81 protein-coding genes, 1 tRNA gene and 3 pseudogenes are annotated in these 92,995 nt (G+C 59.0%); 64 read left to right on the top strand and 21 right to left on the bottom strand.

The genetic code is table 11. From position 1 onward, the window contains the following. Positions 1–181: 181 nt before the first annotated feature. Both pdxT and pdxS read right to left on the bottom strand, forming a co-directional pair. Positions 182–748 (bottom strand): pyridoxal 5'-phosphate synthase glutaminase subunit PdxT, encoded by a 567-nt coding sequence (gene pdxT, locus BQ9843_RS07230; protein WP_075844473.1) that lies wholly within the window; start codon positions 746–748, stop codon positions 182–184. Between the two features lie 3 nt (positions 749–751). Beyond that, positions 752–1,642, bottom strand: a complete 891-nt coding sequence (pdxS, locus tag BQ9843_RS07225; protein WP_075844472.1) for a pyridoxal 5'-phosphate synthase lyase subunit PdxS — start codon at positions 1,640–1,642, stop codon at positions 752–754. Positions 1,643–1,811: 169 nt separating this feature from the next. On the opposite strand from pdxS, the pseudogene BQ9843_RS08990 reads away from it, so the two are divergent. The 5 genes and pseudogenes from BQ9843_RS08990 to BQ9843_RS07195 form a co-directional block, all read left to right on the top strand. After that, positions 1,812–1,994, top strand: a pseudogene (locus BQ9843_RS08990) (GntR family transcriptional regulator); the annotation flags it as partial. 14 nt (positions 1,995–2,008) lie between these two features. Next, positions 2,009–2,491 (top strand): annotated as a pseudogene (locus tag BQ9843_RS08945) (aminotransferase class I/II-fold pyridoxal phosphate-dependent enzyme); the annotation flags it as partial. Positions 2,492–2,585: 94 nt separating this feature from the next. After that, on the top strand, positions 2,586–2,855 hold the full coding sequence (locus BQ9843_RS07210; protein ID WP_075844470.1) for an ATP-binding protein: 270 nt from the start codon (positions 2,586–2,588) through the stop codon (positions 2,853–2,855). 77 nt (positions 2,856–2,932) lie between these two features. Further along, complete coding sequence (locus tag BQ9843_RS07205) at positions 2,933–3,562, top strand: aminotransferase class I/II-fold pyridoxal phosphate-dependent enzyme (protein ID WP_075844469.1); 630 nt, start codon at positions 2,933–2,935, stop codon at positions 3,560–3,562. A 100-nt stretch (positions 3,563–3,662) separates the two neighbouring features. Further along, positions 3,663–4,727: a hypothetical protein gene (locus BQ9843_RS07195; protein WP_143327646.1), complete on the top strand. Its 1,065-nt coding sequence runs from the start codon at positions 3,663–3,665 to the stop codon at positions 4,725–4,727. Positions 4,728–4,972: 245 nt separating this feature from the next. On the opposite strand, the gene BQ9843_RS07190 is transcribed toward BQ9843_RS07195, so the two are convergent. Continuing rightward, complete coding sequence (locus BQ9843_RS07190) at positions 4,973–5,530, bottom strand: ferritin family protein (RefSeq protein ID WP_075844466.1); 558 nt, start codon at positions 5,528–5,530, stop codon at positions 4,973–4,975. Positions 5,531–5,856: 326 nt separating this feature from the next. Between BQ9843_RS07190 and BQ9843_RS07185 the strand changes: the two genes are divergently transcribed. Both BQ9843_RS07185 and BQ9843_RS07180 read left to right on the top strand, forming a co-directional pair. Further along, positions 5,857–7,176: an iron-containing alcohol dehydrogenase gene (locus tag BQ9843_RS07185; protein ID WP_083647989.1), complete on the top strand. Its 1,320-nt coding sequence runs from the start codon at positions 5,857–5,859 to the stop codon at positions 7,174–7,176. After that, positions 7,158–8,540 (top strand): aldehyde dehydrogenase, encoded by a 1,383-nt coding sequence (locus BQ9843_RS07180; RefSeq protein ID WP_075844465.1) that lies wholly within the window; start codon positions 7,158–7,160, stop codon positions 8,538–8,540. Before BQ9843_RS07185 ends, BQ9843_RS07180 begins: the two co-directional genes overlap by 19 nt. A 125-nt stretch (positions 8,541–8,665) precedes the next feature. On the opposite strand, the gene BQ9843_RS07175 is transcribed toward BQ9843_RS07180, so the two are convergent. Next, a complete protein-coding gene (locus BQ9843_RS07175) occupies positions 8,666–9,076 on the bottom strand; it encodes a peptide deformylase (protein WP_075844464.1) in 411 nt (136 codons plus the stop codon). A 187-nt stretch (positions 9,077–9,263) separates the two neighbouring features. Here BQ9843_RS07175 and BQ9843_RS08595 point away from each other — a divergent pair, with 187 nt between their 5' ends. After that, on the top strand, positions 9,264–11,942 hold the full coding sequence (locus BQ9843_RS08595; RefSeq protein WP_083647986.1) for a Sau3AI family type II restriction endonuclease: 2,679 nt from the start codon (positions 9,264–9,266) through the stop codon (positions 11,940–11,942). On the opposite strand, the gene BQ9843_RS07155 is transcribed toward BQ9843_RS08595, so the two are convergent. After that, positions 11,939–13,663: a GmrSD restriction endonuclease domain-containing protein gene (locus BQ9843_RS07155; RefSeq protein ID WP_075844463.1), complete on the bottom strand. Its 1,725-nt coding sequence runs from the start codon at positions 13,661–13,663 to the stop codon at positions 11,939–11,941. The genes BQ9843_RS08595 and BQ9843_RS07155 overlap by 4 nt on opposite strands. A 157-nt stretch (positions 13,664–13,820) precedes the next feature. On the opposite strand from BQ9843_RS07155, the gene BQ9843_RS07150 reads away from it, so the two are divergent. From BQ9843_RS07150 to BQ9843_RS07030, 25 genes are all read left to right on the top strand, one after another. After that, on the top strand, positions 13,821–14,147 hold the full coding sequence (locus BQ9843_RS07150; protein WP_075844462.1) for an HIRAN domain-containing protein: 327 nt from the start codon (positions 13,821–13,823) through the stop codon (positions 14,145–14,147). A gap of 134 nt (positions 14,148–14,281) precedes the next feature. Further along, positions 14,282–14,848: a metallophosphoesterase gene (locus BQ9843_RS07145; protein WP_075844461.1), complete on the top strand. Its 567-nt coding sequence runs from the start codon at positions 14,282–14,284 to the stop codon at positions 14,846–14,848. A gap of 447 nt (positions 14,849–15,295) precedes the next feature. Continuing rightward, positions 15,296–16,912, top strand: a complete 1,617-nt coding sequence (locus tag BQ9843_RS07140; RefSeq protein WP_075844460.1) for a DUF2130 domain-containing protein — start codon at positions 15,296–15,298, stop codon at positions 16,910–16,912. A 570-nt stretch (positions 16,913–17,482) separates the two neighbouring features. Then, entirely contained in the window at positions 17,483–18,574 is a 1,092-nt protein-coding gene (locus tag BQ9843_RS07135; RefSeq protein WP_075844459.1) for a hypothetical protein, read from the top strand. A 1-nt stretch (position 18,575) separates the two neighbouring features. Further along, positions 18,576–18,839 (top strand): hypothetical protein, encoded by a 264-nt coding sequence (locus tag BQ9843_RS07130; RefSeq protein WP_022387078.1) that lies wholly within the window; start codon positions 18,576–18,578, stop codon positions 18,837–18,839. A 15-nt stretch (positions 18,840–18,854) separates the two neighbouring features. Further along, a complete protein-coding gene (locus BQ9843_RS07125) occupies positions 18,855–19,151 on the top strand; it encodes a BMC domain-containing protein (RefSeq protein ID WP_022387079.1) in 297 nt (98 codons plus the stop codon). A gap of 9 nt (positions 19,152–19,160) precedes the next feature. After that, positions 19,161–19,472, top strand: a complete 312-nt coding sequence (locus tag BQ9843_RS07120) for a BMC domain-containing protein (protein WP_022387080.1) — start codon at positions 19,161–19,163, stop codon at positions 19,470–19,472. 11 nt (positions 19,473–19,483) lie between these two features. Beyond that, entirely contained in the window at positions 19,484–20,983 is a 1,500-nt protein-coding gene (locus tag BQ9843_RS07115; protein ID WP_075844458.1) for an aldehyde dehydrogenase family protein, read from the top strand. 16 nt (positions 20,984–20,999) lie between these two features. Further along, positions 21,000–23,534, top strand: coding sequence for a choline trimethylamine-lyase (cutC, locus tag BQ9843_RS07110; protein ID WP_075844457.1), 2,535 nt, complete (start codon positions 21,000–21,002; stop codon positions 23,532–23,534). A 55-nt stretch (positions 23,535–23,589) separates the two neighbouring features. Next, positions 23,590–24,537 (top strand): choline TMA-lyase-activating enzyme, encoded by a 948-nt coding sequence (cutD, locus tag BQ9843_RS07105; RefSeq protein ID WP_075844456.1) that lies wholly within the window; start codon positions 23,590–23,592, stop codon positions 24,535–24,537. A 9-nt stretch (positions 24,538–24,546) separates the two neighbouring features. Then, positions 24,547–24,885 (top strand): BMC domain-containing protein, encoded by a 339-nt coding sequence (locus BQ9843_RS07100; protein WP_022387084.1) that lies wholly within the window; start codon positions 24,547–24,549, stop codon positions 24,883–24,885. A 14-nt stretch (positions 24,886–24,899) separates the two neighbouring features. After that, positions 24,900–25,334: a EutP/PduV family microcompartment system protein gene (locus BQ9843_RS07095; protein ID WP_230205634.1), complete on the top strand. Its 435-nt coding sequence runs from the start codon at positions 24,900–24,902 to the stop codon at positions 25,332–25,334. A gap of 27 nt (positions 25,335–25,361) precedes the next feature. Continuing rightward, positions 25,362–25,988, top strand: coding sequence for a hypothetical protein (locus BQ9843_RS07090; protein ID WP_075844454.1), 627 nt, complete (start codon positions 25,362–25,364; stop codon positions 25,986–25,988). Then, entirely contained in the window at positions 25,981–26,829 is an 849-nt protein-coding gene (eutJ, locus tag BQ9843_RS07085) for an ethanolamine utilization protein EutJ (RefSeq protein WP_075844453.1), read from the top strand. The genes BQ9843_RS07090 and eutJ overlap by 8 nt, the downstream gene beginning before the upstream one ends. Next, positions 26,822–27,127 carry a BMC domain-containing protein gene (locus BQ9843_RS07080; protein WP_075844452.1) on the top strand — a complete coding sequence of 102 codons (306 nt, stop codon included), beginning with the start codon at positions 26,822–26,824 and terminating at the stop codon, positions 27,125–27,127. The genes eutJ and BQ9843_RS07080 overlap by 8 nt, the downstream gene beginning before the upstream one ends. Continuing rightward, entirely contained in the window at positions 27,114–27,383 is a 270-nt protein-coding gene (locus BQ9843_RS07075; RefSeq protein ID WP_075844451.1) for a EutN/CcmL family microcompartment protein, read from the top strand. Before BQ9843_RS07080 ends, BQ9843_RS07075 begins: the two co-directional genes overlap by 14 nt. Before the next feature lie 14 nt (positions 27,384–27,397). After that, the gene (locus BQ9843_RS07070) at positions 27,398–28,315 is read left to right on the top strand and encodes a phosphate propanoyltransferase (protein WP_075844450.1); all 918 of its coding nucleotides are present in this window, start codon (positions 27,398–27,400) and stop codon (positions 28,313–28,315) included. A 27-nt stretch (positions 28,316–28,342) separates the two neighbouring features. After that, the gene (locus BQ9843_RS07065) at positions 28,343–28,630 is read left to right on the top strand and encodes a BMC domain-containing protein (protein WP_075844449.1); all 288 of its coding nucleotides are present in this window, start codon (positions 28,343–28,345) and stop codon (positions 28,628–28,630) included. A gap of 418 nt (positions 28,631–29,048) precedes the next feature. Beyond that, positions 29,049–29,336, top strand: coding sequence for a BMC domain-containing protein (locus BQ9843_RS07060; RefSeq protein WP_075844703.1), 288 nt, complete (start codon positions 29,049–29,051; stop codon positions 29,334–29,336). 418 nt (positions 29,337–29,754) lie between these two features. Continuing rightward, the gene (locus tag BQ9843_RS07055; RefSeq protein WP_075844702.1) at positions 29,755–30,042 is read left to right on the top strand and encodes a BMC domain-containing protein; all 288 of its coding nucleotides are present in this window, start codon (positions 29,755–29,757) and stop codon (positions 30,040–30,042) included. Between the two features lie 49 nt (positions 30,043–30,091). Further along, positions 30,092–31,729: an acetaldehyde dehydrogenase (acetylating) gene (locus tag BQ9843_RS07050; RefSeq protein WP_075844448.1), complete on the top strand. Its 1,638-nt coding sequence runs from the start codon at positions 30,092–30,094 to the stop codon at positions 31,727–31,729. Positions 31,730–31,768: 39 nt separating this feature from the next. Further along, on the top strand, positions 31,769–32,701 hold the full coding sequence (locus BQ9843_RS07045; RefSeq protein ID WP_075844447.1) for a DUF4037 domain-containing protein: 933 nt from the start codon (positions 31,769–31,771) through the stop codon (positions 32,699–32,701). Positions 32,702–32,753: 52 nt separating this feature from the next. Then, positions 32,754–33,395, top strand: a complete 642-nt coding sequence (locus BQ9843_RS07040) for a DUF4125 family protein (RefSeq protein WP_075844446.1) — start codon at positions 32,754–32,756, stop codon at positions 33,393–33,395. Between the two features lie 2 nt (positions 33,396–33,397). Continuing rightward, positions 33,398–34,258 (top strand): MerR family transcriptional regulator, encoded by an 861-nt coding sequence (locus tag BQ9843_RS07035; RefSeq protein ID WP_075844445.1) that lies wholly within the window; start codon positions 33,398–33,400, stop codon positions 34,256–34,258. 40 nt (positions 34,259–34,298) lie between these two features. Further along, complete coding sequence (locus tag BQ9843_RS07030) at positions 34,299–35,396, top strand: 1-propanol dehydrogenase PduQ (protein WP_075844444.1); 1,098 nt, start codon at positions 34,299–34,301, stop codon at positions 35,394–35,396. 161 nt (positions 35,397–35,557) lie between these two features. Here the strand turns inward: BQ9843_RS07030 and BQ9843_RS07025 are convergent, their stop codons facing one another. The 3 genes from BQ9843_RS07025 to BQ9843_RS07015 form a co-directional block, all read right to left on the bottom strand. Next, positions 35,558–38,242 carry a DEAD/DEAH box helicase gene (locus BQ9843_RS07025; RefSeq protein WP_075844443.1) on the bottom strand — a complete coding sequence of 895 codons (2,685 nt, stop codon included), beginning with the start codon at positions 38,240–38,242 and terminating at the stop codon, positions 35,558–35,560. A 237-nt stretch (positions 38,243–38,479) separates the two neighbouring features. After that, the gene (trmB, locus tag BQ9843_RS07020) at positions 38,480–39,316 is read right to left on the bottom strand and encodes a tRNA (guanine(46)-N(7))-methyltransferase TrmB (RefSeq protein WP_075844442.1); all 837 of its coding nucleotides are present in this window, start codon (positions 39,314–39,316) and stop codon (positions 38,480–38,482) included. Positions 39,317–39,839: 523 nt separating this feature from the next. Beyond that, the gene (locus tag BQ9843_RS07015; RefSeq protein ID WP_075844441.1) at positions 39,840–40,685 is read right to left on the bottom strand and encodes a class I SAM-dependent methyltransferase; all 846 of its coding nucleotides are present in this window, start codon (positions 40,683–40,685) and stop codon (positions 39,840–39,842) included. Positions 40,686–40,951: 266 nt separating this feature from the next. Between BQ9843_RS07015 and BQ9843_RS07010 the strand changes: the two genes are divergently transcribed. The 5 genes from BQ9843_RS07010 to BQ9843_RS06990 all read left to right on the top strand — a co-directional run bounded on the left by BQ9843_RS07010 (position 40,952) and on the right by BQ9843_RS06990 (position 46,943). Further along, positions 40,952–41,668, top strand: a complete 717-nt coding sequence (locus BQ9843_RS07010; RefSeq protein WP_075844440.1) for a helix-turn-helix domain-containing protein — start codon at positions 40,952–40,954, stop codon at positions 41,666–41,668. Then, positions 41,665–42,564 (top strand): DUF4097 family beta strand repeat-containing protein, encoded by a 900-nt coding sequence (locus tag BQ9843_RS07005; protein ID WP_075844439.1) that lies wholly within the window; start codon positions 41,665–41,667, stop codon positions 42,562–42,564. Before BQ9843_RS07010 ends, BQ9843_RS07005 begins: the two co-directional genes overlap by 4 nt. An 87-nt stretch (positions 42,565–42,651) precedes the next feature. After that, a complete protein-coding gene (locus BQ9843_RS07000) occupies positions 42,652–44,571 on the top strand; it encodes an elongator complex protein 3 (protein WP_075844438.1) in 1,920 nt (639 codons plus the stop codon). A gap of 2 nt (positions 44,572–44,573) precedes the next feature. Then, positions 44,574–45,458 carry a spermidine synthase gene (locus tag BQ9843_RS06995; protein ID WP_075844437.1) on the top strand — a complete coding sequence of 295 codons (885 nt, stop codon included), beginning with the start codon at positions 44,574–44,576 and terminating at the stop codon, positions 45,456–45,458. A 201-nt stretch (positions 45,459–45,659) separates the two neighbouring features. Further along, entirely contained in the window at positions 45,660–46,943 is a 1,284-nt protein-coding gene (locus BQ9843_RS06990) for a CapA family protein (protein ID WP_075844436.1), read from the top strand. A gap of 104 nt (positions 46,944–47,047) precedes the next feature. On the opposite strand, the gene BQ9843_RS06985 is transcribed toward BQ9843_RS06990, so the two are convergent. The 8 genes from BQ9843_RS06985 to BQ9843_RS06950 form a co-directional block, all read right to left on the bottom strand. Further along, complete coding sequence (locus BQ9843_RS06985) at positions 47,048–49,498, bottom strand: DEAD/DEAH box helicase (protein ID WP_075844435.1); 2,451 nt, start codon at positions 49,496–49,498, stop codon at positions 47,048–47,050. Positions 49,499–49,534: 36 nt separating this feature from the next. After that, entirely contained in the window at positions 49,535–50,881 is a 1,347-nt protein-coding gene (locus tag BQ9843_RS06980) for an ATP-binding protein (RefSeq protein WP_075844434.1), read from the bottom strand. Continuing rightward, positions 50,878–52,731, bottom strand: a complete 1,854-nt coding sequence (locus BQ9843_RS06975; protein ID WP_230205633.1) for a TerB N-terminal domain-containing protein — start codon at positions 52,729–52,731, stop codon at positions 50,878–50,880. The genes BQ9843_RS06980 and BQ9843_RS06975 overlap by 4 nt, the downstream gene beginning before the upstream one ends. Positions 52,732–53,221: 490 nt before the next feature. Continuing rightward, complete coding sequence (locus tag BQ9843_RS06970) at positions 53,222–54,178, bottom strand: helix-turn-helix domain-containing protein (RefSeq protein WP_075844433.1); 957 nt, start codon at positions 54,176–54,178, stop codon at positions 53,222–53,224. A gap of 370 nt (positions 54,179–54,548) precedes the next feature. Further along, positions 54,549–56,411 carry an ABC transporter ATP-binding protein gene (locus BQ9843_RS06965; RefSeq protein ID WP_075844432.1) on the bottom strand — a complete coding sequence of 621 codons (1,863 nt, stop codon included), beginning with the start codon at positions 56,409–56,411 and terminating at the stop codon, positions 54,549–54,551. After that, positions 56,411–58,792 carry an ABC transporter ATP-binding protein gene (locus tag BQ9843_RS06960; protein ID WP_075844431.1) on the bottom strand — a complete coding sequence of 794 codons (2,382 nt, stop codon included), beginning with the start codon at positions 58,790–58,792 and terminating at the stop codon, positions 56,411–56,413. The genes BQ9843_RS06965 and BQ9843_RS06960 overlap by 1 nt, the downstream gene beginning before the upstream one ends. Before the next feature lie 15 nt (positions 58,793–58,807). Beyond that, the gene (locus tag BQ9843_RS06955; protein ID WP_022386581.1) at positions 58,808–59,317 is read right to left on the bottom strand and encodes a MarR family winged helix-turn-helix transcriptional regulator; all 510 of its coding nucleotides are present in this window, start codon (positions 59,315–59,317) and stop codon (positions 58,808–58,810) included. Positions 59,318–59,482: 165 nt separating this feature from the next. Continuing rightward, complete coding sequence (locus BQ9843_RS06950; protein ID WP_075844430.1) at positions 59,483–60,154, bottom strand: hypothetical protein; 672 nt, start codon at positions 60,152–60,154, stop codon at positions 59,483–59,485. 141 nt (positions 60,155–60,295) lie between these two features. On the opposite strand from BQ9843_RS06950, the gene BQ9843_RS06945 reads away from it, so the two are divergent. From BQ9843_RS06945 to rplX, 23 genes and pseudogenes are all read left to right on the top strand, one after another. Next, positions 60,296–61,432: a pyridoxal phosphate-dependent aminotransferase gene (locus BQ9843_RS06945; protein WP_075844429.1), complete on the top strand. Its 1,137-nt coding sequence runs from the start codon at positions 60,296–60,298 to the stop codon at positions 61,430–61,432. Positions 61,433–61,891: 459 nt separating this feature from the next. Next, positions 61,892–62,413 carry a 50S ribosomal protein L10 gene (gene rplJ, locus BQ9843_RS06940; protein WP_022386578.1) on the top strand — a complete coding sequence of 174 codons (522 nt, stop codon included), beginning with the start codon at positions 61,892–61,894 and terminating at the stop codon, positions 62,411–62,413. Positions 62,414–62,521: 108 nt separating this feature from the next. Continuing rightward, positions 62,522–62,899 carry a 50S ribosomal protein L7/L12 gene (gene rplL / locus BQ9843_RS06935; protein WP_022386577.1) on the top strand — a complete coding sequence of 126 codons (378 nt, stop codon included), beginning with the start codon at positions 62,522–62,524 and terminating at the stop codon, positions 62,897–62,899. Between the two features lie 317 nt (positions 62,900–63,216). After that, positions 63,217–64,122 (top strand): UTP--glucose-1-phosphate uridylyltransferase, encoded by a 906-nt coding sequence (locus tag BQ9843_RS06930; protein ID WP_040221088.1) that lies wholly within the window; start codon positions 63,217–63,219, stop codon positions 64,120–64,122. Between the two features lie 269 nt (positions 64,123–64,391). Continuing rightward, on the top strand, positions 64,392–67,913 hold the full coding sequence (rpoB, locus tag BQ9843_RS06925; RefSeq protein WP_456318595.1) for a DNA-directed RNA polymerase subunit beta: 3,522 nt from the start codon (positions 64,392–64,394) through the stop codon (positions 67,911–67,913). Positions 67,914–67,919: 6 nt separating this feature from the next. Continuing rightward, positions 67,920–72,392 (top strand): DNA-directed RNA polymerase subunit beta', encoded by a 4,473-nt coding sequence (locus BQ9843_RS06920; RefSeq protein ID WP_195906636.1) that lies wholly within the window; start codon positions 67,920–67,922, stop codon positions 72,390–72,392. 281 nt (positions 72,393–72,673) lie between these two features. Then, complete coding sequence (gene rpsL / locus BQ9843_RS06915) at positions 72,674–73,048, top strand: 30S ribosomal protein S12 (RefSeq protein ID WP_022386573.1); 375 nt, start codon at positions 72,674–72,676, stop codon at positions 73,046–73,048. A 74-nt stretch (positions 73,049–73,122) separates the two neighbouring features. After that, positions 73,123–73,596, top strand: a complete 474-nt coding sequence (rpsG, locus tag BQ9843_RS06910) for a 30S ribosomal protein S7 (RefSeq protein ID WP_022386572.1) — start codon at positions 73,123–73,125, stop codon at positions 73,594–73,596. A 19-nt stretch (positions 73,597–73,615) separates the two neighbouring features. Continuing rightward, positions 73,616–75,724, top strand: coding sequence for an elongation factor G (gene fusA / locus BQ9843_RS06905; protein ID WP_075844426.1), 2,109 nt, complete (start codon positions 73,616–73,618; stop codon positions 75,722–75,724). 59 nt (positions 75,725–75,783) lie between these two features. Next, on the top strand, positions 75,784–76,092 hold the full coding sequence (gene rpsJ / locus BQ9843_RS06900; RefSeq protein WP_066829356.1) for a 30S ribosomal protein S10: 309 nt from the start codon (positions 75,784–75,786) through the stop codon (positions 76,090–76,092). Between the two features lie 112 nt (positions 76,093–76,204). Continuing rightward, on the top strand, positions 76,205–76,801 hold the full coding sequence (locus tag BQ9843_RS06895; RefSeq protein WP_075844425.1) for a histidine phosphatase family protein: 597 nt from the start codon (positions 76,205–76,207) through the stop codon (positions 76,799–76,801). Between the two features lie 332 nt (positions 76,802–77,133). Further along, entirely contained in the window at positions 77,134–77,754 is a 621-nt protein-coding gene (gene rplC / locus BQ9843_RS06890) for a 50S ribosomal protein L3 (protein ID WP_075844424.1), read from the top strand. Between the two features lie 47 nt (positions 77,755–77,801). Next, positions 77,802–78,428 (top strand): 50S ribosomal protein L4, encoded by a 627-nt coding sequence (gene rplD / locus BQ9843_RS06885; RefSeq protein ID WP_022386566.1) that lies wholly within the window; start codon positions 77,802–77,804, stop codon positions 78,426–78,428. After that, on the top strand, positions 78,429–78,716 hold the full coding sequence (gene rplW, locus BQ9843_RS06880; RefSeq protein WP_022386565.1) for a 50S ribosomal protein L23: 288 nt from the start codon (positions 78,429–78,431) through the stop codon (positions 78,714–78,716). It begins immediately after the preceding gene. Positions 78,717–78,868: 152 nt separating this feature from the next. Continuing rightward, positions 78,869–79,699 (top strand): 50S ribosomal protein L2, encoded by an 831-nt coding sequence (gene rplB / locus BQ9843_RS06875; protein WP_075844423.1) that lies wholly within the window; start codon positions 78,869–78,871, stop codon positions 79,697–79,699. 30 nt (positions 79,700–79,729) lie between these two features. Further along, positions 79,730–79,990, top strand: coding sequence for a 30S ribosomal protein S19 (rpsS, locus tag BQ9843_RS06870; protein WP_006235035.1), 261 nt, complete (start codon positions 79,730–79,732; stop codon positions 79,988–79,990). A 15-nt stretch (positions 79,991–80,005) separates the two neighbouring features. After that, entirely contained in the window at positions 80,006–80,359 is a 354-nt protein-coding gene (gene rplV, locus BQ9843_RS06865; RefSeq protein WP_075844422.1) for a 50S ribosomal protein L22, read from the top strand. A gap of 6 nt (positions 80,360–80,365) precedes the next feature. Beyond that, positions 80,366–81,076, top strand: a complete 711-nt coding sequence (gene rpsC, locus BQ9843_RS06860) for a 30S ribosomal protein S3 (protein ID WP_022386562.1) — start codon at positions 80,366–80,368, stop codon at positions 81,074–81,076. Then, positions 81,076–81,489 (top strand): annotated as a pseudogene (gene rplP, locus BQ9843_RS06855) (50S ribosomal protein L16); the annotation flags it as partial. The gene rpsC and the pseudogene rplP, both read left to right, overlap by 1 nt. Positions 81,490–81,578: 89 nt before the next feature. Further along, positions 81,579–81,794, top strand: a complete 216-nt coding sequence (gene rpmC, locus BQ9843_RS06850) for a 50S ribosomal protein L29 (RefSeq protein WP_022386560.1) — start codon at positions 81,579–81,581, stop codon at positions 81,792–81,794. 14 nt (positions 81,795–81,808) lie between these two features. Beyond that, positions 81,809–82,075, top strand: a complete 267-nt coding sequence (rpsQ, locus tag BQ9843_RS06845) for a 30S ribosomal protein S17 (protein WP_022386559.1) — start codon at positions 81,809–81,811, stop codon at positions 82,073–82,075. 113 nt (positions 82,076–82,188) lie between these two features. After that, complete coding sequence (gene rplN, locus BQ9843_RS06840) at positions 82,189–82,557, top strand: 50S ribosomal protein L14 (protein ID WP_022386558.1); 369 nt, start codon at positions 82,189–82,191, stop codon at positions 82,555–82,557. A gap of 15 nt (positions 82,558–82,572) precedes the next feature. After that, positions 82,573–82,884: a 50S ribosomal protein L24 gene (gene rplX / locus BQ9843_RS06835; protein WP_075844421.1), complete on the top strand. Its 312-nt coding sequence runs from the start codon at positions 82,573–82,575 to the stop codon at positions 82,882–82,884. 122 nt (positions 82,885–83,006) lie between these two features. On the opposite strand, the gene BQ9843_RS06830 is transcribed toward rplX, so the two are convergent. Beyond that, positions 83,007–83,735: an RluA family pseudouridine synthase gene (locus BQ9843_RS06830; RefSeq protein ID WP_075844420.1), complete on the bottom strand. Its 729-nt coding sequence runs from the start codon at positions 83,733–83,735 to the stop codon at positions 83,007–83,009. A 2-nt stretch (positions 83,736–83,737) separates the two neighbouring features. Further along, positions 83,738–86,254 carry a U32 family peptidase gene (locus BQ9843_RS06825; RefSeq protein WP_230205632.1) on the bottom strand — a complete coding sequence of 839 codons (2,517 nt, stop codon included), beginning with the start codon at positions 86,252–86,254 and terminating at the stop codon, positions 83,738–83,740. Between the two features lie 101 nt (positions 86,255–86,355). Between BQ9843_RS06825 and BQ9843_RS06820 the strand changes: the two genes are divergently transcribed. Then, complete coding sequence (locus BQ9843_RS06820) at positions 86,356–86,733, top strand: RidA family protein (protein WP_022386554.1); 378 nt, start codon at positions 86,356–86,358, stop codon at positions 86,731–86,733. Positions 86,734–86,821: 88 nt separating this feature from the next. Here the strand turns inward: BQ9843_RS06820 and BQ9843_RS06815 are convergent, their stop codons facing one another. The 3 genes from BQ9843_RS06815 to udk all read right to left on the bottom strand — a co-directional run bounded on the left by BQ9843_RS06815 (position 86,822) and on the right by udk (position 90,230). Next, positions 86,822–89,014: an LTA synthase family protein gene (locus tag BQ9843_RS06815; RefSeq protein WP_075844419.1), complete on the bottom strand. Its 2,193-nt coding sequence runs from the start codon at positions 89,012–89,014 to the stop codon at positions 86,822–86,824. Between the two features lie 452 nt (positions 89,015–89,466). Then, positions 89,467–89,542, bottom strand: a tRNA-Ala gene (locus tag BQ9843_RS06810). 64 nt (positions 89,543–89,606) lie between these two features. Continuing rightward, entirely contained in the window at positions 89,607–90,230 is a 624-nt protein-coding gene (gene udk / locus BQ9843_RS06805) for a uridine kinase (RefSeq protein WP_075844418.1), read from the bottom strand. Between the two features lie 197 nt (positions 90,231–90,427). On the opposite strand from udk, the gene BQ9843_RS06800 reads away from it, so the two are divergent. Next, positions 90,428–91,243, top strand: a complete 816-nt coding sequence (locus tag BQ9843_RS06800; protein WP_075844417.1) for an HAD family hydrolase — start codon at positions 90,428–90,430, stop codon at positions 91,241–91,243. Positions 91,244–91,467: 224 nt separating this feature from the next. Continuing rightward, positions 91,468–92,799 carry a uracil-xanthine permease family protein gene (locus BQ9843_RS06795; protein ID WP_075844416.1) on the top strand — a complete coding sequence of 444 codons (1,332 nt, stop codon included), beginning with the start codon at positions 91,468–91,470 and terminating at the stop codon, positions 92,797–92,799. The last annotated feature ends 196 nt before the right edge of the window (positions 92,800–92,995 follow it).

Genomic DNA, 92,995 nt, shown 5'->3' with positions numbered 1-92,995 from the left:
GGCCGTGACGACCGTCGTGGCGGTAACGGCGGCGGCTTCCGCGGCAACCGCGGCGGTCGTTTCGATCGTTAATTCGCCTCGCGACATAAGCGCTCGAGCGTAAACGCATGGCGCCCTCGGTACGTAACAACCAAGGGCGCCATTTTTTAGTGCCTGTGCGGCGTGGTTCACGCCCTGGGTTTTACATCTGCAGGAAAAGCTGATGCATGCGCAGGTCATCGTCGAGCTCGGGGTGGAAGGCGACGGCGAGCTGTGAGCCCTCGCGTGCGGCGACGATGCGTCCATCCACACGAGCAAGGACTTCAACGCTGGGCTCCACCTTGGCGATATAGGGGGCTCGAATAAATGTCATGGGAACGTCTGGCATGCCTGCGCATTCGGCCTGAGCATGGAAGCTTCCCAGCTGGCGGCCATAGGCGTTGCGCTCGACCGTGATGTTCATTGTGCCCAGGCGCGGTGTGCCTCGATCGTCGTGAGCGGCAAGGTCGCGCGCAAGTAAGATGAGTCCGGCACAAGTGGCGAGTGTGGGCATGCCGTCTTCTATGCGGGCACGCAGGCCCTCGAGCATACCGATCTCCTCCAGAAGCTTGCCCTGCACGGTGGATTCGCCCCCGGGCAGCACCAGGCGGTCAAAGGGACGGGCAAGGTCTGCTGCCTGGCGCAGCTCGATGCAGTCTTCGCCCAGCTCGAGCAGACGTTGCTCATGCTCGATAAAGGCGCCTTGAACGGCAAGAACGGCACATGCCATGGCTTACTTGCCCCTCTCTTCCATGATGAGCTCGATTTCATCGGCATTGATACCTACCATGGCTTCGCCCAGATTCTCGGAAAGCTTGGCGATCATCGTTGCGTCCGTGAAGTTTGCCACAGCTTTGACAATCGCGGCAGCGCGCTTGGCGGGGTTGCCGCTCTTAAAGATGCCCGATCCCACAAAGACACCCTCGGCACCCAGCTGCATCATGAGTGCGGCATCCGCCGGGGTGGCCACGCCGCCTGCAGCAAAGTTCACGACAGGGAGCTTGCCTGTAGCATGGACCTCGCGCAGCAGCTCAACGGGGACGGCAAGCTGCTTGGCGGCCTCGAACAGCTCGTCCTCGCGCAGGGCCACAACGTCGCGAATCTGCTTTTGAATCTTGCGCATATGCCGCACGGCCTGCACAACGTCGCCGGTGCCCGGCTCGCCCTTGGTGCGGATCATCGTGGCGCCCTCTGCCACGCGGCGCAGCGCTTCGCCCAGGTCGCGGGCGCCGCACACAAAGGGCACGTCGAACTGGGTTTTATCGATGTGGTACACGTTGTCGGCGGGGGAGAGGACCTCGGACTCGTCGATGTAATCGATGTCGATGGCCTGCAGCACCTGGGCCTCCACAATGTGGCCGATACGGCACTTTGCCATCACGGGGATGGACACTGCCTCTTGGATGCCGCGGATCATGGCGGGGTCGCTCATGCGGCTCACGCCGCCGGCGGCGCGGATGTCTGCCGGGATGCGCTCGAGGGCCATGACGGCGCAGGCGCCCGCTTCCTCGGCGATATGTGCTTGCTCGGGCGTGGTGACGTCCATGATGACGCCGCCTTTGAGCATCTGGGCGAGCTGACGGTTGAGCTTGACGCGCTCGGCCGCGGTTTGTGTTTGAGGCATAGCGGTTCCTTTCTTTGAGTCCGCGCGGAATGCTGCGGGGGCTTGGTGCTTGCTTGGGCGAATATCCTATAAGGTTTCTAGGGAAATAAACATGACCAGGTGCGTAATTGTTTTTTAAGGTCAGAATAAGGTCAGATTGCAAAAACTGATAAGGTCAGATGGAGGATACATGCTCGATTACGACTTGAATGAACGTGGGCCTGTCAGTCTTTACGAGTATCTATACCAGCGAATTCGAGATGATATTCTCTCGGGGTCTATTGTGGCGGGCGAGCATCTGCCATCGAAGCGCGGGCTCGCGCAGCATTTGGGCATAAGCGTTATTACGGTGAGGGCGCATATGACCAGCTTGTTGCTGAGGGGTTTGTGCGATCGGAGCCGCGCCGTGGATATTTTGCCAATGAGCTACCGCGGGCGGCAACTGTGCCCCGGCTCAAGGATGCGGCGGATCGCGATGCCGGGAGCGTTGCGCCCGGCCGTGCTTTTGTGCCGGTATCCGACCTGCCAAAAACGTCGCTCGATGGTTCCCGCCTTTGGCAGCGTGCACTCAAGACTGTGCTTGCGAGCGAAAGCGAGCGCGAACTGTTTGCGCCGGCGCCGGCGCAGGGAACGGCCCGTCTGCGCCGCGCGATTGCGGCGCATTTGCGCGGATCGCGCGGAATGGATGTTGACCCCGAGGCTATCGTGATTGGCGCCGGTGCACAGCTGCTCGATACCATGTTGGTGCAGCTTTTGGGCCGCGAGAAGACCTACGCCGTGGAGGATCCGGGCTATCTTCGCCTTACGCGCATTTACCAGGCGTGCGGCTGCGACGTGTGCCATATTCCGCTCGATGCGGAAGGACCGGATTTGCACAAACTCGAAAAGAGCGGTGTCGATGTCTTGCACCTTATGCCATCGCACCAGTTCCCTACGGGCCGCGTGACTTCCATCGCGCGGCGCTATGCCCTGCTTGGATGGNGAGTACGGCTACATCCCGATAGACATCGAGGGCGCTCGGCTGCTCTACCAGGTGATGTCGGCAACGTACGAGACGAGGAGCATGATCGTCACAACCAACATAGAGTTCGGCAAATGGGGCACTGTGCTGGGAGACGCGCACCTGGCCACGGCGACGATTGACAGGATCATGCATCATGGTCGGCTGGTTGAGTTCGGCGGGCAGAGCAGAAGGTTCGAGGAAGCCTTGATGATGGGAAGATCGGACAGTTAGCGAAGAAAGGGTGCGGCACCTTTGCAAAACGGTGAAACCCGAAAGAAATTAGTCGTGAAATCCTAAATTTAGTTGTTGTGAAAAACAGATGGGCCTCGCAGCGCTCGGGCCGTTACCTTATCGAGGACGATTTTGACTGCGAGTTTCGTCTGGCTGGCAAGCCAATCCCACCGCTTACAGCTATTGATGCGCCAGGTTGCGTGATCTATACCAACACGTTTTCCAAAAGCCTTTCTTCGGCATTGCGCTTGGCCTATATGGTCCTGCCGGACCGGTTGATGGAGCGGTATCGGCAAGAGCTGGGATTCTATGCTTCGACGGTGAGTTCTATCGACCAAATCGTGCTTGCGCATCTCTTGGAGACAGGGGAGTACGAGCGGCATGTGCGGCGCGTGCGCAAGCGCGCTCGGGATGCGCGCGACGCTCTGGTGGTCGCGATCGCTCAGGCGGGCTTGGAGGGCCGAGTGCGCCTTGAGGGTGCCGACGCCGGCCTCCATGCGGTCTTGGCCATCGAGACGGATCTTGATGAGCGCGAGTTGCTGCGGGTACTTGGGATGCCCACAGGATGTGTCTCTGCGCTCGCCGACCACCTTTGGTGTGCGGAACATGGGGTCGATGACGGCATACGTCACCTTGTGGTTCAGTATTTGATGCTCGAGAAAGAAATGGGGGGAGAACTTGCAGAAAAATTAAGGACAATTCTGTAAGGTTTTCGCCGCTCAGAGGCACTATCTTGCCGTTGCTCGAATTGCTGTCGAAAACCCAAATACGTCAAAATATTGCGGGCCAGGCGAGTATCTTGGTGCCATGTCCTACGTTTTTTCCAACATATCCGCGTTTCGTTATCATCGGATTCCGCCGCAGATCCTTGTACTGTGTCCGCCCATTCCCGATGAAGATTGCGACCGTCAGCGGCTGCGATTGCGCCAGGATCTTTTGGTGAATCATGTGCTGGGCTTCCCGTTGCATACGCTGGTCTATTGCAGGAATTCGGTGACGCACGGGACTTTGCTTGAACGCCATCTCTGGTCTGGGCAACTTCCATCCGAGGCAATATGGGAAACAGATCACGGGGTTCAAGTCACATCGCCGCTATTTACTCTGCTTACAGTTGCTCCGTGTGCAAGTGAGATGCAACTTGTCATGATGGCATATGAGATGTGCAGCACCTTTGCGGTCTTTAAGCCTTCTGACCCGATGGAAAAAGCGCTCAAAGATGCCTATGCATCACATCAGCTGCCAGGGGATTTTGGCTGGAAGCGTTCAACTAATCAGAAGGGCGAAGTGACTAATTTGTGGCAGCGTCCGCCTCTTATTCAGATAGATGATCTCCTGGATTATGCAGAAAGCAATCGGAGCCTTCGCGGAGGAAAGAAGCTGCTCAATGCAGCAAGGCAAGTAAGCGGCGTTACGGCTTCTCCGTTCGAGGTGCAGGCTTCTATGTTGTTTGGTCTTTCGCGGCGCCTGGGCGGCGAGGGTCTATCTTGTTTTGAAAACAACTATGAGATTGCTTTAGATCAGAAGGCAAAAAAGATCGTGGATAAAGAGAAGGTGTACGCCGACCTGCACTTTGTGTCTGCGGATGGCAGCCGTTCGGTGATAGTTGAATGTCAGGGCGCCATCGAGCACGGCAAACTTGATGCTGGCATCCGAGATGCAGACAGGGTGACCGCGCTGCAAAGCATGGGATACGACGTAGTTTTGCTCACGTTCAAGAAGATGTCCGATAAAGAAAGCTTCCATACCGTGACAGAGATGCTTGCGAATAAGCTCGGCTATCCTTATAGGCCCAAAACGGATGCGATGAAGACCCGCGAGGACGAGCTGAGGCGCGAATTACTTATTGATTGGGCGACATTGGGGGAGTTTTAGGCATTGCAGACCATAAAATAAATGCTACTACAACAAAACAATTCGAAATAGGTACCCTAAATTGAACTTGGAAAGTAGACCGTGATTTTTAATAACAAAACCCCAGGAAAGTAGGGGGTTTAATATTTCGTCTACTTTACTTTTTTGTTTTAGGGTACCTATTTCGAAAAGTTTTGAAAAATGGGAGGGGTTTCAATGCTTGAAACCCCTCCCATCAACGCTTATAGCGTTATTTTTTGTTTGGTTTAGCCGAAGTAGCGCTTCAGCAGGCCCTCGAAGGCCTTGCCGTGACGGGCCTCGTCGCGAGCCATCTCGTGCACGGTGTCGTGGATGGCGTCGAGATTGGCAGCCTTGGCACGCTTGGCAAGATCGGTCTTGCCAGCGGTGGCGCCGTTCTCGGCCTCAACGCGCATCTCGAGGTTCTTCTTGGTGGAGTCGGTCACGACCTCGCCCAGAAGCTCGGCGAACTTGGCGGCATGCTCTGCCTCCTCATGGGCGGCCTTCTCATAGTAGAGGCCAACCTCAGGATAGCCCTCGCGGTGGGCAACACGTGCCATAGCAAGGTACATACCAACCTCGGAGCACTCGCCCTCGAAGTTTGCACGCAGGTCGGCGACGATGTCCTCGGGCACGCCCTCCTTGGCAACGCCCACAACGTGCTCGGCAGCCCAGGTAAAGCCACCCTCATCCTGCTTCAGAAAACGAGAACCGGGAACGCCGCACTGGGGGCACTTAAAATCCTCCGGCAGCTGATCACCATCGAACTCTTCAACATAACCGCAAACGGGGCATACGAATTTCATAATAATCTCCTTTGGTCACAGAGTGCGTTCGCCGGCCCTGTTAGGTTCCTCTCCGGCTCCCGCTTGACGATTCCATTATGCACAACTTCAGCGAGATTTAAACAGTAATAGGAATAATTCTCAAAAAGATTTTTAAGAATGTCATAAAATGTTAATGAGTTAACAATATCGACGCAGCTAAAGAACTACAATCGGCTGGCTTGAATGTTGATTCGTTAACGAATGTTTGAGAAGCACAGCGAGCCGGCATCAACGAGGGAGGGATGGCTGCCCCCTGTTCGCCAGATTTCGCCAGCTTGACCCAAAGAACAACCAGGGAGAAGACCGTGAACAAAGCCTATAAAGCATGGTGCCGTATCTATCAGACCGTGTTTCGTCTTGCCATGCCGATCCTTCCGTACTATGAACCCAAGATTATGTATTCGACCGATCAGGTTTCGCAGGTACTGGCCGACAAGCGCATCGGCTCGGTCTTGCTGGTGACGGACCCCGGCATCGCCAGGCTCGGTTTGACTCGCGGGCTCGAGGCCACGTTCGCGCAGGTGGGAATCAACTGCACGATCTACGCGGATACCCAGGCAAACCCCACGGTCTCTAACGTAGAGGAAGCCGCTGCGCTGTACCGCGAGCACGGCTGCCGCGCCATCATCGGCTTTGGCGGCGGCTCGGCCATGGACTGCGCCAAGGGCGTGGGCGCACGTATCGCTCAGCCGCGCAAGCCCATCAACAAGATGCGCGGCCTTTTGCGCGTGCATCGTCACCTGCCGTTGCTCATTGCCGTTCCCACGACGGCGGGAACGGGGAGCGAAGTAACGCTTGCGGCCGTGATTACCGACGATAAAACGCACTACAAGTACCCCGTCAACGACTTTGTGCTCATCCCTCGCTATGCCGTGCACGACCCGCGCCTCACCTGCGGATTGCCTGCCTCCATTACGGGCCAGACGGGCATGGACGCTCTCACCCATGCGGTGGAGGCCTACATCGGGCGCAGTACCAACGCCTATACGCGCGCGGCGGCAAAGCGCGCCGTGCGCCTGATTCATGACAACCTGCTCGAGGCATACGAAAACGGGCAGAATATCGAGGCTCGCGCAAATATGCTCGAGGCCGCCTATCAAGCTGGAATAGCCTTTACGCGTAGTTACGTGGGATACGTGCACGGAATCGCTCACAGCTTGGGCGGCCGCTATGGCATGCCGCACGGCCTTGCAAACGCCGTAATCCTTCCGCATATGTTGCGCGCATACGGCCCGGTCGCAGAGCCCAAGCTTGCCGAGTTGGCGCGCAATGCAAGCATTGCCCCTGCAAAAGCAGATGACCACACGGCGGCGCAGGCATTTATCACGTGGATTGACAACATGAATGCGCGCTTGGGAATCCCGCGATATCTTGAAGGCATAAACGCTGCCGACGTACCGTCGATGGCAGCGCATGCTGCGGCAGAATCCAATCCGCTGTATCCTGTGCCTAGGCTGATGGACGCCGAGCAGCTTGCGAGCATGTATCGCGTGGTTGCGGGCGGCCATTTTGCCGATGAGCCCGCAGTGCGCGCAGGCGAGGGACAACGCCGAAGCACAGAGCGACCCTCGCGAGTTGCCCGCACCGCCGAACGAAAGGTTGCCGCATGCTCGAGCAAGAAATAGCCGCGATCGTCGAGGAGCAGCGTCGCTACTTCAAGACGCACGCTACGTTTGATGTCTCCGCACGCAAGGCCGCCTTGCGTGCGTTGCTGGAGAGCGTGCGGGCGCATGAGGACGACATCGCCGCTGCACTCTATGCCGACTTGGGCAAAAGCCATAGCGAAGCCTATATGTGCGAGATTGGCACGTCGCTTGCCGAGATTCGCCATCAGATCGCCCATGTTGCGTCGTGGAGCCGCTCGCGCCTGCGCCCCTGCGACCTCGCGAACGCCATGAGCGTATGCAAGGTCCAGCCCGTGCCCTATGGCGTGACGCTTGTTATGGCGCCGTGGAACTACCCGTTTTTGCTTACGCTCGAGCCGCTGGCAGGTGCCCTTGCCGCGGGCAACACCGTGGTTCTCAAGCCGAGCGCTTATGCGCCCGCCTCGAGCGCGGTGCTGCGTCGGATCTGCGAAGAGGCGTTCGACCCGCGTTTGGTGCGCGTAGTCGAGGGCGGTCGTGCCGAGAATACGGCCCTGCTGGAGCAGCGTTGGGACAAGATCTTCTTTACCGGAAGCGTGAGCGTAGGCAAGCTTGTGATGGAGCAGGCGAGTCGAAACCTCACGCCTGTTACGTTGGAGCTGGGCGGCAAAAGCCCCTGCATCGTGGACGCCTCGGCAAACATCAAGGTGGCAGCGCGTCGTATCGCTTTTGGCAAGTGGCTCAATGTGGGTCAGACCTGTGTGGCGCCCGATTATCTGCTGGTGGACGAGCGCGTGCACGACGAACTGCTCGAGGCTCTCAAAGGTTGCGTTCGCGCCATGTATAGTGAGGATGCGCTGAGCAACCCTGCCTACGGCAAGATGGTCAACGCCAAGCATTTCGATCGCGTGCGCGGGCTTATCGACCCCGCCAAGGTTGTGCTGGGCGGCCGCGCGGACGAGGCGTCGCTTAAGATCGAGCCAACGATTCTCGATGGTGTGGATCCAAGCGTTGACGCCGTGATGCAGGAAGAGATCTTTGGTCCTGTATTGCCAGTCATCACCTATAAAAGTTTGGACGAGGTCGAGCGTTTTATTATGGACCGTCCCACGCCGCTTGCGCTGTATATCTTTAGCGAGGACCGTGCGGTGCAGCAGCGCTTTACCCGCTATGTGCCCTTTGGCGGCGGCTGCGTGAACGATTGCATCATGCATCTCGCCACAAGCCATATGGGCTTTGGCGGCATGGGGGAGAGCGGCATGGGCCAGTACCATGGCCGCGAGAGCTTTGACATCTTTAGCCACAAGAAGAGCATCGTGTCTAAAGCGACGTTTTTTGATGCCCCCTTCCGTTACGCGCCCTATGCGGGTTGGAAGGATGCGTTCGTTCGATTTTTCGTGCACTAATGACAAAAGCCCGCAGGTTTATTTTGTCATATTTTTGGGGTTAACACGTAAAAGCTGACGTGCTGCTCATGGGCGCGTCGGCTTTTTTAATGAGGGGTGTATGGACCTGGGAATCGAGGGCCTGGCTAGATGACGATGCCTTCGCAGTGGTCGCACTCGTGCTGGATGATCTGTGCCACAAAACCGGAGAAGCTGCGCGTATGCTCGTGCCAGGAATCGTCTAGGTAGGTTACGCGGATGCTGCGATAGCGCGTGCAAAGGCGCGTGCCTTCGAGCGAGAGGCAGGCCTCCTCGGTCTGATATTCGTCGTGCCGCTCGATAATGCGGGGGTTGAACATTACGAGTGTGCGGGGGCCATCGGTTACGGCGATCACGCATTTGCGCTTGCCGATCATGTTTGCGGCAAGCCCCACGCATTCATGGGAGTGGGCGGAAAGCGTGTCTGCCAGGTCGCGCCCGATGGCGATATCTTCTGGTGTGGCCGGCACGCTGGGCATGCGCAGCATGATGGGCGAGGTGACGATGTTGCAAACCATGGTTTCCCCTTGTGGATTGATCGCGGGCGGCTGGGTGTGAGTGTAGCCCATTGAGTCGCGGCGCGGGAGGTTCGTGTGCGGACGGGCGGATGCGGCAATACCGAAAGAGCCCAGATTATGCCCTACTAGAACATCCGTTCGATCGGTACAATGATGCGATCGAACGGATGTTCTAGTAGGGGCTGAGATGCACGAAGAGAACGGTATCGGATACGATAGATCATCACTTGACTCGATTTGTAGATACGCTAAGCGCCTTGAGGGCCATACCCTTCGTGAAGAATGCCCCGAGCTTACAACGCTAGAGGATTCTCACCGCCGCAAGGGTTCTTTTGGCAACGCTGTTGAACAGTATTATTTTCGCTATGCGATTAATAGCGATCCGAATCCTGATTTTGAAGAGGTGGGCACGGAGCTCAAAACAACGCCTCTCAAACTAAAGCGTGACGGCAGCTTTTCTGCAAAAGAACGTCTCGTTATAAGCATGATTAACTATATGAGCGTAGTTGATGAGACGTGGGAAACGAGCAGCCTGCAAAAGAAGTTGCAAAAGATACTGTTGGTTGCCTATCAGTACGAGAAGGATATCAATCCCGTAGATTTTCTAGTCAAGGTTGTTGAACTTTGGGGTGTTCCTCAAGAAGACATTCCGACGTTTAAGAGTGACTGGGATACGGTTGTCGCAAAAATACGTGCGGGTAAGGCACACGAGCTTTCTGGATCGGATACGCTTTATCTTGAAGCCGCAACAAAGGCTTCAAGTAGCAAAGATCGCCGTCAACAGCCCTTTTCTGATATCCCCGCCAAGCCAAGAGCGTGGGCAATTAAAAATTCCTACATGACCGTAGCCCTTAATGGCCTTCTTGAAGTACAGAAAATCAAAAGAGAAAGAGACGAAGAGCAACTCGATTTATATGAGCTCATCCATAGGAGATTCGAGTCTTATTTCGGTTTGACAGAGGTGGAGCTTGCCGCAGTCTGTGGCTACGTCGGAAAAGGGCCGGGTAAACCGAAGAACCTATGTGCTCTCATCACACGCCATATTCTCGGTGTCGACGAAGATGCCAGGATTGCGGAATTCGAGAAGGCTGGAATCAAGCCAAAGACGATGCGCGTTAAAGCGAATGGGGTGCCGAAAGAGTCTATCTCCTTTCCCGTTTTCGACTACTTTGATCTTGTTCGGCAATCATTTGAAGAAAGCGAATTTTGGGACTATCTGCATCAGAAATACCTGTTTGTTATCTACCGGGAAAATGCGGATGAAAAGGGCGTCTACTGTCTTTCCGAGGTTCTATTCTGGCAGATGCCTGATGCTGATTTAATTGAGGCACGGCGCTGTTATGACGAAATGCAGCGCCGCGTAAAGAACGGCCATGCCGAGCAATCGGTTCGATCGACAGAAAACCGCTGTTGCCACGTCAGGCCTCATGGACGCAATAAATTGGATACGTTGCCGACGCCGTACGGAACGCAGGAAACAAAAAAGTGTTTTTGGATCAATGCTCGTTATATTGGCGAAGAGATCGATAGAGTAGAGCGAGAAAATAGTCGATGGCGTCGTGACGCCGATGTGCAGAATAACGGAGACGGTGTGTCTGATCAGGTAATTCGAGTTGCAGAGCTTTTTGCTGGAGTTGGTGGTTTCCGTTTAGGCCTCGAAGGTTATGTGGATAAAACAGACTCAGAAATGAATATGCCGGCCGCGGGTCCCTTTCAAACGGTCTGGGCGAATCAGTGGGAGCCGCCGGGAACTCCGGCGAGACAATTTGCAGCCAATTGTTATCGTAAGCGATTCGATGACGGCACTTTGCTCAACGAGGATATCCATGCTGCTCTGGATGAGTATGAACGTGGAACGATCGATATCCCCGATGTTGATATGGTGGTTGGCGGCTTTCCATGCCAGGACTATTCGGTTGCAAAGCCGCTTTCAAAGGCAAGTGGAATTGAGGGCAAAAAAGGTGTTCTTTGGTGGGACATCTACCGTTTCTTGAAGTTGAAGAATAGCCCGCGCTATGTTCTGTTGGAGAATGTCGATCGCTTGCTTAAGAGTCCGGCGTCTCAACGAGGGCGCGATTTTGCCATCATTTTGTCATGCCTTGCCTCGCTTGGCTATGGGGTGGAATGGCGAGTAATCAATGGGGCCGACTATGGCTTTCCCCAGAAGCGTCGTCGTACGTACATTTATGCAGAGAAAACAAACGAGGTTTGGGATTTGAAAAAGCGCCTTGAAAGTGGCGTGATGGCCGAGGCTTTTCCTGCGGAAACGCTTGGGGAGCTGGCGGAATCGGCTGTTTTTGATGACCCCTACGACAATACTCAGAAATTTGGCATTGGACTCAAGGCATCTCCCTTCCAAAACGCGGGTGTAATGCAAGGCTGTGCTTTTGTGACCGCCAAAGTTCAGGCAAAATATGCGGGCGTTTGTAAGACCCTTGGTGATGTTCTTGTCAATGACGAGGACGTACCGGAGGAGTTTTTTGTCGAGAGCGACAAGCTCGATAAATGGCGCTATCTCAAGGGCGGCAAAAGTGAGCCTCGTGTGGATAAACGCACGGGATTTACCTATAACTATTCCGAGGGCTCGATGGCATTTCCGGATTCGGCAGCGTCGCCTGCACGCACTATCCTGACAAGTGAGGGGGGGGGTGGCGCCTCTCGGACAAAGCATATCGTTCAGGCTGCAGACGGGCGTTTTCGGCGCCTGCTACCCGACGAGCTCGATCAGTTACAAGGCTTTCCGAAGGGTTGGACGAATACGGGCATGACGGATATTCAGCGTGCGTTCTGCGCCGGAAACGCGTTGATTGTCGGCATCCCGCATCGAATCGGCCAGGTTATTGCGGGCAGGGCGCTCCGGGCTTAGCCGAGAATGCTGTCTGCTATCGCTATGGCGATTTTGCGTGAGCGAGTTTTAACTACTTGGTTTGCCGTTTCGAAATCCTTGTGGCTGAGGGCATTGATTGCTTCCTGCAAATTGCTTTCCGAGGGATAGAGGGACTCTTGAATCAGCTGCGTATAATTTGACGCGCCTGCATCATAAAGTGTCTTCTCCTTCTTTTTATTGTTATCAAGACGGGGGAGATACATGCAATTGCCAATTATGCTGCCAAAAAAGGACCGACTTGTGGGGTCATCATACTTATTGATTATCTTTTTAGGAACAATATGCTCAAGCTCATACCCATCCCCATAGGGAACACTTGTCGAAAGATAGGTTAAGTTCGCATGAATGGTAGTGATTGCTTTCGTTTCCTTGTTGAACTGGATGCCAGGAGTCGCGTCTGCCAACCAGTGGTCGAATGCCTCTATGAGCCTGTTCCGATCGACGGGCTCAAGGTAGCTCCTCTTTTTGTTTTCGGGGTAATAGTCCAACAGCCTTTGATCTCCGTGAGAGGACCAGGACTTATTTAATGCGTCGAGGAGATAGTAGGCTTTGATATTTCTAAGGGAGCTGCAGTAGTCTTCTGACCCAGGAGCGAGCTCCCACAGGGCGGCGAAATACGAAAGAGTTTTGAATGTAGTGGAAAGTCCCAGCATGTACTCATCGTTTTTATTGCCCTTGATGCGTTTGAGTAGCTTGCCGAATATGTCTTGTAGATTGACGCAGATGCGTTCCACTTTTTCAAGAATAATTTGAAGTTTGTTGCCGATGTCCTTGGTGTGCGTATTTAATTTCGAAAGGGACCTGTTATCGACGTTCGTCGCGATTCCGAGCAGGCCAAAGCCGATTTCGGCGACTGTGTTTTCCCCTTGAGGGATGAGAGCTTTCAAGTTGTCTTGAACAAACATGCCAAGAGCGATTCCGAGTTCAGAGAGCGTGATGATGCGATTTTGCGTCAGCTCGTCTTCGGAAAATCCCTCCAACTCAAATTCGGCGTTTTTAATCATGTCATTGTAATGGCGTTTGACATTATCAAGAATCTCGTCTTGGAGGGGTGATTCTCCTGCTGGGCGTAGATTAATTGTCGTATTCACCCATGCTGCATTGAAGATTTCGTACTTTGAAAGCGGTGTTCCGCCTTGATTGAGGTTCGAGAAGACGGTGGCGATGAGTTCCTTGTTACCAGTGAATTTAATTGCCGGTATTTTGAGGTTTTCAAGATCGACGAAATTGTCGATAGCGTTCCTTAAGGTCTTTACTTCTTGCCTCACTTCTTTTCGCGTTTGTTTTTGATCGATATCGTCAACCCAATCGTCGTAGTTATCTGAATCGACCCAGGGATACAGCTCGTCAAACTTTTTCTCGTTTAATTTCAAGTCATCGGGGAGCATATCGTTGATTCGGTCGAGAGAGCTCTGATACTCCTCTCGATTTAGCGGTTTCCAGAAACGGAGCGGACATTTTTTGTATTCAAGGATGGTCGATAAACGCTGCTGACCATCGAGAATCTGAAGCATTGATTCGTTCGTTTGGTCTTCGGGATATATGAGCACCGCACCGAAGGGAAGGCCTTGACGTAGTGTATCAATAAAGTCCTCTTTCTTCTTTTGAGTCCAGACGAGCTTTCTCTGGAAAAGCGGGAGCTTAATACGTTCCAGGTCGCCGATCGTCAGGTCGAGAGAAGAATAAAGGGCAGCGCTCATGTTACCTCCAAAGATAGTGAGATCATGATCTCACTACGCCGAGGCATGTCAATCCATGTCCGCACGAGGCGGTACCTTCTAATCAACAAAAAGCCCGAAGGCGCGGGCGGGCGCGAGGCCCGCGGGTGGCGCTCTTGGGAGGTTGGAAGGGGTAACCATGTACGAGCCGTCACGTCAGATTTCTTCGTTCTACATCGCCGGGTTCCAGTACTGGGATGGAGCCTTGGTGCTTTCTGAGCTCAAGGTGGGCGAGCGCCTGCGCCTGGTGCCGGAGTTCGACAATCCGCATGATTCGTCTGCTATGGCAATTTATCGCGGCGAAACCAAGATGGGCTTTGTTCCCGGATCGGAAAACGAGCTTCTCGCCCTCATGTTCTTCTATGGCCACTCCGATGGCTTTGAGCTGCGCGTCTTGCAGGTTTCTCCCGATAAGAATCCGTGGGAGCAGGTGCGCGTTGGCCTGTATGTAACCGATGCTCGCTAGATGAGCGCCGCAGAGCAAACCTCAGCTTGCTCTATCATGCATAGGCAAGGGATTCACCGGGTCTCGGCTCTGCCCATGGGGTGGGGTCGGGGCCGCGGCTTTTGTATACGACGGCAGGGCGGAGGAGACGCGCCATGATGTGGTTCATGGCAGATACGCACTTTGGGCACTCGAATATTATCGAGCTCACGCACCGTCCGTTCTCGTCGGTCCAAGAGATGGATCGCCGCCTTATTGCGAATATCAACGACCGTGTGAGCGCGCGCGATTCCCTCTACATCCTGGGCGACTTCTCGTTTCGTATGACGGTCGAAGAGGCATACGCCATTCGCAAAAAGATTGTTTGTCAGCATGTGCATCTCATCCGCGGTAATCACGACAAGCACTGGATTGATAGCCCCTTCCCAGACGCCTTTGAATCCGAGCAAGACTATCTGGAAATCAAGCCCGGGTTTGCCAAGGGCGTCCGCTTGGACCTGTTCCATTACCCCATGTTGAGCTGGAACGGCAAATGGCGCGGGGCCATTCATCTTCATGGGCACATTCATACCGAGGGACCCGATTATAACGAGCGCAATCGCGAACGCGGCATTTTGCGCTACGACGTGGGTGTTGATGCCAACGAGTATTGCCCCGTGAGTCGCGATGACATCCTGACCTTCTTTGATGGTGTTGAGCCAAAGCCGGCGCAGCTGGCATAGTGAAGTGACGGGGTCAGTGTGGCCGGGTTAACGCAGCGCCGCTGGCGTGTTGGCGCCGGCACGGTGCGGTGCCCGGCGAGCCCAAGTGGAGTTGCTGGCGGTTTCTTCGGCAGCATCATCCTGTGGCGGTAAAACGTGCATTTTGAAATGAGTGGCGGTTGTTGAAACGTTTTGAGGGCGTTTTGGGACCCGGGACGTGCAATTTTCCGCCACTCGTTGAATTTGGGCTCGGAAATGCGCGATTTTCCGCCGCTGGTTGCATCCATCGCGACCGCGCCTGACGTCGCCGCAGCGGGCACGATCACGATTGGCGCCACGAGGACTTCGAGGCCACATGGGTTCGATATCACGGTAATGTTGCCGCCTCCGTTTGCGTCATCGTGCGCGGCTGTGTCCCCTTGGGGCGGTATGCTGTCTTATCAAAGCAAGCCAGCGAAGGGGAGCTCCATGAACGAGATCAAGTGCCCGCACTGTGGCCAGATGTTTAAGATCGACGAATCGAGCTATGCCGATATCGTCAGTCAGGTACGTACTGCGGAGTTTGCGCACGATGTTGCCGAGCGCGAAGCCGCGGCCAGGCGCGAGACCGAAAGCGCCGTGGCGCTTGCGCGCGCCGAGGCGGACAAGCGTCTGCAAGAAGCCCTGGCCGCCCACAATACCGAGATGGCCGATCTGCGAGTTGAGACGAGCTCTCTCGTGCAGAAAGCCCAAAGCGAGTCCGAAGCGCGCATTGCCGAGCTTGAGGCCAAGCTCGCCGCCGCTGCAGAATCCCAAAAGGCCGCTCGGAACGAAGCTGCGGCTGAGGCTCGCGCCGATGCGCAAAAGACAGCTGCCGAGTTGCAGCGCGAGGTGGATCGCTTGCGCGCGGAGGCTGCTCGACAGGCAGATGCGGTCAAGCTGGCGCAGGCCAGTGCCGCAGCCGCTGCCAAAGACGAGCTTGCCACGCGCGATGCTCGGATTGCCCAGCTCCAGGCTCGTCTAGATGCTGCCGATTCGGCACGCGAGCTCGCCATCCAAAAGGCCCAATCCGACGCCGAGCGTGAGGCCGATGCGTTGCGTTCGCAGATTCGCGAGCAAAAGAGCGAGGCAGCTGCCCAGCTCGCGCGGGCAGTTTCCCAGGCCGAGCGCGAGCGCGATGAGGCTCGTGCCAAACTCACCAGCGAACTTGCGGTGCGCGATTCGCGCGAGCAGCAACTCGCGGCGGCGCACGAGCTCGAGCTCGCTCAGGCCAAGAAGACCACTGAAGAGCTCATTCGCTACAAGGACCAAGAAATCGAGCGCTTGCGCGACATGAAGGCGCGTCTTTCTACCAAGATGGTGGGCGAGAGCTTGGAGCAACATTGCGAGACGGAGTTCAACCGTCTACGCATGACGGCGTTTCCCAACGCGTACTTTGAGAAGGATAACGATGCTTCCGAGGGCACCAAGGGCGACTTTATCTTCCGCGAGTGCGACGAGATGGGCAACGAGATCGTCTCCATCATGTTTGAGATGAAAAACGAGAACGATACTACGGCGAGCAAGCATAAGAACGAGGACTTCTTTAAGAAGCTCGATCATGACCGCAAGCAGAAGAACTGCGAGTATGCCGTGCTCTGCACGCTGCTCGAGCCGGATAGCGACCTGTACAACACGGGCATCGTCGATGTGAGCTATCGCTACGAAAAGATGTACGTTATCCGTCCGCAGTTCTTCATTCCGCTCATCACGCTGCTGCGCAATGCCGCTTTGAACTCGCTTTCCTACAAGCAGGAGTTGGCCGTGGTGCGCCAGCAGAATATCGACGTCACCAACTTCGAGGCCAAGATGGAGGAGTTCAAGACCGGCTTTGCGCGCAATTACGACATCGCAAGCCGAAAGTTCCAAACGGCGATCGAAGAGATCGATAAGACCATCACGCACCTGCAAAAGACCAAGGATGCGCTGCTCTCGTCTGAGAATAACCTGCGACTGGCGAATAACAAGGCGGAAGCCCTGACCATCAAGCGTCTGACGCGTGGCAACCCCACGATGAAGGCCGCCTTTGAGGAAGCCGATGCTAAGCGCGAGGCGGAGGAAGAGTAGGCCCATTCGCCAAGACCGTCACAACCGTTAGAAAAAGCGCCGGCATATGCCGGCGCTTTTTCTTGGGGCACGTTCAAGGTGAACGTCTGTTTTATCCAGGTGAACGGCAGAATGTGACAAAATAAGCCTGTCGACTTTTTGTCACATGGGGTCGGAAATCGGGACCTTAACGTTAGGTAATTGTTTCCAAATCGTTTCGTACTGCGGACGAAAAAGCTCCCAAAACAACAATAAAAAATCCCTTTGAGCTGGGAAGAGCTTGAAAAAACGCCTAGGGCGACTACGGGCGGCGGTAGGGGATTGAATAAATGCCAAATGTGCTGAAACCAAACCATTTATACCTATAAATGTTATATGCAACGTAGCATTAAATGCCGTTTGCGAGCGTATTTCGACCGCTCGTGCGCGCCGAGTGGTCTAAAAGTACCGCCGAAGGCCGTTCGCAGAATGTTAACGGCATGCTTCTTTCTTTCACGCCTGCGTCAATTTCTAGCATTTCAGTCATTGAACGCCATGGGAGTCGACACCTGTGTCCAACAAACGATCAATGATGGAAAGGAGACTGCTTGCATGGAAACAACCGCAACAGCTCCAACTGATCGCGCGCTTGCGATCAAAAAGAAGAAGGCGCTTGACGCAAGCTTCTTCAAGAAGGGCATCGCTATCGCGGCGCTCTCCAGCATTATGTACGCGCTGTACACTGCCTTCGTTACCGGCGGTCAGCTCTTTGGCGTCTGGGGCAATTGGTTTGGTGCGCTCGCATCTACCAGCCTGGTCGTCGTCTTCATCCTGCCTACGATCGCCTCGGGCATCAACGATACCCTGAGCGCCATCTGGGCCACGCTCGTTACCCTCAAGCAGGGCAAGATCGCCGACCTGGGCCGCTGCATTGCCTCCAAGCCCGGTCGCATCGTGATCCTCGCTGCTTTCATTGGCGGCCCCATTGCCTCTGCTGCCTACGTTATCGCGCTTTCTCAGGCCGGCACCCTTGCCGTGCCCATCGCGGCTCTAAACCCCGCAATCGGCGCAATCCTCTCTCGCATCCTCTATAAGCAGCCGCTCGGCCCGCGCGTTATCGCCGGTATCGTGATCTGCGTCATCGCAGGCGTCATGATCGGTAGCACCGGTCTTACCGGGGAGGCTGCACCGGGTATGGCACTTGGTCTGGGCCTGGCTCTTCTCGCCGCTCTGTGCTGGGGCATCGAGGGCTGCGTGGGCGGCTATGCCACCTCCATGATCGACTCGCAGATCGCTATCAATATCCGTCAGCTCGTCTCCGGTATCGGCAACCTGATCATCGTTCTGCCGATCCTCACCCTTGTGTGCGGCGGCACCCTTGCCCAGAGCTACACCTACGTTGCTCAGGCTTTCACCGACGGCTCCTCCGTCATCTTCTTCGCCGTTTCCGGCGCCGCCGCCTACCTCTCCTTCATGAGCTGGTACCGCGCCAACGCTATGTGCGGCACCGCCCTGGGTATGGCTATCAACGGCACCTACACCTTCACCGCTCCGTTTGCCACCTGGATCATCCTCGGCCTGGTCATGGGCTTTGACGGCTACGCACTGGCCCCCATCGCCTGGGTCGCCGCCATCGTCAACCTTATCGGCATCTTCTTGATCGCCGTGAACCCGATGGACCTCCTGAAGAAGGACGGTGAGTAACGTGCTGCCTTTGAACTATGCCATGCTCAAGTACTTTACCTGCCATGACGAGGCTTGCGCCGACGACGTCATGGAGGCCCTCAAGGGCGAGTACTCCTCGTTTACCGCTTTTACCAAGCCCAAGATGCAGGAGGCCCTGATGACCGCCGAGAAGAACGGTCTGATCAGCGAGTCCCGCTTTGACCTGGACGGCGCGGGCGAGGTCCGTGTCTACTACAGCGCTGATCAAGAGCAGCGCGACACCATCAATTCCTACATCAAATAGGAAAGGAGCTACCCCATGCGCTATACCGGCGAAGAGGCCATCGGCCTCATTGAGACCCTCGGCATGGTTCCGGCTCTGGAAGCCGCCGACAAGATGCTCAAGGCGGGCGACTGCGAGCTCGTGAGCTACGAGAACGTTGGCTCCACGCTCGTCACCGTCATCGTCAAGGGCGATGTCGCTGCATGCGAGGCTGCCGTCAAGGCAGGCGTCGAGGCCGCATCGGCCATCGGCAAGGTCACGGCGCAAAACGTCATGAAGCGCCCCGTTCCGCCTATCGGCGATGTCGTTTCCGTCCACGACGTGGATTTTTAGGAGGTCCTGATGTCTGAAAGCAAAGGCAACGCATTCGGTGCCATCGAGACCTTTGGCCTCGTGTGGGTGCTCGAAGCTGGCGACGCCATGTGCAAGGCCGGCGATGTGAACCTGATTGGTTACGAGAACACCGCCTCCGGCTACATCTCGATTCTTGTCGAGGGCGATGTCTCGGCCGTCGAGGCAGCCGTTCACGCGGGTGTCGAGGCTGTCGAGGCCCTGGGCGCCGAAGTCTACAGCTCGGTTGTCATCCCGCGCCCGCATCCCGATCTGAAGAAGATCACCGATCGCTACCGTCTTGAGAACCTGCTTCCCTACTAAGGAGGTGTGCCATGTCCCTTGTTGACACCGATCTTCGCTCCGTTCAGGAGGCGCGCATCCTTTTGGAGCACGCCGAGGAGTCGAGGGAAGTCCTCGAGGGTCTGCCCGGCACGCTTGTCGACGGATTTTTGGAGGCTCTGCGCAAGCGCTTGCTTCCGCATGCTGCCTCGTATGCTCAGCTTGCCGTAGACGAGAGCGACTACGGCAACGCTGAGGACGAGCAGGCCCTCATTGAGTGGGTGCTCACCGAGCTTCTGGACGACGTGTACGCCCAGATGCCTACGCAGGAGCTCTACTCGCGCAGTACCACGCATTCCGTCGAGGTGGGCATCTCTAAGGGTACGGTCGTCTCGCTTTTGCCCGACTGGCTGTGTGTTCCCACGATGCTTTCGCAGCTTGTGTGTGCCGTTGCATCCAAGAGTCCGATTATCTTCTCGGCTCGCCAGCGTACACATGCCACCTGCAAGGTCGTTATCGAGGACGTGCGCCATGTTGCCGCCGAGTGCCACTATCCGCTCGACGCCCTCACGTATCTGGAGCTCTATGCCCCCGAGGGTGAAGAGTGGCTAGCGGCTCAGCCGGCCGTTCGCGTGCTTATTGATTCGCGCGAGTGCGAGCACATCCACGTGGCCGATACCACGGGCAAGGATGTGTACTGCGCGTCGATTGGCAACAACCCGGTCTTTGTGGAGCAAACCGCCGATTTGGCCCTGTGCGCCGAGGAAGTTGTGTACGGCAAGTCGTTTTGCTGCGGCATGCTGCCGGGCGCCGAGCAGTCGGTTGTGGTCGAGCAAGCTGTGGACGAGGCCTTTAAGACCGAGCTCAAGCGCCGCGGCTGCTACTTCCTTTCCGACGAGGAGTGCCAGCGTCTTTACCACGTGTGTTTTCGCGAGGACGGGCGCACCTACCGTGAGCTCATTGGTAAATCGGCGTGCGACCTGGCTCGTCGTGCCAACATCGCGGTTCCTGCCTCTACGCGCGTGCTCGTGGCCGAAAAGCCCTATGTCTCCGAGCGCAGCTTTTTCTCGCGCACTAAGTACGGCCCCGTGCTGTCTTACTACGTGGAGGAGAACTGGCGTGACGCCTGCGAGAAGTGCATCGAGCTGATCTTGAACAGCGGCTCGGGAAACGCGCTTTCGATCTTTTCGCGCGATGGCGAAGTTGTTCGCCAGTTTGTGCTCAAGAAGCCGGTGGGACGCATCCTCGTGAACGTGGGCACCGGCATGGGAGCTACCGGCTGCCATTCCACGCTGCCCAAGACCCTCACCGTTACCGGCTGGGAAAGCGCGACGACCTCGAATCTGGGTGTGACCTATCGCGACTTTCTCCGCCGGCGCCAGGTTGGGTGCAGCCTCGAGTCTTCTGACCTCTCTCTTCTCGAGGAAGCGGGTCTCAACCGGGTGCCGGATCGGAAGATCGTCGCACATATGACCGAACAGCAGCCTGCAACAGAAGTTGCCTCGCAGGACAACACATGGTTTGCAAGCCTGCTTAAAAACATGACCGATTAGAAGAAAAGGAGTACCGATGGATATTCAAGAGTTTGCCAAGCAACTGTCCGATGCCACCAAGGACATGAGCGAAGAGCAGCGCGCAAACGTTCGCGCGATGTTCACCAAGGTCGCCGACCAGCTCGACCGTCCGCTGGACAGCACCGTTGCCCACACCGAGTGCACCGAGGTGCCCAACGGCCCCACCGAGCGCCACGTTCGCCTGAAGCAGAACTTCCTCAAGCAGGTTCCCTCCATCACCACCTTCCGCGCTCGCGCCGTCACCGAGTTCACCCGTAAGAACCCGGGCATGCCCAAGATCGAGCTGCGCGCCAAGTGCTTCCGCTATTGCTGCGAGACCGCTCCGCTGATCATCCAGGACGACGAGCTTATCGTCGGCAACCCCACGGGTGCTCCGCGCGCCGGCGCCTTCTCGCCCGATATCGCCTGGCGTTGGCTGCGCGACGAGCTCGACACCATTGGCACGCGCGCTCAGGACCCCTTCTACATCTCCGAAGAGGACAAGAAGTACATGCGCGAGGAGCTCTTCCCGTTCTGGGAGGGCAAGTCGCTCGACGAGGTCTGCGAGGACCAGTACCGCGAGTGCGGCGGCTGGGAGCTCTCCGGTGAGTCCTTTGTTTCCGACTGCTCCTATCACCAGGTGAACGGTGGCGGCGACTCCAACCCCGGCTACGACGTCATCCTGATGAAGAAGGGCATGCAGGACATTCAGGACGAGGCTCGCGAGCACCTCAGGCACCTCGACTATGCAAACCCCGATGATCTGGACAAGATCTACTTCTACAAGTCCGTCATCGACACCACCGAGGGCGTTATGATTTACGCCCGCCGTCTCTCCGACTTCGCTTGCCAGAAGGCCCAGGAGTGCAGCGATCCCAAGCGCCGCGCCGAGCTCCTGCAGATCTGCGAAAACCTCAAGAACGTGCCTGCCCACAAGCCGCGCACCTTCTGGGAGGCCGTGCAGTCCGTATGGGTTGTCGAGAGCCTGCTGCCGCTCGAGGAGAACCAGACCGGTATGTCCATCGGCCGCGTTGACCAGTATATGTATCCCTTCTACAAGGCCGACAAAGAGGCTGGCCGCCTGACCGACTACCAGGCCTTTGATATCGCCGGCTGCATGCTCATCAAGATGAGCGAGATGATGTGGGCTACCTCCGAGGACGCTTCCAAGTTCTTCGCCGGCTATCAGCCGTTCGTCAACATGACGCTCGGCGGCGTGACCCGCTCCGGCGCCGATGCCACCAACGACCTCACCTATCTGCTGATGGACGCCGTGCGTCACGTCAAGATCTACCAGCCTTCCCTGGCCTGCCGTATTCACAACAAGAGCCCCGAGAAGTACCTGCGCAAGATCGTCGACGTTGTTCGCTCCGGCATGGGCTTCCCTGCTTGCCACTTTGACGACACGCATATCAAGATGATGCTTGCCAAGGGCGTTTCTGTTGAGGACGCACGCGACTACTGCATGATGGGTTGCGTCGAGCCGCAGAAGTCCGGCCGCCTGTATCAGTGGACCTCCACCTCCTACACCCAGTGGCCCATCGCCATCGAGCTCACGCTCAACCACGGCGTGCCCCTGTGGTATGGCAAGCAGGTTACCCCTGATCTGGGCGACCTCGACCAGTATCACACCTTTGAGGAGTTCGAGGCTGCGGTCAAGAGCACCATCTACTACATCACCAAGTGGACGAGCGTCATGACGGTGATCTCGCAGCGCGTGCATCGCGACATGGCTCCTAAGCCCCTCATGTCCATCATGTTCGAGGGCTGCATGGAGTCTGGCAAGGACGTCTCTGCCGGCGGCGCCATGTACAACTTTGGACCCGGTGTTGTGTGGAGCGGTCTTGCTACCTATGCCGACTCCATGGCCGCTATCAAGAAGCTCGTCTTCGACGACCACAAGTACACGCTATGCGAGCTCAACGAGGGCCTCAAGGCCGATTTCGAGGGCTATGAGAAGATGCGTCAGGACTGCCTGGACGCCCCCAAGTACGGTAATGACGACGACTACGCCGATCAGTTCGTGGCGGACATCGTCTACTTCACCGAGCATATCCACAGCCAGTTCAAGACCCTGTACTCGCGCCTGTCCCACGGCACGCTGTCCATCTCCAACAACACCCCGTTTGGCCAGATGACCGGTGCTTCTGCCAACGGCCGCAAGGCTTGGACGCCGCTGTCCGACGGCATCAGCCCCACCCAGGGTGCTGACCACAATGGCCCCACCGCCATCATCAAGTCGGTCTCCAAGATGAGCAACGACAGCATGAACATCGGCATGGTGCACAACTTCAAGCTCATGGCCGGCCTGCTGGATACCCCCGAGGGCGAAAACGGCCTGGTCACGCTTCTGCGCACCGCCTGCATGTACGGCAACGGCGAGATGCAGTTCAACTACCTGGATAACCAGACGCTGCTCGACGCTCAGGCTCACCCCGAGGAGCACCGCGACCTTGTGGTTCGCGTCGCCGGCTACAGCGCGTTCTTCGTCGAGCTGTGCAAGGACGTTCAGGATGAGATCATCAGCCGCACGATGCTGACCAAGCTCTAAGCACGTAACCACTCAAGCCCAAATGGGCGTAACCCCAACAGAAAGGAGGACGCATATGAGCGAGCAGCTGGAAGAGAGCCTCGAGCGCCGCGCGCGCATCTTCAATACGCAGAAGTACAACATGTACGACGGCCCGGGCATTCGCTCCATCGCGTTCTTCAAGGGATGCCCTCTGCGCTGCAAGTGGTGCTCCAATCCCGAGAGCCAGCGTCGTGGTTTTGAGGTCATGTTCAAGCAGACTGCTTGCGTGAACTGCGGGGCGTGCGTCGAGGCGTGCCCCGCAGGGGTTCACCAGTTCGCCAACGGCGAGCATGTGGTGGACCGTACCAAGCAGTGCCTGGGCTGCGGCACCTGTGAGAAGGCCTGCCTGCAAAAGGCGCTTTCCATCATGGGCGAGGACCGCAAGATCTGCGACCTGGTTTCGTTCATGGACCAGGATGCGGACTTCTACCGTATGTCCGGCGGCGGCGTGACCCTGGGCGGCGGTGAGGTCTTGGCACAGCCCGAGGCCGCCCGCGCCCTGCTTGCGGCCTGTAAGGACCGCGACTACCACACGGCAATCGAGACGTGCGGTTACACCAAGACCGAAACGATCCTCGATATCGCGCGCTACGTGGATCTGTTCTTGTTCGACATCAAGCAGATGGACCCGATCAAGCACAAGCAGTGGACCGGCGTGAACAACGAGCAGATTCTCGCCAACATCCGCGCCCTGCTGGAAAACGGCTTTAACGTGCGCGTGCGCATGCCGCTGCTCCACGGGGTGAACGACGACAAGGCCGAGATCGACGCCATGATCGAGTTCTTCACGCCGTATCGCTATCAAAAGAACTTCGACGGCGTGGACCTGCTGCCCTATCACAAGCTGGGTGTGGGCAAGTACGCGCAGCTCGGCCGTGACTACGAGATCGAAGGCGACCCGTCGCTTTCGGAGGACGACCTGAATCGTATCGAGGGCTGGATCTCCGAGGCGGACTTCAAGGTCAACCTCGTTCGGCACTAGGGGTGGGGCATGGAGCATCTTCAGCGCATCATCCAAGAGTCGGTCGACGGCAAGGAAGTCGTGTTGGCACACGTCATCGCGTCTCCCGCGCCGGATATCTACGACCGCATCGGCGTGCCGCATGGCCAATCCATCGGCATCCTCACGCTGTCGCCGGAGGAGACCTCCATTATCGCGGCCGATATCGCCGCGAAGGCGGCTCCGGTGAGCATCGGGTTTCTCGATCGCTTTACCGGTGCTGTGGTGGTCTTGGGCGACGTGCAAAGCGTCGAGACGTCGATGCAGGAGGTCGTTCGCGTTCTTCATGACGGCCTGGGATTTCGTGCCCACGAGGTCACGAGGTCGTGATGGGAGATCGCCTTATGATCATCGGCTTGCCCGGCTCGGGTAAGTCGACGATCTCCGATCTGGTGGAGGGGGAGCCCTCCGACCATCAGCATCGGGAAGATTGCTTGTATCGTTCGCGCAGCTTCGAGGTTCCGGGGAGCTATATCGAGAACCACTGGATGCACAGCATCGTGATCATGTTGTCGCAAAACCAGGCTTCTGGGGTGCTCCTTTTGATTGACGGGGCGAGCGGCGAGACGCTCTACTCGAGCGGTTTTGCCCGTGCGTTCAACGAGCCCTGCTTGGGCGTGCTTACCAAGTGCGACCTGCTGAGCGAAGAGGAACGCGAGCAAGGGCTGGCCAGGCTCGTGGATGCCGGCGTCGATATGGCACTTTGCCTTTCGACAACAACCGGCGAGGGCGTGAACGAATTATTGGACTGGGTGCGAAACGTCGCACCCAACGAGTGACCGATAACCAGAAAGGAGGAGACACCTATGTTCTATGTAACCGAAAACGAGCTGCGCGGCGCGTACAACCGGGAACATTTTTCCAGCTATACGCTGCCCGAGGACGCCAAGCTCACTCCGAGCGCCCGTCAGTTCCTCATCGATTTTCACATCGACTTTAACGAGGGCTACGGGGCTGCTTGCGGCAATGCAGACACCTCTGTGCACGATCCTGCCGCTGCTGCGGCCCGCGCCGAGGATGCCCTGGCATCGTTTTACGACGATATCGCCGTTTTGGGCGCCCGGCTGCGCATGCTGGGCCGCAACGCCTTGGGAATCGAGAACGATATCGCCCATGTGTGCGACACGTTGGGAACCCTGTGGCAAAACCACACCGACCTGGGCGGTCTCCTTTCCGAATGCGAAGCCGCAGGCGAGGCTTTGGCAGTGCCCGTGCTCCCGCCGCTTTCCGCGGCAGTGCACCCGCTCTATTACGAGATGGCGCTGCTCGAAGCCGAGCTCGCGCGCACGCAGCGCTTTTGGGCGCAGGCTGCGGGCGAGATGACGGCCGAGGGCCATGCCAGCGTAGACGCGTGGGCGCAAAGCGTGACTCGCTGCCGTGCGTGCCTGGTTACGTGTTTGGAAAAGGTCACAGGGGAGGCGCGCCATGGTTGATTTCGAGGTCGCCAACGCTCGCCTTCAAGATCTGCTCGACCGCGTGGGCAGCCCGCGCCCGGTAAGCGCCGACGAGCCCTTGTATTGCGGCCTCGACGTGGGCACCGCATTCATCGTGCTCGCTGTGGTTGACGCCGCGGGTGAGGCTGTGGCCTGCGCGTATCGCTTTGCCAGCGTGGTCAAGGACGGCATGGTCGTCGACTACATGGGTGCGGTCGATATCGCGCGCGAGCTCAAGGAAGAGCTCGAACAGCGGCTCGGGCGCGAGCTTGAGCCCTGTGCTGTGGCCCTTCCTCCGGGAACCGAGGGTCTTGATGGCGGCGTGGTCAAAAACGTCGCCGAGGGAGCGGGGCTCGACGTGGTTGCCGTCTTTGACGAGCCCACGGCCGCGAACCTGCTCATCGGTGCGCGCGATGGCGCCGTGGTGGATATCGGCGGTGGCACCACCGGCATTTCCGTCATCCAGAACGGCCGCGTGGTGGAGTGCATCGACGAGTCTACGGGCGGCACGCACTTCTCCCTCGTGTTGGCCGGTGCTCGCGGCATGAGCTTTGACGAGGCCGAGCTCTACAAGCGCGACCCTGCCCATCACCGTGAGATTTTCCCCGTCGTCAAGCCCACGATCGACAAGGTGGCAAGCATTATCGCCCGTGCCATCGATGGCTATGACGTACCGGAGATTGTCCTGGTGGGCGGCACGGCCGAGCTCACGGGCATTGAGGCTCCGGTTGAGAAGGCGCTGGGTATCCCGGTGCACAAGCCCAACCACCCCATGTTCGTGACGCCGCTGGGCATTGCCTTGGGATGCCAGGCCGCTGCCGAGGGTGACCTCGATGCTTGATATCAAGGTCATCAAGGCGCCCGCTCCCGGCACGATGGCGATCTTGCGCCAGCGCTCGGGCAATCGTTGGAACGAGGAGTTCCTGCCGGCGGCCGTGGGCCTTGTGCAGGGAAAGCTCATCGACATGGTTGTTGCGAGTGACATCGCCGAGAAGACGGCGGGCGTCGAGGTCACGGATATTCGCGGGAGCTGCCCGCAAAACATGATTCTTCTGGCCATCGCCGGAGACACGGCGGAGGTCATGGAGTGCTTGGAACGCATCAAGGAAGGAGGGGACGGCGCCAATGCTCATCTGTAAGCTCATCGATTCCATTTGGGCGACCCGTAAGTACGAGGAGCTCGACGGCATGAAGTTGATGCGTGTCGAGGTCATCGACGGCCCGGAATCCGGATGTCGCCTGGTGTGCGTCGACACCATTAGCGCGGGTACCGGAGACCGCGTGCTTGTGGCTACGGGTTCGGCTGCCTACCACTTCATGCGCGAGACCTTTGGTAAGAACGCACCCGTGGATGCGGCCATTGTAGGAATTATCGACGAAGACGTGAGTCTGTAGGAAAGGAGGAAGAGATGAAACGACTGATCAGTGCAGCAGACGTGAAGGCGGCAGCGGAGCATGATGGCGTGCTGACGATCGATGACAACACCATCGTGACCCCGCAGGCCAAAGATGAAGCTGCCGAGTTGGGCGTCGAGCTGGTCTTTGGCGCCGCGCCCGCAGCGACGCAGCACAAGGCGGCTGAGCCTGCACCCGAGCATCACGAGGCACCTGTTGCCCACGAGCCCGAGCATCACAAGGAGCACGAGGAGCACGAGGCCGCTATGAGTGCCGAGGAGATCGAGCGCCTTATTCGCGGCGCTCTGGACACCGGCATTTGGAGCGAACAGCAGGTTGAGGATCTTCTTGGGCATGCCGCCCCGTTGAAGGTGAGCGTTGGCGTGTCCGGTCGTCATGTCCATCTGTCCCAGGAGGACCTTGAGGCTCTGTTTGGAGCCGGCTACGAGCTCACTCCCATCAAGGAGCTCTCCCAGCCTGGACAGTTTGCCGCCAAAGAGACGGTGACGCTTGTGGGTCCCAAGGGTGTTATCGAGCGCGTGCGCGTGCTTGGTCCCGTGCGCCCGTCCACTCAGGTTGAGGTGCTGCGCGGCGATACGTTCAAGCTGGGCATTCCTGCCTGCGTGCGCATGAGCGGCAAGCTTGAGGGCACGCCGGGCATCACACTCGCCGGCCCCCATGGCACCGTTGCCCTGCCCCAAGGTGTCATCGTTGCTGCGCGTCATATTCATATGACGTGCGACGAGGCTGCCAAGCGCGGGCTTCATGACGGCCAGGTCGTGTCGATCGCTTTTGGCGGCGAGCGCGGCGGACGTCTTGACAACGTGGTCGTGCGCGCAAACAACACGAGCGCCCTCGATTGTCATATCGACACCGAAGAGGCAAATGCCTTCGGTATTAAAAACGGTTCTGTTGTAGAGATCATCAAGTAGATTTCTACGAAATAGGAGGTAACAAAAATGGCAAACACTACCCAGGCCCTCGGCATGATCGAGACCCGTGGACTGATCGGCTCCGTCGAGGCCGCCGACGCCATGGTCAAGGCCGCAAACGTCACCCTCGTGGGTAAAGAGGAGATCGGCGGCGGCCTCGTGACCGTCTTCGTCCGCGGCGACGTGGGCGCCGTCAAGGCGGCAACCGACGCGGGCGCGGCAGCCGCCCAGCGCGTGGGCGAGCTCATCTCCGTGCACGTCATCCCGCGCCCCGACGGCTCCGTCGAGTCCATCCTGCCCGGTGCCAAGGCCTAAGTAAGTCATGGCAACGCGTGGATCCGGTACCGGCGGGAGCAAGAAGCTTCAGGAGAACGCCAAGAAGGCAGCTCCTGAGGTGACCGAAGCTCCCGCAAAGGCTCCCGCCGCAAAGAAGGAGCCCACATCTGCGCCGGCGGCTGCTCGGAAGGAGACCACCGCAAAGCCTGCGGCGGCTTCCAAGAAGGAGACCGTGGCAAAGCCCGCGGCGGCAAAGACGTCTGCTGCAAAGAAAACGGCCGCAAAGCCCAAATCGGAACCTGCGGCACCTGCACTCAACGAGAACGAGACCAAGGCGCAGCGCGAGGTCGAAGAGCATCCCGCGCCGCTCAAGGTCGAGGCTTCTGTAAAGGAAGCACCCGCTACCAAACCCGCAGGCACGCCTGCACCCAAGGAAACTACTCAGGAGGTAACAAGAATGTCTAACGCTACCCAGGCCCTCGGCATGATCGAGACCCGTGGACTGATCGGCTCCGTCGAGGCCGCCGACGCCATGGTCAAGGCCGCAAACGTCACCCTCGTCGGCAAGGAGCGCGTCGGCGGCGGCCTCGTGACCGTCTTCGTCCGCGGCGACGTGGGCGCCGTCAAGGCGGCAACCGACGCGGGCGCGGCAGCCGCCCAGCGCGTGGGCGAGCTCATCTCCGTGCACGTCATCCCGCGCCCCGACGGCTCCGTCGAGTCCATCCTGCCCGGTGCCAAGGCCTAAGTAAGTCATGGCAACGCGTGGATCCGGTACCGGCGGGAGCAAGAAGCTTCAGGAGAACGCCAAGAAGGCAGCTCCTGAGGTGACCGAAGCTCCCGCAAAGGCTCCCGCCGCAAAGAAGGAGCCCACATCTGCGCCGGCGGCTGCTCGGAAGGAGACCACCGCAAAGCCTGCGGCGGCTTCCAAGAAGGAGACCGTGGCAAAGCCCGCGGCGGCAAAGACGTCTGCTGCAAAGAAAACGGCCGCAAAGCCCAAATCGGAACCTGCGGCACCTGCACTCAACGAGAACGAGACCAAGGCGCAGCGCGAGGTCGAAGAGCATCCCGCGCCGCTCAAGGTCGAGGCTTCTGTAAAGGAAGCACCCGCTACCAAACCCGCAGGCACGCCTGCACCCAAGGAAACTACTCAGGAGGTAACAAGAATGTCTAACGCTACCCAGGCCCTCGGCATGATCGAGACCCGTGGACTGATCGGCTCCGTCGAGGCCGCCGACGCCATGGTCAAGGCCGCAAACGTCACCCTCGTCGGCAAGGAGCGCGTCGGCGGCGGCCTCGTGACCGTCTTCGTCCGCGGCGACGTGGGCGCCGTCAAGGCGGCAACCGACGCGGGCGCGGCAGCCGCCCAGCGCGTGGGCGAGCTCATCTCCGTGCACGTCATCCCGCGCCCCGACGGCTCCGTCGAGTCCATCCTGCCCGGCGGCGCCGCGTAATCGCGCGCCCGCACGAGCTGTTTTATCCGATTGATTCGAAAGGAGTCTCATGCAGGACTACGATTTCGATCTCCAGAGCATCCAAGCGGTTCGCGACCTCGCCCGCAAGGGTAAGATCGCTGCGAACCAGCTTGCTCATTACGACGAGGAGCAGATCGACCGCATCCTCCGTAACATGGTGAAGGTTGCCGAGGAAAACGCCCAGGTGCTCGCCAGCATGGCTGTCGAGGAGACGGGCTTTGGCAAGGTTTGCGACAAGGTGTACAAGAACCATATCGCCAGCGCCTTGCTCTATGAGGAGATCCGCGACAAGAAGACCATCGGCGTTATCGATGCCGACGAGAAGAACCAGGTCATCTCCATCGCCGAGCCGGTTGGTCTGCTGATGGGCATCGTTCCCTCCACCAACCCCACCTCTACGGTCATCTACAAGGCGATGATCGCCCTCAAGGCGCGCAACTCTATCGTCTTTTCGCCGCACCCCGCTGCCGCCAAGTGCACGGGCATGGCCATCCAGCTCATGAACCAGGCGGCTGTCGAGGCGGGTGCCCCCGAGAACGTGATCCAGGGCATCACGCTTTCCTCCATGGCTGCCACCAACGAGCTCATGCATGCTCCCGAGGTTGCCATGATCATCGCTACCGGCGGCCCCGGCATGGTCAAGGCTGCCTACAGCTCCGGCAAGCCCGCGCTGGGCGTGGGCGCTGGCAACTCACCTGCCTATATCGAGCGCAGCGCCAACGTGCACGACGCCGTCCGTCGCATCCTTGCCTCCAAGACGTTTGACTACGGCACGATTTGCGCTTCCGAGCAGAGCGTCATCTGCGAGACCTGCAACCGCGATGCCGTGATGGCCGAGTTCCGCGCTCAGGGCGGCTACTTCATGACCGAGGAGGAGTGCAAGAAGGTTTGCGCTCTGCTCTTCCGCAACGGTCACTCCATGAGCCCCAAGTTCGTGGGCCACAGTCCGCAGTCGATCGCGCAGGCGGCTGGTATCACGATCCCCGAGGGCACTCGTGTGCTTATTGGCGAGCAGCACGGCGTGGGCGATGCCTGGCCGCTGTCCTACGAGAAGCTCACCACTGTTTTGGGCTTCTATACCGTCTCCAACTGGGAAGAGGCCTGCGAGCTCTCCATCGAGCTGCTGCAAAATGGCATCGGCCACACCATGAGCATCCACACCACCGATAAGGACATGGTGCGCAAGTTCTCCGTCAAGCCGGCTTCCCGCATCCTAGTGAACACCGGCGGATCCCAGGGCGGTACGGGTGTCATCACCGGTCTTGACGTCGCGCTCACGCTGGGCTGCGGCACCTGGGGCGGCAGCTCCGTTTCCGAGAACGTGGGCCCGCAGCATCTCATCAACGTGAAGCGCGTGGTCAACGGCCTGATCGAGCCCGACGAGGTTGTGGCTCACGACGAGCTGTTTGCCAAGTGGCATCCCGACCTGGCGGCGCATCATACCGAGGCTGCAGCTTCCAGTGCCGGTTGCTGTGATGCCGTGTCCGCTACGGGCTGCTGTGACTCGAAGCTCCATCCGGTCTCGGGCATCAGCTACTCGGTGGGTTGCAACTGCACCGACGTATCTCCCGACGCTCTTGCAGGCGCCAAGCCCAACGACGTCATCGACGCCGACGAGCTCCAGAAGATGATTCACGAGCTCACGAATGCCTTCAAGGGCATCTAGTTTTTCTTGTAGCCAAACGCGCGGAAGCGGGGTGAAGTTGTGACAGGTCTTGAGCTTTCTCGTTCATATTGTGAGTTCTATGCGCCGTCCCTATTCGAAGGGCTGCCGAGCGACGTCCGTTACCGCGCCGCGCTGGGCCTCGTTGGAGAGGGGTCGGAATGCCTGGGCTTCGACGACGAGATTTCGCGCGACCACGACTTCGGTCCCGGCTTCTGCGTGTGGCTTCCTACCGATGTGTGTGAGGAGTGGGGGTCGGAGCTTCAGCGCCGCTACGACCTTTTGCCTGTAAGTTTTAAGGGTTTCACGCGCCAGCAGACGCAGATGGCGGGCAAGCGCGTGGGCGTCTTTGAAACGCAGGCGTTCTACCGTCTCTACACCGGTCTTTCTCGTGCACCACAGTGCGCAAAGGAGTGGCTCGCCATTCCCGAGCAGCTTCTCGCTCAGGTTACCTCCGGCGAGGTTTTTGCTGATCCGAGTGGCGAGTTCTCCGCTTTGCGCGTGGTGTACCAGGGATTTTATCCAGATGAGGTTATGCGCAAGAAGTTCGCCGCCCACTGCGCATCCATGGCGCAAGCGGGGCAGTACAACCTTCCGCGCTGCCTTAAGCGCAAAGATGCCGTCGCTGCCAGCGCGGCACGCAGTGAGTTTTTGACGAGCACCATGGCGGCGTTTCATCTGCTTGCGCATACGTACATGCCGTACTACAAGTGGGCGTATCGTTCACTTGCCGAGCGCGCGTGCGCGCCTGCGCCGGTGCTCGATGCCGTACGTTCCATCGCCGCGGCGCCGGTGGAACAGGTGGATCAAGATGACGTCGAGGCGCTTTGCCAGGCGGTTGGCGCATCTGCCCGCTTGGCTGGCTGGACGTCGTGCGGCAGTGACTTTTTGCTCGATGTTGCCTTGGACATCCAGGGTTCATTGAGAGATCCGTATCTTGCTGCCTGTCCGCTTGCGGCCGGCAGATATCGATAGGGGGTTGGCATTGGGAGATTGCAGGACGTCATGCTCCGCACTTCGACAAGGCATGTCGGCGTTTTTCAGCATGCCGGCGGTCGAGAAGTTGCTCGAAGACAAGGGCCTTGCTCATGCGGAAATCTCTGCATTGCGGGAGCTCGTGCAGCTTGAATGGGTACATTTCGACACCGTTCAGGGTATGAGTGGACGCGCCGCCTGCCAAGACGACGCGGTGGGGTTCTTTGTTCATCGCGTTGCCCAGTACCTGAGTTTTCCTCGCGAGTCCATCATGGCCGTGCGCGATGACGTGGTGGCTGCCGATGCGGCGGGCCGCAATGTGATTCGCGAGAAGTACGCACGCATGATGGAGGCGACCGATCCCGTGGCGTTTGCGCGCGATTGGTCGGGGCGTCTGGAGGCTCCTTCGCCGGTTAAACGCTGCGTGCTCGACGAGATCGAGGGTACGCTGCGAAGTATGCTCGATATCGCACAGAGCGAACTTCCCGCGACGGCGCAGCATGTGAGGGGATCGATAACGCAGCCAAAACTCATCTCTTCGATTGGTTATTATGTCTGTGAGATTCAAAGCTATTCGCTGTCTACACTCAGGTGTTTGCGTGACGGGCTGCGGCGCCAGCTGAGCGACCACGTGAATCCCGTTTTGGATACCTATGTGAATGCCGTACTCATTCAACGTGTTCTGGAGGCGTAAAGATGACTCATGTGAGCGATGACGAGTTGCACAACGGTCAGCTTTTGGGTATTGGCGAGGCAAGCCAGCTGTGCGGCATCACGTCTCGTACACTGCGCCATTACGACAAGCTTAATCTTCTCCAGCCCGATTGCATAGGGGATAATAAATACCGCTATTACTCGCTCGAGACGATTTTGCGCATTCCCATCATCAACTATCTCAAGATGATGGGTTTCTCGCTCGACGAGGTCTCCGAATTGTTTGAGACGCAGAGCTTTGCCAAGATCAAGGAAATGCTTGGTGCTCATGCCGAGGCATGCACGCGCGAGATGACCCGTCTTGAGGAGTGCCGCCATACCATTCGGGATTGGATGGGGCTTATCGACGAGGCCAATTTTGTCCTTTCGGTCAAGCCAAAGGACGTGAGCCTCAAGTACTTCTCCGGCCAGGAGTTTTTGGCCATGCCGTATCACTTCTGGGGCAACTATGCCGATGCGATCATCAACCTCGACTTCACTTCGTTTGTCGAGGAGCACGATAACGTGATCACTGGTCCTGTGATCTTGCATCACAGCAGCTTCGATGCGTGCTGCGAACCCAACCACGCCCAGAAGCATTCCGAGGTCACGGTCGTGCAGCATGCGCTGCGCCCCATTGCTGAGGAGAATCGCATGACGGTGAAAAGCGGTATGTATCTCTCCACGTATCATACGGGTCCGTTCGAGAATATCGGCGAGGCCCATCGCCGCGTGCGCGATTATGCGCTCGCAAACGGTTTCAGGCCGGCCGATGGCGTGTTCGAGCGCTTTGTGACCGACTACTGGACCACTTACGATCAAGATCTTTTTGTCGCCGAGGTTCTTTTGCCCGTTGAGCGGTAACGACGCGACAACTCTCATGTAAAAATCGAAAGGGGCTCTCATGCAGGGCTTTAAGCTCACGACCGAATTGTTTTTTGGGTCGCAGGCCATCAATCATCTTGAGGGCCTGACCTATCGCAACGTGTTGATTATCACCGATGGCTTTTTGGAGTCCTCGGGCATGGTCGCCAAGATGGCTCAGCACCTGCCCGCGGGCGCGCGCTACCAGACGTATTCCGACGTCAAGCCCGATCCGAGCCAGGAGCTCGTTGACGCAGGCGTCGCTGTGGTGGAGCGCGTTCAACCGGATATGGTCATCGCCTTTGGCGGCGGTTCGTGCATCGATGCTACGAAGGCTATTTTGTACTTTGCCCACGAGCATGGAATGGACAAACCGTATTTCCTGGCCATTCCTACCACGGCGGGTACGGGCTCGGAGGTCACCAACTTTGCCGTCATCACGCGCGGCGAGAACAAGGTTGTGCTGATTGACGATTTCCTGGCCCCCGACGGCGCCCTGCTCGAGGCCGATTTCACCAAGACCGTGCCGGCAAAGATCACGGCCGATACCGGTCTTGACGTACTGACGCACGCCATCGAGGCCTATGTCTCTAACGCCGCCACGCCGTTTACCGATGCGCTTGCCGTGAAAGCTGCCTCCATCGTGTTCGAGGACCTGCCGGTGGTCTATCGCGACGGTCTTGCCATGCGTAGCCGTACGCGCATGATCGAGGCTTCTTGCTCGGCGGGTATCGCCTTCACCAACGCTGGCTTAGGCATCAACCATTCGCTGGCACATGCTCTGGGCGGACGCTTCCATGTGGCACACGGCCGCTTGAACGCCATCTTGCTGCCCTATGTGATGCGATTCCATATGAGCGAACCCAAGTATCGCGAGCCGTATGACCGTTTGGCTCATGATCTGGGCATGGCGGATGCCGATGAGCTGCTGGCTCGCGTGATCGAGCTGCGCGAGTGCCTGGGCGTTGAGAACGCCCTGTCCGATCTGCCGAAGTTTGAGCCCGCGGTATTTGAGGCTGAGCTTTCCGGCATTGCCGAGGCGGCCCAGCACGACCGCTGTACGCCGTCCAATCCGCGTGCCGTATCCAAGCAGGACTTGGTCAACATCGCCCGCGACGCCTACTGCGGCCGCCGCTAAACAAAAAGGGTGCCATCCCTTCCCGGATGGCACCCCTATGTGACAAAAAGTCGACAGGTTTATTCTGTCACATATTCACCCCTCCTGCGCATGTATGGATGCCATGTGAAAATGTGACAGAATAAACCTGTCGTTTTGCTGTCACATTGGGGGCAGTCGGGCTAGTCCAGCAGGTCTTCGATAAAGCCTACGCGGTAGTTTTTGAAGACGGCTTCACCTTCCTCTTGGGTGGCGTCGAGGTCAAGGTCGGCCATGATGCCAAAGTCATGGTCGCCGTCTTCGTCGGCAAAGATCTGGTGGACATGCCAGACATGTGCGGCCTGCTCGTCTGCCTCGTCGATGGAAAGCATCGCAGAGGAGCGGGCGTCGGCGTCGGTGAGGATTTCTTCGTGCTGCTCGTGATATGTGTCGAGTGCGCGCTCCCAGCGCGTCGCGGTCATGCCGAAGTCGGCATCGAGCTCTCCTAGCTGGTCGTAGCGCTCTCGGGCGGCGAGCGTCACGCGGCGAATGAGGGCGTTGCGCACCAACAGGGTGACGCCTCGGCGGTCGGCGACTACCTGGTCGGCTGCTGAGGGCGGCGCCATGTCGAGCGCCGCGGGGTCGCCAGCGGCCTCCCACTCGTCCACCAGACTGGAGTCGACGGAGCGCACCATAAAGCCCAGCCAAGAGATGATGTCTTCGAGCTGCTCGTTGCGCTTTGCCACGGGCACCGTGCGGTCAAGCGAGCGGAATGCCTCGGCAAGATAGCGCAGCAAGATGCCTTCCGAGCGCGCGATATTGAGCTTTTGGATATAGCCCTTAAAGTCATTGGCGCCTTCTAGCATGTCGCGCAGGACGCTTTTGGGGCTGAGCTCGTAGTCGTTTGCCCAAGGTACCTCGGCGCAATAGGTGGCAAAGGCGGTGTCGAGCAGGTCTTCGAGCGGCTTGGGGTAGGTGATGTCTTGCAGGCGCTCCTTGCGCTCTTCGAAATCGATGCCATCGGCTTTCATCTCTGCCATGGCGCGCGAGCGAGCCGCGCGCTCTTGGGCGCGTAGCACTTGCTTGGGATCTTCGAGCGTGGCCTCGACCATCGAGATGAGGTCAAAGGTGTAGGTATCGCTTTCTGGGTCGAGCAGCTCGAGTGCAGCGAGCAGGAATGGCGAGAGCGGCTGGTCGAGGGCGAAGTCTTCGGGCAGATCGACCGTGAGGGCGTAATCCACTTCGGGCAGCGCATCTGCCGGTGCGTCTGGTGCGGGCGGCACCTCGGTGCGCACGACGACGCCGGAGTCGATCAGCGTGGCGAAAATCTCGTCGGCACGGACGTTGAGCTTGATCTTTTCCTCGTCGGTCTGCAGACTCTTGGCGATAAGTTCGCTGACGCGTGCACGCGCGTCGCCGCCTTGCTCGACCATGGAGAGCACCATGGAGTGCGTGATGCGCAGACGCGGCTTGAGTGTCTCGGGCTGCGTTTCGATGAGTCGCTGGAAGGTTTGCTCATTCCAGGTCACAAAGCCCTCGGGCGGTTTTTTCTTTTTGATTTTGCGCAGCTTCTTGGGGTCGTCGCCTGCCTTGAGGAGGAGTTTTGCGTTCTCGATCTCGTATTCGGGTGCCTCGGCAATAACCATGCCCTCGGTGTCGAAGCCCGAACGACCGGCGCGGCCGGCAATCTGATGAAACTCGCGTGCGCGCAGACGGCGCATCTTGTAGCCGTCAAACTTGGTGAGCGCGGTGAGCACCACGGTGTGGATGGGAACGTTGATGCCCACGCCCAGCGTGTCGGTGCCGCAGATAACGGGCAGCAGACCCTGCTGTGCGAGCTTCTCGACAAGCAGGCGGTAGCGCGGCAGCATGCCAGCATGGTGCACGCCCACGCCGCAGCTCAGCAGGCGCTTGAGGATCTTGCCAAAGGCGGTGGTGAAGTGCGTGCCGCGCGCCATCTCTTTGATCTGTTCGCGCTGCTCCTTGGTGGCGATGCCAAAGTTGGCAAGCGATTGCGCGGTGGAGAGCGCCGCATCCTGGCTAAAGTGCACGATATAGAGCGGGGCCTCGTTGTTGCGCATGGCGAGCTCGACGGTTCCCTCGAGCGGTGTCTTCACGTAATCGTAGGACAGCGGTACGGGACGTGGCGCGTCAACCACGAGGTCGACGTCGCTGTCGGTGTGTTCGCGCAGGGAAGCGGCAATGGCCGAGACGTCACCGAGGGTGGCGCTCATCAGCATGAACTGGGTATGGGGCAGCGTAAGCAGCGGCACTTGCCAGGCCCATCCGCGGTCGGGGTCGGCAAAGAAGTGGAACTCGTCCATGGCTACGCAGCCAACATCGGTGTCTTCGCCCTCGCGCAGGGCATCGTTGGCAAGAATCTCGGCGGTGCAGCAAATGACCGGAGCCGAAGTATTGATGTGCGTGTCGCCGGTGATCATGCCCACGTTTTCGCGGCCGAGCACCTGCACCAGGTCAAAGAACTTCTCGGACACCAGCGCCTTGATGGGAGCGGTGTAGTACGAGCGTTTGCCCTGCGCCATGCCCATAAAGAGCATGCCAAGCGCCACGAGCGATTTTCCCGATCCCGTGGGCGTGCCCAGGATGACATGGTTACCCGCGGCGAGGTCCATAAGGGCCTCTTCCTGGTGCTCCCATAGCTCGATTCCCCGGCTGCCCGTCCACTCCAAAAAACGCTCGAAGGCTTGGTCTGCCTTGAGCCAGGGCTCGGGCTCGGAGCCATCTTCTGGCTCCCACCAGCAAGGGGAGAGAGCGCCGAGCGAGCCGAACTCGGCTTCGGTTCCCGTACCGCCCGAGAATGAGCTGGCCGCGCCCGCGCCCGTGACGGTCACGGCGTCTTGGTTGTTGTTTGCTGCATTTTGAGCCATGCGAGCTGCTTTCTCTCGAATTTGTCCGTCAACTATTATGGCCGAGAGACGCGGTGCTCGGCCCCAATGTGGAAAAAGATCTTATCGGCTGGCGCGGGAGAGTGTTGGAAAGGTACGCATCTGGCAGAGTACGTAGAGATCGATGAAGGCCCTTTTGTTTTGGGTTTAGCGGGTCTACTTTAAAAGAACCGGCAGACCTACCTATAACCGTAATTTTTTGATTCGAGTTGAGCTTCGTTAGACTTGCGGGAAGCGGTTTTTGCCTTTGCGCATGCGGTTCTTGAAGTTTTCGACGGCCTCTTCCATGCCGAGAGGCACGTAATTGAGGCTTTCGAGGTCTTGCGGCAGATAGCAAGCGAGGCTTTGCTCCTGTGCGCGGCCTGCTTCGAGCTGGGTTTTGCTTGGGGCAGCGCCAGGGGTGGCGCAGATGCCATAGACGTATGCGCCCATGTCGCGGGTGCGCTGCTCGTATTCGGTCATGGGGTGCTCCGGGTGCTTTGCGCGCACGTCGTCGCTGATCCAAAGCGCCCGGTAGCCCACGGCTTCAAATTGGCCCAAGGCATAGTCGCGCAGCGGCTTGCTGTCAGTGCGCAACGTGACGGTTCCGTCTGCGGCGAGGAGTGGCCGGAAGCTTGCGAGTGCATCGACGTAGACGAGCCTTTGCTTGGCATGGCGTGCCTTGGGGCACGGGGTGGGGAAGTTGAGCGTGATGGCATCGAGCTCGCCGGTGGCAAAAATGCGTGCGAGTGAGCCCGCCTTGCGCGGGACCAGGACCGCGTTTGCGATGCTCGCCTCAACAACGCGCTGCGCGGCATAGGCAATGCAGATGGGCTCTTGATCGGCACCGACAAAGAGCGTATCGGGCTCGATTTTGGCACGTTCTGCCAGGTACGTTCCCTTTCCGCAGCCAAGATCAAGATGAAGGCGGGCAAAGGGCTTGCTTCCGGCGGGGGCGCAGGCCTCGCGCCAATGACCGATATAGCTTTCGGGGCTCGTCTCGATTGCCGAGCCGTAGCGCTCCAGGCGCTCCTCGAGCACAAAGTTCTTGGGGGTTCTGACGTGCAAGCTTCCCATGGGTCTCCAATAGGCGCGTCCAAATCGTGTCCGCACGAGGGATATTGTTTTACCAGACTAGGGTACCGTCACGTTCTGGCGTTTGGCGGGGCCATGGGGAAGAAAACGAAGAAACAAAATCACCGCGCGCGGCCCTTGCCGCAAAATGTCGCCGTAATCAGATTGCGACAAAGCATTTTAAGACGCGTTTTTCGCTCTTGAAGTGTTGGCATCTTCGAGATGGCCGTGCACGTCAATCCATTCTCGATGGCAAATGAGCGGCCGTGGATGGTCGATAATGCCTGCGTGGCTGCTCTTGGCTGCAAGGGGGGGTTATCGAGGCGATTGAGGATACGGAGCGGCGCCCGCAGGGGTCTGCAGGGACTTTCGCCCCTCCTCTCAAAAGACGAGCTCGACCGTTTTTTCGGGTTGCCTTATCAGGGAATGCGGAGATCCAAATGGGCGAAAGGAATTTCTCCATCTTGAGCGCCTGCAGAAGATGGCGACCATGCGTGAATGCTGTTAGGCGGATGCCGCCAAGGCATCAGGCTCTTTGCAAGATTACATAGCGATTGAGCTCGCCGCTATGTCCGTCGGCATGAAAGCGTGCTAGCTCGCGTACGGGGGCGTCATCGTTCGTGCTCAATGCGCGCACTCCTGTTACCAAGTCGGTGATTTGTTGATCGTCAAAGTGGTGGCAGTAGCGATAGGCGTGATGGTCGTTTTGCCAACCGATAAGGTGGTCGCCCGGCTCGAACTGCGAGGGGTCATACCCTTCGAACGGAGGAGCGAGCTCGGCGCGCGCCTCGGCACGGGCGGCCTTGCGCACCATGCGCTCGTCGTTCATGAACTCCCAAAAGCTGATGGCGATGATGCCGCCCAGACGCGTCTGACGCACCAGGGCGTCGAGCACGCGTACGCGGTACTCGCACGACGGCACATGGTGCATAAAACCAAAGCAGACAGAAATGTCGGCGAGCGGGGCGTCGAAGACCACATCGGGCATATCGGCGGGGTTGAGCTTCATCAACGTTCCGAGCACATCGACTTCTTGGAAGTGCAGGTTGGGAATGCGTCGAGCGTATCCACCTTCGTCGGTGGCGAGGTCTTGACATGAGTCGACGCCATAGAACTCGAGAGGACGGCCGGCGAAAGGCGAAGAGCTCAGGCGGCCGAGAGCGAAGTGTTCGAACCGCATATTGCCGCAGGCAAGATCGAAGGCGCGGACTGGTTGCTCGCCACCGACCGCGTCAATCTGCTCGAGTGCGATGTCCATGGTACGAACCCAACCGGGCCAGGGAGCCCGGCGCGTGTCGGAAAAGGAGGCGGCGTGCTCGCGATAGAACGTGTTGTTGAGCTGGATGAGCGATGAGGCAAAATCGCGGTTCACGGTGCGAGGCTCCTTCCGTTGGCGACACGCGGAATAAACTGCACGACCATACTACCGTTAACGTTGCGGCAGGAACAACCGAGTGGGCGTCATTGCTTTGTTTAGACACATTTTCCCAGCTCACATGCACCCGCAACCGCCGGTTGTCAAAAATCTCACTAGAATAGGTGGCATACTTTTGGCGGTGGCGGATAGATTTTAACTGTGCAAGGCGCCTTAAGAACAAAACGATCCGGCGGCACGGCTGGCATCAGATAGGAGGAACCATGAATGTAGAAACTGCACAGCGGCTCGCCGATCTTCGCCGCAGTAAGGGCTTTAGCCAGGAGGGCTTGGCGCGAAGGCTGGGCCTCTCGCGTCAGGCGGTCAGTAAATGGGAGCGCGCGGAGAGCTCGCCCGATACCGAGAATCTGATTTCGCTCGCCAAGCTCTATGGTGTGAGCCTGGACGAGCTGCTCAATCCGAGCGCCGAGATCGAGGACGATATCGAATTTGAGAACGAGGACCGCGCCCGTCAGCGCGAGGCCGAGGCGGCAGAGCGTGCTCGTACCCATGAGGCGGCAGCGCGCGCTACCGAGGCGGCAACGCAGGCGAGTGATGCTGCGGCCAAGGCAGCGCAGGCTGCAGGTTGGAGCGCGCAGGCCGCCAATGCCGTGGCGGCGCAGGCGACGAGTGGCGGCGCAGTTAGCTCGACTCCGGTGAAGGGCCCGTTCCAGTCGTTCCCGTATCGGGCCGTGTGCTGGCTGCTGTTCTTTTTGCTGATGTTCCCGTTTGGTGCCGGCCCCTTTGCCGCGCTGGTCTTCTTTACGATTCCCATCTATCACTGGGTGGCGCGTGCGCTCGATGGTGATTGGGCACGCGGGGATATTCAGGTTGGTCCGGCGCCGATGACGGCTAGGGCTCAGAATGCTTCCGCTACGGTTGATGCTGACGTGGCTACCGCGACTACCGCTGACCCGATCGTCAAAGAGGGTGATGAATGATGAAGCTTTCGCATGAATCCAAGGTACGCTTGGGCGTTGGCATCGGAGCGTTCGTGCTCATCATCGGACTTGTCTTTGGCGTTTCGCGGACATTGATTCATTTTAATGGTCCGTGGGATCTCGACGATGTTGTATCCGACTTGTCAGGTATGGACGATGCGTTTGACGAGGACGATTCCTTGAATAGCGGTAACTATTCCGCTCGGCCTCAACAGCTTTCGAGCGAAACGTTTGATGCCGACGCGTTCACATCGCTTGACTTGGACGTGACGTCGGGGACGGTCGAGGTTAAACGTGTCTCTGGCGGACCGGTACGTGTCATCGAAAGCGGGAACGTTGCAAAGGGGGCGTCTGCTTCCGATGCCGCCACTCAGGATCTGGCCAAGATTGAGGGCTCTACACTCAAGATTAGCCAGTTCGACTGCGATGACGAGCGCGCCCATGACCGTAAGGTCACCATTGAACTGCCGCGTGAGCTTGCCGATAGCATGATAGGTATTACGGCAAACGTGGGGTTGGGAGACCTGACGGTCGCGGACATTGCGTGCCACGACTTTGATTTGACGTTGGGCTCGGGAGACGTCGCGTTTGCGGGCACCGTGACCGACACTCTGAATGCCGAGGTCGGTTCGGGCGATGTGACGTTCGAACTCTACCAGGCCCCCGCGAAGTCGATGGACGCAAGCGTGGACTCGGGCGATGTGGAGATGACGGTTCCGAATTCTACGGGCTTTAAGGCGAGCCTTACCGTGGGCGGCGGCGACTTCGAGAGCGATTTCCTTCCGCTTGGCTACGATGGCGAGACCATTTTGAATCATGAGTTCGATAACGGCGATAAGTCTGCCACGTATCGTTTTAAGGTCGGTTCGGGCGACATGTCATTTGATCCGGAGTAGCGGGCCAGACGAAGATATAGATGCGCCGTTTGATGGAGGCGCCGGGGCCGAGGTCGGCACCGGCGCCTTTGCCTTTACAATGGGGGCATGGAACAGATTATTTTGAACATACTTGAGCGCCTGCGCCGCGGCGAGACCGTCGACGATCAAGTGCTCGTCAAACTGATACATGCCGAGGCACGCCGCGAGGGTGCCGATAAGCGAATGCTCGCGAAGCGCCGCCTGCTGCCGTTTTACCAACGCGTCAAACGCGAGGACAACGAGCGATGGTCCGCGTGGAATGTCACGCCCGAGCTCGAGCAGTGCCTGATGCAGGTCCTGCGTATGAAGCCGCGTCGCACGGCCTCGGGCGTGGCGACCATCACTGTTATCACCAAGCCGTGGCCGTGCTCGGGCGATTGCCTCTTTTGTCCCAACGATCTGCGCATGCCCAAGAGCTACCTGCATGCCGAGCCCGCATGCGCCCGTGCGGAGCAAAACTGTTTTGATCCGTATCTGCAGGTGAGTGCCCGTCTAACGGCGCTTACGCAGATGGGGCATGCTACCGACAAGATCGAGCTCATCGTGCTCGGCGGCACCTGGAGCGACTATCCGCGCGAGTACCAAATCTGGTTTGTGACTGAGCTCTTCCGCGCCCTCAACGACAACGCCGTGGCGGGTGTGGCGGCAAATCCCATGCTCGCAGACCCGGGCGCATCTACGCGCGAACGCGCAGCGGAGCTGCTGGAGCAGACCGATCCGCACGAGGTCCCGCAGGCGGTTCTCGATCGACGCGCGCGATATCGTGACCTTGGCGTCTCGACGGACGCAGAGGCGATTGCGCGCGGGGTCGCATCGTGGCAGCAGCGCATCGACGACATGTCCGATACAGATGCTACGTACAATCGCTGCATGGCGAAGCTCTACGGTAAAAACTCCCCATGGGGAAGGGCGGCGGAGTTCCAGGTGGGAACGCTCGAGGAGCTCGAACGCCAGCAGCGTATCAACGAGACCGCCGTGCATCGCGTGGTGGGGCTTGTGATCGAGACGCGTCCCGACGCGGTGACGCCGCAAGCATTGACGCTCATTCGCCGCCTGGGCGCCACGAAGATCCAGATGGGCGTACAGAGCTTGAACCAGCACATTCTCGACCTTAACGAGCGCGGCATCAGGCTCGAGCGCGTCGCCCAGTCGTTTGACCTGTTGCGCATCTTTGGCTTTAAGATCCATGCTCACGCAATGGCAAATCTTCTGGGCGCCACGCCCGAGCAGGACAAGCTTGATTACGTACGCCTTGTGAGTGAAGCTGCATTCCAGCCCGACGAGATCAAACTCTATCCCTGCGCGCTCATCGAGGGCGCGCGCCTTTGCGCGAGATACGAGGACGGCTCGTGGCGCCCCTACACGGAAGACGAACTGCTCGATGTCCTCGCCGACGATGTTTTGGCCACACCGGCATTCACGCGTATCTCCCGCATGATCAGAGACTTCTCTTCGGGGGATATTAAAGTGGGCAACAAGAAGCCCAATCTTCGCCAACTTGTCGAGCTGCGCCTGGGCCAAGACCAGGCGGCGGCCCGTCGTGTCGAAGAGATTCGCTATCGCGAGATTGCTGGGCGCGAAGTGGCCCTCGACGAGCTCCATCTCGACGTCGTGTCCTATAAGACCACCAATACAAGCGAGCGTTTCTTGCAATGGGTCGACGATGAAAACCGCATCGCCGGATTCCTGCGGCTCTCTTTGCCCAGTCAGGAGTATGTGCGTAAGCATTCTGCAGAACTTCCCGTGCATTTGGGTGAAGCGATGATTCGTGAGGTGCATGTGTACGGCAAGGTGGCACACCTGCATGCCGCGGGCAACGGGGCTCAGCATATGGGGTTGGGCCGTCGTCTGATCGAGCGGGCATGCGAGATGGCGCGCGAGGCGGGATATGCGCGCATCAACGTGATTTCGGCTATCGGAACCCGGGAGTATTATCGGACTCAGGGATTTGTCGATAACGGCCTCTATCAAACGCGGGAGCTGTAGCTATGGGGAGCTTGCAAAACAAGAGCGTGTCGACGGCGGTTGGCGTGGCGTTGGGCGCGGCGGCGCTTGGAGGCGCGCTGGCTGCAGGTGCGCGTTGCATCCAACTGGTGCGCACGCGCGCGGGTCGTGCCCGTGTCAAGGTGCTCAAGCTCGAAGACGGCTCCGAGGTGCGCGTGCTTGCCCAGGGAGGCGTCTTTCAGTCGGCTACGTATTTGGGAGAGCGCTGGTCGGAGCCGGTATTTGAGTACATTCGCGCCTTCGATACGATGTTTGAGGCCCTGCCGCAGATGAGGGCATGGTACGCCCATGGTATCGGTCGTGTGCTCATGCTTGGCGGTGGCGGGTTCTCATATCCCAAGGCGTTGCTTGCCACTCGCGACGACGTTTGGATGGATGTGGTCGAGGCCGATCCCGCTATCGTTCAGATGGCGCGTCGGTGGTTCTACCTTGACCGTTTGGAGCAAGAAGTAGGCCCGCGCTTGGGCATTTGTACTGAGGACGCGCGCGTGTATCTCGAGCGCATCTCTATGGAGGGCGCTCAGCCTGTGCTTTACGACGTTGTGATTAGCGACGTTTTTGCCGGTGCAGATCCCGTGCGCAGCGTGGCGACGGTGCAAGCGCTACAGCGGGTGCGGGAACATCTCACCCCGGGCGGCCTGTATATGGCCAATATCGTCTCGCGCGACCACGGTACCGATATCTCGTTTTTGCGCGATGCGCTAGCGAGCGCACTGCGCGTTTTTGCGCATGCCAGTGTGATACAAACCACCGACGAGGAGTTGGGCGAAGAGGACAACTACCTGCTTATCGCCTCAGACGAGGACTACTCCTTTGCGGATGCTATCGCGTATGGAGAGGACTTTCCTGGCGAGCCGCTGTTCGATTAGGCAATCTTTGCGTGCCGAAGTGCAGCGGCGCCCGGCGTATTTGCCGTGCTTCCGGTTCTGGTCGCTTGAAGATTTCGCCGTTCTACAGCCTGGGCGAAGCCAACGTTCCCTTAGGTGCCGCTCGCTTTTTGAGGTAGTTAAATTCAGACGATACGGTATGCTACTGCTGTTAAGTGCTCGCGTTTTTTTGTGGGGGTTATCGTGGCGCAGGAGCAGGACCGCTTCCGTCGACATGACGTCGAACTTCATTCTTCGTGCGACATTTCCCGTCGTGCTTTCATAGCAGGTCTTTTGGGCACCCTTGGTTGTGCGGGCGCCGCATCCCTTTCGGGCTGTGCGCTTCCGTTTGGCGCCGGTTCCGCATCCGGTCCCTCTGCCGCGGGAGCCATTGAGCCTCAGCTTGCAACGGTTTTTGATGGTGCGCAGTCGACCAAAAGCATTACCCTCATGATGGTGGGCGACATGCTCATCCATACGAGTGTGTGGAACAGCGGCCGCCGATCGGATGGAACGTACAATTACGATCACTTTTTCGCGAACTTGACCGATGAGTTTGCGAATAATGACATCGCAATCGTCAATCAGGAGACGATTCTGGGCGGCACCGAGCATGGCCTCGAGGATTTCCCTAACTTTAATAGCCCCCAGGAACTGGGAGACGCCGAGGCGAAGGCGGGCGTGGACGTAGCGCTTACGGCCACAAACCATGCTCTTGACCAGGGATTTGAAGGCATCAAATGGGATCTTTCCTATTGGCGCGATAAGCATCCCGAGATGGTGGTTCCCGGCGTGGCGGATAGCCAGGAGCTGGCAGACGCCATCCATATTATCGAGCGTGGCGGCATCAAAGTTGCACTGCTCAACTACACCCAGCATACAAACGGCATTCCGCTGCCGGATAGCGCTCCTTGGTGCGTCAAGAAGTTGCACCTGAGCGACCTGCCCGGCGATGTCAAGCGAGCACGCGAGGCGGGCGCCGACTTTGTGATCGCTTTCCCTCACTGGGGTACCGAGTATGTCTATACTCCCGACGATACCCAGCTTGAGTACGGCCAGATTTTCCTGGATGCCGGCGTCGATGCGATTATCGGCACGCATCCCCACGTGCTCGAGAACGTCGATGTGAGAGACGGTGCCGACGGCAAGAAGGTTCCCGTGTTCTGGTCTTTGGGCAATTTTGTTTCCGGCCAGATCGAAAAGCCACGCATGCTGGGCGGTATGGCCAAGCTCATGCTGGAAAAGACCGGCGATGCTTGCAAGGTTACCGAGTATTCGCTTACGCCCCTGGTCACGCATCGCGCGCCTAATCCGTCTATGAGCGTCTACAAGCTTTCGGACTACACCGAGGAGCTCGCCTCGCAAAATGCGATTCGTAATGCTCCCGGTTGCGGCGATTTTACCCTGCAGTATTGCTATGACCTTGTGGGCCAGATCTTGGGCGAGGGCTTTGATGCGAACGAGGGAATCCTCAAGGGGACGCTCTAACGCCCGGGTGAGACGTTCGGGTCTCTTCGGGTGCATATCGATGCTGGCGTCTTGCCAGTCGAGAGGGCACGGTTGATGCCGCACCCTCATCACTTGACAGGCCGTTATGCTCTCCAGGAGGCTACGCGACGACGCATACCCTCGATATCCAGTACGCCCTCGGCAAAGCCTTTGCGCACGAGTGATTCGGGCAGGAACTGGTCGTACTTGTTAAAGTACGGCACCTCGCCGGGATAGACGAGTTCTATGGGGTCAAAGTCGCTCTGCGCGGCCTCGGTACATACCTCATAGAACGTCTCCTCGTCGGCGTCCATGCGGAACTGCAAAAAATAGGGGCGCGAGGGATCAAGCCCCTTGAGGCCTAGCTCTTTTGCGCATTTGATTTTAAGCAGGCGCTCGAGTGCCAGGAATGCATAGCTTCCAAGCCAGGGGAACAGTGCCCAAGTGTCGCCGCCCAGGTTGATGAGCGGACGTTCGGTGACGCCTCCAGCACGCGCCACATGACGTGCCTGCAAGAGGCGTGCGCGGGCATTGCCCATAAGGTATGGATAGGAGCTGGTTTCGCGCAGAACGCGGCGCATGCGTTCGAGCACGTGGGTGTTGATGTCTCCGGGGCAATCGCCAAAATAGGCGGGAACACGGCCTTTGACCTGCGTACAGTACACCAGGCGGCGCTTGTGGTCCACCTCTTCGACAATCCAACAATGACCGGCAATGGCGATGCGCTCGCCTGGCGGTGGCGGGTTGACGATGGTACCGAGCTCGGAGGATTCGCAGCGTACCGTGTACTCCTCGTTTTCCTGGAACACAGCGTAGAACTTGAATGAATTAGTAGTGCGCTCGCCCGTGATGCCCACGATGAGACCACCGCGTTCCGTTTGTTCAATCTGGTCGGTCTCCAGCAGGTAATGGAGCAGACAGCGCAGGTCGTCGGCGGTCACACGATGGAAGTACGAGAGCGTGAGCACGCGACCCGCGAGCTCTGCGGGCGTGAGTTCACCGCAGGAGGCAAGCGTGGCCATAACCTGGTGATAGAGCAGGCTATAGGGAAGGCGGTCGAGTTGCGGGGGCTCGACCCAGCGCTCTTCCAGGTAGAGTTGCACGAGCGCTATACCCTGTAGGAGCTTCCAGGGGATAGTTTCGGGCAACATCGAGCGCGGTTCGGGCTGCTCCTCGCGTATTACGAAGTGCATCTCGGGCGGGAGGTCACGTCGGCCGGTGCGACCCATGCGTTGAAGGAACGAGCTGACGGTAAAGGGTGCATCAATCTGGAAAGCGCGCTCCAAGCGGCCGATGTCGATACCCAGCTCAAGCGTGGCGGTGGTGACGGTGGTGAGTGTCAGCTCTTCGTCGCGCATGGCTTCTTCGGCGGATTGACGATATGAAGCCGAGAGGTTGCCGTGATGGATAAGGAATCGATCGGGTTCGTGCATGGCCTCGCAATACTGGCGAAGAAGCGTACACACGCCCTCGGCTTCCTCGCGTGAGTTCACAAAGACCAGGCACTTGCGCCCGCGCGTATGCTCAAAGATGTATCCGATACCGGGGTCGGCATCTTGCGGGGCGGTATCGCTCGGCGCCATAAGTTCTTGTTGAGCGGCAGGCGGAATGGAGACGTCTGCGGCGTTGTTTTCCGTCGCATCCCGAGCGGTGTCTTGTACATGTGGAGGTTCCTGTCCCACGGTTTCCTTGCGGGCAGTCGAAGCAGCGAGTTCGCGTGGCTCGGCGCCCGGTTCATATGCACGCGCAAGAACGTCTTCTACCGAGGGGACACCCGCGGGCAGCGTTTCGACCGATATGACCTCGGCGGGTTGAGGGTCTGTCGAGACAGTAAGGCGCTCTGTGGCCTGTGGGCCTGTAATGTAAAAGTGGTCCATGGAGAGCCGCCAGGTGCGGCGCGGCTCATCAAAGCGGGGGATGATGGTGCCTCGTCCGGTGCCCGCAGCCAAGAAATCGCCCGTGCGCTCGGGGTCGCCCATCGTGGCGGAAAGGCCGATACGCCGCGGATTGACGCCCGCCATGGCGGAGAGGCGCTCGATGAGGCAGAGTGTCTGACCACCGCGATCGCCACGCAGTAGGGAGTGAACCTCGTCGATCACGATGAATCGCAGGTCGCCAAAGAGACGCGAGATGGCGGAGTGCTTATGCAGCAGCAATGCTTCGAGCGATTCGGGCGTGATCTGCAGGATGCCGGAGGGGTTTTGCAGCAGCTTGCGCTTGTGCGAAGCGGCGACGTCTCCGTGCCAGTGCCATACCGGGATATCGGCTTGGTCGCACAGGTCGTTTAGGCGATAGAACTGGTCGTTGATAAGAGCCTTGAGCGGGCCGATGTACAGAGCGCCCACGCTTGCCGGCGGGTCTTCGGAAAACAGCGTCAAGATGGGGAAGAACGCCGCTTCGGTTTTGCCCAAAGCGGTGCTTGCGGTGAGCAGTACGTTTTCGTTGGTGTTGAATATGGCGTCCGCCGCCGCCACCTGGATGGAGCGGAGGCTCTCCCATCCGTTTGCGTAGATAAAATCCTGCACAAAGGGCGCAAAACGATCGAATGCATTCATGGTTAGAGCCTCCTTTCCGGTGGTGGGGTTTGCTTGCTACAACGTGAACTCGGCAAAGGGCGCGGCACCCGCGTCCCCATTGCCGCTGTCGCCCGTGTTGCTTGACGCAGCGGGAGTGCCAGCGCCCGCGATTGTCCCTTCATCGCGCAGCAGGGCCGCGATGTCGACATCCGGGTTTTGATAGGCGATATCCAGCAGCTCAATAAAGTCGCGGATCACCTCGCGCGGTGTAAGGTGCGTGTCTGCCCCCACACGACCAAACTCGATCTGCAAGAAGGCAGCGAGGTCCTTGTCTGTGATAGTGTCTTCGTAGCCAAAGTAGCCCGCATGGATCTGACCGAGCTTCTCAATCAATACCAGCAGCTCCTCATAGGTGAGGGGGTGCAAGCGAATGATAGGGGCCAACATGTCGCGCATGTCCTCGCGCGCAAAACGCCCCTGCGTAAGACGGCTGCGAAGGGCCTCGTAGCTAAAGACGCCGCGACGGCGATCTTCGATGGAAGTGGGCGTGCCGCCCATGATGATGCCCAGGTGGTGCGCCTTGCCCTGTAGGGTGTCGTTGTACATGGTGAGAATCTTCTCGTAGTTGTACTGGCGCGTGATGGCGTTGGGGATCTTGTAGAGGTTCACGAGCTCGTCGATCATGACGATGAGACCCTTGTATCCGGCACCAACGAGAAAACGCGCGAGCAGCTTGACGTAGTCGTACCAATCGTCGTCGGTGATGATGGTCGAGGTGCCCAAGTCGGCCTTGGCCTCGGTTTTGGTGCGATATTCGCCGCGCAGCCAGCGGGTGACACAGCTTTTTACCTCGTCGTCGCCTTCGAGGGCCGCGGTGCGATAGCGCACGAGCATGCGCGCGAAGTCGAATCCGTGGACCATCTCTTCAAGCTCGTCAAGCTGTGCGCGCATGTGCGATTCGTCGTCGTCACCCGTGTCTTCGCTCGCGCGAGTATCGAGCGTCGAGGCGACCCAACGATCCAAGATGAGGTTGAGGGCGCCGCCTTCGGGGCGCGTCTTGGTGGAGAGGTTGCGAATGAGCTCGCGGTAGGTGGCAAGCCCCTGGCCCTGGCCTCCCTGCAGGCGCCGCTCGGGGGAGAGGTCGGCGTCGGCCACTACAAAGCCTTCGCCCATGGCATGCGTGCGGATGGTCTGCAGCAAGAAGCTCTTGCCGGCGCCGTAGCGTCCAACCAGGAACCGGAAGCTTGCGCCGCCATCGGCAATGAGGGAAAGATCGGTTAAAAGCGCGCGAATCTCGGTCTCGCGACCTACGGTGATGTAGGGCAGGCCGATGCGCGGCACGACGCCGCCTTTGAGCGAGTTGAGAATCACGGCTGCCACGCGTTTGGGTATGCGCGGCACGGTATTGGACAAATCGGTCATGCGAGTATCTCCTCCACGTCTTCGCGGTAGTCTTCGATGATCTGCGGACCGTCTGGTCCGTACTCGATTGCGGTATCTCCAAGCAGGTCGAACAGGGCCTCGTTGATGGCGTCGACCATCATATCTTCGCTTGTGGACACGGCGGATAGCGCGTGCGTGCGGGCGGCTGTGTCCGATGCGAGAAGGGCAGTCAGGTATTGGGTCTGGTTAGCATCGAGGGGGCGCGAGGTGTCGTTGCCCGATGCGGGGTCGGTGACGGTGGGTGTGAGGCCTTTCGCAACGGCGCCGAAAGGTGTAGTTGCGGCAGCGCTGGCGAGTGGAGACGCGGCCTTTGCCGAGCACGTGGCGATATCCTGAGCTGTTTCGGGTAGATGGGGCTGCTGCGAAATGTCCGCCGCGGGGCTATCGTTGCACACGGGCTCGTCTGCTTTATCTGCAGCTGCCGTTGATTTGTCGAGCATTGCTTCGGCAGGCAATGACTCGACAGATGACGTGCTGTCTGTTGCGGCCTCGTTTGCGCTGACACCCTCGTCACGCTCTTCATCGATGAGCAGCGCCTCGCGAACTTCGGCTGCGGCGTTTCGAATCTTATGCAGGCGAGAGAGATCGATATTCACTTTGACGGGGCGATGCGCAAGCGCCCAGACATGGCGTTCGGATACCTCGCGTTCGATCATCTTCGCTATGTACTTGGGGACGTCGCTCTCCTTGAGGGGATGGGCATAATCCCAGGCTTCGCGCATGGCGTAATCGACCGCTCGCATAACCGAGCCGAGCTTGGGGTTGCGTGCTCGCCCTCCTCGATACTTTTGACAGCTCCAATAGCCTTTCTGGCAGCGATAACGATGGGCTTCGTCCAGCTCATAGTCGCAATCGGGGTGCTTTTGGGGGTCGAAGAAAACCGCCGAGGCAAACATCGTGTAGGGGAGCGAGATGTTCTCGCCAAACAGACTTTCGATAAGGGGAAGCTTGCGATGCTTGGCGTAGTGCTCCGCCAGACGCAGGTAGACGGCGCACGCCACGTGGCGAAGATCGTCGTAGTGGTCCTTGGCGAATTTCGAGCCGGCGATGCGATAGGTTGAGAGCGTGTCGATGGCTCGAAAGAGCGGCTCTTCGACTTCGGGGTTCGGCGGCATGAGGATCGGGGCGCCGCCGCGGGAGGGGGTGTTTTGTTGGGGAGCCTGTTGTTCGGCTATGGCTTGCGCGTGTTTGAGCGCGATAAGCGCGCGGTCGAACTCGAGGGTACGGCTGTCTTCCAAAAGCGATGCCGGCAGGTTGTGATAGACAACGTAATCTGCCAGCCAAACGCGGACGTAGCGGTCGAGCTCGGGGGCAAAGGTGCGGTAGGTCTCCCAAAAAGACTTGATGGCCCGAAAGCCGTCTTGCGCGTCGGCGCAACCGATACCGCAGAGCAGCTCGTAGAGGTAGACAAAGGCAAAGGAGAGCGAGGTTTCCTCCACGTTGCCGGCACGTACCTGTGTGCGCCAGGTAAAGTAGCCGCGAAGCTGCCGGTCGCTCATGGCGTTGTACGTGGGCGAGTAGGCTTTGAAGGTTCCCTGGTAGGGACAATCGTCTTCGAAATCGGCCATGAGGGTTGCTTGAAGGTAGAAAAACTCATCCTCGCTAAGCCACCGTCCGCGCCCGCCGTTGGCACCTTCTTGCCAGCGCGAAATGGCGCGCATCTCGCGGTAGCGGTCTGGCATATACGAGGACATCTGGCGCCCTGTGAAGATGATGGGTTCGTCGTTGTAGCGCGTCGAAGAGAAATGTGAGCTTTTATGGATGCGCTCGTCGGCATGCAGTTTTGCAATGAGCGCATTGATGTCTCTATCCATGTTTTCGAGTGTCACGGACGCCTCCTCTCTTCGTTTAGGCTAGCTAATCATCATAGCACAGAAGCAAACAGATGTTCGTTTCTGTGAGGAGACGAACATGATGATGGAGAGGCCGAGGGTAACGGTCGACGTGCGGCGGAGGAATCAACGGTTTTCTCGCTGCCACGATACGCGTCGCAATGTGTGGCGGTAAATCGAACATTTCTGATCGAGTGGCGGTAAAACGTGCATCCCGGGCCCGTTTTCGGCAAATAGACGTTTCAAAAACCGCCACTCGTCTAAAAGTGCACGAAAAACCGCCATTCGTTTTGAAGTATTGCCCCCGGAATGCGCGAAAAACCGCCATTCAATGGAGGATGACGGCGTTAAGGGTGGTATCGGAGGCCTGAGGATGTACGAAGACCCACCACTTGTTAGGCATTCGCGAGATGGACGCGTCGCGAGGCGAGCGTACCGCAAGATGGACGCGCCGCAAGGCCGTTCCCGCCAGGTCCTGCATCGGGTCTCAGTGCGCCTTGTGCCCTTGTGAGGACTTGCGAATCCAGTGGAGAATCGCTTCGACCACGGGGATCGTAAGGAAAATTGCCCAAGCGGGATGCGCTTGGTTGCAGAAAAAGGCCATGTAGCAAAACCATGCAACACAGGCGATGGGATAGATGCTGCTTAGAAACGTAAGGGGTTTGCGCCGATCGGTAAGGCTGCCAACCATGTAATACGCTGGAATTAAAAATACGAGCATGAGGCCGGGCAGCCAGGCGTTGTAGACAATCCCTCCGATTAAGTAGGCCACGAGCACTACTCCCGGAAAAGGAAACTTGCTCCAGGCGCGGCCGAAGGGGCCGCGATGCCTGTTGCCCCGGAGGTCGCAATGATCGTGAGCATCTTTCCAGCTGGCATAGGTCTCGCCGTCGATGGTCACCGTGCCGTCTTCGTTGGTGTGTACGCTATGCCCGTCATCGGAAGAATCGATGCGCATGCCATCGGGGCCGATGTGCACATGCTCGCCGCGGCGCTCGTTTTCTACATGGATACCGCTCCATCCCACGTGGACCTCTTCTCCTTTTTCGGGGTCGACAACGTGGATGCCCTCTTTTAGGGAGATATGAACGCGCTCACCGCGCTCGCTTGTATGAAAGTCTGGTCTATCGTCGTTTGAAGGCCCCGGTTCCTCTGCCTGTTCGCAGGCATCATCGTTGCGTGCGCTCTCTGGGGCGGAAACGGGTTCCTCCCGTTCCGTTTTTGCCGCGTCCGGCTGTGCGGGCGAACCATAAAGTAGCTCGTCAAGGGAGACTCCGTAGAGGGCTGCAAGTGCGATAAGGTTGTCGGTGTCGGGGGAGGATTCGCTACGCTCCCATTTGCTGACGGCCTGACGGCTCACACCGAGCTTGTCGGCGAGCGCCTCTTGCGAGAGGCCAGCGGCTTTTCTTCTATCAACGAGGCGCTGCGCCATCGTGGGGTCCATATCGTTTCCTTTCGTGGGAGGGTGCTTGCGGACGCGTCTGTCCTCAGTGTGCGCAAAGCACCCCGGTGCCTCCACCGTCTTTGGTTGGAATTTTAGACTTACTTTCGCAACTGTTCGTTGCAACCAGCCTTTTACCTGCGAAGACGCAACATGCATGCCCACGGTGGCTTGCGCATGGAAGGGGCGTGATCCGGCATGCGGCATAGCGAGGCATGGCTGTTGAAATGCAGCTCACGCATGAAAAAGGGGTGCGAGCCAATATGAGCCGCACCCCAATCAAGACGAGATACCCCACTGTGCGAGATGCTCCACTGTGGTCCACGTCTCAAGCAAGATGAAACGCTCGGCGAGAGACACTCGCCGCCCGCCTTTATGCGGCCTCTTCGAACTGCGAGTTGTACAGCTCGGCATAAAAGCCGCCGCGAGCGAGGAGCTCCTCGTGGGTGCCTTCCTCCACGATATCGCCGTCGCGCAGGACGAGGATGACATCGGCATTGCGAATCGTGCTCAGACGATGCGCAATTACAAAACTCGTGCGTCCTTCCATAAGGGTATCCATGGCGCGTTGGATGAGCTCCTCGGTACGCGTATCGACGTTTGAGGTTGCCTCATCCAAAATCAGCGCGGGGCGGTCGGCAAGCACCGCGCGGGCGATGGTCACAAGTTGACGCTGGCCCTGGGAGAGGTTTGTTCCCTCCTCGTTGATCATGAAGTCGTAGCCGCCGGCGAGCGTATGGATAAAGTGGTCGCAGCGCGCTGCCTTGGCTGCCGCTTCGACTTCTTCGTCGGTGGCGTCGGGGCGTCCATAGCGAATGTTCTCGCGGATCGTGCCGTTGAACAGCCACGTGTCCTGCAGCACCATGGCGAACTGCTCACGCAGGGCCGTGCGGTCCCAGTCGCGCACGTCGACACCGTCGACACGCAGGCTGCCGCCGTCAACGTCGTAGAAGCGCTGGAGCAGCTTGATGAGCGTGGTCTTGCCGGCTCCCGTGGGGCCGACGATCGCCACGGTCTGGCCGGGCAGGGCATCGCAGGTGAAGTCGTGAATGATGGTCTTGTCGGGCGAGTAGCCAAACTTGACGTGCTCGAATTCCACATGGCCCTGACGCTTCTTGGGAATCTGAGGGACTGCGGCCTGCTCCTCCTCGGGCGCCGCCAAAAACTCGAAGACGCGCTCAGTGGCGGCTGCCATGGATTGCATCGTGTTGCTCACGTTGGCGAGCTGCTGCACGGGCTGGGTGAAGTTGCGCACGTACTGGATAAAGCTCTGGATATCGCCCGGGGTGGCGCTGCCCGTGAGCGCGAGTTGCGCGCCCACCACAACTACGGCCACGTAACCCATATTGCCCACCAGGCTCATGAGCGGCATCATCAAGCCGGAGAGGAACTGCGAGCGCCAGCCCGAGATGAACAGACGGTCGTTTTTCTCGTCGAACTCTGCCACGGAAGCATCGGCGCGGTCGAACACCTGGATGACGTTTTGACCGGCGAAGTCTTCCTCGATAATGCCGTTGACGGCGCCGAGGACCTGCTGCTGCTCGCGAAAGTATGGCTGCGAGAAGTGCATCATCACGCCCATGATCACGGCGGCGACCGGCAGCGTGACCACGACGACGCCAGTGAGCGGCAGACTGATGGATAGCATCATCACGAGCACGCCGATAATCTGCGTGATGGAGGTGATGAGCTGCGTCACGGACTGGTTGAGGCTTTGTCCCAGCGTGTCGACATCGTTTGTGATGCGCGAGAGCACGTCGCCCTTGCTGTGGCCGTTGAAGTAGCTCATAGGGATGACGGTGATCTTCTGGGCGATCTCCTTGCGCATGCGATAGCAGATTTTTTGCGTGACGCCTGTCATGAGCCAGCCCTGGACGAGGTTGCATGCGGAGCTAGCGAGGTAGAGACCCAGCAAGAGCAGCAGCGTCTTGCCGATCCAGCCAAAATCGACCGCACCGGTGCCTTGGACCTTGGCGACCAGCCCCTCAAAGAGCTTGGTGGTCACCTGACCCAAGACCTTGGGGCCCACGATGTTGAAGATGACCGAGGCCATGGCGAAGGCGGCGGCAAAGAAAACGGCCACTTTGTGGCGACCCACATAGCTCAAGAGTTTGAGCATGGTGCCCTTGAAATCCTTGGGCTTTTCGACCACGCGGCCGGGTCCGCGCCTGCCCATAGGGCCTGCCTGCCGTGCCTGGCGCTTGGGCACCTCGGTTTTACTCATCTCATCGGCCATTAGCGGACACCTCCTTCCTGAGCGCTGCCATCCATGACGGCGGCGATTTCACCTTCGCTGAGCCCGAGCTCCCGTGCGGAGAGCTGCGACTGGGCGATTTCAAGATAGGCGGGGCAGCGGCGCAAGAGCTCCTCATGCGTACCTTGGCCCACGACCGCGCCTTCGTCGAGTACGATGATCTGGTCTGCATGCATGATCGTGGCGATGCGCTGGGCCACCACGACGAGCGCTGCGTCCTTCTGGGTGCGTGCGAGCTCTTCGCGCAGCAAGGCGTCGGTCTTGTAATCGAGCGCGCTGAACGAGTCATCGAAGACCACGACCTCGGGGCGCTTTGCCAAGGCGCGTGCGATGGAGAGGCGCTGGCGCTGGCCGCCGGAGACGTTGGATCCGCCCTGGCTGATTTCTGAGGCAAAGCCGCCTTCGCGTTCCTCGATGAAGTCGCTGGCCTGCGCGATGCGGGCCGCTTCGCGCATGTTCTCGTCCGTCACGGATTCGCCGGCGAACTTGAGGTTCGATTCGACGGTGCCGGAGAAGAGCATGCCCTGCTGGGGGATATACCCCACGCGGCGACGAAGCTCGGAGAGCGGAAGATCGCGCACGTCGATGCCATCGAGCAGAATCTGGCCGCCGGTGACGTCGTACAGGCGCGGAATAAGCTGTACAAGCGTCGACTTGCCCGAACCCGTGGAGCCGATGATGCCAAGCATCTGGCCGGCGCGTACGGTAAAGCTCACGCCGCCGATGACGTCCTGGCGAGCATCGGGGTACTGGAAGCTCACGCCGCGGAATTCAAGCTGCCCGTGAACGCCGTCTGCCGCAGGGAGCTTGGGGGTCCGGGGCTCCTTGATGGAGCTCTCGGTGGCGAGCACCTCCTCTACACGTTCGACGGCGACCTCGGCGCGCGGCAGCATGACCGAGACCATGGTCAAGATCATGAACGCCATGACGATCTGCATGGTGTAGGAGATGAAGGCCATCATGTCGCCCACCTGCATGACACCGTCGGAGACGCCGTGGCTGCCTGCCCAGACGATAAGGACGGTCACGCAGTTCATGACGAACATCATGAGCGGCATCATGAAGCTCATGGCGCGGTTGGTGAACAGCTGCGTTGTCATGAGGTCGCACGACGCTTCGTCAAAACGCTCGAGCTCATGCTTTTGGCGGCCAAAGGCGCGGATGGGCATGATGCCGTCAAGGATCTCGCGTGCCACGAGGTTCACGCGGTCTACGTACTTTTGCATCTTCTTGAACTTGGGCATAGTGAGTCCCATGAGCACACCTACGACGGCGGAGACCGCGATGACGGCCACGCCGATGGTCCACTCCAGGCCGGTGTGGGTAGCGAGCACGCGCATAACGGCCACGATGCCCATGATCGGCGCCATCATGACCATGCGGATAAAGAGCGTGGTTGCCATCTGGATCTGTTGGATATCGTTGGTGCAGCGCGTGATAAGCGATGCCTGGCTAAACTTGCCCACTTCGGCGGGCGAGAAGTGCATGACCTTATTGAATGTCTTGCGGCGCAGGTCGCGCGCGATGGTGCAGGCGGTGTGCGAGGCGACGGCGCCCGTGAGGATAGTCGCCACAAGGCTTACGGCGCACAGGGAGAACATCTTGACGGACGTGCTTGCAAGATAGGAGTTCTGAACATCGCTCAGGGAGATGCCCTGTGCCTCGTACTCTTGCTGCACATAGGTGATGGCGCGCTGCGTGACAATGGATCCGCCCATGGAACCCATCTCGTCGGCCATCTTGTTGGCGCCCTCGACGAGCTTTGAGCGCTCAACAAGGCCTCCCTCGACAGCGATACGCATGCTCTTCATGGTGATCTTGCCGCCGTCGGCATCGATCTGCTCTTGCATCTTTGCCGCCGCCTGTGCCTTTTGCTGCATGGCGGCAAGCTCCTCGGGGGTCATGACTGCCATCTGCTCGGGCGTAGGCGCGGATATGGCGCCGCCTTCGTTCGAGCCCTCGTTGCCATCGGTCATATCTTCCATGGAGCTGGCGTCGATACCCTGCTCAAGCGAGAGGGCGACGGTTTCGGGCAGGCTCATGATGCTCGTGAGTTTGCCTTCTTCTGCACGATCCTCTTCGGAGCCGATGTAGGTTCGCACGCCGTTTTTATCCGCCTTGCTGTATGCGTCCTCAACTTGTTTGGCGTCGCCTTTGGTCATGAAGAGCTCAAGGTCCGAGAGGGATTCATCGCGGATGGTGTCGGGCACCGGAGAGGTGATGCCCCCTTGCTGGATGCCCACGTCGACGATCTCACTCATGAAGCTGGGCAGCGCTAGGTCGGCGTTACAGCTGATGACAATCAAGCCGATGGCGACAAGCAACGCCAGGATGTGGTTTTTGAAGAGCTTGATGATGCGCATGCGCGGCCTCCTTTCTTAGTTGTTGGTCGTTGGTGTATCGGAAAAGCCGTCTTTTGGCTTGGGGTTTTCGCTATAGAGGATTTCGCGCAGGCGTGTTCCCTGGTTCTTCTCGATGATTTCGTTCATGCGGTGGATGAGGCGTACGAGCTCATGGGCGTCGTCGGGGCCGAGTTCGGCAAGAAACTCTCCGGTTTTGCGGTTGGAGAGCTCGCGTTTTTCTTCTATGCAAGCAAGTCCGTGCTCCGTGATCTTGACAATCACGCGGCGACGGTCGGCTTTGTCGGGCTCGCGAGTCACCCAGTCTTTAGCTTCAAGATTGCGCAGGATGTTTGCAACGCGCGGCGCAGAGACCCAGGCACGGTCGGCAATCTGGGAAGGGCTGAGCTCTCCGTTTGCAAGCATGAGCGCGCGCATGACGGCCATCTCGCCCGAGACGGCATTGCTCACGCGCGTCGACATGAACCGGTGCATCGAGCTGAATTCGCCGATAAGCTGCCGTGCGAGCTTTTCGTATTCGTCCGCCACGTCAATTCCTTAACACTAGAAACAATTATGGGGGATAACAATACCCCTACCGCCTTTTGATATACGGTTTGATGCAGAATTTTCAAATTATCGGAGAGGGCTGGCGGGGTCTTGTTGAATGTTTTAGCAGGTAAGCGTGGCTGGTATGGATTCGATTGATTATCGCTATCGGTGCCAGATTGCCTGGTGAAGACGAAGCATCGAAGGAAGGCCCGGCTGTGCGCAGATAAGGTTGCAGGGGTCTTCGTGTCCAATGGAGCGCATTGCCTTATCGAGGGGCTCGTCCAGGCGCGCGGCACAGACGAGCAAATCGATCGCCTTCGAGATGGGGCGGCGATGGGTGCCGAGGCGCGGAAGACGGTACAGGTGCTCGAAAGTGTCGGCACCGCCAAGGAGCAGCGCGCCTCCCCAGTTTGCGCCCATCCTCTCGATGTCAGGCCGCAGCGCGGCAAGCGCCTGGCGGTCGCTCGCGCTCGGAGCGGCATCGCCATAGGCGACGACGTATATAAGCGGCTCGTTGGAGCGGGGAATGCTCTTGACGATATGTTCGATTGCTTCGCTGGGCATGCCTGTATGGGCGTCGTTGGTCGAAAGGGGTCCCACGAGCACGAGCGATGTCGGCTCCGCCTGCTGCGGCGCCTCCTGCCATGTTTTGAGCTCCGTCAGCTCGACTTTTGGTGCTTGTGTTGCGGAGAGACGAGAGTAGGCGGCAACGGCGTCGGCGAAGTCGTGGGCGATAGCGCAGGAAATGCGCAGCTGCCGCGCTGCGACAGTGGGCTCGGCGCTGCTGTCGCAGGCGGGTAGCACGATGATACGGCGTTGAGTTTTATCTCTCATCTTGCCTTCCTTCCTGGGCTCTGGCGGCTCCGACTCCCCTTGGGTCGCGAATCGGTTCTTTTGCAGGAAAATGCCTACTGCACAAATGCATCCGAGTGGACTATCCTGTAACGGCTCAAATGATACTCGGATTGGATCGCCATGCCGCGCTCTCTGAACACATCGCTCGTGAGGCTCAAGTCCTCAGGCATTCGCCGCATCAACGCCCTTGCAGCCCAGCACCCAGGTTGCATCGCGCTTGCTCTTGGCGAGCCCGAGTTCGATACGCCGCAGGAAATTCGCGACGAGGTGACTCGCGCCCTCCAGCGTGGCGAGACCCATTATCCGCCCAACAACGGAACCCCGTTCTTGCGCAGGAGCATCAGCGAGTATATGTCTTCCCAGGGTTTTGATTACGCTCCGGACAATGTCATCGTGACCGATGGCGCCACCGAGGCGCTGCATGCGACCTTGCTCGCGATGCTCGAGCCCAACGACGAAGTCATCATCCCCACGCCCGCCTTTGGCCTGTACGAATCCATCGTGCGCGTGAACCATGCCTTCCCGGTCTTTCTGGACACGGCGCGTGCGGATTTCCAGATTGATGAGGATGCCCTACGCGACCGCGTGACGCCGGCGACCAAGGCCATTGTCATTTGCTCGCCCAACAATCCCACCGGCTGCATCTTCAATGCGGCTTCGCTCGATGCCGTGGCGCGTGTCGCTGCCGAGACGGGCATCTACGTGATCTGCGACGATGTGTACAACCGCTTGGTATACACAGACGGTTACGAGCGTTTTGCGCTGCGCCATCCGGAGCTGCGCGAGCAGACCGTGGTGGTCGATAGCTTCTCCAAGCCCTGGGCCATGACCGGTTGGCGTATCGGTTGGCTTGCCGCCGACCCTTCGCTTGCCGTGCAAATCGCGAAAGCGCATCAGTACATGGTGTCGTCTGCTGTCTCGTTCGAGATGCCGGCGGCAGCGGCTGCGCTCTCGGTGGACCCCGCTCCCATGCTCGAGACGTATCGTGCTCGTCGCGCACGCGTCCTTGCAGCGCTCGAGAAGATGGGCCTTTCGGTGGTGGAGCCCGCCGGCGCCTTCTACGTCTTCCCCTCCATCAAAGGTACGGGTCTAACGTCTGAGCAGTTCTGCACCCGAGCCATCGAGGAGGCCGGCGTAGGCCTGGTCCCCGGTTCGTGCTTTGGCAGCGAAGGGTACGTACGTCTTTCTTACTGTGTTTCCGACGAAGACCTCGACGAGGGCCTCTGCCGCCTGGATCGCTTCGTGGCAGGGCTGTAGCTAGTCGAGTGGGCATAGCCCTGCCTGTCCGTGGTCGGGTACTGCGGTTTGGCTAGATTCCGCACGCAAAGAAACGTCCAGTGGACGTTTCGTCTTGCGCAGGACTTGACCGAAGCCAAACCGCAGTGGCCGGACGTGGGCAGGCAGGGCGCCCTGGTGGAGATGCGCTCCGCTTTTGTCCTCTTTGTGCGCAACTCGTGTGCATGGTTGACTCTTTTTGAGCACCTCGCCATACTAACGAAAGTTCACGCACGAATCCGCTGCCAGAGACAGCCGGTGCTGCGGCGCGCAAGCGTCAAGGCTTAATGGGAGATCCCGCCAGCCGAGGTGGTCGAGCAGATATGTCTTCTCGCCCCCGTCGCTCTATGCAGCGCGGGGGCTTTTCTTTTTCTGACATGCCCCCGTCACGTCTTATTTGGCGGGTCCGTGCCCGGAAAAAGAAACAAGGAGGTGTATTTCATGCCACAGCAGTACAAGATCGACAAGGTTGCCGAGATCGAGTCTTGCATCGAGCAGAACGCTGGTCTGTTTGTCGTTTCCTACAACGGCCTGACCGTTATGCAGGCTCAGGAGCTCCGTCACGCGCTTCGCGAGTGCGGCGCCCAGATGAAGGTCTACAAGAACAACCTTGCCAAGATCGCTCTCAAGAACCAGGAGCAGCCCGAGATCGACGAGCTTCTCGCCGGCCCCAACGCTTATGTGTTCTACGAGACCGAGCCCGTGGAGGCCGCTAAGGCCCTCAAGACGTTCGCTGAGAAGTCCAAGGGCGTCCTTGAGATCAAGGGCGGTATCTCCGACGGTAAGGCCGTCACTGCCGATGAGGTCAAGGCTATCGCCGAGCTTCCCACCAAGGATCAGCTCCTCGGTCAGCTCGCCGGTCTTATCAGCGGTTTCGCTCGCGACATCGCTGTCTGCGTCAACGGCGTTTCCTCTGGTCTCGCTCGTTCGATCCAGCAGGTTTCCGAGCAGAAGGCAGCCTAGTCTGGCCTGCCCTCGTCTGCGGCGGCAACGCCGCACCCCTGATGCGCCTGCGCATCGCTTCATAACAGATCTCCGTGCATAACGCACGGAAACCGAAAGGACTTAGAAATGGCTAAGCTTACCACCGATGAGATCATCGATGCTCTTAAGGAAATGACCCTTCTCGAGGCTTCCGAGCTCGTCAAGGCTATCGAGGACACCTTTGGCGTTTCCGCCGCTGCTCCTGCTGCCGTTGTCGCCGCTCCTGCTGCTGGCGCTGCTGAGGCCGAGGAGAAGACCGAGTTTGACGTCGTGCTCGAGGGCTTCGGCGACAACAAGATCGCTGTCATCAAGGTCGTCCGCGAGCTCACCAGCCTTGGCCTGAAGGAGGCCAAGGAGGTCGTCGAGTCCGCTCCTAAGGCCGTCCTCGAGGGCGCCAAGAAGGAGGACGCCGAGGCTGCCAAGGAGAAGCTCGAGGCTGCTGGCGCTGCTGTCACCCTCAAGTAACTTCTGCTCCCACCGAGCATGTAGTTTCGTCGCCACTGTGTGACATGGGCGGGGTTCGCATTACGCGGGCCCCGCTTTTTTATAGGGCAAAACACCTTTAAAGGTCGAAGCTTTCGCGTACTTTGTTTGTCCTACAGACGATGGGGGAGTATACAAAGGTTCGCGATGGGCTGTACCTGCGGTTTGATTTCTCGCACTTAGAGTGGATTCCCTGCGGTTTTCACTTGCTTTCGCTGCGCGTGCACGCGCGATGCGCTAACCTTTTGCGGATATTCGCGCGCCTGTATGGCGCTGCTGCGAAAGGATTCCGTCTATTCATGAAGGCCATCATCCCCGCTGCGGGCCTCGGCACCCGCTTCTTGCCCGGCACGAAGTGCACTCCCAAGGAGATGCTGCCGGTCCTCGATAAGCCCGTCATCCAGTACGTCGTCGAGGAGGCGCTTGACCCCGAGGAAGTCGACGGTGTCATCATCGTCACCTCTCCGGGAAAGCCCGAGCTGCTGAGCTACTTCCAGCCCGATCGCTCCCTTGAGAACCTCCTGCGCGAGCGCGGAAAAGCCGAGTATGCCGATGCCGTTGCCAACGCTGGCAACATGCCGGTCGACTTCCGCTATCAGTATGAGCCCAAGGGCCTGGGCCATGCCATTCGCTCTGCTGCCGACGCTGTTGCGGGCGAGAACTTCCTTGTTTTGCTGGGCGACTATGTGGTGCCCAATCGCGACATCTGCAACAAGATGCTCTCGGTCTCTGCCGAGCACGGTGGTGCTTCCGTTATTGCTGTCGCTGCATGCGCCCCTGATGAGGTTTCGCGCTATGGCGTGATCGCGGGCGACCGCGTGGGCTCGCTTGAGGGCTGCGAAGACGTGGGCGACGCCGAGCCGGGTGCTGTTTGGCGCATCGGCGGATTGGTGGAGAAGCCTGCTCCCGAGGCGGCTCCCTCCAACCTCTATATTGTGGGCCGCTATCTGCTGAGCCCGCTCGTTATGGATCTTTTGGCCGATCAGCAGGCCGGCAAGGGCGGCGAGATTCAGCTCACCGACGCCATGGCGCGCAGCCTTGACCGTGAGGCCATGTACGCCGTCGTGATCGATCCGCTTTCGGGTTACGACACCGGCACGCCTTCTGGCTGGATGGCGACAAATGCCCTTATGGCGGCAACCGACCCTCGCTTTGCCGATGCTTTCTGGGACGCTATCGACGAGCGCGGAGGCCTGACGCGCTAGACACGTGACCTTGCACGCTCCAATACATAGATCCGATATGCGAACGGGATCGCCTTGGCGGTCCCGTTTTTCGTTCGCCGAAAAAGCCTTGCCATGCGAAGCTAAAAAAGCGTTCACTAGAAACCCATGAACATATGTTCGATGCACTATAGTTTACCTGCGTATTTAATAGAGAACTTTTTTGCTACTCTAAAGAGCTCCATGAGTCAAGACTTTTCTTGCTCAACGGGAGTCTCCTGGTAAACTAATAGGTTGCGATAACTGGCACGATGCTGTGCCGATCAACCGCGTTCCCGCGAAGGAGGAAACACCTGGTGCAGAACACTACCCAAGCCGTTACGGCAACAGAGCGCACCCGCGTCAACTTCGGGAAGATTCCCGAGGCCATGGAACTGCCCAACCTCATTTCCGTTCAGAAGCAGTCCTTCCAGCGTTTTATGGATGAGGGCCTGCGCGAGGCCTTCAAGGAGTCGAGCCCTATCCAGAGCTCCAATCACGTCCTTGAGGTCACGTTTGGCGAGCATCAGTTCGGCGACCCCGCCCACACCGTGGAGGAGTGCCGCGAGAAGGATATGACCTATCAGGCGCCGCTTTTGACCGACGTTCGTCTTACCAACAAGGAGACCGGCGAGATCAAAGAGCAGCTCGTCTTCATGGGCGACTTCCCCATGATGACCGATCAGGGCACCTTCATCATCAACGGCACCGAGCGCATCGTCGTCTCCCAGCTGGTCCGCTCCCCGGGCGTGTACTACAGCTCCGAGATGGATGGCGGCAAGCAGGTCTACAAGGCGCAGATCATCCCTGCCCGCGGCGCCTGGCTCGAGTTCGAGGTTGACAAGCGCGACCAGCTCGTGGTTTCCATCGACCGTAAGCGCAAGCAGTCTGCCACCATGTTCCTGCGCGCCCTGGGTATCGCTGTGACCAACGACGATATCTACGAGCTGCTGGGTGACTCCGACGTCATCAAGCGCACCATCGAGCGCGATACCGCCCTTACTCGCGAGGACGCCCTCATCGAGATCTACCGTCGCCTGCGTCCGGGCGAGCCTCCCACCGTGGATGCTTCCCGCAGCCTGCTCGAGGGCCTGCTGTTCAACCCGCAGCGCTACGACCTTGCTCGTGTTGGCCGCTATAAGGTCGACAAGAAGCTCGGTCTGGACACCACCGAGGATGTCACCGTCCTTACCGACGAGGACATCGTTGCCACCCTTCGCTACCTGCTGTCCCTTGCTGCAGGCGAGCACGGCTTCAAGACCGACGACATCGACCACTTTGGCAACCGCCGCATCCGTACCGTGGGCGAGCTCGTCGCCAACCAGTTCCGTATCGGCATGAGCCGTATGGAGCGCGTCGTGCGCGAGCGCATGAGCTCTCAGGATATCGACGAGATCACCCCGCAGTCGCTCATCAACATCCGCCCGATCGTGGCCGCTATCAAGGAGTTTTTCGGCTCCTCGCAGCTGTCCCAGTTCATGGACCAGGCAAACCCGCTGACGGGTCTGACCCACAAGCGTCGTCTGTCCGCACTCGGCCCTGGTGGTCTTGCCGGTCACAAGTCTGGTTCCAGCCGCCGTACCAACGTGCCTACCGCCGTCCGCGACGTCCACAATTCGCACTACTCCCGTATGTGCCCCATCGAGACCCCCGAAGGCCCCAACATCGGCCTGATCGGCTCGCTGGCGCTCTATGCTCGCGTGAACGAGTACGGCTTCATCGAGGCTCCGTACCGCCAGGTGCACAACGGCCAGGTTACCGACATCATCGACTGGATGACCGCCGATGAGGAAGAGAACCACATCATCGCGCCGGCCAACACCCCGATCGACCCCGTCACCAACGAGTTCGTGACCACCGACGCCGAGGGCAACCTCGTGCGCCCGCACACGGTCATCGCCCGTACGCGCGACTTCGACGGCTCCTTCGGCGCCCCGGCAGACGTTCCCACCGACGACGTGGACTACATGGATGTCTCGCCGCGCCAGATGCTCTCGGTCGCAGCTACCCTCATTCCGTTCCTTGAGCACGACGACGCCAAGCGTACCCTCATGGGCGCAAACATGCAGCGTCAGGCTGTGCCCCTGCTGCACCCCGTCGCTCCGTACGTGGGCACGGGCATGGAGCATCGTGCCGCCGTGGACTCCGGCGAGGTCACGCTGGCCAAGCACGCCGGCGAGGTCATGTTTGCCGACGCCTCCAAGATCATCATCAAGTCCGATGCCGGCATGGATGAGTATCACCTGCCCAAGTATCAGCGCTCCAACCAGTCCACCTGCATCAACCACCGCCCGCTCGTGCGCGTGGGCGATACGGTTGTGGAGAAGCAGCCCATCGCCGATGGTCCTTCTACCGATCACGCCGAGCTCGCCCTCGGCCAGAACCTCACCGTGGCTTACATGCCGTGGGAAGGCTTCAACTACGAGGACGGTATCGTCGTTTCCGAGCGCCTGGTTTCCGAGGACCTGCTGACCTCCATCAACATCTCCCGCCACGAGATCGACGCTCGCGACACCAAGCTCGGTCCCGAGGAGATCACCCGCGAGATCCCGAACCTCTCCGAGGACATGCTTGCGAACCTTGACGAGGACGGCATTATCCGCATCGGCGCCGAGGTGGGCCCTGGCGACATTCTGGTTGGCAAGGTCACGCCCAAGGGCGAAAGCGCCCTTACCGCCGAGGAGCGCCTGCTGCGCGCCATCTTCGGTGCTAAGGCCCATGACGTTCGCGACACTTCCCTCAAGATGCCTCACGGCTCCTACGGTCGCGTCATCGACGTCGTTCGCTTCTCGCGCGAGAACGGCGACGACCTGGCCCCCGGTGTGAACGAGCAGGTGCGCGTCTACGTCGCTCAGCGCCGTAAGATCCAGCAGGGCGACAAGATCGCCGGTCGCCACGGCAACAAGGGCGTTATCTGCGAGGTCCTGCCCGTGGAGGACATGCCCTACATGGCCGACGGCACCCCCATCGACGTTATCCTCAACCCGCTGGGCGTTCCCTCCCGTATGAACGTGGGCCAGCTGCTCGAGTGCCACCTTGGCTGGGCTGCCGCCTGCGGCTGGGATCCCAATTCCGACGATTCCGACGAGTACGTCCCCGGCCCGTTCTTCACCGCGACGCCCGTCTTTGACGGCGCCAAGGAGGACGAGATCGCCGAGGTCATCCGCCGTGCCAACAAGAACATGGTCAACCTTGCCCGCGAGCGCTACGGTGAGCACATGCGCACCGAGTTCGTGACGCAGCTCGACGAGCGCGGCAAGACCAAGCTCTACGACGGCCGTTCGGGCGAGGAGTTCCGCGAGCCCATCACCGTGGGTACGTCCTACATGCTCAAGCTCGGCCACATGGTCGACGACAAGATCCATGCTCGTTCCACGGGCCCGTACAGTCTCGTCACCCAGCAGCCGCTCGGCGGTAAGGCCCAGTTCGGCGGCCAGCGCTTCGGCGAGATGGAGGTCTGGGCGCTCTACGCGTACGGTGCCTCCAACGTCCTGCAGGAGATCCTCACCGTCAAGTCCGACGATACCGTGGGCCGCGTCAAGACCTACGAGTCCATCGTCAAGGGTGAGAATGTCCCCGTGGCGGGCATCCCCGAGTCCTTCAAGGTTCTCGTCAAGGAGATTCGCTCCCTGGCCCTCGACATCGAGCCCCTGCGCGACGAGGAGCCCAAGCCTGCGGCCGCTCCCGTTGCCGAGGACGATATCGACCTTGCAAACGATGACGCCGACACCTCTCTGGATGCGCTCGACGCTCAGATCGATGAGCTCGCCGCACCTGCGACTGATAAGGAGTAGTTGACTGTGGCAGATTTCGAAGCTACTGATTTTGATGCGGTAAAGATCTCGCTTGCCTCCGCCGACCAGATTCGTTCCTGGTCTCACGGTGAGGTCAAGAAGCCCGAGACCATCAACTACCGTACCCTCAAGCCCGAGAAGGACGGCCTGTTCTGCGAGAAGATCTTCGGTCCCGCCAAGGACTGGGAGTGCTCCTGCGGCAAGTACAAGGGCATTCGCTTCAAGGGTATCGTCTGCGAGCGCTGCGGCGTCGAGGTCACCTCGGCCAAGGTGCGCCGCGACCGCATGGGCCACATTGAGCTCGCTGCTCCCGTGTCCCACATCTGGTACTTCAAGAGCCCCACGAGCTTCCCGATGAGCCGTCTTCTGGACATCAAGTCCAAGGACCTGGAGAAGGTTTTGTACTTCGCCAGCTACATCGTGACCTCTGTGGACTATGAGGCCCGTGACGCCGACGCCGACGACCTGCGCGAGGAGCTCGCCGCCGATCTGGAAGAGATCGATGCCGAGTGCGCTCGCCAGATCGAGTCTCTCAAGGAGCAGGGCAACCCCGAGAACTTCGACGAGTTCTCCGACGAGGAGCCCCTCTCTGCCGACGAGATCGCCGCTGGCATCGTTGACATCGAGGAGGAGTGCAAGGACGAGAAGCAGCTGCGCTCCGACGCCTTCCAGGCCTTCATGCAGCTCTCTGAGCGCGACCTCATCTCCGATGAGCCGCTGTTCCGCGAGATGAAGCGCTACTACTCCATGTACTTCAAGGGCGATATGGGCGCCGAGGCCATCCGTGACCTCCTCGCCGCTATCGACCTGCCCAGCGAGGCCGAGAAGCTGAAGGCCATCATCGCCGATACCGATGGCCAGAAGCAGAAGCGTGAGAAGGCCGTCAAGCGCCTCGAGGTTGTGGACGCCTTCCTTAAGGGTCACAACGACCCCGCCAACATGATTCTCGACGTCATCCCCGTCATTCCGCCCGATCTGCGCCCGATGGTCCAGCTCGACGGTGGCCGCTTTGCCGCTTCCGACCTCAACGACCTGTATCGTCGCGTGATCAACCGCAACAACCGTCTGAAGCGCTTGCTCGACCTCGATGCTCCTGCGATCATCGTGAACAACGAGAAGCGCATGCTCCAGGAGGCCGTCGACGCACTGTTCGATAACGGCCGTCGTGGTCGCCCGGTCTCCGGCCGTGGCGGACGCCCGCTCAAGTCGCTCGCCGAGGCCCTCAAGGGCAAGCAGGGCCGCTTCCGTCAGAACCTGCTGGGCAAGCGTGTTGACTACTCCGGCCGTTCGGTTATCGTTACCGACCCGAAGCTCCTGCTGCATCAGTGCGGCCTGCCCAAGACCATGGCGCTCGAGCTCTTCAAGCCGTTTGTCATGAAGCGTCTGGTGGAGCTTGGCAAAGTCGAGAACATCAAGGGCGCCAAGCGCGCCATCGAGCGCGGTGCCACCTTTGTGTGGGACATTCTCGAAGAGGTCATCGACGGCCGTCTGGTTCTGCTCAACCGTGCACCGACCCTGCACCGTCTGTCCATTCAGGCATTCGAGCCCGTCCTCGTTGAGGGCAAGGCAATCCACCTGCATCCGCTGGTCTGCTCGCCGTTCAACGCCGACTTCGACGGCGACCAGATGTCTGTGCACGTGCCGCTGTCGCTTCAGGCTCAAGCCGAGGCCCGCGTGCTCATGCTCTCTGCCAACAACCTGCGCTCGCCGGCATCTGGCAAGCCGGTCAACATCCCGTCGCAGGACATGATCATCGGTGTGTACTACCTCACGCTCGCTCGCGACGGCATGCCCGGCGAGGGCCACGTCTTCGCTGACTTCGAGGACGCTCTTGCGGCCTATGACGCCCGTACCGAGGTTGACCTTCAGGCCAAGATCCAGGTGCGCGTGTCTTCCAAGGACGCCAACGTCGTCACCGAGGACGGCCAGCGCATCTTCCGCGTCAAGAACGGCAAGAACGATGTTGTCGATTACGACGTGACCGGTTCCAAGACGGCTCGCTTCGAGACGTCCATCGGCCGCATCATCTTCAACCGTCAGTGCCTGCCTTCTGACTACGAGTACATGAACTACAAGATGGTCAAGGGCGATGTCGCCAAGCTCGTTGCCAACTGCTGCGACCGTTATCCGCAGGCTCAGGTGGCACCGATCCTCGACGCCATCAAGTTCGCTGGCTTCCACTTCGCTACTCGCGCAGGCCTTACCATCTCGCTGTGGGACGCCCTCATTCCTGAGGAGAAGCCCCAGATCCTGGCCGAGGCCCAGTCGCGCGTCGACCAGATCAACGAGTACTTCGAGGAAGGCTTCATCAACGAGCAGGAGCGTCACACCGAGGTCGTCAACGAGTGGACTGCCGCTACCGACGACGTTGCTGCCAAGATGCTCGGCCTCTTTGACGAAGAGAACCCAATCTACATGATGGCCGACTCCGGCGCTCGTGGTTCTAAGACCCAGCTGCGTCAGCTCGGCGGCATGCGCGGCCTTATGGCCGACATGTCCGGCGAGACCATCGACCTTCCCATTAAGGCCAACTTCCGCGAGGGCCTGCTTCCGCTCGAGTACTTCATTTCCACCTACGGCGCCCGTAAGGGCCTGGTCGACACCGCGTCGCACACTTCCGACTCGGGTTACCTCACCCGTCGTCTGGTCGACGTGGCGCAGGACGTTATCGTTCGCGAGGAGGACTGCGGTACTACCGAGGGCGTGAGCTACAACCTCATCATCCCCGGCACCGACGACATCAACGCCGACCTCGTTGGCCGTTGCTACTCCGATGACGTCGTGGCTCCCGATGGCACTGTTCTCTTTGAGAAGGATGCCTACATCGAGAGCGTCGCCGATCTTCAGAAGATGATCGACGCCGGCCTCAAGAAGGTTAAGCTGCGCGCGCTGCTTACCTGCCGTTCTAAGTACGGCGTGTGCCAGAAGTGCTACGGCTGGGATCTTTCCACCCGTCGTCCGGTTGCCATCGGCACCGCGGTGGGCATTATCGCTGCACAGTCCATCGGCGAGCCCGGTACGCAGCTGACGATGCGTACCATTCACTCCGGCGGCGTCGCCGGCGTCGACGACATTACGCAGGGTCTGCCGACCGTTGGCCGTATGTTCGACGTCGTTGGTAACGTCAACGAGAAGATTCTGGGCCGCGAGGCCGACCTCGCCCCGGTCTCTGGCTTTATGGCTATTAAGCCCGAGAAGTCCGAGTACGTGATCACCATCGCCGATAGCGACGACCATAGCCGTATCCTCGATGAGCGCCGCGTGCCCGCATCCGTTCGCTTCATGCCCGGTATCGAGGACGGTTGCACCGTCCGCGCCGGTGACCAGATCACCAAGGGCTTCGTGAACTTCCGCAACCTGCGTAAGCTCACCGATATCGAGACGACGATGCACACCTTCGTCGAGAACGTCAAGGATGTCTACACCTCCCAGGGCGTCGACCTGAACGACAAGCACATCGAGGTCATCGCACGCCAGATGCTGCGCCGCGTTCAAATCACCAACCCGGGTGACTCCAAGTACCTGCTTGGTCAGTACGTGGACCGCTACGAGTTTGCCGACGAGGTCGAGCGCGTTGCCCGCATCGGTGGCGCGGCACCCGCTGCCGAGCCCGCGATCCTCGGTACGCTGAAGGTCGCCTCGAGCATCGATTCCTGGCTCTCCAGCGCATCGTTCATCCGTACCGCCGGCGTCCTTACCGAGGCTGCTATCGAGGGCAAGGTCGACCACCTGCTCGATCTGAAGTCCAACGTCATCGTTGGTAAGAAGATCCCCGCAGGCACCGGCCTCAAGCCCTACGACAAGGCTGCGCTTACGTACCGCACTGCCGATGGCTATGTGAACATCGACGGTCCGGCGTCGCCGATGGCAAAGGTCCTGCCCGAGTGGGCTCCCAGCGAGCTCAAGAACCTGGACGAGCAGCTCCCGCAGCAGCTCGACTGGACCGGCTACGATGACTTCAACGGTGGCGACGGCTCGCTGACCCGCAACGGTCGCATCATCTCTGCCGAGGATGCTCGCCTGTACCTCTTTGACGACCTGGGCGTGTCTCAGCGCTGGACCAACAAGTTCAGCGAGGTTGGCATCGAGACCGTGGGCGACCTCATGGGCAAGTCTGAGGAGGACCTGCTTCGTATCGACGGTATTGGTGCCAAGGCGATCGAGGAGCTGCGTGACGGCCTTGAGGCTCACAACCTGCTCTACATCCTCGACAGCACTAACGACGACGTGGCCGACGAAGAGGACCTCTCGCAGCTGCTGCAGATGGTCTTTAGCCCCGACGGCCCCGACGACATCCTGCTGGGCACCAGCGCTCCGCGCCATCACTTCGACTCCGATGAGGAGATGCTTGGCGCACCTGCCGCCGAGAAGAAGGAGTCCGGCTCGGGCGTCATCAACGAGGACATGGCCTCGCTTGATGAGCTGCTCAATCAGCTGGTCGATGGTGGCGACGAGGACGAGTCCGAGGGCGACGAGTAATCGCTAGCCAAGGCAACCTTGCATGACAAAGGGCCGCTTCCCAAGAGGGGAGCGGCCCTTTTGCTGTTTGAAGGAGGAGTTGAATGCTGCTGCGCCACAAACTTGTGGAGGCTTTGCGGAAAAGTAGGAATTTTAGGATACGCCCGGCGGCGTGGTGTGTTGACAGCGCAGGTTCAGGCTCGTATTCTCATGAACTGCGTGTTTCGTAGGGGGATGCTGACCCCTCGATTCAAGCCGTTGCACAAGTATAAAGCTGGAATCATTACGAGAAGGAGTACGCTTTGCCTACTATTAACCAGCTGGTTCGCCAGGGCCGTCGTTCCGTGCCCAAGAAGTCCAAGAACGCCGCTCTGCAGCACAACCCCCAGAAGCGTGGCGTTTGCACCCGCGTGTTCACCACGTCTCCCAAGAAGCCGAACTCGGCTCTTCGTAAGGTCGCCCGTGTGCGCCTTGTCAACGGCATCGAAGTCACCGCTTACATCCCCGGTGAGGGCCACAACCTTCAGGAGCACTCCATCGTCGCTATCCGCGGCGGCCGTGTTCGTGACCTCCCTGGTGTTCGCTATCACGTCATCCGTGGCGCATATGACGCTGCTTCCGTGCAGAACCGTATGCAGTCCCGCTCCAAGTACGGCGCCAAGCGTCCTAAGAAATAAGTACTTATTTGATCTGATAGCTTGATCGGCGCTGGTACGCCAGCCGTCGGTTGACAATAGCAAGGAGATTTCACATGCCGCGTCGTGCAGCAGCAAACCGCCGCGAGGTCCAGCCGGATTCCGTCTACAACAATCGCCTCGTGACGCAGCTCATCAACAAGGTTCTGCTTGATGGCAAGAAGGCCACCGCAGAGCGCATCGTTTACACCGCTTTCGAAATGGTCGCAGAGAAGAGCGAGGACGGCGACGCCCTGGCTACCTTCAAGAAGGCCATGGACAACATCCGCCCGACCCTCGAGGTCAAGCCCAAGCGCGTTGGTGGCGCTACCTATCAGGTGCCTATGGAGGTCAACTCCCGTCGTTCCACGGCTCTTGCTATCCGCTGGATGGTCAACTTCAGCCGTGCCCGCAAGGAGAAGACCATGGCCGAGCGTCTCGCTAACGAGATCCTCGACGCTTCCAATGGCGTTGGCGCTTCTGTCAAGAAGCGTGAGGACGTCTTCAAGATGGCCGAGGCCAACCGCGCGTTCTCTCACTATCGTTGGTAAGTTAAGGTAAGGAACTAACATGGCCAAGGCTAAGTACAAGCTTTCCGATACCCGTAACATCGGCATCATGGCTCACATCGATGCTGGTAAGACCACCACGACCGAGCGTATTCTTTACTACACCGGCAAGACCCACAAGATCGGTGAGGTTCATGAGGGCGCTGCCACCATGGACTGGATGATTCAGGAGCAGGAGCGTGGCGTAACCATTACCTCCGCTGCTACCACGTGCTTCTGGAAGAAGGACGGTACCGACTACCGCATCCAGATCATCGACACCCCGGGCCACGTCGACTTCACCGCTGAGGTCGAGCGCTGCCTGCGCGTTCTCGACGGCGCTGTCGCTGTCTTCGACGCCGTTGCTGGCGTTCAGCCCCAGTCCGAGACCGTGTGGCGTCAGGCTTCCACCTTCAACGTCCCCCGCATCGCTTTTATCAACAAGTATGACCGCGTGGGCGCTGACTTCTTCAACGCTATCGAGACCATGAAGGAGCGCCTCGACGCTAACGCCGTCGCCGCTCAGATTCCGATGGGCGCCGAGGACAACTTCTGGGGCGTTATCGACCTCGTTACCATGACCGCATGGGACTTCAAGGCCGACGACAAGGGCATGACCTACCCCGAGCCGATGGACGAGATCCCGGCTGAGTTCGCCGACATCGCTGCCACCAAGCGCGAGGAGCTCCTCGACGCTGCTGCCAGCTTTGATGACGAGCTCATGGAGAAGATTCTCATGGAGGAGGACTTCACCGTCGAGGAGCTCAAGGCTGCTCTGCGTAAGGGTGTTCTGGCCAACGAGCTCAACCTCGTCTTCGTGGGCTCCGCTTACAAGAACAAGGGCGTGCAGGAGCTGCTCGACGCTGTTGTCGACTACCTCCCCAGCCCGCTGGACGTTCCCGCTATCGAGGGTACCGACCCCAACACCGGCGACACCATCGAGCGTCACCCCGACTTCGATCAGCCCTTCGCTGGCCTTGCCTTCAAGATTATGACCGACCCGTTCGTCGGTAAGCTCACCTACGTCCGCGTCTACTCCGGCGTGGCCGAGTCCGGTTCCTACGTTGTCAACGCTTCCAATGGCAAGCGTGAGCGTCTGGGCCGCATCCTCGAGATGAACGCTGCCGAGCGTATCGACCGCGACGACGCATGTGCCGGCGACATCATCGCTTGCGTGGGCCTCAAGAACACCACCACCGGTGATACCCTGTGCGCCGAGGGCAAGGAGATCGTTCTCGAGAAGATCGAGTTCGCTAAGCCCGTTATCGACGTTGCCATCGAGCCCAAGACCAAGGCCGAGCAGGACAAGATGTCCATCGCTCTGACCAAGCTCGCCGAGGAGGACCCGACCTTCCAGGTATCCACCAACCACGAGACCGGCCAGACCATCATCGCCGGCATGGGCGAGCTGCACCTCGAGATCATCGTCGACCGTCTGCTTCGTGAGTTCAAGGTTGACGCTAACGTTGGTAAGCCTCAGGTTGCTTACCGCGAGACCGCTGGTCACGACGTCGAGAAGGCTGAGGGCAAGTTCGTCCGTCAGTCTGGTGGTCGCGGTCAGTACGGCCACGCCGTCATCAAGCTCGAGAAGATGGAAGAGGGCTTTGGCTACGAGTTCGTCAACGCCATCGTCGGCGGTGTCGTTCCCAAGGAGTACATCCCCTCGATCGACAAGGGCATCCAGGAGGCACTGCAGACCGGTGTTATCGCTGGCTTCCCTGTCCTCGACGTGAAGGTCACCCTGTTCGACGGTTCCTACCACGAGGTCGACTCCTCCGAGGCTGCCTTCAAGATCGCCGGTTCCATGGCAATCAAGGACGCTCTCAAGAAGTCCGATCCGCAGCTGCTCGAGCCGGTCATGGCCGTTGAGGTTGAGACCCCCGAGCAGTACATGGGTGACGTTATGGGCAACATCTCCAGCCGTCGTGGCAACATTGAGGGCATGGAGGATCGCAAGAACACCAAGCTCATCCGCGCTAAGGTGCCCCTGGGCGAGATGTTCGGCTATGCTACCGACCTTCGCTCCCAGACCCAGGGTCGTGCATCCTACACGATGCAGTTCGACTCTTACGAGCCCGCTCCCAAGTCCATTGTGGAAGAGGTCGTCAGCAAGAACGGTGGCCAGGCCTAAGCCTTCGCCGTACGTAGGTTATTACGCGAGAAACCCTCGCATCCATTTGGAGGTATACGTTGTCTAGCCAGAAGATCAGGATTCGCCTCAAGGGCTATGATCACGAGGTCGTGGATCAGTCTGCGAAGCTCATCGTCGACACCGCTCAGAAGACCGGTGCCCGCGTTTCCGGCCCCATTCCCCTGCCCACCGAGCGCAACCTCTATACGGTTATCCGCTCCCCGCACAAGGACAAGGATTCCCGTGAGCAGTTCGAGATGCGCACCCACAAGCGCCTCATCGACATCCTCGACCCCACCAGCGGCACCGTCGATTCGCTTATGCGTCTTGACCTTCCCGCAGGCGTCGACATCGAGATCAAGCTCTAAGCTCAATCTCGTTTAAGCGATGTTGCAAAGCCCCGTTGCCTTTTGGCGGCGGGGCTTTTTGCGTTATCGTTGCGGTATATGTGATCGACGCCAGGGAAGGGGACACGACAGCATGAAGACGCTGTATTTAATGAGGCACGGACAAACCGAGTTCAATGTGCAAAAGATCGTCCAGGGACAGTGTGACTCGCCTCTGACAACAGCAGGGAAGGACCAGGCCCGTGAGGCGGCGCTTAAGCTTGCGCAATGCGGTGTTTGCCCCGATCGCATCGTGGCTTCTCCACTGGGGCGTGCCTATCGAACCTGCGTGCTTGTACGCGACGTTTTGTGCGAGTCGTTAGGCGTCGCCTTGCCCGAGGTCGAGACGTGCCAAGATCTTGAAGAGCGCAACTACGGCTCTTTTGAACGCGGGCCTATGTCTGAGGTTCCAGCAGATGTCTGGAATCCAGGTGAGGAACTTGTCTCGTATGGCGCAGAGGGGAGTGCGGCGCTGCGCGTGCGAATCGTCGAGGCTATTCGCAACCTTATGGCGCCCGATGAAGTGGGAACGTTCTTGGCTGTTTCCCATGGCTCTGCTGTCTTGCAGTTCTATCTTGCCGCCGAGCGTCCCGGTGAGTCTGAACCCCGCCGCAGGTTACCCAATTGCTGCGTCCTAAAGTTTTCCTACGATGAGTCTGCGAGCGCGTTTACATTGCTCGAAGTCCTTTGATGCTTGCGTGAAAACGCCTGGATTGGGCTATGGATACGCCCGGGGGCGGGGTCTTTGAGCTGCAGTTGTGACTAAATAGCGCGATTCTTTGCTTGAGCAGGGAAAACATTGTGATGAAAGCTTGAAGACGCGCATACCTGTGTATACTAAACAACTGTGCGCGTCGAGGGAGGATTCTGCCTATCGCATGTTTGGGCATCAAGGGTTGCTGCCTGAGCTTGGGTTTTGGTGAATTCGAAGTCGACAACCGCGTGTATCAGTTGTGGTCCTCTAGGGGTGAACGCAAGGGGCGTTCACATTGTCCCAAGACCACCGAGAGTTGGAGATCGTACATGATCAGCATGATTCTCGGCCGCAAGATTGGCATGACCCAGGTTTGGGACGAGAACGACAACGTCGTTCCCGTCACGGTCATCCAGGCTGGCCCCTGCACCGTCTCGCAGGTTAAATCTGAGGCGACCGACGGCTACAATGCCGTCCAGATCGGTTTCGGCGATATCAAGGCCAAGCACGTGAACAAGCCCATGGCTGGTCACTTTGCCAAGGCCGGCGTCGAGCCTGTTCGTTACCTTCGTGAGGTTCGCGTTGCTTCTGCCGAGGAGCACAAGGTTGGCGACGTCGTCACCGTCGCAGACTTCGCCGATGTCGCTAAGGTCGACGTCATCGGTACCTCCAAGGGTAAGGGCTTCCAGGGTCGCATTAAGCGCTGGGGTCAGCGCCGCGGTCCTATGACCCACGGTTCGCACTTCCAGCGTCATCCGGGCTCCATTGGCCAGTGCGCCTATCCTGCCCGCGTCCTCAAGGGCGTCAAGATGGCTGGTCACATGGGTAACGAGCGCGTTACCGTGAAGAACCTCACCGTTGTCCGCATCGATGCCGAGCAGAACCTCATCCTTGTCAAGGGCGCTGTGCCCGGTGGCAAGAATGGCCTGGTCGCCATCCGTATGGCCTAAGGGCCCCGTGCCAGTTGGTCCAGCGTCATACCAAGGAGAACACTTACATGTCTAAGTTTGAAGTTATGAACAGCGAGGGCAAGAAGGCCACTGAGGCCGAGCTCGCGCCCGAGGTGTACGGCATCGAGCCGAACATCCACGTCATGCACCACATCGTCAAGTGCCAGCAGGCTTGCTGGCGTCAGGGCACCCAGTCTGCCAAGGGCCGTTCCGAGGTCTCTGGCGGCGGCAAGAAGCCTTGGCGTCAGAAGGGCACCGGCCGTGCCCGTCAGGGTTCCACCCGTGCTCCCCAGTGGCGTCACGGTGGCGTCGTCTTCGCACCCAAGCCCCGTTCCTACGCTAAGCGTATGAACGCCAAAGAGGTCAAGCTCGCTATGCGTTCTGCCCTCTCCGCTAAGGTTCGCGACAACGAGCTCGTTCTCGTTGACGACTACGCTTTCGAGAAGCCGTCCACCAAGGCTGCTGTCGCCATGCTCAAGGCTCTCGGCCTTGAGGGCAAGCGCCTGACCATCATCGTTCGCGATGAGGACATCAACGCTTACCTTTCCTTCCGCAATGTCCCCAAGACGTTCATCATCACGCCCGACGAGGCCAACACCTATGACCTCCTCAACAATGGCGCCCTGCTGATGACCGCCGACATTGCCGCTCACTTCGGGGAGGTGCTTGCATAAATGACCGCACACGAGATCATCATCCGCCCCATCGTTTCCGAGCAGTCCTATGACATGATGGAGCAGAACAAGTACACGTTCGAGGTTGCCAAGTCTGCTACCAAGCTGCAGGTTCGCGACGCCATCGAGGAGATCTTCGGTGTCCACGTCACCCGCGTGAACACGCTCAACGTCAAGCCTAAGACGAAGCGCGTTCGTTACATCGCCGGTAAGACCCGCACCTGGAAGAAGGCCATCGTGACCGTTGCCGAGGGCGAGACCATCGAGATCTTCGGCACCCAGGCGTAAGTACGCTTCCTTCGCGCCTCCTGTCTCCTCGTGGAGGCAGAGGTGTTCCGGGCTTCAATATGGAGTCGCCCGGTACCGTGGTAAATCCGGTGTCATCGCATCCGCGATCCCCGCTTGCGATGGCTAGCGGATTGATTCGAAAGGGATAGGTAATGGCTGTAAAGCACCTTAAACCGACCAGCGCCGGTAGGCGTTGGCAGACGATTTCGGACTTCTCCGAGATCACCACTTCTAAGCCCGAGAAGTCTCTTCTCGAGCCGCTGAACAAGAAGGCTGGCCGCAACAACAGCGGTCACATCTCCGTTCGCCATCAGGGCGGCGGCGTGAAGCGTCAGTATCGTCGCATCGACTTCAAGCGCAACAAGGACGGCGTGCCCGCCAAGGTTGCCACGATCGAGTACGATCCTAACCGCTCCGCTCGCATCGCTCTGCTTCACTACGTCGACGGCGAGAAGCGCTACATCATCGCGCCGAAGGGCCTCGAGGTCGGTCAGACCGTCATGTCCGGCGCTGGCGCCGACATCAAGCCCGGCAACGCTCTGCCACTGTCCGATATCCCCGTGGGTACCCTTATCCACGCCGTGGAGTTCATGCCTGGCAAGGGCGCTGCTATCGCTCGTTCCGCCGGCAACTCCTGCCAGCTGATGGGCAAGGAGGGCAAGTACGCCATCGTGCGTATGCCGTCTTCCGAGATGCGTCGCATCCTCATCACCTGCCGCGCAACCGTTGGTGAGGTCGGCAACGCCGAGCACTCCAACATCGTTATCGGCAAGGCTGGCCGTAAGCGCAAGATGAACGTCCGTCCGACTGTCCGTGGTACGGTCATGAACCCGGTCGACCACCCGCACGGCGGCGGCGAGGGCAAGAACCACACCTCTGGTCGTCCTTCTGTTTCTCCGTGGGGCAAGCCGTCCAAGGGCTTCCGTACGCGCAAGAAGAAGAAGGTCTCGAACGCCCTCATCATCCGTCGTCGCAAGAAGTAGTCGATACCGAGTTTTTAGGAGTTAGCACTTATGAGCAGAAGTCTCAAAAAGGGCCCGTTTGTGGAGACTCGCCTCCTCTCGCGTATCACCGCGATGAACGAGGCTGGCAAGAAGGACGTCGTGAAGACCTGGTCTCGCGCGTCCACCATCTTCCCCGAGATGGTCGGTCACACCATCGCCGTCCACGACGGTCGCAAGCACGTGCCCGTGTATGTTACCGAGTCCATGGTTGGTCACAAGCTCGGCGAGTTCGCACCGACCCGTACGTTCCGTGGCCACAAGGCCAAATAGGGGGGTTCATCGTAAATGGCATCTAATAACGAGGTCCGCGCTACCGCTAAGTGGGTGCGCGTGTCCCCCACCAAGGCTCGCCTTGTGGTCGATTTGATTCGTAACAAGTCCGTTGCCCAGGCTTTCGAGATCCTGCAGTTCTGCGATCGTCACGTTGCCGTTGACGTCGAGAAGGTTCTCCGTTCCGCTGTGGCAAACGCCGAGAACAACAACGGTATGCACGCTGACGACCTGGTTGTCGCCGCTACCTATGTTGACGAGGGCCCGACGCTCAAGCGTATCCGTCCTCGCGCTAAGGGCTCCGCTTCCCGCATTCTGAAGCGCACGAGCCACATCACCGTCATCGTCGCTCCTCGAAAGGAGGCATAAAGCGCTATGGGTCAGAAAGTTTATCCCACTGGTTTCCGTCTCGGCATCACCGAGGACTGGCGTTCCCGCTGGTTCGCCGGTAAGGATTACGCTGCCACTCTCGGCAACGACCTTGCTATCCGCAAGTTCCTCGAGAAGCGTCTTTCCCGCGCCGCCGTCTCCCGCGTGGAGATCGAGCGCGCTGGCGACAAGGTGAAGGTCATCATCCTCACCGCTCGCCCGGGCGTTGTCATCGGCAAGAAGGGTGCAGAGATCGACGGTCTCCGCGCCGACCTCGAGAAGGTCGCCGGTGTCGAGAAGGGTCAGCTCTCCGTTGACGTCATCGAGGTCAAGCGCCCCGAGCTCGACGCCAGCCTCGTTGCTCAGTCCATCGCCGAGCAGCTTGAGGGCCGTGTCGCCTTCCGTCGCGCTATGCGCAAGGCCGTTCAGTCCGCTCGCAAGGCTGGCGCTAAGGGTATTCGTATCCAGTGCTCCGGCCGTCTGGGTGGCGCTGAGATGAGCCGTCGCGAGTGGTACCGTGAGGGTCGCGTGCCTCTGCACACCCTGCGTGCCAAGATCGATTACGGCACCGCCGTCGCTCACACCACCATGGGTGCCTGCGGCGTGAAGGTTTGGATCTACCAGGGCGAGAAGCTCCCCGGTCAGCCTGTTCCTAACATGGCTCTCGAGGGTACCTCGCGTCCTCGTCGTCGTAACAACGAGAGGAGGGGTCAGTAGTGCTTGCCCCTAAGCGTGTTCTTCACCGTAAGGTGCAGCGTGGCTCCATGAAGGGCCAGGCTAAGGGTAATACCCAGCTGCATTTTGGCGAGTATGGTCTGAAGGCTCTTGAGGCCCATTGGATCACCAACCGTCAGATCGAGGCCGCTCGTATCGCCATGACCCGTTATATGAAGCGTGGCGGTCGCGTCTACATCACCATCTTCCCGGATAAGCCCATCACGAAGAAGCCTGCGGAGACCCGCATGGGTTCTGGTAAGGGTAACCCCGAGGAGTGGGTGGCCGTTGTCAAGCCCGGTCGCATCATGTTTGAGATCGCCGGCGTGCCCGAGGATGTTGCGCGTGAGGCTCTTCGCCTTGCCCAGCACAAGCTGCCCATCAAGACCAAGATCATCATCGCCGAGGATGCCGAGGAGCGTGCTGAGGCCGAGATGGAGGCTGAGGAGGCCCTCGAGGCCAAGTGGGCTGCTGAGGACGCTGCTGCTGCCAAGGAGGAGAACTAATGAAGCCCGCAGAGATTCGTGAGCTTTCGGACGATCAGCTTGTCGAGAAGCTGAAAGAGGGTCGTGCCGAGCTTTTCAACCTTCGTTTTCAGATGGCTACCAGCCAGCTGGACAACACCGCTCGCGTTAACACCGTGAAGAAGGATATTGCACGTATCCTCACGGAGCAGCGCGCCCGTCAGATTGCAGCGGAGAAGTCCGCTGCCGCAGAGTAAGGCAGGAGTAGAGCATGACTGAGACTGTCGCGCGTAACTCGCGTAAGGTCCGTACGGGTGTCGTCGTCTCCATCTCGGGCAACAAGACCATTGTTGTCCAGACCACGGAGCGCAAGCGTCACCCCAAGTATGGCAAGATGATGACCAGCACCAAGAAGCTTCACGCTCATGACGAGGAGTGCACGGCTGGCGTGGGCGATACCGTCCGCGTTATGGAGTGCCGCCCCCTGTCCAAGATGAAGCGTTGGCGCCTTGTCGAGATCATCGAGCGCGCTAAGTAAAGTCGTAACGACGTGTAACGCTTTCTCGTTGATGTGCATCCACTCGGGCGGCAAACGCCGCCCGCCTATGGGTGCGTGCACCTCTCAATGAGTTCTCTTTCGGAGGAACTACCATGATTCAAATGCAAACCATGCTCACGGTTGCTGACAACTCCGGTGCGCGTAAGGTTCGCTGCATCAAGGTGCTTGGTGGCTCTAAGCGCCGTTATGCCGGTGTCGGCGATGTCATTATCGCTGCCGTGCAGGAGGCCACCCCGGGCGCTAATGTCAAGAAGAAGGACGTCGTTCGCTGCGTCGTCGTTCGTACCGTGAAGGAGATCCGTCGTAAGGACGGTTCCTACATCCGCTTTGACGACAATGCTGCTGTCGTCATCAACAACGATGGTTCGCCCGTCGGCACCCGTATCTTCGGGCCCGTCGCTCGCGAGCTTCGTGACAAGAAGTACATGAAGATCGTCTCGCTCGCACCCGAGACCCTGTAGTTAGGGGAGACCAGTATGTCTATGTCCATTAAGAAGGGCGATAACGTCAAGGTGCTCTCCGGTAAGGACCGCGGCAAGACGGGTACCGTCCTGCGTGCGCTCCCCTCTGAGGGCAAGGTTGTCGTCGAGGGCGTGGCTATCGTCAAGAAGGCCGTTAAGCCCAACCCGCAGAACCAGCAGGGCGGCATCGTCAGCCAGGAGGCTGCCATCGATGCTTCCAACGTTCAGCTCATCTGCCCCAAGTGCGGCCAGTCCACTCGCGTTGGCCACAAGAAGGACGGCAAGAACAAGCTTCGCATTTGCAAGAAGTGCGGCGCTGAGTTCTAATTTGCCCTTCGCACCTAAGCGATAAGCACTTAAAAAGGACCTCGGGTTTCCGGGGTCCTTTTCTTATATCTAGGGACTATATGTTTGTGCTCGCTTTGATGTCGATGAATGTAATCCATCGTCTAATTGCGATCTAGTTCTGTGGCGTGCGGAAATAGCGCATGAAAGCGGCGTGGGATGGGCGCTTGGATGGTCAGGCGGTCGTGCGTTACGGGATGGGTGAGAGACATAGAACATGCGTGGAGCATAAGAGGATACCGTTTGTTGCCCGTGCGTCGAACGGAGCGTCCATACAGCTCGTCTCCAAGCAGGGGGAATCCAAGAGATGCGAGATGCACTCTGATCTGATGTTTACGTCCCGTCAGAAGCTCGACGTTAAGCAAGGAAAATTCTGGGGCGTGGCTATTGCGCGCCCTTGTTGCAATGACGCTGACGCGCGTCTGAGCGGGTTTGCCGCCCTTTGAGATGCGCATACACCGCGCGTCATGGCGATCGCGGCCAAGAGGGGCATCAATCAGCTTGCTTTTCCAGGCAGGGATGCCGCAGCAGATGGCTAGATAGCGCTTTGAGGTATCGTGCGCGGCGATGAGCGCATCAAAGGCAGGCTGCGTTTCTTTATTGAGTGAGAATAGCACGATACCCGTGGTGTCGCGATCCAGGCGATTGAGGGCCTGGAGGTCATGGGCGGCATTCTGTGCTGTTTCATGGAGGAGAAACGAGCGCACCTGGTCGGTAAGCGTTTTTGTGTTGCATCCGTCGCTATGGACAATAATCCCGGCTGGTTTGTCGACAGCAAGAAGATATTCGTCCCGATAAAGTATCGCGATATGTGCGTTATCTATTGACCCCACAGCTATGAGACCCCTACAAAAAGGCAGCCAGATGTAGTGCCCGGTAGGCGGCGAGCGGGTTTGCGTCCCTCGAGCGAGATAGTAAGTGCTCGTTTGGCATGTGCGACATAGCGGGAGAGCTCTTCGATATCAAGAAGCGCGCCGTCGATTGCAAATCGAGTGACGCCGCAGGCGATGAGTGCAGGAATTTGCGGGGTTAAGTCGAGCGGATAGGCATCGTACAGGCGCGAGCGGCCATGGATATCGGTGCGAATGGGAAAGACTTTGCCGTCGATATTTTTGAGCGAGAAGCTCTGGTGTCGTAGCTGGCAGCGTGAGCAATCATGCACGCAGCGGTTCATGACCTGCAAGATGCAATGCTCACTTGTCATAACGCGTGGCTTTCCCATGACAGTGATGCCGCAAGCGGCTTTTGCATGCGGGGCGATGCGCTCGATCTCGGCAAGCGTGAGTTCGGGGGAGAACCAAATGGTGCTCGCCCCATGTTCTTCCATGGCGCGAATGCAGGCGAGGTTATGCACCGGCAGGCAGCTGCGAATCTCTGCCGTGGACCCGACAAGATGTGCGAGTGAAAGCTCGGAGATGTTGCCAACGGCCACGGTGGCGCCGGCTTGTGCCCATGCGTCGAGGCGATCATGATCGGCTTTGCGGCATATCTCGTCGAGAATAGGGATGATGCCAAGATTCTGGACGTCTTGCGGCGAGATTCCCTCGGCAACAAGGCTGTCGACTGTCATGTAGATGAGGTCTGCTCCAGCCTCTCGTGCGGCCTTGGCGGCAGCCAGGTTGGTGACGGTAACGCAGATCTTGGCAGCAGACGCAGGCGAGGGGGCCGCGTCCAGGGATGCGGCGGTGAGAGCGGTCGTCTTAAACGAGGGAAGGGTTTTAAGCTCATGAGCGCGCTGGGTATATCCTGCGAGCATCTTCTCCTCAAGAAGACGGCAGGCCTCTGCGCGAACCTTATGTACGGCCGAGAAGCTCATGCCGCAGCCGTCATCGAGTTCGACTTCAAACGAGGCCGCCTCGAAGGGGGAGGAGCCCATACGGCCAACGTGCTCAATCAGGTCGGCCTTGGCAACGGCTCGGGTTCGAGCGGCCTCGACGGTAAAACCAGACGCTGTAACGCTAAACGTTGGGTCGTCTAAACAGGTAAGCGTGACGGAAAACGGCTTACCCAGAAGCGCGGAAACATGAATGTTGACCATACGTTTGCGGGGTACGTCTCGCTTGATGGCGGCACTTGCGGCATCAAGGGCCGCTTGGCTGCGAATAAGGCGAACGACGCAGCCTGCGGGCATGACACGGGCAGTGCGCACTTCGATTTGCTCGCCGGCGGGGGTGTCTGCCCCGGCGATTGCGGTGAGGAACTTCTCGGGTTCGTTGTCATGGCGCAGTTCAAGAAGATCTCCCTTGCCCACGGGCTCGGTGAGCTCGATGCGCGTAATGCCCGCACGGGCGCGGCGGTCGTCGGGGGCCAAGCCATGCGTGACGACGCGTTTGCTTGCCACGACGCTGCCGACAATTTGCCCGCGGTTGTTGGAGCGCTCGTAGCTCATCATGCTGTCATCCGAGACGCCATGCTGGTAGGCGCTTGTGAAGTCGCGGTTGAAACAGCGTTTGAGCTGACGAGAACGGAGGGTGCGATCATGCTCGCTAGGCGTTTTGCCGGCAAGAACATCGTCGAGTTGTGCGCGATAGGCACTGCAAATGGAATGGACGTAATCCGCAGCTTTCATACGGCCTTCGAGCTTGAGGGCGCAGGCCCCTGCGCGGAGGAGCTGGGGCAGCAGATCGATGGTGCAATTGTCGCGCGGGCAGAGGGCGCGCTCGCGTCCGGGGGTGGGAACAACTTGTCCCGAGGCGTCGAGGACCTCATAGGGGAGACGGCACGGCTGGGCGCACATCCCGCGGTTGGCGGATCGTCCGGCGCAGGCAAAGCTCGAAAGCTCACAGAGCCCGGAGTAACAAAAGCAGATGGCGCCGTGGCTAAAAATCTCAAGATCGATATCGACGCTTGAAATATCATCGATTTCCTCGAGCGAAAGCTCGCGCGAGAGCGTTACGCGATCGGCACCAGCCTCGCGGCACCAGGCGGCACCGCGTTTGTCGTGAATATTCGCCTGCGTCGAAACATGGGTCTCGAGCTGAGGCATCAAGCGTTTGACTTCAAAGAAAAGACCCCAGTCCTGAATGATAAAGGCGTCGGCGCCTAAGGCTGCGCAACGGCGGATAAGCTCAAGTGCATCGCTCATCTCTTCGTCTTTGATGACGATATTAACCGTGACGTACACACGTGTGCCGGCGAGATGCGCCATACGGCAAGCTGCCTCAAAGGTATCATCGGCAAAGTTGTCGGCTTTGCGGCGGGCGTTGAATTCGCCCATGCCGCAATAGATGGCGTCGGCACCCGCGGCGACGGCTGCCGCAAAGGGCTCCGGTCCGCCTGCGGGGGCAAGCAGCTCAGGGTAGGTGGGGGCTGTGAGATGTGTGCCGCGCGGGGCGGAATTCATGATTGCCATGCAGCTCTTTTCACTTGAATTTGTACAGTGAAGTATACCGTTTTGCGCTACTTGGGCGTATTATCCCAAGGTATCGTCACGAGCAAAAGACAGGAGCAATCATGTCCAAAGAAGCAGTTATCCCCAACAATGCCCCCGCACCTTTGGGACCTTATTCCCCGGCAGTTAAGAGCGGCAACATGCTGTTCCTTTCCGGCCAGCTGGGCATCAACCCCGCAGATGGCAAGCTTCCCGAGACAGCGACCGAGCAGGCCGAGCAGTCGCTGAAGAATATCGAGAATCTGCTGGCCGCTGCCGGAGCTACGACCGATAACGTCGTTAAGACCACGGTCCTTCTAGCCGACATCGCCGATTTCGCTGCGGTGAATGAGGTCTATGCCCAGCACTTCGAGGCTCCCTTCCCGGCCCGCAGCGCTTTCCAGGTTGCTGCGCTGCCTGCTGGCGCCCTCGTCGAGATCGAGGCCATCGCCTCCCTGTAGCGAGTGGGATACAACGTGAAAAAGGGGCCCGTTGCCAATCGTGTATTTGGCAACGGGCCCCTTTGATGATATATGCGCGGCTCAGCCATTAGCTGCTTGCGCTTCCGGCAAGAGCCTCAGTAAGCGTCATTCCGTCTTTCCAGTTGGGGAATACGTGGCGATAGTAGTCCGTTTGGACAATGTATTTGGCCATGCTGTAGCGGTTTCGGACAAGTTCGTTCATAGATGTGATATAGGCATCTTGGTCGTCGAGGGTCACGCCCTTGGCCGGGGTAAAGGTGCCCAGGGATGCCTCGTAGGTGCCTGCGCGCGTGATCCAGCTGTAGCCGCCGCCATAATCGGCAAAGATCGCGACGTGCATGTCGGTGCTCACGTTGCCGGGGTCGGCGTCGGGGGCCAAAACATCGCGGCCCGATAGCAGGCGCGAATCGTAGTCAAAGCCAAAAAGATTGAGCAGCGTGGGGACGATATCCACGGCGGTGCAGGGGTCGTCGATCTTCACGGGTTCCTTCATAGAGCCGCACCACAGGATGAGCGTATTCTTGTAGCGCGTGGTCAGGGACTCGTTATCGTTGATACCGGTCATCTCGGCATAGTAGTCTACATCGCTATTTTCGGTCATAGCATACGGGTAGTGGTCGGCGGTGAGCACGATCACGGTGTCATCGGCGATGCCCGCTTCGTCCAGCTGGCCCAACAGGTATTCCAACGCGTATTCGAGCTCCTGCTGGGAAGCCTTGTAGGCCAGGACGGTTTCAGAGCCCTTTTCGCCGTTCATGACATCCTTGTTCTTGCGCGACATGTCGTTTACGCTCCAGCCGTAGTTGCAGTGGCCCGAGACGGACATGTAGTAGGTGTGGAACGGCGTGCCGTTGTTCTTGTATGCGTCAATCTGCTGATCGATGGTTGCCTGCATCATTTCGAGGTCGGAGCGGGGCCAAGCATTGGTGGGGAGCTCCAGGCCGTTGCCAATACCGATAAAGTCATAGCCCAGGTTGGGATGGGTGATGTTTCGGCCGTAATAGGTGTAGGTGTTGTTGTGGTAGGCCATGGTGGTATAGCCGCGCGTTTGGAACTGCCAGCCAAGGCCAAAGGGCATGGCGTTGTCGCCGCTTTCGGCAAAAGCGGTGTTGCCGTTGACCCAGGTAGGAATGATGCCGCACATGGCCGCGAATTCGCCACCGGTGGTCGACTGGGTCCAGTTGGGCTGGTAGTAGTTGTTAAAGACAAATCCGTTGTGCGAGAGCTTGTAGAGCGCGGGCGTGCGCTCTTTGTCGATGGTGGCGTAAGAAAAGCCCTCGGCGGTGATGAAGACAAGGTTTTTGTCTTTGAAATATCCGGTGTACTGATTTTGCTGCGTGGGCACCTGTGAAGCAAAATACTGATCCATGGTGCGCAGGGTATCGTCAGTATCGTTGGCGACGAGCGTGTCAAAATCGATATCGAGCGCGTTGGGTTTGTAACTAGTCTGCTTCGTCGCGCCGGAGGTGGAGGCTGCGGGGGCGTCGAACGAAGGCGTCGGCATTCCGAAGATCGAGTATTTAGCCTCAAGGCGCAGCGAGTTTACGAGGCCAAAACGCGGGATGGCGCTATTGGCCGTGTACTCGGTGGTGTAGTACTGGTTGTCATTGCCAAGGTGACATGCGACGACGTTGGCAGACTGTGCAAGCGCGAGAACAATGAGCGAGATGAAGATGAGGACAACGTGCGAGCCTGTTTGCGTGCTTTTGCTATCGGGCACAACGCGGTGACGGAAGACAACTGTCAATATTCCGGGGGCCAGCGCAAGTGGGAAGAACCAAAGATTCTTAAGGATGGCGCCCACCGCTTCATCCATGAAGTCACCGGCAACCTGTCCGCCCATGCCAAGCATGTAGGCGATTTGATAGTAGATGCCAAAGAACTTCTGCACACAGCATTCGGCAATGACGATAACACCAAGGATGAGAAGCACCGCAGCGACAATACCACGGGCGACGGTTTTATGCGGAATGATGGTCGAAACGAGCCAGAGCAAAGAACCCGCGGCGAGGCTGGAGGCGATGATGCGCAGCAGCGTCGGGTCAAAGAAGGGGTTGCTGGTATTTGCAATGCGCAGGAGAAGCTCGAGAAAGAGGAAGGCTGCGCTTAAGTAGAGAAGCGGGAGCAGGTCGCGCGAGCTGAAAAGCGGAGTCGACGTGGCTGGCGCGGCAGGTGTTCTGCTTTGCTTCCTCGCTGGTTTCCTAGCCGGTTTTTTGGGAGCGGCGTGCTTTGGCGTCGACGTCCTTGCGTGCTGGCTCATGGCTATCTCTCCGTATGGTCAATAATGCGGCTTCGAATGGGGCTGGAACTATAACCTTAGCAGAGCAGCTGAGGTAAATGAGCATGCGTACGCTCGAATGGCGCGCATGCGTCTTAAGCGTTCGCGCGATTTTGAAACGAGTTTATTGAGCTTTGGACAGGCGGCCCCGCGCCGCGTGCGGCTGCGGTGCCCGTTCCCATCTCGGTGCGTGGTCGCGCTCCGGCGACCGTCTCCGCCTCGGCGTGCGGCCCCGATGGCGCGCGACCGCACCTCGTGCGCCACCGGGGTATCCCTTTCCAAATGAAGCAGATAATCCCATTTAGATTGCATATCGACCGCGCTAAATGGGATTATCTGCTTCATTTGGAATATAGAGATGGCGAGAGGGTTCGATCCCCTGAGCGGGTAACAAAAAAGGTCCCAACCGAAGTTGAGACCTTAGACGTTACAAGTGGTGGAGACGAGGGGAATCGAACCCCTGACCTCTTGACTGCCAGTCAAGCGCTCTCCCAGCTGAGCTACGCCCCCAAGCAACAGAAAAGAACTATACGGGAATGTATTTGAACGTGCAAGTACTTTTTTGCCAATTCGTTTAATTTTCTGCCGCGTGGCTGAGCATCCCATCGATTTTCATGGAAATGAGGTCGAGGACAGCGTCGCTTGGCTCTCCGTTGGTGAGGATGTCGGCCAGTGCCTTGGTGGGTTCGACATAGCGATTGTGCATGGGCTTTACCGATGTTAGGTATTGATCGATGACGCCCTCAAAGCAGCACCCTCGCTCCGCCATGTCGCGTCGGATTCGACGCAGGATGCGCTCGTCGGCGTCTACCTCGATAAAGATCGTCACATCACAGAGGTCCCGCAGGCGCTTGTCGGCAAGAAGGAGGATGCCTTCGACGAGAATCGCCGGCCGCGGCTGAACCTCGACGGTCTTATCAAGGCGATTGTGCTGGGAGAAATCGTACACAGGACTTTGGATTGCGTGTCCACGTTTGAGTTCCTCGAGATGCTTGGCGAGCAAATCGGTCTCAAGCGAATCGGGATGATCGTAGTTCATTGCCGCGCGCTGCTTAAAGGCAACGCCGGCCTGCTCGCGATAGTAGTTGTCGTAGTGAAGGGTCGCTATCTTATCGCCAAAGCGTCCTTCAATCTTGTTGATGAAGGTTGATTTGCCCGAACCCGAGCCGCCGGCGATACCGATGATATAGGGCTGCATGACGTTTCCTTTTGGGTCTGTGTTGCCTGCGCGTTTGAGTATAGGGGCTCGGCAGTGCTCGCCGGTGTACGAAGAGCGTGGTCCTGAGGCGATTTTGTCTGGCTTTAAGACTTGCAGCATGCCGTGCGTTGTTTTGGGCTCCGATGCGCGCTAGAGTTGCGCATGGCATTTGTGCAATTCGCGTCGAGAGGGAATGTATGGCCATCAAACTTGTGCTGAGCGATATCGATGGAACGCTTCTTCCGCGGGGGAATGCGGAGGTTGATCATTGCGTCGTAGAGGCCTTTCATGCCCTGCTCGATGCCGGTCTTGCTGTAGGCCCTGCAAGCGGCCGGGCCCTTCCGGCGATTCTACCCGCCTTTGCTGGCGACCAGGCATGTGTGGCAACGGCTCTTGCCACGAACGGTATGCAAGTGTATGCCGCGGGAAAGCTCGTGCACGAGGAGTATCTTGATCACGAGGGCTTGGCGCAACTTGCTGCTGCCGTGCGCGAGGTGCCGCGCGCCGGTATGATTTGCTTCAAGGGAGCGGAAGTCTTTTTGGTGGAGGGCGAGCGCGATGTCCTCGCTCCCATTTTTCCCTCGTATGCAGCTCATATCACGTCCGTGGACGCCGTACCCGATTTTCCTGTGGTCAAGGCAAACGTTTTTGTCGATGCGGACGTTCAAGGTACGCAGGCGCTTATGGAGCGCCTTGAAGCGGTGGTGCCGCGCCTTGGTCTTAACACCCCCATGGCAGGGTTTATGAATGTGGTGCCGGTGGGGTACAGCAAGGCGACGGGTATCGACATTATCTGTCGTGAATTAGATGTCTCGCTTGATGAGGTTGTTGTATTCGGTGATGCCGACAACGACCTGGAGATGCTCGAACACGTTCCCAACTCGGTGGCCGTGGCAAACGCTACGCCCCGCGCTGCTGCTGCCGCGCGCTGGCATATCGGATCGGTAGACGAGTTTGCTGTTCCGCAAGCCATGATGGCTATAGCGGCGGGGAAGTGGCCGTTTACTGCATAATGCCGAGTGCCGCGGCGAGCGGATGCGAACTCGAGGCCGGCGCCCGGCCGCTCAAAACGGTGCGATTCGCATGGCGGGCGTTCGGGTTGTGGCAACTGCGGGCGCCGCTCGATTTTTCGAGAAACCTTGAAGCGCCTGGCGATGTGTACAGCTGGGGCGACCAAGGGGCAGCTCAGTATATAATCCAACCCATTGCACTGCCCCCTCGTGAAAGGTCTCGCTCCATGGCAGATGTTTCCACTCCAGAAGAAGACGCGCTGTTCACGCCTCGCGGCCATGTGTCGCCCGTCACGGCCATTCCTTTGGCTCTCCAGCACGTTCTCGCCGCTTTTGCGGCAATCGTCACGCCTGCCATCATCGTGGCATCGGTCTGCGGCTTTTCTGCTGCCGAGGAGGCCCGTATCATCCAGGCGGCTCTCGTGCTCTCTGCGGTGGATACGCTTTTGCAACAGTTTCCGCTGTTTGGCCGCATTGGATCGGGCCTGCCCATCGTCATGGGCGCGAGCTTTACGTTTGTTCCGGCGTTTCAGGCTATCGGTGTCGAGATGGGCTTTGAGGCCGTGCTTGGAGCGCAGCTTGTTGGCGGTCTGCTTGTTGTCGTGTTCGGCCTGGCGTTTCGCCACCTGCGCTTCTTGTTCCCGCCTGTCGTGATGGGAACCGTCATCTTTGTTATCGGTTTGTCGCTATGTCCCGTTGCCGTTAAGTCCATGGCTGGCGGACAGGGGAGCGCTGGCTTTGGTGACCTTTCCAATTGGATCGTCGCCATCGCGACCTTTGTCGTTACCTTTGCCGTGGGCAACTACGCGCGCGGCACGCTCAAGCTCGGTGGTATTCTTTTGGGCATCATTTCGGGATTTGTCATCGCTGCTCTTATGGGTATGGTCGATCTTTCCGGTGTGGGCACGGCGGCCTGGTTTGCGCTGCCCACCATCTTGCCGTACAAGATTGTTTTCGACCCCGCTGCTTGTGCCATGATTGGCGTGGTCTCTATCGTCAATGTCGTGCAAGTCATGGGCGAGCTTTCGGCCGTGTCCTCTGCGGGTCTTGATCGCGAGGCAACGGATGCTGAGCTTTCCGGTGGCATGGTTGCAACCGGCGCCGTGGGCGCCGTGGCTGCGCTGTTTGGCACCATTCCCACGGTCACGTACGGCCAGAACGTGGGCATCATCGCCGAGAACAAGGTTGTGAATCGCGTGGTATTCACCATTGCTGCCCTCGTCTTGCTTGCCGGCGGCTTGCTTCCTAAGTTTGCAGCGCTGCTTACGTCTATTCCGCAGCCCGTTATTGGCGGCGCTACCATCGGCGTGTTCGCAACCATTGGCATGAACGGTGTGGTCATGTTCGCGCGCGAGGGGCTATCCGGCCGTGATTGTACGCTCATGGGCCTAGCGGTTGCTTTTGGCGTCGGTATCGAGCAGTCTGTTGGCGCGCTCGCCGGCGCCGGTTTTCCCGCATGGGTCAATACTGTGTTTGGCACTTCCTCCATTGCTGTGGCGACCGTTGTGGCGGTCATTTTGAATCTTGTACTTCCCCGTGAGGAGAAGGCGTCCGAGTAGCGCTGGCACCGGGCGGATTTAGGCTGCGGCCCGCCATTTGCTGCGATGCCTCGCTGCGGCGATGCATCCGGCACTCTGCCCGATGGCGGGCAGCTGGCAGGTATTCGTGCGCTTTGTGATGGCCAGTGCTGCGCCGTGTGCTTCTCGAGGCCTATCGGGAGTTGGCCGCCGTGAGTTGGCGGCCGGAAGCCTGCGT

The organism is Collinsella bouchesdurhonensis (genome assembly GCF_900155365.1).
Taxonomy (GTDB): Bacteria; Actinomycetota; Coriobacteriia; order Coriobacteriales; family Coriobacteriaceae; genus Collinsella; species Collinsella bouchesdurhonensis.
Note: the sequence above shows the minus strand (reverse complement) of the source record. Positions and strands in the feature narration are given on the sequence as shown.

Bases quoted from the DNA above. Each gene is read 5' to 3' on its own strand.
- BQ9843_RS07070 (WP_075844450.1), top strand. From the start codon at position 27,398: ATGAAACGACTGATCAGTGCAGCAGACGTGAAGGCGGCAGCGGAGCAT.
- rplB (WP_075844423.1), top strand. From the start codon at position 78,869: ATGGCTGTAAAGCACCTTAAACCGACCAGCGCCGGTAGGCGTTGGCAG.
- rplW (WP_022386565.1), top strand. From the start codon at position 78,429: ATGACCGCACACGAGATCATCATCCGCCCCATCGTTTCCGAGCAGTCC.
- rplX (WP_075844421.1), top strand. From the start codon at position 82,573: ATGTCTATGTCCATTAAGAAGGGCGATAACGTCAAGGTGCTCTCCGGT.
- BQ9843_RS06820 (WP_022386554.1), top strand. From the start codon at position 86,356: ATGTCCAAAGAAGCAGTTATCCCCAACAATGCCCCCGCACCTTTGGGA.
- eutJ (WP_075844453.1), top strand. From the start codon at position 25,981: ATGGTTGATTTCGAGGTCGCCAACGCTCGCCTTCAAGATCTGCTCGAC.
- BQ9843_RS07035 (WP_075844445.1), top strand. From the start codon at position 33,398: ATGACTCATGTGAGCGATGACGAGTTGCACAACGGTCAGCTTTTGGGT.
- BQ9843_RS06995 (WP_075844437.1), top strand. From the start codon at position 44,574: ATGGGGAGCTTGCAAAACAAGAGCGTGTCGACGGCGGTTGGCGTGGCG.
- BQ9843_RS06800 (WP_075844417.1), top strand. From the start codon at position 90,428: ATGGCCATCAAACTTGTGCTGAGCGATATCGATGGAACGCTTCTTCCG.
- BQ9843_RS07120 (WP_022387080.1), top strand. From the start codon at position 19,161: ATGTCTGAAAGCAAAGGCAACGCATTCGGTGCCATCGAGACCTTTGGC.
- pdxT (WP_075844473.1), bottom strand. From the start codon at position 748: ATGGCATGTGCCGTTCTTGCCGTTCAAGGCGCCTTTATCGAGCATGAG.
- cutC (WP_075844457.1), top strand. From the start codon at position 21,000: ATGGATATTCAAGAGTTTGCCAAGCAACTGTCCGATGCCACCAAGGAC.
- rpsC (WP_022386562.1), top strand. From the start codon at position 80,366: ATGGGTCAGAAAGTTTATCCCACTGGTTTCCGTCTCGGCATCACCGAG.
- BQ9843_RS07000 (WP_075844438.1), top strand. From the start codon at position 42,652: ATGGAACAGATTATTTTGAACATACTTGAGCGCCTGCGCCGCGGCGAG.
- pdxS (WP_075844472.1), bottom strand. From the start codon at position 1,642: ATGCCTCAAACACAAACCGCGGCCGAGCGCGTCAAGCTCAACCGTCAG.
- BQ9843_RS06945 (WP_075844429.1), top strand. From the start codon at position 60,296: ATGCCGCGCTCTCTGAACACATCGCTCGTGAGGCTCAAGTCCTCAGGC.
- cutD (WP_075844456.1), top strand. From the start codon at position 23,590: ATGAGCGAGCAGCTGGAAGAGAGCCTCGAGCGCCGCGCGCGCATCTTC.
- rplC (WP_075844424.1), top strand. From the start codon at position 77,134: ATGATCAGCATGATTCTCGGCCGCAAGATTGGCATGACCCAGGTTTGG.
- BQ9843_RS06980 (WP_075844434.1), bottom strand. From the start codon at position 50,881: ATGACCGATTTGTCCAATACCGTGCCGCGCATACCCAAACGCGTGGCA.
- BQ9843_RS06985 (WP_075844435.1), bottom strand. From the start codon at position 49,498: ATGAATGCATTCGATCGTTTTGCGCCCTTTGTGCAGGATTTTATCTAC.
- BQ9843_RS07050 (WP_075844448.1), top strand. From the start codon at position 30,092: ATGCAGGACTACGATTTCGATCTCCAGAGCATCCAAGCGGTTCGCGAC.
- rplN (WP_022386558.1), top strand. From the start codon at position 82,189: ATGATTCAAATGCAAACCATGCTCACGGTTGCTGACAACTCCGGTGCG.
- BQ9843_RS06960 (WP_075844431.1), bottom strand. From the start codon at position 58,792: ATGCGCATCATCAAGCTCTTCAAAAACCACATCCTGGCGTTGCTTGTC.
- BQ9843_RS07075 (WP_075844451.1), top strand. From the start codon at position 27,114: ATGCTCATCTGTAAGCTCATCGATTCCATTTGGGCGACCCGTAAGTAC.
- BQ9843_RS07115 (WP_075844458.1), top strand. From the start codon at position 19,484: ATGTCCCTTGTTGACACCGATCTTCGCTCCGTTCAGGAGGCGCGCATC.
- BQ9843_RS07135 (WP_075844459.1), top strand. From the start codon at position 17,483: ATGGAAACAACCGCAACAGCTCCAACTGATCGCGCGCTTGCGATCAAA.
- BQ9843_RS07080 (WP_075844452.1), top strand. From the start codon at position 26,822: ATGCTTGATATCAAGGTCATCAAGGCGCCCGCTCCCGGCACGATGGCG.
- BQ9843_RS06930 (WP_040221088.1), top strand. From the start codon at position 63,217: ATGAAGGCCATCATCCCCGCTGCGGGCCTCGGCACCCGCTTCTTGCCC.
- udk (WP_075844418.1), bottom strand. From the start codon at position 90,230: ATGCAGCCCTATATCATCGGTATCGCCGGCGGCTCGGGTTCGGGCAAA.
- BQ9843_RS07175 (WP_075844464.1), bottom strand. From the start codon at position 9,076: ATGGTTTGCAACATCGTCACCTCGCCCATCATGCTGCGCATGCCCAGC.
- BQ9843_RS08595 (WP_083647986.1), top strand. From the start codon at position 9,264: ATGCACGAAGAGAACGGTATCGGATACGATAGATCATCACTTGACTCG.
- BQ9843_RS07065 (WP_075844449.1), top strand. From the start codon at position 28,343: ATGGCAAACACTACCCAGGCCCTCGGCATGATCGAGACCCGTGGACTG.
- BQ9843_RS07055 (WP_075844702.1), top strand. From the start codon at position 29,755: ATGTCTAACGCTACCCAGGCCCTCGGCATGATCGAGACCCGTGGACTG.
- BQ9843_RS07040 (WP_075844446.1), top strand. From the start codon at position 32,754: ATGTCGGCGTTTTTCAGCATGCCGGCGGTCGAGAAGTTGCTCGAAGAC.
- rpsQ (WP_022386559.1), top strand. From the start codon at position 81,809: ATGACTGAGACTGTCGCGCGTAACTCGCGTAAGGTCCGTACGGGTGTC.
- BQ9843_RS06795 (WP_075844416.1), top strand. From the start codon at position 91,468: ATGGCAGATGTTTCCACTCCAGAAGAAGACGCGCTGTTCACGCCTCGC.
- BQ9843_RS06970 (WP_075844433.1), bottom strand. From the start codon at position 54,178: ATGGACCCCACGATGGCGCAGCGCCTCGTTGATAGAAGAAAAGCCGCT.
- BQ9843_RS06965 (WP_075844432.1), bottom strand. From the start codon at position 56,411: ATGGCCGATGAGATGAGTAAAACCGAGGTGCCCAAGCGCCAGGCACGG.
- BQ9843_RS07190 (WP_075844466.1), bottom strand. From the start codon at position 5,530: ATGAAATTCGTATGCCCCGTTTGCGGTTATGTTGAAGAGTTCGATGGT.
- BQ9843_RS07095 (WP_230205634.1), top strand. From the start codon at position 24,900: ATGATCATCGGCTTGCCCGGCTCGGGTAAGTCGACGATCTCCGATCTG.
- BQ9843_RS06950 (WP_075844430.1), bottom strand. From the start codon at position 60,154: ATGAGAGATAAAACTCAACGCCGTATCATCGTGCTACCCGCCTGCGAC.
- BQ9843_RS07005 (WP_075844439.1), top strand. From the start codon at position 41,665: ATGATGAAGCTTTCGCATGAATCCAAGGTACGCTTGGGCGTTGGCATC.
- BQ9843_RS07140 (WP_075844460.1), top strand. From the start codon at position 15,296: ATGAACGAGATCAAGTGCCCGCACTGTGGCCAGATGTTTAAGATCGAC.
- BQ9843_RS06825 (WP_230205632.1), bottom strand. From the start codon at position 86,254: ATGGCAATCATGAATTCCGCCCCGCGCGGCACACATCTCACAGCCCCC.
- BQ9843_RS07030 (WP_075844444.1), top strand. From the start codon at position 34,299: ATGCAGGGCTTTAAGCTCACGACCGAATTGTTTTTTGGGTCGCAGGCC.
- BQ9843_RS07060 (WP_075844703.1), top strand. From the start codon at position 29,049: ATGTCTAACGCTACCCAGGCCCTCGGCATGATCGAGACCCGTGGACTG.
- rpmC (WP_022386560.1), top strand. From the start codon at position 81,579: ATGAAGCCCGCAGAGATTCGTGAGCTTTCGGACGATCAGCTTGTCGAG.
- BQ9843_RS07025 (WP_075844443.1), bottom strand. From the start codon at position 38,242: ATGGCTCAAAATGCAGCAAACAACAACCAAGACGCCGTGACCGTCACG.
- rpsS (WP_006235035.1), top strand. From the start codon at position 79,730: ATGAGCAGAAGTCTCAAAAAGGGCCCGTTTGTGGAGACTCGCCTCCTC.
- BQ9843_RS07195 (WP_143327646.1), top strand. From the start codon at position 3,663: ATGTCCTACGTTTTTTCCAACATATCCGCGTTTCGTTATCATCGGATT.
- rplV (WP_075844422.1), top strand. From the start codon at position 80,006: ATGGCATCTAATAACGAGGTCCGCGCTACCGCTAAGTGGGTGCGCGTG.
- BQ9843_RS07100 (WP_022387084.1), top strand. From the start codon at position 24,547: ATGGAGCATCTTCAGCGCATCATCCAAGAGTCGGTCGACGGCAAGGAA.
- rplL (WP_022386577.1), top strand. From the start codon at position 62,522: ATGGCTAAGCTTACCACCGATGAGATCATCGATGCTCTTAAGGAAATG.
- BQ9843_RS06815 (WP_075844419.1), bottom strand. From the start codon at position 89,014: ATGAGCCAGCACGCAAGGACGTCGACGCCAAAGCACGCCGCTCCCAAA.
- BQ9843_RS07155 (WP_075844463.1), bottom strand. From the start codon at position 13,663: ATGAGCGCTGCCCTTTATTCTTCTCTCGACCTGACGATCGGCGACCTG.
- BQ9843_RS07145 (WP_075844461.1), top strand. From the start codon at position 14,282: ATGATGTGGTTCATGGCAGATACGCACTTTGGGCACTCGAATATTATC.
- BQ9843_RS07125 (WP_022387079.1), top strand. From the start codon at position 18,855: ATGCGCTATACCGGCGAAGAGGCCATCGGCCTCATTGAGACCCTCGGC.
- rpsG (WP_022386572.1), top strand. From the start codon at position 73,123: ATGCCGCGTCGTGCAGCAGCAAACCGCCGCGAGGTCCAGCCGGATTCC.
- BQ9843_RS07090 (WP_075844454.1), top strand. From the start codon at position 25,362: ATGTTCTATGTAACCGAAAACGAGCTGCGCGGCGCGTACAACCGGGAA.
- fusA (WP_075844426.1), top strand. From the start codon at position 73,616: ATGGCCAAGGCTAAGTACAAGCTTTCCGATACCCGTAACATCGGCATC.
- trmB (WP_075844442.1), bottom strand. From the start codon at position 39,316: ATGGGAAGCTTGCACGTCAGAACCCCCAAGAACTTTGTGCTCGAGGAG.
- rplJ (WP_022386578.1), top strand. From the start codon at position 61,892: ATGCCACAGCAGTACAAGATCGACAAGGTTGCCGAGATCGAGTCTTGC.
- rplD (WP_022386566.1), top strand. From the start codon at position 77,802: ATGTCTAAGTTTGAAGTTATGAACAGCGAGGGCAAGAAGGCCACTGAG.
- BQ9843_RS07010 (WP_075844440.1), top strand. From the start codon at position 40,952: ATGAATGTAGAAACTGCACAGCGGCTCGCCGATCTTCGCCGCAGTAAG.
- BQ9843_RS06895 (WP_075844425.1), top strand. From the start codon at position 76,205: ATGAAGACGCTGTATTTAATGAGGCACGGACAAACCGAGTTCAATGTG.
- rpoB (WP_456318595.1), top strand. From the start codon at position 64,392: ATGCTGTGCCGATCAACCGCGTTCCCGCGAAGGAGGAAACACCTGGTG.
- BQ9843_RS07180 (WP_075844465.1), top strand. From the start codon at position 7,158: ATGCTCGAGCAAGAAATAGCCGCGATCGTCGAGGAGCAGCGTCGCTAC.
- BQ9843_RS07150 (WP_075844462.1), top strand. From the start codon at position 13,821: ATGTACGAGCCGTCACGTCAGATTTCTTCGTTCTACATCGCCGGGTTC.